General features: G+C 64.5%; 99 protein-coding genes, 1 tRNA gene and 2 pseudogenes (1 of these 102 only partly in view). 69 read left to right on the top strand and 33 right to left on the bottom strand.

Annotated elements, in window-relative coordinates:
- A protein-coding gene (locus tag ACVIN2_RS21715; protein WP_456767094.1) for a transglycosylase domain-containing protein crosses the window boundary here: on the top strand, positions 1-449 show its final stretch. Its footprint begins 1,771 nt before the window's first position; only the last 449 of its 2,220 coding nucleotides appear in the window; its start codon lies beyond the left edge, outside the window; the stop codon is at positions 447-449.
- 346 nt (positions 450-795) lie between these two features.
- On the top strand, positions 796-1,455 hold the full coding sequence (locus ACVIN2_RS21710; protein ID WP_456767093.1) for a hypothetical protein: 660 nt from the start codon (positions 796-798) through the stop codon (positions 1,453-1,455).
- A gap of 172 nt (positions 1,456-1,627) precedes the next feature.
- On the opposite strand, the gene ACVIN2_RS21705 is transcribed toward ACVIN2_RS21710, so the two are convergent.
- The 4 genes from ACVIN2_RS21705 to ACVIN2_RS21690 form a co-directional block, all read right to left on the bottom strand.
- Positions 1,628-2,467 (bottom strand): M48 family metallopeptidase, encoded by an 840-nt coding sequence (locus tag ACVIN2_RS21705; RefSeq protein ID WP_007615997.1) that lies wholly within the window; start codon positions 2,465-2,467, stop codon positions 1,628-1,630.
- Positions 2,468-2,684: 217 nt separating this feature from the next.
- Positions 2,685-4,013 carry a polyhydroxyalkanoate depolymerase gene (locus ACVIN2_RS21700; RefSeq protein ID WP_456767092.1) on the bottom strand — a complete coding sequence of 443 codons (1,329 nt, stop codon included), beginning with the start codon at positions 4,011-4,013 and terminating at the stop codon, positions 2,685-2,687.
- A gap of 121 nt (positions 4,014-4,134) precedes the next feature.
- Positions 4,135-4,953, bottom strand: a complete 819-nt coding sequence (locus tag ACVIN2_RS21695) for an ABC transporter permease (RefSeq protein ID WP_456767091.1) — start codon at positions 4,951-4,953, stop codon at positions 4,135-4,137.
- A gap of 109 nt (positions 4,954-5,062) precedes the next feature.
- Complete coding sequence (locus tag ACVIN2_RS21690; RefSeq protein ID WP_456767090.1) at positions 5,063-5,866, bottom strand: ABC transporter ATP-binding protein; 804 nt, start codon at positions 5,864-5,866, stop codon at positions 5,063-5,065.
- A 105-nt stretch (positions 5,867-5,971) separates the two neighbouring features.
- Here ACVIN2_RS21690 and ACVIN2_RS21685 point away from each other — a divergent pair, with 105 nt between their 5' ends.
- Both ACVIN2_RS21685 and ACVIN2_RS21680 read left to right on the top strand, forming a co-directional pair.
- On the top strand, positions 5,972-7,282 hold the full coding sequence (locus tag ACVIN2_RS21685) for an ActS/PrrB/RegB family redox-sensitive histidine kinase (RefSeq protein ID WP_247285183.1): 1,311 nt from the start codon (positions 5,972-5,974) through the stop codon (positions 7,280-7,282).
- A 102-nt stretch (positions 7,283-7,384) separates the two neighbouring features.
- Positions 7,385-7,939 carry an ActR/PrrA/RegA family redox response regulator transcription factor gene (locus tag ACVIN2_RS21680; RefSeq protein WP_007598178.1) on the top strand — a complete coding sequence of 185 codons (555 nt, stop codon included), beginning with the start codon at positions 7,385-7,387 and terminating at the stop codon, positions 7,937-7,939.
- A gap of 109 nt (positions 7,940-8,048) precedes the next feature.
- On the opposite strand, the gene ACVIN2_RS21675 is transcribed toward ACVIN2_RS21680, so the two are convergent.
- A complete protein-coding gene (locus tag ACVIN2_RS21675; protein WP_085361950.1) occupies positions 8,049-8,537 on the bottom strand; it encodes an MmcB family DNA repair protein in 489 nt (162 codons plus the stop codon).
- A 241-nt stretch (positions 8,538-8,778) separates the two neighbouring features.
- On the opposite strand from ACVIN2_RS21675, the gene ACVIN2_RS21670 reads away from it, so the two are divergent.
- Positions 8,779-10,476: an alpha-amylase family protein gene (locus tag ACVIN2_RS21670; protein ID WP_456767089.1), complete on the top strand. Its 1,698-nt coding sequence runs from the start codon at positions 8,779-8,781 to the stop codon at positions 10,474-10,476.
- Between the two features lie 150 nt (positions 10,477-10,626).
- On the opposite strand, the gene ACVIN2_RS21665 is transcribed toward ACVIN2_RS21670, so the two are convergent.
- Positions 10,627-12,228, bottom strand: a complete 1,602-nt coding sequence (locus tag ACVIN2_RS21665) for an alpha-amylase family glycosyl hydrolase (RefSeq protein ID WP_456767088.1) — start codon at positions 12,226-12,228, stop codon at positions 10,627-10,629.
- 171 nt (positions 12,229-12,399) lie between these two features.
- Here ACVIN2_RS21665 and ACVIN2_RS21660 point away from each other — a divergent pair, with 171 nt between their 5' ends.
- The gene (locus ACVIN2_RS21660; RefSeq protein WP_456767087.1) at positions 12,400-13,080 is read left to right on the top strand and encodes an MBL fold metallo-hydrolase; all 681 of its coding nucleotides are present in this window, start codon (positions 12,400-12,402) and stop codon (positions 13,078-13,080) included.
- Positions 13,081-13,198: 118 nt separating this feature from the next.
- On the opposite strand, the gene ACVIN2_RS21655 is transcribed toward ACVIN2_RS21660, so the two are convergent.
- Positions 13,199-14,365 carry an extracellular catalytic domain type 1 short-chain-length polyhydroxyalkanoate depolymerase gene (locus tag ACVIN2_RS21655; RefSeq protein WP_456767086.1) on the bottom strand — a complete coding sequence of 389 codons (1,167 nt, stop codon included), beginning with the start codon at positions 14,363-14,365 and terminating at the stop codon, positions 13,199-13,201.
- Between the two features lie 141 nt (positions 14,366-14,506).
- Positions 14,507-15,919: an MFS transporter gene (locus ACVIN2_RS21650; protein ID WP_456767085.1), complete on the bottom strand. Its 1,413-nt coding sequence runs from the start codon at positions 15,917-15,919 to the stop codon at positions 14,507-14,509.
- A gap of 235 nt (positions 15,920-16,154) precedes the next feature.
- Here ACVIN2_RS21650 and ACVIN2_RS21645 point away from each other — a divergent pair, with 235 nt between their 5' ends.
- Positions 16,155-17,390 carry an LLM class flavin-dependent oxidoreductase gene (locus tag ACVIN2_RS21645; RefSeq protein WP_456767084.1) on the top strand — a complete coding sequence of 412 codons (1,236 nt, stop codon included), beginning with the start codon at positions 16,155-16,157 and terminating at the stop codon, positions 17,388-17,390.
- Positions 17,391-17,626: 236 nt separating this feature from the next.
- Positions 17,627-19,003 carry a cytochrome P450 gene (locus tag ACVIN2_RS21640; protein ID WP_456767083.1) on the top strand — a complete coding sequence of 459 codons (1,377 nt, stop codon included), beginning with the start codon at positions 17,627-17,629 and terminating at the stop codon, positions 19,001-19,003.
- A 119-nt stretch (positions 19,004-19,122) separates the two neighbouring features.
- Here the strand turns inward: ACVIN2_RS21640 and ACVIN2_RS21635 are convergent, their stop codons facing one another.
- Positions 19,123-19,962 carry an SDR family NAD(P)-dependent oxidoreductase gene (locus ACVIN2_RS21635; protein WP_456767082.1) on the bottom strand — a complete coding sequence of 280 codons (840 nt, stop codon included), beginning with the start codon at positions 19,960-19,962 and terminating at the stop codon, positions 19,123-19,125.
- 195 nt (positions 19,963-20,157) lie between these two features.
- On the opposite strand from ACVIN2_RS21635, the gene ACVIN2_RS21630 reads away from it, so the two are divergent.
- The 10 genes from ACVIN2_RS21630 (at position 20,158) to ACVIN2_RS21585 (ending at position 32,732) form a co-directional block, all read left to right on the top strand.
- A complete protein-coding gene (locus ACVIN2_RS21630; protein WP_027566067.1) occupies positions 20,158-21,123 on the top strand; it encodes a sensor histidine kinase in 966 nt (321 codons plus the stop codon).
- Positions 21,124-21,331: 208 nt separating this feature from the next.
- On the top strand, positions 21,332-23,068 hold the full coding sequence (locus tag ACVIN2_RS21625) for a putative bifunctional diguanylate cyclase/phosphodiesterase (RefSeq protein WP_456769777.1): 1,737 nt from the start codon (positions 21,332-21,334) through the stop codon (positions 23,066-23,068).
- Positions 23,069-23,305: 237 nt separating this feature from the next.
- Positions 23,306-24,472 (top strand): substrate-binding domain-containing protein, encoded by a 1,167-nt coding sequence (locus tag ACVIN2_RS21620; protein ID WP_456769776.1) that lies wholly within the window; start codon positions 23,306-23,308, stop codon positions 24,470-24,472.
- A gap of 222 nt (positions 24,473-24,694) precedes the next feature.
- Positions 24,695-25,471 carry an ABC transporter ATP-binding protein gene (locus ACVIN2_RS21615; protein WP_456767081.1) on the top strand — a complete coding sequence of 259 codons (777 nt, stop codon included), beginning with the start codon at positions 24,695-24,697 and terminating at the stop codon, positions 25,469-25,471.
- Positions 25,468-26,190: a branched-chain amino acid ABC transporter ATP-binding protein gene (locus ACVIN2_RS21610; protein WP_456767080.1), complete on the top strand. Its 723-nt coding sequence runs from the start codon at positions 25,468-25,470 to the stop codon at positions 26,188-26,190. Before ACVIN2_RS21615 ends, ACVIN2_RS21610 begins: the two co-directional genes overlap by 4 nt.
- A complete protein-coding gene (locus ACVIN2_RS21605; RefSeq protein WP_027566072.1) occupies positions 26,187-27,197 on the top strand; it encodes a branched-chain amino acid ABC transporter permease in 1,011 nt (336 codons plus the stop codon). Before ACVIN2_RS21610 ends, ACVIN2_RS21605 begins: the two co-directional genes overlap by 4 nt.
- The gene (locus ACVIN2_RS21600) at positions 27,194-28,279 is read left to right on the top strand and encodes a branched-chain amino acid ABC transporter permease (RefSeq protein ID WP_456767079.1); all 1,086 of its coding nucleotides are present in this window, start codon (positions 27,194-27,196) and stop codon (positions 28,277-28,279) included. Before ACVIN2_RS21605 ends, ACVIN2_RS21600 begins: the two co-directional genes overlap by 4 nt.
- Before the next feature lie 136 nt (positions 28,280-28,415).
- The gene (locus ACVIN2_RS21595) at positions 28,416-31,526 is read left to right on the top strand and encodes a bifunctional diguanylate cyclase/phosphodiesterase (RefSeq protein ID WP_456767078.1); all 3,111 of its coding nucleotides are present in this window, start codon (positions 28,416-28,418) and stop codon (positions 31,524-31,526) included.
- Position 31,527: 1 nt separating this feature from the next.
- Positions 31,528-32,583 (top strand): sensor domain-containing diguanylate cyclase, encoded by a 1,056-nt coding sequence (locus ACVIN2_RS21590; protein WP_456767077.1) that lies wholly within the window; start codon positions 31,528-31,530, stop codon positions 32,581-32,583.
- 72 nt (positions 32,584-32,655) lie between these two features.
- A tRNA-Arg gene (locus ACVIN2_RS21585) sits at positions 32,656-32,732 on the top strand.
- 92 nt (positions 32,733-32,824) lie between these two features.
- Here the strand turns inward: ACVIN2_RS21585 and ACVIN2_RS21580 are convergent.
- Positions 32,825-33,034 carry a hypothetical protein gene (locus tag ACVIN2_RS21580; RefSeq protein WP_007616043.1) on the bottom strand — a complete coding sequence of 70 codons (210 nt, stop codon included), beginning with the start codon at positions 33,032-33,034 and terminating at the stop codon, positions 32,825-32,827.
- A gap of 122 nt (positions 33,035-33,156) precedes the next feature.
- On the opposite strand from ACVIN2_RS21580, the gene dinB reads away from it, so the two are divergent.
- The gene (gene dinB / locus ACVIN2_RS21575) at positions 33,157-34,260 is read left to right on the top strand and encodes a DNA polymerase IV (RefSeq protein ID WP_456767076.1); all 1,104 of its coding nucleotides are present in this window, start codon (positions 33,157-33,159) and stop codon (positions 34,258-34,260) included.
- Positions 34,261-34,374: 114 nt separating this feature from the next.
- Here the strand turns inward: dinB and ACVIN2_RS21570 are convergent, their stop codons facing one another.
- The 3 genes from ACVIN2_RS21570 to ACVIN2_RS21560 all read right to left on the bottom strand — a co-directional run bounded on the left by ACVIN2_RS21570 (position 34,375) and on the right by ACVIN2_RS21560 (position 35,880).
- Positions 34,375-34,668, bottom strand: a complete 294-nt coding sequence (locus ACVIN2_RS21570) for a hypothetical protein (protein ID WP_456767075.1) — start codon at positions 34,666-34,668, stop codon at positions 34,375-34,377.
- Positions 34,669-34,872: 204 nt separating this feature from the next.
- Entirely contained in the window at positions 34,873-35,166 is a 294-nt protein-coding gene (locus tag ACVIN2_RS21565) for a DUF1330 domain-containing protein (RefSeq protein ID WP_106943743.1), read from the bottom strand.
- 24 nt (positions 35,167-35,190) lie between these two features.
- Entirely contained in the window at positions 35,191-35,880 is a 690-nt protein-coding gene (locus ACVIN2_RS21560; RefSeq protein ID WP_456767074.1) for a DNA-3-methyladenine glycosylase I, read from the bottom strand.
- A 220-nt stretch (positions 35,881-36,100) separates the two neighbouring features.
- Here ACVIN2_RS21560 and ACVIN2_RS21555 point away from each other — a divergent pair, with 220 nt between their 5' ends.
- On the top strand, positions 36,101-36,928 hold the full coding sequence (locus ACVIN2_RS21555; protein ID WP_456767073.1) for a metallophosphoesterase family protein: 828 nt from the start codon (positions 36,101-36,103) through the stop codon (positions 36,926-36,928).
- On the opposite strand, the gene ACVIN2_RS21550 is transcribed toward ACVIN2_RS21555, so the two are convergent.
- From ACVIN2_RS21550 to ACVIN2_RS21530, 5 genes are all read right to left on the bottom strand, one after another.
- A complete protein-coding gene (locus ACVIN2_RS21550; RefSeq protein ID WP_106943745.1) occupies positions 36,867-37,352 on the bottom strand; it encodes a Crp/Fnr family transcriptional regulator in 486 nt (161 codons plus the stop codon). The genes ACVIN2_RS21555 and ACVIN2_RS21550 overlap by 62 nt on opposite strands.
- 57 nt (positions 37,353-37,409) lie before the next feature.
- Positions 37,410-37,958, bottom strand: coding sequence for an N-acetyltransferase family protein (locus ACVIN2_RS21545; RefSeq protein ID WP_456767072.1), 549 nt, complete (start codon positions 37,956-37,958; stop codon positions 37,410-37,412).
- Positions 37,959-38,080: 122 nt separating this feature from the next.
- Positions 38,081-38,821, bottom strand: a complete 741-nt coding sequence (locus tag ACVIN2_RS21540; RefSeq protein ID WP_456767071.1) for a di-trans,poly-cis-decaprenylcistransferase — start codon at positions 38,819-38,821, stop codon at positions 38,081-38,083.
- A 31-nt stretch (positions 38,822-38,852) separates the two neighbouring features.
- Positions 38,853-39,227 (bottom strand): transcriptional regulator, encoded by a 375-nt coding sequence (locus ACVIN2_RS21535; RefSeq protein ID WP_456769775.1) that lies wholly within the window; start codon positions 39,225-39,227, stop codon positions 38,853-38,855.
- On the bottom strand, positions 39,214-39,831 hold the full coding sequence (locus ACVIN2_RS21530) for a hypothetical protein (protein WP_456767070.1): 618 nt from the start codon (positions 39,829-39,831) through the stop codon (positions 39,214-39,216). Before ACVIN2_RS21530 ends, ACVIN2_RS21535 begins: the two co-directional genes overlap by 14 nt.
- A gap of 202 nt (positions 39,832-40,033) precedes the next feature.
- On the opposite strand from ACVIN2_RS21530, the gene ACVIN2_RS21525 reads away from it, so the two are divergent.
- A complete protein-coding gene (locus tag ACVIN2_RS21525; protein ID WP_456769774.1) occupies positions 40,034-41,275 on the top strand; it encodes a S1C family serine protease in 1,242 nt (413 codons plus the stop codon).
- A gap of 70 nt (positions 41,276-41,345) precedes the next feature.
- Here the strand turns inward: ACVIN2_RS21525 and ACVIN2_RS21520 are convergent, their stop codons facing one another.
- Both ACVIN2_RS21520 and ACVIN2_RS21515 read right to left on the bottom strand, forming a co-directional pair.
- Complete coding sequence (locus ACVIN2_RS21520; protein ID WP_456767069.1) at positions 41,346-41,624, bottom strand: DUF3551 domain-containing protein; 279 nt, start codon at positions 41,622-41,624, stop codon at positions 41,346-41,348.
- Positions 41,625-41,791: 167 nt separating this feature from the next.
- A complete protein-coding gene (locus ACVIN2_RS21515) occupies positions 41,792-42,766 on the bottom strand; it encodes a Bug family tripartite tricarboxylate transporter substrate binding protein (protein ID WP_456767068.1) in 975 nt (324 codons plus the stop codon).
- Between the two features lie 125 nt (positions 42,767-42,891).
- Between ACVIN2_RS21515 and ACVIN2_RS21510 the strand changes: the two genes are divergently transcribed.
- Positions 42,892-43,311, top strand: a complete 420-nt coding sequence (locus ACVIN2_RS21510; RefSeq protein ID WP_456767067.1) for a VOC family protein — start codon at positions 42,892-42,894, stop codon at positions 43,309-43,311.
- Between the two features lie 182 nt (positions 43,312-43,493).
- On the top strand, positions 43,494-45,074 hold the full coding sequence (locus ACVIN2_RS21505; protein ID WP_456767066.1) for an ATP-dependent acyl-CoA ligase: 1,581 nt from the start codon (positions 43,494-43,496) through the stop codon (positions 45,072-45,074).
- A gap of 104 nt (positions 45,075-45,178) precedes the next feature.
- Here the strand turns inward: ACVIN2_RS21505 and ACVIN2_RS21500 are convergent, their stop codons facing one another.
- The 3 genes from ACVIN2_RS21500 to ACVIN2_RS21490 form a co-directional block, all read right to left on the bottom strand.
- Positions 45,179-46,273, bottom strand: coding sequence for an HD-GYP domain-containing protein (locus ACVIN2_RS21500; RefSeq protein WP_456767065.1), 1,095 nt, complete (start codon positions 46,271-46,273; stop codon positions 45,179-45,181).
- 419 nt (positions 46,274-46,692) lie between these two features.
- Positions 46,693-48,975 (bottom strand): molybdopterin cofactor-binding domain-containing protein, encoded by a 2,283-nt coding sequence (locus ACVIN2_RS21495; protein ID WP_456767064.1) that lies wholly within the window; start codon positions 48,973-48,975, stop codon positions 46,693-46,695.
- A complete protein-coding gene (locus ACVIN2_RS21490) occupies positions 48,972-49,463 on the bottom strand; it encodes a (2Fe-2S)-binding protein (RefSeq protein ID WP_456767063.1) in 492 nt (163 codons plus the stop codon). The genes ACVIN2_RS21495 and ACVIN2_RS21490 overlap by 4 nt, the downstream gene beginning before the upstream one ends.
- Positions 49,464-49,977: 514 nt before the next feature.
- Between ACVIN2_RS21490 and ACVIN2_RS21485 the strand changes: the two genes are divergently transcribed.
- From ACVIN2_RS21485 to ACVIN2_RS21470, 4 genes are all read left to right on the top strand, one after another.
- Positions 49,978-50,742 (top strand): alpha/beta fold hydrolase, encoded by a 765-nt coding sequence (locus tag ACVIN2_RS21485; RefSeq protein ID WP_456767062.1) that lies wholly within the window; start codon positions 49,978-49,980, stop codon positions 50,740-50,742.
- A 24-nt stretch (positions 50,743-50,766) separates the two neighbouring features.
- The gene (locus tag ACVIN2_RS21480; RefSeq protein WP_456767061.1) at positions 50,767-51,102 is read left to right on the top strand and encodes a hypothetical protein; all 336 of its coding nucleotides are present in this window, start codon (positions 50,767-50,769) and stop codon (positions 51,100-51,102) included.
- A 152-nt stretch (positions 51,103-51,254) separates the two neighbouring features.
- Complete coding sequence (locus ACVIN2_RS21475) at positions 51,255-51,926, top strand: dienelactone hydrolase family protein (RefSeq protein WP_456767060.1); 672 nt, start codon at positions 51,255-51,257, stop codon at positions 51,924-51,926.
- Between the two features lie 138 nt (positions 51,927-52,064).
- On the top strand, positions 52,065-52,544 hold the full coding sequence (locus ACVIN2_RS21470; protein ID WP_456767059.1) for a hypothetical protein: 480 nt from the start codon (positions 52,065-52,067) through the stop codon (positions 52,542-52,544).
- A 24-nt stretch (positions 52,545-52,568) separates the two neighbouring features.
- Here ACVIN2_RS21470 and ACVIN2_RS21465 read toward each other — a convergent pair whose 3' ends face one another.
- The 3 genes from ACVIN2_RS21465 to ACVIN2_RS21455 all read right to left on the bottom strand — a co-directional run bounded on the left by ACVIN2_RS21465 (position 52,569) and on the right by ACVIN2_RS21455 (position 54,736).
- The gene (locus ACVIN2_RS21465) at positions 52,569-53,315 is read right to left on the bottom strand and encodes a polysaccharide biosynthesis/export family protein (protein WP_446480418.1); all 747 of its coding nucleotides are present in this window, start codon (positions 53,313-53,315) and stop codon (positions 52,569-52,571) included.
- Positions 53,316-53,577: 262 nt separating this feature from the next.
- Positions 53,578-54,234 (bottom strand): peptide-methionine (S)-S-oxide reductase MsrA, encoded by a 657-nt coding sequence (gene msrA / locus ACVIN2_RS21460; RefSeq protein WP_456767058.1) that lies wholly within the window; start codon positions 54,232-54,234, stop codon positions 53,578-53,580.
- Positions 54,235-54,418: 184 nt separating this feature from the next.
- Entirely contained in the window at positions 54,419-54,736 is a 318-nt protein-coding gene (locus ACVIN2_RS21455; protein WP_007616084.1) for a hypothetical protein, read from the bottom strand.
- A gap of 404 nt (positions 54,737-55,140) precedes the next feature.
- On the opposite strand from ACVIN2_RS21455, the gene rpsT reads away from it, so the two are divergent.
- From rpsT to ACVIN2_RS21395, 12 genes and pseudogenes are all read left to right on the top strand, one after another.
- Positions 55,141-55,407 carry a 30S ribosomal protein S20 gene (gene rpsT / locus ACVIN2_RS21450; RefSeq protein WP_007598259.1) on the top strand — a complete coding sequence of 89 codons (267 nt, stop codon included), beginning with the start codon at positions 55,141-55,143 and terminating at the stop codon, positions 55,405-55,407.
- 1,266 nt (positions 55,408-56,673) lie between these two features.
- Positions 56,674-58,086: a chromosomal replication initiator protein DnaA gene (gene dnaA, locus ACVIN2_RS21445; protein WP_026233035.1), complete on the top strand. Its 1,413-nt coding sequence runs from the start codon at positions 56,674-56,676 to the stop codon at positions 58,084-58,086.
- A 376-nt stretch (positions 58,087-58,462) separates the two neighbouring features.
- A complete protein-coding gene (gene dnaN, locus ACVIN2_RS21440; protein ID WP_106943766.1) occupies positions 58,463-59,581 on the top strand; it encodes a DNA polymerase III subunit beta in 1,119 nt (372 codons plus the stop codon).
- Between the two features lie 210 nt (positions 59,582-59,791).
- Complete coding sequence (locus ACVIN2_RS21435; protein ID WP_456767057.1) at positions 59,792-60,157, top strand: endonuclease domain-containing protein; 366 nt, start codon at positions 59,792-59,794, stop codon at positions 60,155-60,157.
- An 88-nt stretch (positions 60,158-60,245) separates the two neighbouring features.
- Positions 60,246-61,382: a DNA replication/repair protein RecF gene (gene recF / locus ACVIN2_RS21430; RefSeq protein ID WP_456767056.1), complete on the top strand. Its 1,137-nt coding sequence runs from the start codon at positions 60,246-60,248 to the stop codon at positions 61,380-61,382.
- Positions 61,383-61,502: 120 nt separating this feature from the next.
- The gene (locus ACVIN2_RS21425) at positions 61,503-62,240 is read left to right on the top strand and encodes a hypothetical protein (RefSeq protein WP_456767055.1); all 738 of its coding nucleotides are present in this window, start codon (positions 61,503-61,505) and stop codon (positions 62,238-62,240) included.
- 126 nt (positions 62,241-62,366) lie between these two features.
- A complete protein-coding gene (locus ACVIN2_RS21420; RefSeq protein WP_456767054.1) occupies positions 62,367-64,535 on the top strand; it encodes a hypothetical protein in 2,169 nt (722 codons plus the stop codon).
- A gap of 280 nt (positions 64,536-64,815) precedes the next feature.
- The gene (gene gyrB / locus ACVIN2_RS21415; RefSeq protein WP_456767053.1) at positions 64,816-67,251 is read left to right on the top strand and encodes a DNA topoisomerase (ATP-hydrolyzing) subunit B; all 2,436 of its coding nucleotides are present in this window, start codon (positions 64,816-64,818) and stop codon (positions 67,249-67,251) included.
- 236 nt (positions 67,252-67,487) lie between these two features.
- Positions 67,488-67,955, top strand: coding sequence for a hypothetical protein (locus ACVIN2_RS21410; RefSeq protein WP_456767052.1), 468 nt, complete (start codon positions 67,488-67,490; stop codon positions 67,953-67,955).
- A 243-nt stretch (positions 67,956-68,198) separates the two neighbouring features.
- Entirely contained in the window at positions 68,199-69,494 is a 1,296-nt protein-coding gene (gene murA / locus ACVIN2_RS21405) for a UDP-N-acetylglucosamine 1-carboxyvinyltransferase (RefSeq protein ID WP_247426415.1), read from the top strand.
- Between the two features lie 209 nt (positions 69,495-69,703).
- Complete coding sequence (locus ACVIN2_RS21400) at positions 69,704-71,098, top strand: MATE family efflux transporter (RefSeq protein ID WP_456767051.1); 1,395 nt, start codon at positions 69,704-69,706, stop codon at positions 71,096-71,098.
- Positions 71,095-71,746: pseudogene (locus ACVIN2_RS21395) on the top strand (2-hydroxychromene-2-carboxylate isomerase). The gene ACVIN2_RS21400 and the pseudogene ACVIN2_RS21395 overlap by 4 nt, the downstream one beginning before the upstream one ends.
- 1 nt (position 71,747) lies before the next feature.
- Here the strand turns inward: ACVIN2_RS21395 and ACVIN2_RS21390 are convergent.
- Entirely contained in the window at positions 71,748-72,863 is a 1,116-nt protein-coding gene (locus ACVIN2_RS21390; RefSeq protein ID WP_456767050.1) for an FUSC family protein, read from the bottom strand.
- 124 nt (positions 72,864-72,987) lie between these two features.
- Here ACVIN2_RS21390 and ACVIN2_RS21385 point away from each other — a divergent pair, with 124 nt between their 5' ends.
- Positions 72,988-74,355, top strand: coding sequence for an MmgE/PrpD family protein (locus tag ACVIN2_RS21385; RefSeq protein ID WP_456767049.1), 1,368 nt, complete (start codon positions 72,988-72,990; stop codon positions 74,353-74,355).
- A 188-nt stretch (positions 74,356-74,543) separates the two neighbouring features.
- Here the strand turns inward: ACVIN2_RS21385 and ACVIN2_RS21380 are convergent, their stop codons facing one another.
- Together ACVIN2_RS21380 and ACVIN2_RS21375 are read right to left on the bottom strand one after the other, a co-directional pair.
- A complete protein-coding gene (locus ACVIN2_RS21380) occupies positions 74,544-75,971 on the bottom strand; it encodes a serine hydrolase domain-containing protein (RefSeq protein ID WP_456767048.1) in 1,428 nt (475 codons plus the stop codon).
- A gap of 145 nt (positions 75,972-76,116) precedes the next feature.
- A complete protein-coding gene (locus ACVIN2_RS21375; protein WP_456767047.1) occupies positions 76,117-77,178 on the bottom strand; it encodes a helix-turn-helix domain-containing protein in 1,062 nt (353 codons plus the stop codon).
- Between the two features lie 255 nt (positions 77,179-77,433).
- Here ACVIN2_RS21375 and ACVIN2_RS21370 point away from each other — a divergent pair, with 255 nt between their 5' ends.
- The 3 genes from ACVIN2_RS21370 (at position 77,434) to ACVIN2_RS21360 (ending at position 81,836) form a co-directional block, all read left to right on the top strand.
- On the top strand, positions 77,434-78,351 hold the full coding sequence (locus ACVIN2_RS21370; RefSeq protein ID WP_456767046.1) for a pirin family protein: 918 nt from the start codon (positions 77,434-77,436) through the stop codon (positions 78,349-78,351).
- A 77-nt stretch (positions 78,352-78,428) separates the two neighbouring features.
- Complete coding sequence (locus tag ACVIN2_RS21365; protein WP_456767045.1) at positions 78,429-79,343, top strand: phosphoribosylaminoimidazolesuccinocarboxamide synthase; 915 nt, start codon at positions 78,429-78,431, stop codon at positions 79,341-79,343.
- Between the two features lie 276 nt (positions 79,344-79,619).
- Positions 79,620-81,836 (top strand): SLC26A/SulP transporter family protein, encoded by a 2,217-nt coding sequence (locus ACVIN2_RS21360; RefSeq protein ID WP_456767044.1) that lies wholly within the window; start codon positions 79,620-79,622, stop codon positions 81,834-81,836.
- Positions 81,837-82,017: 181 nt separating this feature from the next.
- On the opposite strand, the gene ACVIN2_RS21355 is transcribed toward ACVIN2_RS21360, so the two are convergent.
- Entirely contained in the window at positions 82,018-83,511 is a 1,494-nt protein-coding gene (locus ACVIN2_RS21355) for an NAD-dependent succinate-semialdehyde dehydrogenase (RefSeq protein WP_456767043.1), read from the bottom strand.
- A gap of 122 nt (positions 83,512-83,633) precedes the next feature.
- On the bottom strand, positions 83,634-83,954 hold the full coding sequence (locus ACVIN2_RS21350) for a hypothetical protein (RefSeq protein ID WP_007603877.1): 321 nt from the start codon (positions 83,952-83,954) through the stop codon (positions 83,634-83,636).
- Positions 83,955-84,302: 348 nt separating this feature from the next.
- Here ACVIN2_RS21350 and ACVIN2_RS21345 point away from each other — a divergent pair, with 348 nt between their 5' ends.
- On the top strand, positions 84,303-85,496 hold the full coding sequence (locus tag ACVIN2_RS21345; RefSeq protein WP_456767042.1) for a serine hydrolase domain-containing protein: 1,194 nt from the start codon (positions 84,303-84,305) through the stop codon (positions 85,494-85,496).
- 79 nt (positions 85,497-85,575) lie between these two features.
- A pseudogene (locus ACVIN2_RS21340) lies at positions 85,576-87,271 on the top strand (AMP-binding protein).
- 114 nt (positions 87,272-87,385) lie between these two features.
- Here the strand turns inward: ACVIN2_RS21340 and ACVIN2_RS21335 are convergent.
- Complete coding sequence (locus ACVIN2_RS21335; RefSeq protein WP_456767041.1) at positions 87,386-88,387, bottom strand: adenosine kinase; 1,002 nt, start codon at positions 88,385-88,387, stop codon at positions 87,386-87,388.
- A 125-nt stretch (positions 88,388-88,512) separates the two neighbouring features.
- Here ACVIN2_RS21335 and murJ point away from each other — a divergent pair, with 125 nt between their 5' ends.
- From murJ to ACVIN2_RS21255, 16 genes are all read left to right on the top strand, one after another.
- Positions 88,513-90,063, top strand: a complete 1,551-nt coding sequence (murJ, locus tag ACVIN2_RS21330; RefSeq protein ID WP_456767040.1) for a murein biosynthesis integral membrane protein MurJ — start codon at positions 88,513-88,515, stop codon at positions 90,061-90,063.
- 73 nt (positions 90,064-90,136) lie between these two features.
- Positions 90,137-91,189, top strand: coding sequence for a tryptophan--tRNA ligase (trpS, locus tag ACVIN2_RS21325; RefSeq protein WP_063992141.1), 1,053 nt, complete (start codon positions 90,137-90,139; stop codon positions 91,187-91,189).
- A gap of 106 nt (positions 91,190-91,295) precedes the next feature.
- On the top strand, positions 91,296-91,790 hold the full coding sequence (locus ACVIN2_RS21320; protein ID WP_007598307.1) for a universal stress protein: 495 nt from the start codon (positions 91,296-91,298) through the stop codon (positions 91,788-91,790).
- Positions 91,791-91,973: 183 nt separating this feature from the next.
- Positions 91,974-92,543: a NifU family protein gene (locus ACVIN2_RS21315; protein ID WP_275168744.1), complete on the top strand. Its 570-nt coding sequence runs from the start codon at positions 91,974-91,976 to the stop codon at positions 92,541-92,543.
- 73 nt (positions 92,544-92,616) lie between these two features.
- Entirely contained in the window at positions 92,617-93,312 is a 696-nt protein-coding gene (tsaB, locus tag ACVIN2_RS21310; protein ID WP_456767039.1) for a tRNA (adenosine(37)-N6)-threonylcarbamoyltransferase complex dimerization subunit type 1 TsaB, read from the top strand.
- Positions 93,309-93,794 (top strand): ribosomal protein S18-alanine N-acetyltransferase, encoded by a 486-nt coding sequence (rimI, locus tag ACVIN2_RS21305; RefSeq protein WP_456767038.1) that lies wholly within the window; start codon positions 93,309-93,311, stop codon positions 93,792-93,794. Before tsaB ends, rimI begins: the two co-directional genes overlap by 4 nt.
- A gap of 38 nt (positions 93,795-93,832) precedes the next feature.
- Positions 93,833-94,288, top strand: a complete 456-nt coding sequence (locus tag ACVIN2_RS21300) for a Fur family transcriptional regulator (RefSeq protein WP_007598312.1) — start codon at positions 93,833-93,835, stop codon at positions 94,286-94,288.
- Positions 94,289-94,969 carry an HAD family hydrolase gene (locus ACVIN2_RS21295; RefSeq protein ID WP_456767037.1) on the top strand — a complete coding sequence of 227 codons (681 nt, stop codon included), beginning with the start codon at positions 94,289-94,291 and terminating at the stop codon, positions 94,967-94,969.
- Positions 94,970-95,161: 192 nt separating this feature from the next.
- A complete protein-coding gene (gene miaB, locus ACVIN2_RS21290; RefSeq protein ID WP_456767036.1) occupies positions 95,162-96,550 on the top strand; it encodes a tRNA (N6-isopentenyl adenosine(37)-C2)-methylthiotransferase MiaB in 1,389 nt (462 codons plus the stop codon).
- Between the two features lie 4 nt (positions 96,551-96,554).
- On the top strand, positions 96,555-97,613 hold the full coding sequence (locus tag ACVIN2_RS21285; RefSeq protein WP_219678884.1) for a PhoH family protein: 1,059 nt from the start codon (positions 96,555-96,557) through the stop codon (positions 97,611-97,613).
- A gap of 61 nt (positions 97,614-97,674) precedes the next feature.
- The gene (gene ybeY, locus ACVIN2_RS21280) at positions 97,675-98,184 is read left to right on the top strand and encodes an rRNA maturation RNase YbeY (protein ID WP_018455806.1); all 510 of its coding nucleotides are present in this window, start codon (positions 97,675-97,677) and stop codon (positions 98,182-98,184) included.
- Position 98,185: 1 nt separating this feature from the next.
- Positions 98,186-99,304, top strand: coding sequence for a hemolysin family protein (locus tag ACVIN2_RS21275; protein ID WP_456767035.1), 1,119 nt, complete (start codon positions 98,186-98,188; stop codon positions 99,302-99,304).
- The gene (gene lnt / locus ACVIN2_RS21270; RefSeq protein ID WP_456767034.1) at positions 99,301-100,914 is read left to right on the top strand and encodes an apolipoprotein N-acyltransferase; all 1,614 of its coding nucleotides are present in this window, start codon (positions 99,301-99,303) and stop codon (positions 100,912-100,914) included. The genes ACVIN2_RS21275 and lnt overlap by 4 nt, the downstream gene beginning before the upstream one ends.
- Before the next feature lie 210 nt (positions 100,915-101,124).
- Positions 101,125-101,538, top strand: a complete 414-nt coding sequence (locus ACVIN2_RS21265; protein ID WP_007598327.1) for a helix-turn-helix domain-containing protein — start codon at positions 101,125-101,127, stop codon at positions 101,536-101,538.
- 84 nt (positions 101,539-101,622) lie between these two features.
- Positions 101,623-102,780, top strand: a complete 1,158-nt coding sequence (locus ACVIN2_RS21260; protein WP_456767033.1) for a M20 family metallopeptidase — start codon at positions 101,623-101,625, stop codon at positions 102,778-102,780.
- A complete protein-coding gene (locus ACVIN2_RS21255; protein ID WP_456767032.1) occupies positions 102,777-103,487 on the top strand; it encodes a tRNA (guanine(46)-N(7))-methyltransferase TrmB in 711 nt (236 codons plus the stop codon). The genes ACVIN2_RS21260 and ACVIN2_RS21255 overlap by 4 nt, the downstream gene beginning before the upstream one ends.
- Here ACVIN2_RS21255 and ACVIN2_RS21250 read toward each other — a convergent pair.
- Complete coding sequence (locus ACVIN2_RS21250; RefSeq protein WP_456767031.1) at positions 103,484-104,566, bottom strand: DUF2336 domain-containing protein; 1,083 nt, start codon at positions 104,564-104,566, stop codon at positions 103,484-103,486. The two genes, ACVIN2_RS21255 and ACVIN2_RS21250, sit on opposite strands and share 4 nt — an antisense overlap.
- 362 nt (positions 104,567-104,928) lie before the next feature.
- Here ACVIN2_RS21250 and rimP point away from each other — a divergent pair, with 362 nt between their 5' ends.
- From rimP to pnp, 8 genes are all read left to right on the top strand, one after another.
- Positions 104,929-105,708, top strand: coding sequence for a ribosome maturation factor RimP (gene rimP, locus ACVIN2_RS21245; RefSeq protein ID WP_456767030.1), 780 nt, complete (start codon positions 104,929-104,931; stop codon positions 105,706-105,708).
- Between the two features lie 2 nt (positions 105,709-105,710).
- On the top strand, positions 105,711-107,321 hold the full coding sequence (gene nusA, locus ACVIN2_RS21240; protein WP_007603900.1) for a transcription termination factor NusA: 1,611 nt from the start codon (positions 105,711-105,713) through the stop codon (positions 107,319-107,321).
- Between the two features lie 22 nt (positions 107,322-107,343).
- Positions 107,344-108,027 (top strand): RNA-binding protein, encoded by a 684-nt coding sequence (locus tag ACVIN2_RS21235; RefSeq protein ID WP_456767029.1) that lies wholly within the window; start codon positions 107,344-107,346, stop codon positions 108,025-108,027.
- Positions 108,028-108,097: 70 nt separating this feature from the next.
- Positions 108,098-110,803 carry a translation initiation factor IF-2 gene (gene infB, locus ACVIN2_RS21230; protein ID WP_456767028.1) on the top strand — a complete coding sequence of 902 codons (2,706 nt, stop codon included), beginning with the start codon at positions 108,098-108,100 and terminating at the stop codon, positions 110,801-110,803.
- Between the two features lie 156 nt (positions 110,804-110,959).
- Complete coding sequence (gene rbfA / locus ACVIN2_RS21225) at positions 110,960-111,403, top strand: 30S ribosome-binding factor RbfA (protein ID WP_456769773.1); 444 nt, start codon at positions 110,960-110,962, stop codon at positions 111,401-111,403.
- Positions 111,400-112,518, top strand: a complete 1,119-nt coding sequence (truB, locus tag ACVIN2_RS21220) for a tRNA pseudouridine(55) synthase TruB (RefSeq protein ID WP_456767027.1) — start codon at positions 111,400-111,402, stop codon at positions 112,516-112,518. The genes rbfA and truB overlap by 4 nt, the downstream gene beginning before the upstream one ends.
- Positions 112,519-112,521: 3 nt before the next feature.
- Positions 112,522-112,791: a 30S ribosomal protein S15 gene (rpsO, locus tag ACVIN2_RS21215; protein ID WP_007598346.1), complete on the top strand. Its 270-nt coding sequence runs from the start codon at positions 112,522-112,524 to the stop codon at positions 112,789-112,791.
- Between the two features lie 377 nt (positions 112,792-113,168).
- A complete protein-coding gene (pnp, locus tag ACVIN2_RS21210) occupies positions 113,169-115,322 on the top strand; it encodes a polyribonucleotide nucleotidyltransferase (RefSeq protein ID WP_007598347.1) in 2,154 nt (717 codons plus the stop codon).
- Positions 115,323-115,343: the final 21 nt, after the last annotated feature.

Genomic DNA, 115,343 nt, shown 5'->3' with positions numbered 1-115,343 from the left:
TCAGCGGCACCGCCAAGAAGGCGGAGATCCCGGGCTGGCCGGCGGCCGGCAAGACCGGCACCAGCCAGGACTACCGCGACGCCTGGTTCATCGGCTACACGGCCAACCTCGTCACCGGCGTGTGGCTCGGCAATGACGACAACTCGCCGACCAAGAAGGCAACCGGCGGCGGCTTGCCGGTCGAAGTCTGGTCGCGCTTCATGAAGACGGCGCATGAGGGCGTGCCGGTGGCAGCGCTGCCGAGCTCTCCAGGTGGCTGGGGCCTGTCGAACCTGGCGCAGGCGACGTCGCAAGTGTCGCCGCCAACCGCGGCAGCGCCCGCACCGGCGCCGGCACCGGCCAACAACGGCGGCTATCGCCCGCCGCCGACGCGCGCCAATGCGCGTCCGGAAGCAGCCGCAGGGCTCGATGGCTGGCTGATGGACCGGCTGTTCGGCGGAAATCGCTAGGTTCTGCGTGGGGTCGTTGTGGCCTCAAAACAAAAATCGCGAAAACAACCCCATGCACAGTAGCCAGTGATAGCGGAATCAACGGCTTACGCGAGTCGCAAGACGGCTGATTCTGGCAGCAAGGCCATTTGACACGTCGGGCAAAACAGAACCGTTCTGCCGAACGCGGCCGCTATCTCGGCTATCCCTGTTCGCCACCGGTCTCGTCTTCGGCAAGTCCTGCCTACCATGGCAAAATCGACCGATCCCCGCAGCTCCCGGAACGCAAAAACACCAGTCTCTTCAAACCCCGGTCGGCGGCCCGGGATTTGCTCTCATAGGTTGAGCAAGTATCGGAGAGCGTTCCATGATGTCCGGTGTATCCAGCGCGGCGTTGCCTCATCTGCGGCCCGCATCAACGTCCGCTTCAAATAGGACATCGAGTCTTCAGCCGGCGGTGCCGGATGCAACTGATGCTGCGACCGACCGCTTTCGGATCGACGTCTCGCAGGTCAAGCCTCTGACAGGCGCCAAGTCGATATCGGCGGCCGACAATCCTCACCTGCGCGACCTCATGGCAACGAACTGGCTGATGACCCATGATACGAGCGCGACTCAATCGGTCCTCTCGGACGATGCACCGGAGAATGCCTATGCTCAGGTGAAGGTCGACGGCAAGATGGTCGCCACCCTGTACAATGGCGGGTCCTCAACGATGACCAACGAGGCGGCTGCAAAGATCGGCAAGCTGGACGATCCACCCGATCTTAATGGACCGGATCTGGCGCAGTGGCGGGCCGACAGATACGCCGAGCGGCTCGGAGGCACCGTTGAAAAAGCTTCCACCGCGATCACGCAATCACAATGGACCCCGCGTGAAAGCGGCTCCGCAACCTATAGCCGCGATCAACTCGACGCGGCCTTCCAGGCGATGCTGGCCGAGGGCCAGAAGGCGGCCGCGCAATTGCAGTCATCCTATCTCGCCTCGCGCACGCAGCCGGGGACAAGCGCGGATGTCAGCGCCTGAGCAGAGGGATGAATTGAGTTCGCGCGGACGTCGCCGCATTCTCAACTGTCATTCCCGCGAACGCGGGAATCCAGTACGCCGCGGCCTCTCGGTTCAATAACAACCGCCTCGGAATACTGGATCGCCCGGTCGAGCCGGGCGATGACAGCGTCACATGAGGCATCAACGAGCCCTAATCCTCGACCCCGTAGCGGTGCAAATCGTTGCCGTATGTATCGAGCCACTTCTTGGCGCGCTCCATCGACGGGCAGACCTTGCCGCAGACGCGCCAAAATCGCGCCGAGTGGTTCATCTCGACGAGATGGGCGACCTCGTGCGCGGCGAGGTAGTCGAGCACGTAGGGCGGCGCGAGGATCAGGCGCCAGGAGAACGACAGCGAGCCGGCCGAGGTGCAGGAGCCCCAGCGGCTCGATTGATCGCGGATCGAGAGCCGCTTCACCTTGACGCCGAGCTCGACGGCATAGGATTCCGCCGCGCGCTGGAGATCGCGACGGGCCTCGCGCTTGAGGAAGTCGCTGACGCGACGGTCCGCATGTTCGACGCCGCCGGCGACGCAGAGAATGCGTTCACCGCTATCGCGCACTTCCGTCCACACCGTACCGCGGGTGCCGGCGCGATGAACGATGCGATGAGAAACGCCGCGAAGCGGTATCACTGTGCCAGGTTGGAACGGCGCGGCCTTCGGCAAACGGCCGAGACGTGCCGCGATCCATGCGCCGTGGCGCTGCGCGAAGTCTTTTGCTTCGGCGAGCGTGCCGCGCGGCGGCATGGTGAGGATGGCTTCGCGATCGCTCGGATGAATTCTGAGCGTGTAACGGCGCGCGCGGCGATGCCGGCGCAGCCGAATCGCAAAATATTGCGATCCATGGGTGATCAGGAGGGTCTTCGGCTCGTGGGGCCGGCGATAGAGGAGTGCGCGAGTGGCCATGTCTGTCAGTCCGGGGGGCAGGAGAGCGCCCGGATTCTGCCATAACCGCCGCCAGGGAAAGCGCTCGGCGCAAAAACAAATCATTTGCCCAATATACAGGGGTCTGGCGTCCGGGAGACCCTACAGACTGGGGTTGGAACCGGCTTTTTTCGCCCCCATCAGACGCATGCGACACCCCCAAGGGGTGAGGTTGGACTCACTCTTACAAAGCTACCTAAATACCGCGAATCTGGCGGGAACTTGCCCCTGTCGGAGCCTCCGACAGGGCGTCGATTTTCAGCGGGAAAGCCGAAAAACGCGATTATTCGGCCGCGAGCGCCTGCAATGAGCTCGGATTCGCCGCCGAGACCATGAAGTCGTGGATGCGCGGCACGATTTCCGATTTGAAGCGCGAGCCATTGAACACGCCGTAATGTCCGACGCCCTTCTGAACGTAATGAACGCGGCGGTCATCGGGAATCGAGCTGCACAATGTGTGCGTTGCTTCGGTCTGACCGATGCCGGAGATGTCGTCGTTCTCGCCTTCGACCGTCATCAACGCGACGCGCGTGACCTTGGAGGGATCGACGCGTGTTCCACGATGGGTCATCTCGCCCTTGGGCAGCGAATGCTTCACGAATACGGTATCGACCGTCTGCAGGTAATACTCGGCCGAGAGATCCATCACCGCGAGATATTCGTCGTAGAAGTCGCGATGCTTGTCGACCAGGTCGCCGTCGCCCTTCACCAGATTGGCGAACAGCTGCTTGTGGGCATCCATGTGCCGGTCGAGATTCATGCTGATGAAGCCGTTGAGCTGCAGGAAGCCCGGATAGACGTCGCGCATCATGCCCGGATGCGGAAACGGCACCTTGGTAATGACGTGGTTGCGGAACCAGTCGATGCCGCGCTCCTGAGCGAGGTTGTTCACCCCGGTCGGATTGCGACGGGTGTCGATCGGGCCTCCCATCAGCGTCATCGAGGTCGGCACGAAGGGATCACGACGCGCTTCCATGATCGAAACGGCAGCGACGACGGGAACCGAGGGCTGGCACACCGCCAGCACATGCGTGTTGCCGCCGAGGACGTGCAGCATCTCGATGACATAGTCGATGTAGTCGTCGAGATCGAAGCGGCCATCGCTGAGCGGCACCATGCGGGCATCGGCCCAATCGGTGATGTAGACCTCATGCGCCGGCAGGAAAGCCTCGACGGTGCCGCGCAGCAGCGTCGCGTAATGGCCGGACATCGGCGCGACGATCAGCACGCGCGGCTGCGGGCTGCGCAGCGGACGGGTGAATTTGCGATCGAAGTAAAGCAGGCGGCAGAACGGCTTTTCCCAGACCGAGCGGACCTCGACGGGGACGCGGATGCCGTTGACCTCGGTGTCGTTGAGACCCCATTCCGGCTTGCCGTAGCGGCGCGTGGTGCGTTCGAACAACTCGCAGGCCGCGGCAACCGACTTGCCGACTTCGGTGCGCGCCCATGGGTTCAGCGGATTCTGAAACAGCAGCTTGGTTGCGTCCGTGATCGCACGCGCCGGATTGAGAGAGGCTTGCCCCATCTCGTACATCCAGTACATCGGCGTCGTCAGGACCGGACTGCCTTCGGCCACCAGGGGCGGCGCGCCGCCAAACTCACCAATCGGCATCGCTATATTCCTCTTCGCATCGCAGCATACTGCCGAATGCGTAATATTGCGTCAATGCATGGTTCCGTACATCTACGTGGCCCAGGCGCCCAAACCGGGCTGAATCCACGAGAAAGTGACGTTATTCGCCGCCTGACAGCAGCGAGCCCTGCATCCGGGCGCTGCGCAAAAGAGCAAGGAATGCCCCAAAAGATGCAACCAACAGCACCGCGTTGATGGCCAACGCGCTCAGCATCAGATCGGTCCTGAAGGTGTTTTCGATCAGCAGCGCCCGCATCCCTTCGAACACGTAGGTCGGCGGCAGCGTCCAGGCGACATACTGCAACCAGACCGGCAGCACGCTGACGGGATAGTAGACGCAGGCGAGCGGCATGATTCCGAACATCAAGGTCCAGACGATGCTCTCGGCGCCGAGGCCGTTTCGCAGCACCAGGCCGGAGACGAAGATGCCGACCGACCAGCTCGTGAAGATCAGGTTGCAGAAAAACGCGATCAGCGGGACGCCGAGCGCATAGACGTTGAAGTGAAACAGGAACAGCGCGAGCAGCGTCATCGGGATGACGCCGATCGCGAGCCGGATCAGGCTCATGATCATCAGCGACAGCAGGAATTCGATCGGCTTCAACGGGCTCATCATGAGATTGCCGAGGTTGCGCGCCCACATCTCTTCCAGAAACGAGATCGAAAAGCCGAGCTGCCCGCGAAACAGGATGTCCCAGAGGATGACGGCGCCGATCAGGGTGCCGCCGGCGCGCGCGAAGAAATTTGCATTCTGCGCGATATAGAGCTGAAGAAAGCCCCAGGTGATGACTTGCAGCGCCGGCCAGTAGAGCAGCTCGAGCAGCCGCGGCCAGGACGACAGCAAGAGGTACCAATAGCGCAGGATCATCGCGCCGATGCGGTGGATGGAGATGCCGCGATGGAGGGAGGCCTCACTCATCGCTGCACCGCGTAGCCCGGATGAGCGAAGCGACATCCGGGACCTTGCTGGCGGCGTTCCCGGGTATCGCTTCGCTCACCCGGGCTACAGCTGCAACGTTGGGACTTGCTCATCGCACCGCCTCCTGCGCGCCGTTCACCCGGCCGCGCACGACGTCCAGGAACACTTCTTCCAGCGTGCTGCGGTTGTAGCGCGCCATGATGGCTTCGGGCGTATCGTCGTCCTCGATACGGCCGCGCTTCATGATGATGACGCGGTCGCAGAGCCGCTCGACCTCGAGCATGTTGTGCGAGGCCAGCAGGATGGTGGCGTTGTTCGCCTTGCGATAACGCTCCAGATGACCCCGGACCCAGTCGGCGGTGTCGGGATCGAGCGAGGCGGTCGGTTCGTCCAGCAACAGAAGCTCGGGCTGGTTGATCAGCGCCTTGGCAAGCGCAACGCGCGTCTTTTGCCCTGCGGAGAGCTTGCCATTGGCGCGGTCGATGAACTCGGTGAGATCGAGGTCGCAGGCCAGCTCAGCGATGCGGTCGGAGAGGTTCTTCACCGCATAGAGCTTGCCGAACACGGTGAGGTTCTGACGCACCGTGAGCCGCATCGGCATGTCGACATAGGGGCTCTCGAAGTTCATCCGACCCAGCACGGACGCGCTGTCCTCCGGCATCCGATGCCCGAGCACCTGCACGCGGCCGGAGGTCGGTAGCACCAGGCCCATGATCGTTGCGATGGTCGTGGTCTTGCCGGCGCCATTGCCGCCCAGCAGCCCGGTGATGCTGCCACGCGGAAGCGAAAAGGAGATGTCGTCGACGGCGCGGGTCTGCTTGTACACCTTGACGAGGTGATCGACCGCGATGGCCGCGGAGAGGCTGCGATCCGCGACAGTCGGCCAGCTTGAAGCCTTGTCATTCTCGGTCATGCTGGGGGTTCTTCTGCTATTGCAGCGGAGAGCGCAAGGCTTGTAATCCGGTGGTTCCGTGAGCCGCGCGCTTGTGATCGAGAAGGCACCGCCCCATTGGCCGAAATGACCGAACTTGCCGCTTCCGACTTTCGCCCCGCGCAGCGGCATATCCGCCTGGATACCATCCTGCGGCTGCGCTGGCTCGCGGTGCTGGGCCAGCTCGCCGCGATCTTCATCGTGGCGCAGGGGCTGGAATTCAACGTCGAGATCGTCCCCTGCGTCAGCATCATCGCGCTGTCGGCGGCGCTCAATCTGGGGCTCCAGACCGTGTCCAATCCGCTGCAGCGGCTGGAGCCGATGCAGGCGGCCGGACTGCTCGCGCTCAACATCGTGGAGCTGGCGGGTCTCCTGTTCTTCACCGGCGGACTCCAGAACCCGTTCTCGTTCCTGTTCCTCGCGCCTGTGCTGATCTCGGCGACCGCGCTGCCGGCCCGCTTCACATTCGGCCTCGGCGTGCTGGCTGTCGCCTGCGCCTCGGTGCTGTTCTTTTTCCATCTGCCGCTGCCCTGGGATTCCGATGATCCGCTGGTGCTGCCGCCGATCTATCTCGTCGGCGTCTGGCTCTCGATCGCGCTCGCGATCGGCGTCACCAGCCTCTACTCGTTCCAGGTCACCGAAGAGGCGCGCAAGCTCGCCGACGCGCTGGCCGCGACCGAGCTGGTGCTGACGCGCGAGCAGCATCTGACCCAGCTCGACGGCCTGGCTGCGGCCGCAGCGCACGAGCTCGGCACGCCGCTCGCGACGATCTTCCTGATCTCGCGCGAGCTGGAGAAGACGGTGAAGGAGCCGAACTTTGCCGCCGACCTGAAGACCTTGCGCGAGCAGACGCAGCGTTGCCGCGACATATTGAGCAAAATCACCCAGCTCTCCTCCACCGGGGCGCCGTTCGACCGCATGAAGCTGTCGGAGCTGATCGAGGAGGTGGTGGCACCGCACCGCGATTTCGGCGTGGATATCAAGGTGCGCATCGCCGTCGCCATCGTGGCCGAGCCGGTCGGCTCGCGCAATCCGGCGATCCTCTACGGGGTCGGCAACATCGTCGAGAACGCGGTCGATTTCGCCCGCACCACCGTCGAGGTGAATGCGTGGTGGAACAAGGACACGATCGAGCTCGTGATCTCCGACGATGGTCCCGGTATTCCGCCTGACATCCTGAACCGGATCGGCGAGCCCTATTTGTCGCGGCGGCGCAGCCAGGACGAAGGCGGCGGCCTTGGGCTCGGCGTGTTCATCGCGCGCACCTTGCTGGAGCGCACCGGCGCCAAGGTCTCGTTTACCAACCGGACCTTTCCGGACCATGGCGCAGTGGTCCAGATCACGTGGCCGCGAGAGCGTTTTGAGGCTATCGAGACCTTCGAAGAAACAATAGGATAGGCCGCGACCTTGCGTCGCACAACGGGCCCGATCGACTATTGGCGCCCTTGGCACCGCCCGATTGCACCGCCATATGTAGAAGCGCTGGAGAGAGGACAAACCTTGAACGCCATCGCCGAACTGAACGAACAGACCGACCGCTCGTTGCTAATCGTGGAGGACGACAAGCCGTTTCTGGAGCGGCTGTCGCGCGCCATGGAAACGCGCGGTTTTGCGGTGACGTCATGCGACACCGTCTCGGACGGCCTGGCGCAGATCGGCAAGGCCGCACCGGCATTCGCCGTGGTCGATCTCCGGCTCGGTGACGGCAACGGTCTCGACGTGGTCTCGGCGCTGAAGAAGAAGCGCCCCGACGCCCGCGCGATCGTGCTGACCGGTTATGGCAACATCGCCACCGCCGTCACCGCGGTGAAGATGGGCGCGGTTGATTATCTCTCAAAGCCCGCGGACGCCGACGACGTCGTCGCGGCGCTGCTGTCCACCGGGTCGGACAAGTCCGAATTGCCGGCGAACCCGATGTCCGCCGACCGCGTGCGCTGGGAACACATCCAGCGCATCTACGAGATGTGCAACCGCAACGTCTCGGAAACGGCGCGGCGGCTGAACATGCACCGGCGCACGTTGCAGCGGATTTTGGCGAAGCGCGCGCCGCGATAACGGTGTCGCGGATCTTTGCGTAGCCCGGATGGAGCGAAGCGTAATCCGGGACAGCCGTTCCGTATGCGCGAATCCCGGTTTACGCTTGCGCTCCATCCGGGCTACGGACTCACTCCCAAAACTCCGCATGCCCCTGCGGATCGACCAGCCGGTTGATCCGCAATGCCGCCGCCATCGCGAACCGCACCGTCATCTGCTTGCGCGTGGCCGCAGCGAGCTTGTGCTCGGGCGCCTCGCACTGCAGGTGCGCGCCATAGGCGTCCGCGATGATCAGGCCGGTATCTTGCGGAAAGATCTCGCAAGGCAGGTCCTGCGTGAAGGCAAAGAACAGCCGATCGCAATGCGCGCGGTATTCGTGCCATTTCTGATCGGCGCGCAAATCCTCCACCGACGATTTGATCTCGACGATCCAGATCTCGCCGCGCTCGTTCAGCGCGACGAGATCGGCGCGCCGCCCCGAGGGCAGCGGCAATTCGCTGATGCAGGTGAAGCCGAGCGAGCGCAACAACCGCGCCGTACCGCGCGCGATCGCCAGCGCCGTTTCCGACTGACGGCGGTCTGGCGGCGGCACGAGGGCAATGCGGGCGGTGTTGTCCATGGGAGGAGGATAGCCGATTCCTCCGTCGTCGTCCTGGCGAAAGCCAGGACCCATTACCCCAAGGGATCGTTGGTGCACGAGCTGATAACCACCAGCCCTCGTCAAATTTTGGCCTGTGGTAATGGGTCCTGGATCTGCGCTTCGCTTGTCCAGGACGACGGCTGCGTACGGAACCGCTCTCGCTCCTAACACTTATCACGCAGCCGCCGCACCTCGGCGGAACCACCGAGGCTGCGCGCGCATGATCGACGATCTCTGGTACAAGAACGCCATCATCTATTGCCTGTCCGTCGGCACCTATATGGACGCCAACGGCGACGGCATCGGCGATTTCAAGGGCCTGTTGCGCCGGCTCGATTATCTGCACGGCCTCGGCATCACCACGATCTGGCTGATGCCGTTTCAGACCTCGCCCGGCCGCGACGACGGCTACGATGTCGCGGATTATTACAGTGTCGATGCCCGCTACGGCACGCTCGGCGATTTCGTCGAGTTCACCCATGGCTGCAAGCAGCGCGGCATTCGCGTCATCATCGATCTCGTCGTCAACCACACCTCCGACCAGCATCCCTGGTTCAAGGCGGCGCGAAGCGACAGGAATTCGCCCTACCGCGACTGGTATGTCTGGTCCGACAAGAAGCCGGCCAACGCCAATCAGGGCATGGTGTTTCCCGGCGTTCAGAAATCGACCTGGACGCGCGACAAGGAAGCCGGCGCCTGGTACTTCCACCGCTTCTACGATTTCCAGCCCGATCTCAACACCTCGAACCCGAACGTGCAGGCCGAGATCCTCAAGATCATGGGCTTCTGGATCCAGCTCGGCGTCTCGGGCTTTCGCATGGATGCCGTGCCTTTCGTCATCGCGACCAAAGGCGCCAAGGTGAAAAAGCCGGCCGAGCAGTACGACATGCTGCGGACGTTTCGTGAATTCCTGCAATGGCGGCAGGGCGATGCCATCATTCTCGCCGAGGCCAATGTGCTGCCGAAGACGGACATGGAATATTTCGGCCGCGATGCCGACCGCATGCATATGATGTTCAATTTCCAGGTCAACCAGCACCTGTTCTATGCGCTGGCCTCGTCCGATTCCCGCCCGCTGGGGAAAGCGCTGAAGGCGACCAAGCCGCGGCCGGCCTCGGCGCAATGGGGCCTGTTCCTGCGCAATCACGACGAGCTCGATCTCGGGCGATTGACGAAGGCACAGCGCGACACCGTGTTCAAAAGCTTCGGTCCTGACAAGGACATGCAGCTCTACGACCGCGGCATTCGCCGTCGGCTGGCACCGATGCTGGGTGGCGACCGCCGGCGGCTCGAGCTCGCCTACAGCCTGATGTGCACACTGCCGGGGACGCCTGTCATCCGCTATGGCGACGAGATCGCGATGGGCGATGATCTTTCGCTCCCCGAGCGCAATTGCGCGCGCACGCCGATGCAATGGTCGACGGAGCCGCATGGCGGCTTCACCACCAGCGACAAGCCGGCCTTGCCCGTCATCGACAAAGGACCGTACGGCTATCCGCACGTCAATGTCGCCAAGCAGCGGCGCGATCCCAACTCGATGCTGAATTGGACCGAGCGCATCGTCCGCATGCGCAAGGAGGTGCCGGAGATCGGCTGGGGCGATTTTTCGATCATCGCGACGCGCGATCCCGCCGTGTTCATCATGCGCTACGACTGGCGCAACAATTCCGTGCTGTTCGTGCACAATCTCGACGAGAAGCCGCGCGAGATCGCGTTCTCGGTGGGGCTGCCTGATGAGGCCGGCGCGCACCTGATCAATCTGCTCGCGGAGGACCACAGCCACGCCGACAAGCGCGGCCAGCACCGGGTCGTGCTGGAGCCTTACGGTTATCGCTGGTACCGCGTCGGCGGATTGGATTATCTGTTGAAGCGGAGTGACATCGACAAGACGGTGCGGGGCAACAAGCATCCGGGGTGATGTGACCACACACTCCGTTGTCGTCCTGGCGAAAGCCAGGACCCATTACCCCAATCGTTCATTGTCGTACGAAGTGATAACCACGATCTTCGCCAAACTACTCCCTGGGGTAATGGGTCCTGGATCTGCGCTTCGCTTGTCCAGGACGACCTAAGATGGCGGAGTAACGATCACCCCCTCATTGCCGCGCAAATCCAGCACGCCTTCGAGCCGCTCCCCCTCTCGATCCAGGAACGTCGACAGCAGAATCTCGCTGCCAAACTTGATCGCGCTGGTGGTGACCGCGATCGGCTCAGGGCCGAGATTGAGCACCACGGTCACCGCCCTGCCCTCGGCCTCGCGGCGATAGACCAGGAGATCGCCTTGCGCGGCGACCGGATGATAGTCGCCCGCTACCAGCGGCGGACAGCCCTTCCGCAACGCGATCAGGCGCCTGTAGAGCGTGAGGATCGAACGTGAATCGGCGTCGAGATCGACGACGTTGTTGTGGATGTGATCCTCCGGCAGCGGCAGCCATGGCCTGACGTCCGAGAACCCGGCGAAGTTGGAGGAATCCCACTGCATCGGCGTGCGGCAGCCGTCGCGGCCGACACCGATGCCGGGCACGTTCTTCTCGAAGGGGTCGCGCACGAACTCGGGCGCGATCGCGAGCTGATGCATGCCGATCTCGTCGCCATAGTAGAGCGTCGGCGTGCCGCGCAGCGTCAGCAGCAGCATGGCGGCAATTCGGGCCTGCTCCGGCCCGACGCGGCTTGCGACGCGTGGACGGTCATGATTGCCGAGCACCCAATTCGGCCAGGCGCCCTTCGGCAGCGCCTTCTCGTAATCCTCGACGATCTTCTCGATCGAGCGCGCGCTCCAGAAGGTCGAGAGCAGCGCGAAATTGAATGGCATCTGCGCGCCGGTGAGATCGTTGCCGTAATAGGCCATCAGGCGATGCAGCGGCAGATAGATCTCGCCGATCAGGACGCGGGCATCATAGGCATCCGTGACGCGGCGCATCTCGGCGATGACGTCGTGCACCTCCGGCTGGTCGGTGGAATATTGCGTGAGGATCGTTTCGTTGGGCGGCCGGCCCTCGACATAATGCGGATTTTGCGGGTTGTCGCGGAACTCGGCGTCCTTGATCAGATGCCAGATCACGTCGACGCGAAAGCCGTCGACGCCCCTCTCCAGCCAGAACCGCATCACGTCATAGATCGCGGCGCGGACATCGGGATTGCGCCAGTTGAGATCCGGCTGCTGGGCGAGGAAGGCGTGATAGTAGTATTGACCGGTGGTCTCGTCGAACTGCCACGCGCTGCCGCCGAACTCGGACAGCCAATTGTTCGGCACGCCGCCACCCTCGCCCGGGTCGCGCCAGATGTACCAGTCGCGTTTGGGATTGTCCCGCGAGGAACGGCTCTCGACGAACCAGGGATGCTGGTCCGAGGTGTGGTTCGGCACGAGGTCGAGGATCAGCTTGAGGCCATGGTCATGCGCGGCGGCAAGAAGCGCATCGAAATCCCCCATCGTGCCGAATAGCGGCTCGATGCCGGTGTAATCGGAAATGTCGTAGCCGAAATCGGCCATTGGCGAGGGGAAGATCGGCGACAGCCAGATCGCATCGACGCCGAGCGATTTCACATAAGGCAGCCGCTGCAAAATGCCGGCGAGATCGCCGACACCGTCGCCATCGGAGTCCTGAAAGGAGCGCGGATAGACCTGATAGAAGATGCCGTCGCGCCACCAATTGCTGCCGCCCTGAGCCATGCGGGAAATCCATCCAAAAACTGCTTGTCGCGCGGGAGAACGCGGAAGGAGCGCCCCGGTTCAAAACAGCAGGCGAATTGGGACGGCCGTGTGACGATGTCCGCCGCTGTTCCCGAGCCCCGGGACAAATCTTTTGCTTGGCGGCATGGCAAAAATCGGCATTGTGGCGCCATGACCGAGCAAAACGAGACACAAGCCGAGGCTGGCGCGAAGGCGGGCGCGATCATCGTCCCCGTGACGCTGTTCGAGCAGAATTGCACCATCATCTGGGACGAGCCTTCCAAGAAGGCCGTGGTGATCGATCCCGGCGGCGACGTGCCGAAAATCCTGGAGGCCATCAAGCAGACTGGCGTCACCGTGGAGAAGATCTGGCTCACTCACGGCCATATCGACCATGTCGGCGGCGCGGCTGACCTGCGCGAGGCGCTGAAGGTGCCGATCGAGGGCCCGCACGTCGCGGACAAATTTCTGCTCGACAACGTGGTCGAGAGCGGCGCCCGGTTCGGCATGACGGGGGTGCGCAATTTCGAGCCGGACCGCTGGCTCGACGAAGGCGACAGCGTGGCGATCGGCGATCTCCACTTCGAGATCTATCATTGCCCCGGCCATTCGCCGGGCAGCGTGGTGTTCTTCAACAAGGACTTGCGTTTCGCCCATGTCGGCGACGTCCTGTTCGCGGGCTCGGTCGGACGCACCGATCTGCCCGGCGGCAGTCATGCGACGCTGATCGACTCGATCAAGACCAAGCTGCTGCCGCTCGGCGACGATGTCGGCTTCATCTGCGGCCACGGCGCCGGCTCGAGCATCGGCCAGGAGCGGATGACCAACCCGTTCGTCACCGGCGAGATGTGAGCGCCTATTCCGCGGCGTCTGCGAACGCTGCGGGCTGGCTCAGGTTGCGGTCACCCCATTCGCGGATCGCAGCGACGACGGGCACAAAACTCTTGCCTTATCGGCGCGACGGCCTGAGTTACTTCATCAATCCCGCGGCGGTGAGCGCGCGCGTGATGATCTGGCCGAGATCGAAGCCGCGGGCGTCCTCGCGCTTCGGCTCGGCCGGCTGTTCGGCGACCGCGGCGCGGATCGAGCGGGCCAGATGCGGGGCGGACGAGCGGGCCGGCGGTGGCTTTGGCTCGGCCTTCTTCGCCGCGTCGGGAATCCAGCCGGTGAGGCCGAAGAACTTGGCGATGTGATAGGACGAGGAGATGCCGGCCTCGATCAGGAACGCGCCTTCCACGCCATAGCGTTGGTCGTTGTCGGCAAGGCCGAGCGGCGTGCCGTGGGCCATGTCGGTGATGGCGTAGGACTCGACGAGAGTCTCGCCGTCCTTGTTCCACCAGGCCTGGCGCGGATAGCCGTCGATGTTGGTTTCGGCCATCGGCGCCTCGGGCAGATCGTGCAGGTCGAGCCATTGCTTGACGATCTCGTTGGCATTGCCGGGATTGACGGTGCGATCGGCGCTGCCGTGCCACACCGAGATCCTGGGCCAGGGCCCGCGATGATCCGAGGCCCGCCGCACCAGATCGCCAAGTTCGCGCGCCGGCCGCTCCGGGGAATGAAACATGCCGTCGAGCGCCTCGCGCAGATTGGTCGCGATGCCGTAGGGAAGTCCCGCGATGACCGCGCCGGCCGCGAAGACTTCAGGGTAGGTCGCGAGCATCACCGACGTCATGCCGCCGCCGGCCGACAGGCCCGTGATGAAGATGCGCTTGGGATCGACGCGATGCGTCTCGATCATGTGCGCGATCATCTCGCGAATCGAACACGCCTCACCGCTGTCCCGCGCCGTGTCTTCCGGATTGAACCAGTTGAAGCAGGTGTTGCTGTTGTTGACGCGCTGCTGCTCGGGCATCAACAGCGCGAAGCCGTAGTGCTCGGCGAGCGTCGACCATCCGGCACCGAGGTCGTAGCTTGCCGCCGTCTGGCCGCAGCCGTGCAGCACGACGACGAGCGCGCGCGGCTTCTGCAGTTGCGGCGGCACGAACGCGAACAGGCGCAGATTGCCGGGATTGTCGCCGAAGCCCGTGACCTCTTGCAACGGACTGGACGCATCGGCGCTGCGGCCAAAGTCGGCGAAGCGCAATCCGTCCAGCTTTGGCAGACGTCTCAAGAGGTCGACATTTCTGGTTAACGACACGGCAACTCCTGGCAGGCGACGTTCAACGTCCACCCAAACCAAATAGTTGCTGCAGCGCAAAATAAAAAGACCGTGTGCTGTCGATGATGCGCTAAATCGCAGGGAAACCTGCAGAAATCCGCACGTATTAACCGCAATGCCTCAACTTCGTGCAGATGAACGGCGCATCCACGCCAGGAATGCGGCGCAGATCATGATTAATGTCACGAACAGCGCGAGCGAGACGAGAAATCCTGCGCGCGCTGATTGCACCGCTTCGACGACAAAGAACACCGCGCCGATTGCGGCCACTCCGGCCGCATTTCCGATCTGCGCCGTGGTGCCGTAAATGCCGGCGGCAGAACCTGCGGCCACAGGCTTCACCGTCGAGAGCACCGCGCCGGACAGCGGCGCCATCACCAGCCCCTGACCGTAGCCGAAGACGATCATGGTGAGCGCGAGCAGGAGCGCGGACGGCGCATCGACAGAGAACGCGACCCGCGCAAGCGCCGCGAGGCCCGCGATCTGAAGCGCGCAGCCTTCGATCAAGACCCTGGTGCCGCGATGGCGCGCCCGTGCGCCGCTATGGCGCGAGGCGACGACAAAAGCGAGCGCGAGCGGAATGAAGGCCATGCCGGCCGCGAGCGGCGGGATTTTCAGCCCTCGCTGCATGAACAGCGTCATGACCAGATAGAACGAGAGATTGGCGGAGAAGAAAAAGAACGCCGCGCCAAGGCCGCGCAGGAAAGCGGCGTCCGCCAGCAGCGAGAGATCGATCAGCGGCATGCCGCCGGCGCGGGCGACCGCATGCTCCAGCTTCGGGAATGCCAGGAGAATCACGGCGCCGATCGCCATCACCGGCCACAGCCACGGCGCCCAGCCGACATCGTGACCGAGCAGCAGCGGACCGATCATGCACAGCAATCCGGCGAACAGGATGATGCTGCCCGCGATATCGAGCCGCGTGCCGGCGCGGTGCGGCACCGAGGGCATGATGCGCCAGGCCGCAGCCGCGATGACGAGACCGCACGGCACATTGACGAAGAACACCGCGCGCCAGCCGGTGCCGGCGAGATCGATCGTGACCAGCAGACCGCCGAGCAGAAAGCCCGCGGCACCCGCGAGTCCCAGCACGATGCCGTAGATGGCGAAGGCGCGGTTGCGCTGTTCGTCGGTGAACAGGAGATGCAGCGTCGCCAGCACCTGCGGCACCATCAGCGCGGCGGAAGCACCCTGCGTCAACCGCGCGACGATCAATTCCGCACCGGATTGCGCCAGTCCGCACCACAGCGACGTCAGGGTGAAGCCGAGCAGGCCAGCCAGGAACACGTTCCTGGTGCCGTGAATGTCGCCAAGCCGGCCGCCGGTGACGACCAGCGTGGCATAGGCGATCAGATAGATCGCGATGACGGATTCGATCTGCGCAGGCGACGCCTTCAACTCGACCGCGATGGTCGGAATGGCGACGTTGACCACGAAGGCATCGACGCCGAACATGAACTGGGCGGCCACGACGATCGCCAGCACCCACCAGCGACGCGACGTATCGAGAGGCTTTGTGACGGTTTGATGCATCGGCGCGCGACCCTTCGGATGTCGTTGCCGATCATCACAGACCTCATGCGGCGCCGCGATTACCTCGAAGGTAGGATCCCCGCGCGTTCCGCCACTCTCCGCGTGCCACGGAGAGGGAGACGACACATGCATGGCTGCATTCCGCCGCGCGGGACATCGCGCGATTGCGTTCGCTGTCTTCAGCACGTAGCTTCGCGCCACAAACAAACAAAAAATGTAAGTTGGAGAGAACGCCATGGCGCGCCTGAAGTTCGGAGCCTTCCTCGCCCCGCATCATCCGATCGGGGAGCATCCGATGCTCCAGTTCCGGCGCGATCTCGACCTGGTCGAGCAGTTGGATAGCCTCGGCTATGACGAGTTCTGGTGCGGCGAGCATCATTCCTCCGGCTGGGAGATGATCGCCTCCCCGGAGATGTTCCTGGCGGCGGCCGGCGAGCGCACCAAGCGGATCAAGCTCGGCACCGGCGTGGTGTCGCTGCCCTACCACCATCCCTACAATGTCGCGCAGCGCATGGTGCAGCTCGACCACATGACCGGCGGCCGCGCCATCTTCGGCTCCGGTCCCGGCGCGCTCGCTTCCGACGCGCATACGCTCGGCATCGATCCGATGACGCAGCGCGACCGCCAGGACGAGGCGATCGGGGTGATCCGCCGTCTCTTCAATGGGGAGCGCGTCACCGCGAAGAGTGACTGGTTCACCATGAACGACGCCGCGCTGCAGCTCCTGCCGTTGCAGGAGGAGATGCCGTTCGTGGTGGCCTCGCAGATCTCGCCTTCCGGCATGACGCTCGCCGGCAAATACGGCATCGGCATCATCTCGCTGGGCTCGATGACGACGCAGGGGCTGATGTCGCTGCAGCAGCAATGGCAGTTCGCCGAGGACGCGGCGAAAAAGCACGGCACCAAAGTCGATCGCGCGAACTGGCGCGTGCTGCTGACCTGGCACATCGCCGAGACCCGCGAGCAGGCCCGCCGCGAGGCCGGTGCTGGGCTGATGCGCTGGCACAACGAATATAATGTCGGCACGCTGCAGCGGCCGGGCCTGACCGCGTTCGCCTCACCTGACGAGGCCGTGGACAAGACCGCTTTCGTCGACGGCGCGGCCTCCGTGATCGGCACGCCCGACGACCTCGTCAAGATGATCAAGAACGTGATGCAGGTCTCCGGCGGTGTCGGCGCCGTCATCGGCTTCGTGCACGACTGGGCCAACCCGGAGAACACGCGCCGGAGCTGGGACATGGTCGCGCGCTACGTGGTGCCGGAGATCAACGGCTACATCGACGGCCTGCGCAAGTCGCAAAAATTCGTGATCGAGAACCGCGCGATCTTCGAGCGTGCGGGCCAGGCCGTGATGGCCAAGATCATGGAAAACGAGAAGGCCGCCGAGGCGCTGAAGGTGACCGGCGCCGGCCGCGTTGCGATTCCGGCCGTCAACGCGCCGGATTTGCAGAAGGAAGCGGCGAAACGGTAGGTTGGGGGCCCGCCCGGACCTCGGCGAACGCCTCGTCCTTCGAGACGACCGCTCCGCGGTCTCCTCAGGATGAGGCTAAGCGGCACCGGAGTCCGTTGAAACTGCTGCCGCACACTCTGTCCTCATCCTGAGGGCCCGCCAAAGGCGGGCGTCTCGAAGGATGCCGCAGCAAAGCACCGGCGCATCAGCGCACCCGGATTGTGTTATGTTGGGTTCAGCCAACCGGAGCAATCGTCATGTCGATGCAGAATGTGGCCGCACCTGCGCTCGGCTTCACTCCGCCCAAGCGCAACGAGCTGACTCACATCCCGGGCGACGAAGGCTGGCCGATCATCGGCAAGACCTTCCAGGTGCTCGCCGACCCCAAGGGGCATATCGAGGCGAACGGCGCCAAATACGGCCTGGTCTATCGCACGCATTTCTTCGGCGAGACCAATGTCGTGCTGCTTGGCCCCGAGGCCAACGAGCTCGTGCTGTTCGACCAGCAAAAGCTGTTCTCCTCGACCCATGGCTGGAACAAGGTGCTCGGCCTGTTGTTTCCGCGCGGATTGATGCTGCTGGATTTCGAGGAGCACCGGCTGCACCGCAAGGCGCTGTCGGTCGCATTCAAGTCCGGACCGATGAAATCGTATCTGGGCGATCTCGACCGCGGCATCGCCGCCCGCGTCGCGCAGTGGAAGGCAAAGCCGGGCGAGATGCAGCTTTATCCGGCGATGAAGCAGCTCACGCTCGATCTCGCCGCCGCGTCCTTTCTCGGCGCCGATATCGGGCCGGAGGTCGACGAGATCAACCGCGCCTTCGTCGACATGGTCGCCGCCGCCGTCGCCCCGATCCGCCGACCGCTGCCCGGCACGCAGATGGCGGCCGGCGTCAGGGGACGCAAGCGCATCGTCGCTTATTTCCGCGAGCAGATTCCGCTGCGACGCGGCAATCACGGCGGCGATGATCTGTTCTCGCAGCTCTGCCGCGCAACCCACGAGGACGGCGCGCTGCTGTCGGAGCAGGACATCATCGACCACATGAGCTTCCTGATGATGGCGGCGCACGACACGCTGACCTCGTCGCTGACGTCGTTCATCGGCGAGCTCGCGGCAAATCCCGACTGGCAGGACAAGCTTCGCGCGGAGGTCATGGCGCTGGGGCTCGCCCCCGATGCGCCGAGCAGCTTCGACGACCTCGAAAAGATGCCGCTGTCGGAGATGGCGTTCAAGGAAGCGCTGCGGATCAAGCCGCCGGTGCCCTCGATGCCGCGCCGCGCCATGCGCGATTTCACTTTCAAGGGTTTTTCGATTCCGGCCGGCACCGCGATTGGCGTCAATCCGCTCTACACCCACCACATGAAGGACATCTGGCCGGAGCCGGAGCGCTTCGATCCACTGCGTTTCACCGAGGAGGCCCAGCGCAACCGACACCGCTTCGCCTGGGTCCCGTTCGGCGGCGGCGCGCATATGTGCCTTGGCCTGCACTTCGCCTACATGCAGGCCAAATGCTTCGCGCGGCACTTCTTGCAGAACATCGAGGTATCGCTCGAGCCCGGCTACAAGCCGGACTGGCAGATGTGGCCGATCCCGAAACCGCGCGACGGATTGCGGGTGCGGATGAAGGCGGTTTGAGCATCGCTCTCGTAGGGTGGGTTAGCCGAAGGCGTAACCCACCTCTTTGCTGTCAGCAGTGACAAAAGTGGTGGGTTACGCTTCGCTAACCCACCCTACGGCTTCGTCGCCCGTGGCGCCTACGCCCCCTGATCGAACGCCTTGCGCAGGGCCACGTAGCCCTGCTGCTGCTGGCTCCAGTTGCGGCCGCCGGTCATCGCGCCGTCGATGACGAGGTCATGGCCGTTGATGAAGCTGGATTCGTCGCTGGCCAGGAACACCGCGGCATGGGCGATGTCGTCAGGAAGGCCGGCTCGCGGGATCGGCTGCGCGGTCTTGTAGACCTCGCGCATCACCGCCGGCGTCTTCTCCGCCGCGTCGGTCGAAAGCCCGAGCGCCTTGCCGAAAATGCCGGTCGCGATCGCGCCGGGCGAGATCGAGTTGACGCGGACGTTGGATTCGCCGAGCTCCATCGCCACGCATTTGGTGAGGTGGATCACCGCCGCCTTGGCCGCACCATAGACCATCGACGACGAGAAGCCGGCGAGACGGCCGGCGATGCTGCCATTGTTGATGATGCTGCCAAAGCCCTGCTTCTTCATGTGGGGCGCGGCGTGCTTCATGCCGAGCATGACGCTGCGCACCAAGGTGGCCATCGCCGCGTCGAAGCGCTCGACCTCGAGGCCTTCGATGCCGCCGGTCTGCGCCGGGCCGCCGGCATTGTTGAACAGGCAGTCGATGCGGCCGAATTTGTCCACCGCAAGCGCGATCAGCGCCTGCATCTGCGCTTCGGCCGTCACATCCGTCTGGCGGAAGACGCAATTCGCGCCGAGCTGCTTCGCCAGCGCCTCGCCTTCCGGTATGCGCCGGCCCGCGATCACAATTTTGGCACCTTCGGCAACGAAGACTTCAGCAGTCCGCAACCCGATCCCGCTCGTCGCGCCCGTGATCACCGCGACCTTGCCATCCAACCTGCCCATGGAATGTCCCTGTTTCCGAACCCCTTGACGCCAAATGGCGGACACCGATCGACGACGGCGCCGCGACGGTTGGCGCCGCAGCAGGCACTATTCCTGCCGGCTTCCGACAAGGCAAGCTTTGCTTGGGGCCGGCGACATGCGTAACATTCCTGGCGACCGCTCGATTGTCGAACGCGTATCGCCACCGGATCGCGCATGGGGAAGCTGATCGACGAATTCCGCAAGGGCTGGCAGGGCGTGGCACCGCCATCGCTCGGCTTGAGCCTTGCGTTTGCGGTCGCCTGCCTGCTGGTTGCGACGCTGGCGCGCTGGGCTCTCGCCCATGTGCGGCCCGACGTCTATTTCACGCCTTATTTCCCGGCCGTGTTCTTTGCGGCCGCGTTCGGCGGCTTCCGCATCGGCATCATCACGGCGCTGGTGGGCGGCGTGCTCGGCGTCGTCGTGAATTTTGGCGATGCTCTTGCCGATAACGCGCGATTCGCCCTGCTGGCGCTCTATTGGGCGGTCAGCGCCCTCACCATCTGGGGCGTCGAGCACTATCGCTCGCTCCTCGTCGAGCAGCGCCGGATTTCCAGACGCCTGATCGAGGAGGAAGACTATCGCAAGCTGCTGGTCGACGAGCTCCAGCACCGGTTGAAGAACAAGCTGTCGACGGTGCATGCGGTGCTGCATCAGGTGTTGCACGATCAGCCGCAAATCTGGGCCCGGATCGATCCGCGGCTGCGGTCGCTTGCCGCGACCGACGATTTGATCTCGCGGATCGACAAGGCCGGCTGCGACATTCGCGACCTCCTGATCTCCGAGCTCGGCCCTTATGGCCATGTCCGCTTCACGCTCAACGGCGACCGGCTGTTCCTGCCGCCGAAGCTTGCGGTCACGCTGTCCCTGATGTTTCACGAACTCGCCACCAACGCAGGCAAATATGGCGCGTTCTCCGCGCCACGCGGGTTGTTGCAGGTGTCATGGACCGTCAGCGACGACCGTCTGACCGTAACCTGGGATGAAACCGAGGGCCCGAGCGTCGACAAGGTCTCCGAGCCTGGTTTCGGCACCAAGCTGTTGAAGTCCGCGCTGTCGGCCTTCGACGGCAAGACGGAGGTCTCCTATCTCAGGACCGGACTCCATTGCACCATGCAATGCCGTATCCCCAAGGACGGTTAGACACGGCGCAATCGAAAGCCGTTCGCGCGCTTCGTTCGCGGTTTCGCCGGACGCGTTGACGCCCTGTTAATGACGATGGGCTGCGCGCGTCGCATCGCCGCAAAACACCACCGTAATTCTCCGGACCCCTTAACCAAACTTAAGAGGGAACCGCGCAAGATCGCGGCCATTGCAAAGGCGCGCTGAAACAACAAGATTCATGACTTCTATGAACGACAACAAATATTCCGGCGCGGGCGAAGCCGAACTCGGATTTCTCAAGGAAATCGTTAGAATGCTGCCTGCCGGCCTGACCGTGCAGGACGCGCAAGGCGAACTTCTCCTGGTCAACGATGTCGCGGCCGCCCAGCTCGGGATGGACGGCAGCCGCCCCTCGCGCGATCTCGCGCCCCGCCAGGAAGCCTGCCGACAGGCTCTGATCTCCGGCCGTGCGGTCGTCGCCGAGGAAGCGCTCCACGACGGAGCCGCACGCCAGGTGCTGCTGACCACCCACCGGCCGGTCCGCTTCGACGGACGCGAGCTGCTGATCTCGGCCTCGTCCGACATCACCGAGCAGAAGAATTTCGAGGACCAGCTGTTCCGCTCGGCCTATTTCGACGAGCTGACCGGCCTGCCCTCGCGGCGCGTGATCGAGCATCGCGCCACCGGCCTGCTCGCGCAGGGTCGCGCCGGCGAGCGCTTTGCGCTCGCCTTTCTCGACGTCGACAATTTCAAGCACATCAACGACTATTACGGCCACGCGGTGGGCGATGCCCTGCTGGTCGAGCTGTCGAAGCGGCTTGGACGCGGCTTGCGCGAGTCGGACATGCTGTCGCGTATCTCCGGCGACGAATTCCTGCTGCTGCTGTCACCGATCCAGAGCCAGGAGGAAGTCGCCGAGTTCATGCAGTCGACGCTGGAGCGGCTGACGGCGCCGTTCTTCATCGACAATTCGGAAGTCTTCGCCTCAACTTCCGTCGGCATCAGCCTTTATCCCGATCACGGAAGCAGCTTCGAGACACTGCGTCAGAACGCCGACATCGCGATGTACCGCATCAAGAATGACGGCAAGGGATCGGCGGCCTTCTTCGATTCCAGCATGGAGCGCGAGGCGCTGGCGCGGATGAAGATCGAGCAGTCGCTGCGGCAGGCCATCCTCGAGAAACGCTTCTGCTGCGCCTTTCAGTCCAAGGTCGACATTCGTACGCAGGAGGTGAAGGGCATCGAGGCCCTGGTGCGGCTGCGCGACGACGAGGGCGTGATCCAGGCGCCCGGCTCCTTCATCAATCTTGCCACCGAACTCGGGTTGATCGACGAGCTGACCCATCTCGTGCTCGCCGAGATCGTCAAGTCGATCGACCTGATCAACGAGACGTTCGGTGCGGAAGCGACCATCAGCATCAACGTCGCGGCCAAGCAGGCCGGCAACCCCGAATTCATGCGCAGCTTTGCCCAGGCGCTCGACGACACCGGTTTTCCGCAGCGCTTCATGATCGAGGTGACGGAAGACGCCTTCGTCGCCAAGAATCATTTCCAGGGCGAGATCCTGCCGATGTTCCGCAAGCTCGGCGTCGCCATCTCGATCGACGATTTCGGCACCGGCTATTCCTCGCTCTCGGCGCTCGCCGACATCACCGCGGACGAGATCAAGATCGACCGCTCCTTCATCACCGATATCCATAAACGTCCGCGCAACCAGGGCATCCTGCGCGCGATCGAATCCCTGAGCGAAGCGCTCGGCATGACCGTGATTGCCGAAGGCATCGAATCCTACGAGGAGCTCGCCTACCTCCAGGCTGCGACCAAGATCCGCTACGCGCAGGGCTATTATTTTTCCCGGCCGATCTTCCTAGAGGAGCTGAAGCTCGCAACGCCCATCTCCAGCGAAGCACGCGCCAGCGTCACAAACCGCTCGACGCAACAGAACCGGCAGGGCTATTCCCGCGCGAACGGATATCGGCGGTAACCCCTCGCCGTTCATTACTTTGCAAAGCCTGAGCAACCCGTTCCACGGGTGAGGTCGACAATTGCATCTGCCGATTTCCTCGGCAGAAGCGATCCGGCGCGGCCGGGCCGGGACAATGTCACACATGCCCGTCGCGCGGTCCGCCGGAAGGTGGAATTGCAATGTCCGCACGGTTGTGCAAATCGCTATGGCCAAAGCATTTCATCAGGAGGGACCACCGTGCGTCGATCACTCGTCATGGCAACCACCATCCTCGCCCTCGCCGCGGGCACCTCCGCACAGGCCGACGATCTCAAGGTCGCGCTGATCTATGGCAAGACCGGCCCACTCGAGGCCTATGCCAAGCAGACCGAGACCGGCCTGCAAATGGGTTTTGAATACGCCACCAAGGGCACCATGACGCTCGACGGGCGCAAGATCGTCGTCATCACCAAGGACGACCAGGGCAAGCCCGATCTCTCCAAGGCGGCGCTCGCGGAAGCCTATCAGGACGATAAGGCCGACATCGCGATCGGCACGACCTCGTCGGCCGCGGCACTCGCGATCCTGCCCGTCGCCGAGGAGAACAAGAAGATCCTGATCGTCGAGCCCGCGGTCGCGGACCAGATTACCGGCGAGAAGTGGAATCGCTACATCTTCCGCACCGCGCGCAACTCGTCGCAGGACGCGATCTCGAACGCGGTCGCGATCGGCAAGCAGGGTGTCACCGTCGCGACGCTGGCGCAGGACTACGCCTTCGGCCGCGACGGCGTCGCCGCCTTCAAGGAGGCGCTCGGCAAGACCGGCGCGACGCTCGCCGCCGAAGAATATGCCCCGACCTCCACCACCGACTTCACCGCGGTCGGCCAGCGCCTGTTCGACGCGCTGAAGGACAAGCCGGGCCGCAAGGTGATCTGGGTGATCTGGGCCGGCGCCGGCAATCCGCTGGCAAAACTGCAGGACATGGATCCGAAGCGCTACGGCATCGAGCTGTCCACCGGCGGCAACATCCTGCCGGCGCTCGCCGCCTATAAGGGCCTGCCCGGCATGGAAGGCGCGACCTATTATTTCTACGCGATCCCGAAGAACCCGGTGAATGATTGGTTCGTCGCCGAGCACCAGAAGCGCTTCAACGCGCCGCCGGACTTCTTCACCGCGGGCGGATTCGCCGCCGCGATGTCCGTCGTCGCCGCCGTCACCAAGGCGAAGTCGACCGACACCGAGAAGCTGATCACTGCCATGGAAGGCCTGGAGTTCGACACGCCGAAGGGCAAGATGATGTTCCGCAAGGAAGACCATCAGGCGCTCCAGAGCATGTATCACTTCAAGGTCAAGGTCGATCCGAATGTCGCTTGGGCCGTGCTCGAGCCGGTGCGCGAGCTGAAGATCGAGGACATGGACGTTCCGATCAAGAACAAGCGCTGATCTTTCTTCCTTCACCTCTCCCGCTTGCGGGAGAGGCCGGGAGAGGGCTCTGTCCTCTTGGGGGTTCTCGCCTGAGGAGACACCCTCTCCCATAGCCGATGCTCCGCATCGGCGTTCTTTCAAGAACGGCGGCCGAAGGCCGCCTGTGCCTCCCCCGCAAGCGGGAGAGGGTGCGCAGCGCGGCCGCTGATACATCTCATTTCATCATTTGCCAGATCCTCCATGACGCTGACCCTCGAAACCCGCGACCTCACCATCCGCTTCGGCGGCCATGTCGCGGTCAACAGCGTCACCTGCAGCTTCCGGCCCGGCGAACTCACCGCCATCGTCGGCCCGAACGGCGCCGGCAAGACCACTTATTTCAACCTGATCTCCGGCCAGCTCCGCGCATCGAGCGGCAGCATTCTGTTCGATGGCACCGACATCACCCAGCATTCCGCGCCGATGCGGACGCGCGCGGGCCTGGGACGCGCGTTCCAGCTCACCAATCTCTTTCCGAATCTGTCGGTGGAGGAAAACGTCCGCCTTGCCGTGCAGGCCGCCGACGGCACTCACTACGACATGCTGCGGCCCTGGATGGTCCGCCGCGATCTGATCGCCCGCGCCGATGCTATCCTGGATCAGGTCGCGCTCGGCGGCCGCCGCGGCGTCGCCGCGACCGCACTGTCGCACGGCGATCAGCGCAAGCTCGAGGTCGCGCTGATGATGGCGCTCGAACCGAAGGTTTTCATGTTCGACGAGCCGACCGCGGGCATGAGCATCGACGAGGTGCCGGTCGTGCTGAATCTGATCGCGCAGCTCAAGCAGGACAAGAGCAGGATCATTCTGCTCGTCGAGCACAAGATGGACGTGGTGCGATCGCTCGCCGACCGCATCATCGTGCTGCATAACGGGCAGCTTGTTGCGGACGGTCCGCCTGCCGAGGTGATCGCGTCACCAATCGTGCAGGAAGCCTATCTCGGCGTCGCGCCGAATAAAGTTGCAGGGAGCGCAGCATGACCGATCTGTTGAAGCTCTCCGGGGTGCACACCCATATCGGCCGCTATCACATCCTCCAGGGCATCGATCTCGCTGTCGCGCAGGGGCAGACCACGATGCTGCTCGGCCGCAATGGCGCCGGCAAGACCACGACGTTGCGCACCATCATGGGCCTCTGGCAGGCCTCCTCCGGCGAGATCAGCCTCGCCGGCGAGCGCATCGAGAGCCGTGCGACGCCCGACATCGCGCGGCTCGGCGTCGGCTACGTGCCGGAGAGCATGGCGGTGTTCTCGGACCTCACGGTGAAGGAAAACCTGGTGCTGGCGGCGCGCGACGGGCCGCTCGACGACGTCCAGCTCGACTGGATTTTTGGCTTCTTCCCGGCGCTGCGCCGGTTCTGGCTGTCGCGCGCGGGAAGTCTCTCGGGCGGACAGAAGCAGATGTTGTCGATTGCCCGCGCCATCATCGAACCGCGCAAGCTCTTGCTGATCGACGAGCCGACCAAGGGGTTGGCGCCGGCGATCGTGATGGCGCTGATCGAGTGCCTGAAGGAGATCAAGCGCAAGGGCGCCACCATCCTGATGGTCGAGCAGAATTTCTTTGCCGCCCGCGAGCTCGGCGACAACGTGCTGGTGATGGACAACGGCACCATCGTTCATCGCGGCGAGATGGCGGCCTTGGCCTCCGACGTGCCGCTGCAGGAGCGGCTGCTCGGCCTGAGCCTGGAGACGCATCAATGACCGAGCTCGCCGCAACCGATCCGCTGCCGAAGCCGAAGCGCGACATCGCGCCGATCCTGCTGCCGATCGCGGTCGCCCTCGTGATGATCCCGCTGATCGGCTCGCCCAGCACCTGGCTGACGCTGACGGCCGCCAGCCTCGCGATGGGCATGATGATCTTCATCATGGCCTCCGGACTCACGCTCGTGTTCGGCCTGATGGACGTGCTCAATTTCGGCCATGGCGCCTTCATCGCGGTCGGGGCCTATGTCGCGACCCTGGTGCTGGCGCCGTTCGCCGCTTCCCTCCAGGCGGATTCGCTGTGGATCAACCTCGCGGTGCTGGCGCCGGCCGCATTGCTGTCGATGGCGGTCTCCGGCGCGCTCGGCCTGATCGTCGAGCGGGTGCTGATCCTGCCCGTGTACGGCCAGCATCTGAAGCAGATCCTGATGACGACGGGCGGCCTCATTGTTGCGGAACAGACGCTGTATGCGGTGTGGGGGCCGCAGATCATCCCGACGCCGCTGCCGACGTCGCTGCGCGGCTCCTTCATCCTCGGCGACGTCGCGATCGCGAAATACCGCGTGCTGGCGACGCTGATCGGGCTCGCCGTCTTCATCGCGATCCAGCTGGTGCTCAACCGAACCAAGCTCGGGCTTCTGATCCGCGCCGGCGTCGAGAACCGCGAGATGGTCGAAGCGCTCGGCTATCGCATTCGCCGCCTGTTCCTCGGCGTGTTCATGACGGGATCGGCACTGGCCGGCCTCGGCGGCGTGATGTGGGCGCTGTATCGCGAGCAGGTTCACGCCTCCATGAGCGACGACCTCACCGTCCTGATCTTCATCGTCGTCATCATCGGCGGCCTCGGCTCGATCGGCGGCTGCTTCATCGGCGCGATCCTGGTGGCGATGATTGCCAATTACGGTGGCTTCCTGGTGCCGAAGCTCGCCCTCGTCTCCAACATCCTGCTGATGGTCGCCATTCTGATGTGGCGGCCGCGCGGCCTTTACGCGGTGACCAGCCGATGATGATCCTGTCAGGCGATCCGCCGCGCAGCCGCGTGCTCACGCTCGTTCTCGTCCTCATCATCCTGGCGCTGGTGGCGACGCCGTTCCTGTTCCCTGGGGCGAAGGCGCTGAACGTCGCGGCCAAGATCTGCGTCTTCGCCGCGCTGGTCGCCTCCTACGATTTGCTGCTCGGCTATACCGGCTCAGTGTCGTTCGCACACACCATGTTCTACGGGATCGGCAGCTACGCGATCGCGATCGCGCTGTACGGGATGGGCCCGAATTGGGGTGCGGTTGCAACCGGCATCGTGATCGGCCTGCCGCTTGCCGCGCTGCTTGCGCTTGCGATCGGACTGTTCTCGCTGCGGGTTGCCGCGATCTTCTTTGCCATGATCACGCTCGCGGTCGCATCCGCCTTCCAGGTGCTGGCCTCGCAGCTGTCCTGGCTGACCGGCGGCGAAGATGGCCGCAGCTTTCAGCTGCCCGAGCTGCTCAGGCCCGGCACGGTGCTGATCTCCAGGAACGTGCTGGGATTCGAGGTCAACGGCCGCATCCTGACCTACTATCTGGTGTTCGCCGTCTCCGCCCTGATGATCCTCGCTTTGCTGCGGGTGGTGAATTCGCCGTTCGGGCGCGTGCTGCAGGCGATCCGCGAGAACCGCTTCCGCGCCGAGGCGCTCGGCTTCCGCACCGTCTTCCACCTGAGCTACGCCAACTGCATCGCCGCACTGGTCGCCGCCGGCGCCGGCATTCTCAATGCATTGTGGCTGCGTTATGCGGGCCCCGATACCTCGCTCAGCTTCTCGATCATGCTGGACATCCTCCTGATGGTCGTGATCGGCGGCATGGGCACGATCTACGGCGCGATCATCGGCGCCACCATCTTCATCCTCGCCCAGAACTATTTGCAGGCGCTGATGGGCGTCGCCTCCAAGGCGGCGTCGGAAGCCGGTCTGCCGCTGCTGCCCGGGCTGTTGCATCCGGACCGCTGGCTGCTGTGGCTCGGGCTGCTCTTCATCGCCAGCGTCTACTTCTTTCCGACCGGCGTGGTCGGACGGCTGCGCAATCTCGGCAGCGACAAGAGCGCGGGCAGCTCGCATTAACGCGCGATTCATGATGCAGCGCAGCGGCTCGCTGGACACGACTGCGATCACGCAACGAGATTAACGCTCAGGTAACTGGCTTTCCTAAGCTTTACGCCATTTGTGTGGTGTATCCCTGTCCCTCCAGGGAGGGGGAATGCGCCAGGTTTTTGCAAGGATTGCAGCCGGAATGTTCCTAGCCGCGAAGCACGGCTGGGAGGCAGCGATTCCGCGCGGACCGGTGCTGTGGCTCACTTTGTGCGGCGTGTTGCTGGTCGCGGGGATCTTCGCGGTGACCGCGATGGCCGTCGGCGAATTTCGCGAGCGTACCCTGGCCAACCGCGAGCGCGAGCTCGAGAACACCGTGCAGCTGATCGCGCGGCATTTCGATCAGCAATTCGAAGATTCCGACGTCGTCGCCGCCGACGTGATCGGGCAGATGAATCTGCCGGAGATCAGTTCGGCCGCGATGTTCCGCGAGCGCATGTCCGGACCCGCGACGAACCAGATGCTGCGGAGCAAGATCAGCTCCGTGTCTTACCTCGGCGACATCGCGATCTACGATGCCGACGGCGAACTGATCAACTGGTCGCGGGCCCAGCCGCTGCCCAAGATCAACATCACCTCGCGCGGATACTTTCAGACGTTCAAGTCCAATCCGACGGCCGAACCAGTGATTCTAGAGTCGGTCCGCAGCTTCATCATCGGAAAATGGACCACGGTCGTCGCGCGCCGGCTGAACGGCGCGGACGGCAGCTTCTATGGCGCGCTGGTCCGCCGGATTGATCCAGACAGCTACCAGAACTATTTCGCGTCCGTCGCGCTTGCTGAGGGCACGGCGATCTCGCTGTTCGACCGCAATGGCAAGATGCTGTCGCGCTACCCGCATGTCGAAGAGCTGATCGGCAGGGACTTCAAGGACGCGCCGCTGATGCGCAAGATGCTGACCGAAGGTGGCCGGCACACCCTGCGCGTCAAGGGCCCGATCGACGGCGACGAGCGCCTCGGCTCCGGGGCCTCGCTGTCGCATTTCCCGCTGGTCATCGTCGCGACCAACACCACGAAAGCCGCGCTGGCCGACTGGCGGCAGCAGACCGGCTTCATGGTCACCACCGCCGCGCTTTCGGCCACCGTGATTGCGCTGATCCTGTTCCTGATCGTTCGCCAGATCAACCGGCAGAACCGCGAGGCGCAGCAGCGGCTGGAAGCGGAGCGAGGGCGGCTCGACACCGCCTTGAACAACATGTCGCAAGGGCTGATCCTGTACGACGCCGCGGGCTACATCGTCACCTGCAACCGCCGCTACGCCGACATGTTCGGCCTCTCTCACGACGTCATCAAGCCCGGCTGTCACATCCGTGAGGCGATGTATCACCGCAAGGAGCGCGGCGCGTTCGACGGCGATGTCGAGGCATTTTGCGCTGACGTCATGAGGATCGTCGCGGAGGGCACGGTCTCCACGAGAAGCCATCATTTGCCAAGTGGCCGCGCCTTCCAGGTCATCAACACCCCGCTCGCGCAGGGCGGATGGGTGGCCACGATCGAAGACATCACCGAGCGCCGCAAGCTGGAGCAGGAACGCGACCGCAACTACATGTTCTTGCGCGAGATCATCGACCACATCCCGTCGCAGATCACGGTGAAGGATGCCCAAACGCGGCGATATCTGCTGGTCAATCGGACGGCCGAAGAGCAATTCGGCCAACTGAGTGAATACATCGTCGGTAAGACCCCCTTCGACATCTACCCGGATGTCTCCGCCAGGATCGTCACCGACGACGACAGCAAGGCGCTAAAATCGGGCGGGGGATTGTTCAAGGACGAGCATGCCTGGCAAAGCCAGGCCAAGGGGATGCGCTACATCACCTCGACCCGGATCGGAATCCGCGACGAATCCGGCGAGCCGCGGTACCTCATCAACGTCGTCGAGGATGTCACCGAACGGCGGCGCGCCGACGAGAAGATCGCGCATATCGCGCATTACGATGCGCTCACCGACCTGCCCAACCGGACGCTGTTCCGCGAGCAGATCGAGCGCGAACTGGAGAAAATCGGCGGCGGAAATCAGTTCGCGCTGCTCTATATCGACGTCGACGAGTTCAAGGGCATCAACGATTCGCTCGGTCATCACGTCGGCGACGAGCTTTTGAAGGGAATCGCGGCCCGCATCCGCGGCTGCCTCGGCCAGGGCGACCTGATCGCGCGGCTCGGCGGCGACGAATTCGCGGTGATCCAGACCGGAATCAAATCATCCGCCGACGTGGTGTCATTCGTGACGCGGATCTTCGAGGCGATCCGCCGGCCCTATCATTGCTTCGGCCATCAGCTCTCCACCGACGCCAGCATCGGCATCGCGATGGCGCCGCAGGACGGCACCGATCTCGACCAGCTCATCAAGAATGCCGATCTCGCGATGTACGGCGCCAAGGCCGAGGGCCGCCGCACCCACCGCTTCTTCGAGCCGGAGATGGATGCGAGCGCCAAGGCGCGCCTGAGCCTGGAGCAGGATTTGCGCCAGGCCTTGGTGAACGGCGGCTTCGAGATCCACTATCAGCCGTTGGTCGACCTGCGCACCAACGAGGTCACGGGCTGCGAGGCGCTGCTGCGCTGGCGGCATCCGCAGCGCGGCATGGTGTCGCCGGCCGAGTTCATCCCGATTGCCGAAGACACCGGTCTGATCAACGAGCTCGGCGACTGGGTGCTGCGCATGGCCTGCAACGAGGCCGCGACCTGGCCCACGCATGTGCGCGTCGCGGTCAACGTCTCGCCGGTGCAGCTCAAATGCGAGACGCTGGCGCTGCGGATCGCCGGCGCGCTCGCGGATTCCGGACTTGCCCCGTGCCGGCTCGAGCTCGAGATCACCGAGGCCGTGCTGATCCGCGACGACGAGGCGGCGCTCTCGATCCTCCACCAGCTCCGCGCCATCGGCGTGCGCATCGCGCTCGACGATTTCGGCACCGGCTACTCCTCGCTCAGCTATCTGAAGCGCTTCCCGTTCGACAAGATCAAGATCGACCGCTGCTTCGTCGCTGATATCGCCGAGGCGAGCGGCGCGCCCGTGATCGTGCAGGCGGTGGTGAACATCGCCGCCGCCAGCAACATGACCACGGTCGCGGAGGGCGTCGAGACCGAGGCGCAGCGCGAGATGCTGCGCGCGCTCGGCTGCACGGAGATGCAGGGCTATCTTTTCAGCAGACCGAAGCCGGCCAGCGAAGTGCGACAGCTGTTCGGCCCAAACCATATCTTGCCGGTGGCGGCGGTGGCCTGACATGGCGAAGCCGAGGAAAACGTCAGCCAAGACGGTCGACGTTGCGGATTCCTATGCCGTGCGGCTGATGCAGCATCTGGTGGTGCCGACCTTCGTGATCGACCCCAAGCGCCGCGTCGTGATCTGGAACAGAGCCTGCGAGCGGCTGACCGGCGTTGCCGCCTCCGAGGTGATCGGCACCAACAAGCACTGGCAGGCCTTTTACGAGACCAGGCGCCCTTGCCTCGCCGACCTCGTCGCGCTCGACCGCCCGGAGCAGCTGCCGGAGTTCTATTCCGAATATGCCGCGCGCGGCCATAACGGGCTCGGCTTCAGCGCCGAGAATTGGTGCGTGATGCCGAAGCTCGGCAGCCAGCTGTATCTCGCCATCGACGCCGGCCCGATCCACGACGAGGCCGGCCATCTGATCGCGGTGGTGGAGACGCTGCGCGACCTCACCGACCAGAAGCGCGCCGAGATGGCCCTGAAGGAGCTTGCCACCAAGGACGGGCTGACCGGCCTGTCGAACCGTCGCGCGTTCGACCAGATGCTGATGAGCGAATGGGCCCGCGCCCAGCGGACGCAGAAGCCGATGGCGCTGCTGTTCGTCGACGTCGATCATTTCAAGCTGTTCAACGACCGCCACGGCCATCAGAGCGGCGACGAATGCCTGCGCGCGGTCGCGTCCGTCGTCAGCCGCTATGCCGTGCGCCCGCTCGATCTCGCCAGCCGCTATGGCGGCGAGGAATTCGCGCTGATCCTGCCGGACATGGATTGCGATGCCGCCTGCGTCATCGCCGACGAGATCCGCTGCGCCGTGATGGCCTTGCGGATCACCCATGGCGCCGTCGGGGCCGGTGACCGCGTCACCCTCAGCGTCGGCGTCGCCAGCCACATTCCCAGCGAAACCGACGGCAGCCCCGACCGGCTGCTGGGCGCGGCCGACCAGGCGCTCTATGCGGCCAAACGGCTCGGCCGCAACCGCGTCTTGTGCTCCGAACGGCTGCTCGCCGAGTTCGCCAAGCTCGGGCGGGATGGCGTGCCGGTTCCTGGCCGCGCAGCCCGTAAATCAGGCTAGCCCAAATCAGCCTGCAGGAGACGGTGGAAGCGGTTGCCCGCCCCCCGCCAATCGGCTAAATGAACCCTCGTTGCACCCGTAGCTCAGCTGGATAGAGCGTTGCCCTCCGAAGGCAAAGGTCACACGTTCGAATCGTGTCGGGTGCGCCAGTCTCTTCCAGTCCGCGCTGGAGGCACCCTCACCCGATTTGCCTTGTTGCCGCACGCGCTCAAGTCATCGCCTGCTCAGCGCAAGCCCGCGCTCATGTCAGCATCGAGATGATCGCCTGGACCTGGTCGGAAGCCGACGTCACCAGTCCGTCGTAGGACGTCTGACCGTGTGCGGCCGCCTTCAGGATGCATTCGGCGACGGCCGCCTTCAGCCCGAAGACCGACTGGTCGGGCGGCACGCTTGCCATCACGGCCTCCAGCGCCTGACGCATCGTTCGAATGAGTTCGGAGCTGTATTGCATGGGCTGTCCTCCGCGACCTCATATTAGATCGCATGCCCATGCTTGCCACTCACAAGCCTGAGATTGCTCTGTGAATCACACCTCACCTCGCACTTCTCATCGCTCAATTGTATCATCTTGCCATGAGCGAATCCGACACGGTGGCCGGCGAGACCTCGCCCGTCCGCAAGATCATCCATATCGACATGGATGCCTTCTACGCGTCCGTGGAACAGCGCGACAATCCGGAGCTGCGCGGCAAGCCCGTCGCAGTCGGAGGCTCCGCGGAACGTGGGGTCGTCGCGGCCGCAAGCTATGAGGCCCGCGAGTTCGGCGTTCGCTCCGCCATGCCATCCGTAACGGCGAAGCGGCAATGTCCCGATCTGGTTTTCGTCAAGCCGCGCTTCGAGGTCTACAAGGCAATCTCCAGGCAGATCCGCGACATCTTCGCGGAGCATACCCCGATCATCGAGCCGTTGTCGCTCGACGAGGCCTATCTCGACGTGACCGAAAACCTGCAAGGCATCCCGCTGGCCCGCGACATTGCACTCAGGATCCGCGAGAGGATCAAGGCCGAAACGGGCCTCAACGCTTCGGCCGGCATCTCCTACAACAAATTTCTGGCCAAGCTCGCCTCCGATCATCGCAAGCCCAACGGTCAGTTCGTGATCTCACCGGAGATGGGACCCGCCTTCGTCGAGACCCTGCCCGTCGGAAAATTCCATGGGATAGGCCCGGCCACGGGCGCGAAGATGAACGCGCTCGGCATGTTCACCGGTCTCGATATTCGTCGTCAGACGCTGGAGTTCATGAATGCGAATTTCGGCAAGTCGGGCGCCTATTACTACTGGATCTCGCGCGGCGTCGACGAACGGCCGGTCCGGGCCAACCGGGTCCGCAAGTCCATCGGCGCGGAGACCACGTTCTCGAGCGACCTCACCGAATTCGACGCGCTGGTCGCCGAGCTCAAGCCGCTCGTCGACAAGGTGTGGCGCCATTGCGAGGCGACCGGCAGCCGTGGCCGCACCATCACCTTGAAGATCAAGTTTGCCGACTTCGAGATCATCACGCGCAGCAGGTCCGCTCTTTCGCCGGTTGCAGGCCGCGACGATCTTGAGCGGCTGGCTTGCGGCCTGCTCGAAGCCGAGATACCGCTGCCCAAGAGCGTCAGGCTGCTGGGGGTCTCGCTGTCTTCGCTCCAGGCCGGGGACGATGCGGAGCCGCCGCAGCTGACTCTTGGCATCTGAACCAACTGACGGGCTTTCGGCGGACGCAGACAGCCACGTAGAGCGCGCTCACCACGCGAATCTACGGTGGCGGGTTTTCAGACTCGCCACCGAAGGTCGATCCGCCGGGGCCGATCAATGCCTCACGTGCTCGAACACCACGATCACGCCGGTCGGCTCGGGCTCGTGCGCCATCAGGCGTGTCAGCTCGGAATCGCCCCAATCGGCGAGGCTGACGACTTCGCCGCTCTGGCGCTCGGTGCCGGGGGGCGCCGTAGGCTCGACGACCTTCAGCCCGGTCTCATCGACGAAGAAAGTGTGCTCGCCGAACATGCTGTTGAGCTGCGGCAGGGCGGGATGCTCGTCGGGCAGCACCTGAGCGCCGAGCTGGTTGACGGTCTGCTTCACCTGTTCGGATGTGAGCTTCATGAGCTGCTCCGTTTCTGTCACGTCGGTTTCATTGAGGTAAGCCATAGCGGGCGTTCCCTGCGCCGATGTTCGCCTGGCTCAATGTCCCGAACGGGTGCTGCGCACAAATGTTCCGGAAAAATGTAATTCGTGATCGCGCGTGGCGACCGCCCCGCTCATGGCACGGGATCGCCACACGATGTCCACGATCCCGCCGATGCAGCGCTACTCGGCGGCTTCGACGATCCGGATGTCACGATCGGCGCCGTCGCCGAGCAGATCGTGGGCGGCCTTGTAGGCCGGGCTTTCATATGCCGCCTTGGCGCTCGCGACGCTGTCGAACTCGATGAGCACGACGCGTTCCATCAAGCCGAGCTCGAATGTTGCAGCCGGCATCCCGCGCGCGATCACGCGGCCCCCAGCCGCTTCGATGGCCTGGCGCGACACCTTGGCATAGGCCGCCATGGCGTCGGGGTTCTTGATCGCGCGATAAGTGGCAACCCAATAGGCTTTGGCCATGATTGTTCTCCTGGTTTTCGTGACCTAATGATCGCTTCTGTTCTCGCCGACGGACAGCGCACAGATGCGTGACAGATATGTGTAGGACAGCCCGGTCTCCTCGGCCCAGGCGTTGAACTGCGCCTGCACCTTTGCCAGATCGCCCTTCGACTTGACCTCTTCGGCGATGTCGAGACCGGCATCGCGAAGGCACGCCACGACGTCCCTGGACGTCACAAAGCCGTCCCAGCCGACGAACCGCAGCAGCATCTGGCCGGTGTTGCCACCCAACCGGCTGCCACGCTTGCTCAGGAGATCGAGCAGGCCGATCTGGTCCGACGGCGGCCACTTCGCCAGAAACCTGCCGAAGCTGCCGTGTTCCTTTGCGATCTCCTGGACGAAGGCCGCGTTGTCGCGCACCGACATGATCTTGGCACCGTTGCGCACGATGCGCGCGTCGCGCAGCAGGCCCTCCCAATAATCCTCCGGCTGGAAGGTGAGCTTGGCCGGCTGGAAACGCAGGAAGGCGTCTTCAAACCCGTCCCATTTCGTCTCGATCACGCTCCAGGCGAAGCCCGCGCAAAACACACGCTTCGTCATCTCTGCGAGGATGCGGTCGTCGCCGCGTTTGGCGAGGCCCTTCAGGTCGGGCTTTTCGGGCATCAGCTTTTCGAGCGCCTTGGGGCCGCCCTTGCGTTTTTCGGTGCGCGCACGAATGGTCTTGAAGGAGGTCATGGGAAGACGAGCTGTTGGGCACAGGAGCTGTTGAGGGTACGCCACGACATCAGAATTCGATGATCCGGTCCAGCCCGGCGACGCTTCGATGCTTGCACCCGCGGATGGGCCGCAGCATACTGCCCGCATTGAATTGGCGAGAGATGCGGCTGGTCTGCTTCTTGCGTTCAGATATTTTGCAATCCCTGAGCATTTTTGACGTCTCACCCCTGGATTTCCAATGCGCTGCCTGGTCGTGGCCGACCTGCACTATTCGCTGCCTCAGCTCGACTGGCTCGTCAGCGCCGCTCCGCAATTCGACCTCGTGATCTTCGCCGGCGATGCGCTCGACATCGGCTCGATGGTGGATTTTCGCGCGCAGATCGTGGTGGTGAAGAAGTACCTCGCGCTGCTCGCAGCGAAGACAAGCGTGATCCTCTGCTCCGGCAATCACGATCTCGACGAGCGCAATGCGGAAGGCGAAAAGATCTCGCGCTGGATCTCGGAGGTGCGCGAGTTGGGCATCGCCTGCGACGGTGACAGCCTCACCCTCAGCGACACGTTGTTCACGGTGTGCCCATGGTGGGATGGGCCGCTGGTCAAGCAACGCCTCGTCGCGCAGCTCGCCGCCGCCGCGGCCGGCCGGCCGCAGCGCTGGATCTGGATCCATCACGCGCCGCCGGCGAATTCACCGACGAGCTGGGGCGGCAAGCGCTTCTTCGGCGACGTCGAGCTGGTGCAATGGATCATGCAGTACCAGCCCTCGATGGTGATCTCGGGCCATGTGCATCAGTCGCCGTTCATTACCGATGGCTCGTGGTTCGACCGGCTCGGCCAGACCTGGGTCTTCAACACCGGACTACAACCCGGCCGCCCGCCGACCTATATCGTGCTGGACCTCGATGCGGACAGGGCGTTCTGGCTTGCGGCCGGCGAGGCGCAATCGATCGATCTTGGCGCGCCGCTGCAGCGGCCCGCCGCTCCAATCGAGGCGCCGCCCGACTGGCTCACATTCTTGGATCGGATTGCCGATCCGAGCCTGGCGAGACCTCGAGTGGCGGCAGGTTGATCATGCTCTGGAGCACCTCGCCGACCATGGCCAGATGGGTGCCGTGGCCGGCATATTGCTGCTTGAGATCGGCGAGATAGGTATTGGCGACATTGAGCCGCTGCGCCAGCATCTTGGCGATCAGAAGCGCCACGCCCGCCTCCTGCTTGAGGAACGAGGCGGCGTCCTCGAATTCGTAGACGACGGAGTCGGAACAGGCTCGTACGGTCGCAGTGTGCGGCTGCCCCAGCAGCACAGACATCTCACCCAGCACCGCACCGGGCTCGGTTACGGTGGCGACCACCATCTCGCCCTTGAGCACTTCGAGCTTGCCCTGCATCAGCACGTAAAGATGACCGGTGGTGCCGCCTTCAGCGACGATCAGCGTGCCGGCCGCAACCTGCCGCTCCGTCCCACCGGTGCAATAATCCAGAACTGCGCGCATCCGACCGAGCTCCCGTCGCAGGGAGATACTAGGGCACGATCGGCGTCGCGCGCTTGCTCAAATTTGTGGCAAGCCGCACACCCGCGACAGACGCTTCGCGAGATGGACCGACTGCCAGTCTCCGAGACCGGTGTCCTCGAACCCGGCCTTCTTCGCAAGGCCGCGCATCTCGGCGTTCACGCGCGCGGTCTCGGCTGCAATCATCTCGTGACCGAGATCGCTCGCGTGCCTCTCCATCGCCGTCATCATGCGGAGGCCGACGCCCTTGCGCTGAAACCCATCGGCAACGGAGATAGCGAAATCACCATGCCGTGCAGCCGCATCGTAGGCGTATCTGGTTTCACCGATGATGGTGCCTTGCCCTTCCTGCTTGATCTCGGCGAGCAGGGTGAAATGACCGGGATGGCTGGTCCTGGCGACGCACTCGGCCGCGACCACGGCAATGTCCGCCCGCGCACCCATGAAGCGCTTGTTGCGCGATGTCGCGGAGAGGCTCGTGAAATAGATCGAGAGGCTCTCGACATCGGACGCGCTGGCCGGCCTGATACAGACCGTGGCGCTGGCTTCGGCTGACTCGACAACGGCATCCAGCAATAAGTGTGACATGCGCGAGGCTTTCGGCAGGTTGCATCGAATGCAGACCTAGCCGAGACCGCGCGCTTAGCGCTTGGACAGTGCTGCCAATCTTGCGGCCGAAAACGAACAGTTTCGTTGCTCAGTGCCGGGCATCACACGCGAGAGAGTGAAGGCACCTCTTCCGGCACGATCGCCTGGAGGCCGCCGAAGCGGCGCTCGCGACCGTGGAAGGAGGCCAGGGCCGCGGCGAGATCGCCCGCGTCGAATTCGGGCCACATCCGCTCGGTGAAGTGCAGCTCGGCATAGGCACCTTCCCAGAGCAGGAAGTCCGACAGCCGCTTCTCACCCGAGGTGCGGATGATGAGGTCGACATCGCGCAAACCGGCCTCGCCGGTGACGAGCTGCGAGAACGCCTCGCGGGTGAGGCTCGTCAGCGCCGCCGCCTTCGCCGCCGCGTTGAGGATGGCATCGCGGGCGGAATAGTCGACGGCGATGCGCAGATGAAGCGTGCTGCCGTGCGCGGTGGCGTCTTCCGCACGCGCAATCGCATTGGCAATGCCGTCGGGCAAGCGGTCGCGGCGGCCGATCACGGTGAGGCGCACGCCGTTCTTGACCAGGCTCTGCACCTCGTTGGCGAGGTAGAAGCGCAGAAGCGTCATCAGCGCGGCGACCTCGGCCTTCGGCCTGCGCCAATTGTCGGTGGAGAAGGCGTAGAGCGTCAGCGTGCCGATGCCCTGCTTGGGCGCGGCTTCGACGATGCGGCGGATCGCCTCGACGCCGGCCTCATGCCCGCGCAGGCGCGACAGGCCGCGCCGTGTCGCCCATCTGCCGTTGCCGTCCATGATGATGCCGACGTGAAGCTTCTCGTTACGGGACATAAGGTCACTTTGCATTGCAAAGTCTCCGGTCAAAAAAGGGGGAGGATCAGGTCGAGACGATACCGAGGCGGCCGAGCGGCGCCGCATCGCGGCCGGCAGCCTTGGCGGCGTCGCGCACCAGCCGTTCGAGCACGGCGAGATAATCGAGGAAGCGGCGGCGGCCGGCCTTGGTCAGGCGGCAGGTCGTGTGTGGGCGATTGCCCTCATAGCCCTTGGTCACCTCGACGAGGCCGGCTTCCTGGAGCACGGCGAGATGCCGGCTGAGATTGCCGTCGGTGAGGCCGCAGAGCTGCTTGAGATCGGCGAACGCCAGACCCTTCGGATGCGCCATCAGCGAGGTCAGAAGTCCGAGTCTCGCCTTCTCGTGGATCACGCGGTCCAGTCCTTCATAAGAGAAGGGTGCGCTCTCAATCTTCGACATCATGGTCTCCGGATGCGAAATACAGAATGCCCGCCATCACGGACTGCCCGATCACGAAGGGCAGGCCCATGGTCCATGGCGACAGCGTGTGGGTTTGGCTCGCGTGCACCACCACCGCAAAACCGGACATGAAATACCAGGCGCCTGCGAGCGCCACTGTGCGCGGCAGCGAGCGGACGGATGCAAAAATGCCGAGCGACACCAGGATCTGCCACAGGCCCGGCAGCAACCACAGCGTTTCGCCCGCGAACTTCCACATCACTACCGCAAGCAGAACACCGGCAACGCCTGCGGGCAGGAACTGCTCGACGGCCTGATGGATCATCGCATCGGCGAGACCCGAATGATGGCGGCGCGAACGTGCGCGCATCTCGATACCGATCGTCAAGCCGGAGAGCGCGGCGGCAATGAACCAGCCGAAGAAGAAACCGAGCGGCTCGTCGGTGGGATCATCGAGCAACCAGAATTGCAGGATTGCGGTAAGAAGCGCGACCGCACCGGTCGCCGCCATCGTCGCCGGGCCGTAACCGCGGAACGCCGTGCCGGCCGCAATCTGGCTGCGGATCGCCACGATGTCGGCCAGTGCCTTGTCGAGATCGCGCATTGGCAACGCCAAAACCTCGTTCCGCCCATGTTTGCCGGGACTATCGATCCCGTTACTTTGTACCGCAAAGTATATCGGATCGCAAAGTAAAGGCAAGTCCCGAACATCGCCTCTTGACGCTGGTCGTCGCCGGACAACTGCCGGTTGCGCGACACCTCCTCCCGCAGATAAGATGCGCGCGAGCGCGTTCTGGGGGGAAAGCATGTGGCTTAAGTCATTTATCGTTGCGTCATTATTGCAGCTGAGCGTTGGCAGCGTTGCGCACGCGGCCGGGCCATTCGGCAGCGTCAAAATCGGCAACTGGGTTGGCGGCGCGTTCAGCAATGACGAAACGGGAGCCTTCTCGCACTGTGCCGCGACGGCGCCTTATGCCAACGGCGTCATTCTCGTCGTCGGCCAGAATACTGGGGGCTCGTGGATATTGAGCTTTGCGAGTCCCAGCTACCACTTCAAGCAGGGCGAGAACGCCGCGATCGACGTCATCTTTGACGGACAGGAGCAGGCCAGACTGTTCGCCACGGCCAACCAGACGAACATGCTCAGCTCCGTCATGCCTGCCAACGTGGTACGCGCGTTTCAGAAGGCGAGCCTGATGGTCGCGACGAGCGGCCGCACCGCGCTGAATTTCGACCTGACCTCGGCCGGGCCCGTGATTGCGGCACTGGCCAATTGCGTCACCAAGGTGAAAGCCGAGGGCCTGAACAAGGCCGGAGACTTTACGAAGGTCGCGGCAAAGCCGCAGGCGCCCGACAAGCAAGCATCACCGCCGGCCAGCAAGTCCGCCAAAGCCAAAAGCGGTACCGGCTTTGTCGTGAGTGCCAGCGGGCATGTCGTCACCAATAATCATGTGATCAATGGCTGCGTCGGCGACATCAAGGGCAATCTCACGGGCGAAGCCGGAATGGTTTTGCGCGTGGTGTCGAGCGACGCCAACAACGACCTCGCGTTGCTGCAGGCGCCGTCGACGACCACGTTCAAGGAGTTCGCCCGGATTCGCGACCGCTCGATCCGCTCCGGCGATTCCGTCGTCGCGATCGGCTTTCCGTTCCATGGATTGCTGACTTCGGATTTCACCGTGACGACTGGCATCGTCAGCTCGCTCAGCGGCATGCGCAACGATTCGCGTTTCCTGCAAATCAGTGCGCCGGTGCAGCCCGGCAATAGCGGCGGCCCGCTGTTCGACACCACCGGGCAGATCGTTGGCGTCGTTACGGGAAAGCTGGACGGACTACGGATGGCCGCTGCGACCGGCAACATCCCCGAGAACATCAACTTCGCGATCAAGACCGGCGCGCTGCGCGACTTCCTCGACAACTCCGTGGTGCCCTACCAGACTGCCGAACCGAAGGGCGAGATCAAGACCACCGACATCGCCGGCAATGCGCGGCCGTATACGATGCTGATCTCGTGCAACGGCATCGAGCAAGCTGAGGCGAAGCGGTAGCGGGAACGGCGTCTGCGCGGCCGCGGATGGCGCGAACGCGATCCGGGCTGCCAGTCAAACCGCGAGTTCCTCAATATGGCGCGACGGGACGCGTGCGCCGCGGCTGCCGCGGTTGCGGCACGGACGATTGGCCGTAGGCGACAAGCGGGTTGGGCCCGCAGGCCATGAGCCGGCCCGACACACTGGCCTGACATTGTCCATAGGTGCTGTAGGTGCAATCGCCGGGATACTCGTACCCGCCGCCCTGGGCACACCAGGGGTAGTCGTGGGCCGCGACGGGGGTGACGGCGGAGAAGCCGGCAAGGAGTGTCGCGCCGAGGCCCAGCAGAGCCAATTGCGTCTTGCGCATGATTCCAACTCCTATCCTCGTGGCGCGAGATACGCGCCATATAACATCAGGTTTCGCCACGCCGTTTTATTCCAGATCGACGGGCGCTGACACGCAAGAAACCTTGATGCGCAAGAAAAAAGCCCTGCCGAACGGGCAGGGCTCCGATCACGGACATCACGAGATCGCTACTCGACCTTGAGGCCGGCGAACTCGACGACCTTCTTCCATTTCTCGGTCTCGGCCTTGATCTCCTCGCCGAACGCCTCTGGCGTCTGCGCCCGCGGCTCGCCGCCGAGCTCGACCAGGCGCTTGGCCATGTCCGGCTCCTTGATCAGCGTGTTGATCTCGCTGTTGAGCTTGGCGATGATGTCCTTGGGCGTGTTCTTCGGCGCACCCATGCCGAACAACGCGCTCGCCTCGTAGCCCTTCACGGTCTCGCCGATCGCCGGCACGTCGGGCAGCTGCGGCGAGCGCTCCGCCGTGGTGACGCCGATGGCGCGGAGCGAGCCGGACCGGATATGCTGGATGATCGAGGGCATGTTGTCGAAGATCACCTGCACCTGGCCGCCGAGCATGTCGGTGATCGCGGGTGCGGCGCCGCGATAGGGCACGTGCTGCATCTTGCAGCCCGTCAGCGCCATGAACATCTCGCCGGACAGATGCACCGAGGTGCCGTTGCCTGAGGAAGCCATGTTGACCTTGCCGGGATTGGCCTTCACGTATTCGATGAACTCGGCGACGGTCTTGGCCGGCACGTCCTTGTTGACAGTCATCACGTTCGGCACGCGCTGGAACGAGGCGACCGGCGCGATGTCGCGCACGAAGTTGAACTTCAGGTTGGTGTAGAGCGAGGCGTTGATGTAGTTGGCCGGATTGACCAGCTGCAGCGTATAGCCGTCGGGCTCGGCGTTGACGACCGATTCGGTGGCGATATTGTTGCCGGCACCCGGCTTGTTCTCGATCACGAATTGCTGGCCGAACTTCTCCGACAGCCGCTGACCGATCAGCCGCGCCAAGATGTCGGTGGCCCCGCCCGGCGGATAGCCGACCACCCATTTCACCGGGTGGGTCGGATAATCGGCGGCAAAGGCCTTCGACAGCGGGCTGGCTGCAAGCGGACTGGCGGCGAGCAGGCTCAGCGCGGTACGGCGAGTGATCATTTCAAGGGTTCTCCCAACGTGTTGTTCTTGAAGCCAGATAGCTTGAAAATGGCGTCGGCGCGGTTGTAACAAAGCTTGCCGCAGGCGGAAAGTGCACGGGGCGCATCACGACGAAAGGATAAGGCATGGCGGTCAAGGTCGAAGCCCTCGATCATCTCGTGATCAACGTCGCGGACGTCGCAGTGACCGCCGAGTGGTACGGCAAGATTCTCGGCATGGAAGTCAAGGTGTTCGACCCCGGCGGCGGCAAAGCGCCGCGGACTTCGTTGCAATTCGGTAACCAGAAGATCAACGTCCGGCCGCGCGATGCCGACAAGGTGGAGTGGTTCACCGCGGACCACCAGACCGCCGGCAGCGAGGATCTGTGCTTCCTCACATCCGCCAGCCCCGACGAGGTGGTGGCGCATTTGAAGGCACATGGCGTCGCGATCGAACAAGGCCCGGTTCTCAAGCAGGGCGCCCGCGGCACCCTGCGGTCGGTCTATTGCAGGGATCCGGATGGCAGCCTGATCGAGATTTCGTCGTATGAGGACGGCAGCCGGTAAGGCCGAGGCGCCTGCCCCACGCATCGTCATTGCGAGGAGCCCTTGCGACGAAGCAATCTAGACTCTCTCCGGAGAGGGATCCTGGATTGCTTCGCTCCGCTCGCAATGACGGCGGAGAGAGCAGGAAGACGCAATCATCAAAACGCAGCCGCCAGCAAGATGCAGGCTGCACGGGAGGACATATGCCGAATTCACAAGCCGCGGCCGGAATCGTGGGCCCATTCGACGGGCTCGACGTGCCCTGGCTGCTGAAGATGCGCGCCGAGGTGCGCAGCTCACATCCGTTCCTGATCTGGGCGCCGTTCGACGTGCCCGCGCGGCGCTGGAGCTATGGCGAGTTTCACGAGCGGGTCGGCGCGCTCGCGGCGGGACTGGCGAAGCGCGGCGTGAAGCCGGGCGAATATGTGCTCATTCACCTCGACAATTGCATCGAGGCGCTGCTGGCCTGGTTCGCCTGTGTCGAACTCGGCGCCATCGCGGTGACCACCAACACGCGCTCGGCACCGGCCGAGCTCGACTATTTTGCCGATCATTGCGGCGCGGTCGCCGCGATCACGCAGCCGGCCTATGCCGAGATCGTCGCGCAGAATTGCCGCAACATCCGCTGGATGGCGGTGACCTCGCACGATTCGGGCGTGGCGCCCGCGCAAGCGATCTCGCGCGGCGATAGTTTTGAATCGCTGTTCGCCGACAGCGCCGACCGTCCCAGGCGCGCGATCGATCCGCGCGCGCCGTGCAGCGTGCAATACACCTCGGGCACGACATCGCGCCCCAAGGCGGTGCTGTGGACCCACGCCAACGCACTGTGGGGCGCCAAGATCAACGCCGCGCACGAGGACCTGCACGCAAGCGACGTGCATCAGGCCTATCTGCCGCTGTTCCACACCAACGCGCTGGCCTATTCGATGCTGGCGACGCTATGGGTCGGCGCCACCTGCGTGATCCAGCCGCGCTTTTCCGCCAGCCGGTTCTGGGGCGCCGCGCGCGAGCACGGCTCGACCTGGACTTCGACGATCCCGTTCTGCATGAAGGCGCTGCTCGAGCAGGAGATCCCGCGCGATCACAAATTCCGTCTGTGGGGCACCGCGATCAACGAGCCGCCGGCCTTCGCCGCCTTCGGCGTCAAGATCATCGGCTGGTGGGGCATGACCGAGACCATCACCCACGGCATCGTCGGCGAGATCGATCAGCCCAACATCCCGATGTCGATCGGCCGCGCCGCGCCGGAATATGAAATCCGCATCACCGACGACGACGGGGGGCCGACCGAAATCGGCGGCACCGGAAATCTCTCGATCAAGGGCATTGTCGGCCTGTCGCTGTTCGCCGAATATCTGCACAACGAAAAGGCGACGCGCGAGAGCTTCGACGAGCACGGCTTCTTTCTCACCGGTGACCGCGTGGTGCGGCTGGAGAACGGCTACATCCGCTTCGCAGACCGCAGCAAGGACATGCTCAAGGTCGGCGGCGAGAACGTCGCCGCGTCCGAGATCGAGCAGGTGGTCGCACTGGTCCCCGGCGTGCGCGAGGCCGCCGTGGTGGCGAAGACGCATCCAATGCTGGACGAGGTGCCGGTCGTCTTCATCATCCCGCAGGGTGGCGTCGCCGGTGCGCGGCCTGATCTGCACGAGGCCGTGATGGCCGCCTGCCGCGCCGGCCTCGCCGACTTCAAGGTGCCGCGCGAGATCCGCTTCGTCGACGACATGCCGCGCTCGACGCTGGAGAAGGTGGCGAAGGCGGAGCTGAGAAAGATGGTGGGGTGAGGCGTAAAGTAGGGTGGGTTAGCCGAAGGCGTAACCCACCAACTTCGTCCGGCAAATGCGGAAGCATGGTGGGTTACGCTACGCTAACCCACCCTACGCAGCCATCAGAACGACCCCAGCGCCACCGGGCGGAAGGCCTGCAACAGCTGCTGGTCCAGCTTGCCGCCCATGCCTTCCATCATCGTAAACGCGCGCGAGTGGGTGAAGGGCATGCGATAGGCACGCTTCTCCACGAGGGCCGCGTAGATGTCGACGATCGTCGTGACCCGCACGATATCGCTGATCTGGTTCGACGAGAGATTGTTAGGATAACCGGAGCCGTCGAGGAATTCGTGGTGATGCAGCACGACGTCCAGCATCTCGGGCGGGAAGCCGCCTTGGGCTGCGAGCGCGTCATAGCCGCGGCGCGGATGCTGGCGGACTTCGGCCATCTCCTCGTCGGTGAGCTTGCCGGGCTTGTCGAGCAGCGCGGAGGGAACGAACGCCTTGCCGACGTCGTGCAGCAGCGCGGCACGGGTCAGCCGGCGCTGGTCGTCCTCGCGCATGCCGAGATGCTGGGCGAAGGAGACCGCAAATCCGGTCACGAACAAGCAGTGCCGATAGCTGCCGACATGGTGGCAGCCCACCGTGGTGAGCCACTCGCGCAGCGAGGAGTGCTTGATCGCCTTCAGGATCTTGCTCTCGGCGGCGATGACGTCGTCGAAGGTCAGGGGCACGCCGAGCGGCAGCTTCTCGAACATCTTCTTCAGCACCGCATGCGCGGCCTCGACGCCGCGATTGAGCGTCTTGCCGCGATCGGTCGCGTCATAGACGGCGGTGTCGGGGAACGCGGCGCGGATGCGCTGCAGGATGTCCTCGGGCTGGAGCGGCCGCGAGATGGTGTCGGTGGCGCCCAGCGCCCAGGCCTGCATGGTGCCGTGATGCAGGGCATCGGCAAGCACGAACAGACGAGGCATCGCGCAATAGGCATCGCCGCGCAGCTTGTTGCGCACCCGCTGCACGCTCTCGGGCGAACGCAGATTGATGTCGACCACGAGGCCGGAGAGATCGCGCGAGGGCTGCTCGGGGAGCTCCTGCGTCGTCACTGTCGCGACGTCGCCGACCGCCTTGAGGATGCTGGCGAGCTCGCTGCTCTCGTCGCTCCGGTCGGAGGCGAGCAGAAGCCGGCGTTTGGCGGCGGGTTTGGCTGAGGCGTTCATGGCTTCCCCAAGAGCACGGGCGTGTTTCGGGCAGAAGCCTAAGCCGGATCAGGTTCTCCGGCCCTTAAGAGGCGTGCTCAATGGAACCCTGCGGAATCAGGAACAATTTTACGGAGTTCGGCTCCCCGGGCGGTTCCAATCGAAACCTCGAAAACAACCCCATGCACAGTAGAATGGTCATTGATAACAAAGGGAAATTTTGGGCACGGCCCGCCCCACCCACTGCCGTCATCGCCCGGCTTGACCGGGCGATCCAGTACTCCGAGACGGCGCGGCTAGAACCGAGAAGCCGCGGCGTACTGGATGCCCCGCTTTCGCGGAGCATGACAGCGAATATGCGGATGCGGTGTATCACGCTCAAACGAATCCGCCGGGGCTGCCCCCGGCGGATCACGTCAGGTCAACAATCGCAACCAGCCTTACGCCTTCATCGCGCTCTTCACGGCCTCCGCCGTGATCGGCAGGGCCCGGACGCGGGCGCCCGAGGCGTTGAAGATGGCGTTGCCGATCGCGGGTGCGATCACCGTCACCGCGGGTTCGCCGACGCCGGTGGCCTTCTCGCCATTGGCGATCACGGCGATCGCGACCTCCGGCACCTGGCTCATGCGCAAGGGCGTGTAGCTGTCGAAGTTGGTCTGCTCGATGCCACCATCCTTGAGCGTCGCCTTTTCGTACATCGCCAGCGACAGGCCCCACAGCGCCGCGCCTTCGACCTGGGCGCGGATGTTGTCGGGATGCACCTGCGTGCCGACGTCGGTGGCGACCGTGAGCTTCTTCACGGTGACCTCGCCCGAGGGCGCGACGGCGACGTGGGCGACGCAGGCCGTCCAGCTTGCGGTCGCGCGTTCCTGCGACGAGACGCAGGCCACGCCCATGCCCTCGCCTTTCGGCAGCTTCCTGGTGCCGTAGCCGGCAAGGCCCATCGCGGCGAGCAGCGTATTGCGCAGCCGCTGCGCGCCTCCGTCGTTCTTGCCGGCGCCGTCGAGCAGCGAGATGCGGAACTGGGCGGGGTCCTTGCCCGCCGCAGCCGCGATCTCGTCGATCATGCTTTCGACCGCCCAGAAGGTCCAACCCGGCGCGACCGAGCGGAGCTGGCCGGACGGCGTGGCGTTGTGCGCCATCTCGTTCTTGATCGCGCGCACATGATGGTTGGGCACGGTGTAGAAGAAGTCGGCCCCGTTCACCGTGAAGGAGTCGAGCGGACCCTTCTTGTCGACCGAGGGCGTCAGGAAATCGGGAATGCCCCAACGTTGGGTCGGCCAGGCCGAAACCACGTCGTGACTGAGCGCGACGAGCTTGCCGTCGCCGTCTACGCCCGCCTTCACTTTCTGGTAGGTGAGCGGACGCGAGAAATCCATCGTCATGTCGTTCTCGCGCGTGTAGATCACCTTCACCGGCTTGCCGATCGCCTTCGCCGCCTGCACCGCCGGAATCATCATGTCGGCATCGAGCCTGCGGCCAAAGCCGCCGCCGAGCCACATCTGATGCATGACGACGAATTTCGGATCGATCCCGGCCGCACCCGCCGCGATCGCGCCGGAGCGCGTGGCGAACTGGTTGCCGGAATAGATGTGCAGGATGTCGCCCTTGAACTCCGCAGTGGCGTTCATCGGCTCCAACGGCGCGTGGATGTTGATGCTGGTGGTGTACTCCGCCTCCAGCACCTTGGCCGCCGTGCCGAACGCCGCCGCGGGATCGCCGTCCTTGACGAAGAACTGGCCGGAATCCTCCTGCTTCTGAAGCCGCTTGGCCTCGTCGAGCAGCGACTGGCTCGACACTTTCGCGTTCGGACCGCCGTCATAGGCAATCTTGAGCGCCTGCGCCGCCTTCTTGGCATTGGCATAGGTGCCGGCGACTGCGACGACCCAGCCCGACGTCGTTCCGGTCTTGTCGTCGAGGGTGACGGCCTTGATGAAGCCCGGCACTTTCTTGGCCGCACTGTCGTCGACCGACTTGACGGTGGCGCCGAAGCGCACCGGAGGCGTCACCACCGCGCCATAGGCCATGCCCGGCAGCATCACGTCGATGCCGTATTTGGCTGTGCCGTTGGTCTTGGACGGGATGTCGAGCTGCGGCACCGACACGCCGATCATGGTGTATTGATCCGGCCTCTTCAGCACGATCGCCTTGAGCTCGTCCGGCGTGAAGGTTTTTGTCGCCTTGCCGCTCTTGACGACATCGGCGAACGACATCGCCTTCTTTGACTTCGGATGCGAGATCATGGAATCGCGCACCACCAGTTCCGACGCCGGCACGCCCATCGCGGCGGCCGCGCCTTCCGTCAACGCCATCCGTCCGGCGGCACCGGCCCGGCTCATGGCGTCGAAGTTCATCATGGTCGACCAGCTGCCGCCGGTGATCTGTGCGCCCAGCACGGGATCGTTGAATTTCGGATCATTGGAGGCAAGCTGCACCCGCATGTCGCTCCACTTCGCGCCCAGCTCTTCGGCCACGATCTGCGCCATGGTGGAGGCGATGTGCTGGCCCATGTCGGCCTTGCCGCAGGTGACGGTGACGAGACCATCGGGCGCGATCGCGTACCAGACGCTGGGCTCGAAGTTCTGGGGCGCCGCGAGCGCCTCACTGATGCCGGGCACGCCGGCATAACCGAGCACGAGGCCGGTTGCCGCGGTGCCGACCAGGAAGGAGCGGCGGCTGAGATCTGTCGTTTCGGCTGTAACGCTCTTGATGTGCTTATTCATGTGGGCCTCCGCTCGTTGCCGGAGGCGGATGCGGTGCGCATCTCGGTTGCGGCGCGCATGATTGCCTTCTGGATCCGCGAATAGGTCATGCAACGGCAGAGATTGCCGTCCATATGTGCCACGACCTCTTCCTTGGTCGGGTTGGGATTCTTCGCCAGCAGCGAGGCCGCCTGCATGATCTGCCCGGACTGGCAATAGCCGCATTGCGGCACCTGCTCGGCGATCCAGGCCTTCTGCAAGGGATGGTCGCCCTTGGCGGCGAGGCCTTCGATGGTGGTGATCTTCTTGCCGGCGACATCGCCGACCATGGTCTGGCACGAGCGCACGGCTTCGCCGTTGACGTGCACGGTGCAGGCCCCGCACAGGCCGGCACCGCAGCCGAACTTGGTGCCGGTCATCTGCATTTGCTCGCGGATCGCCCAGAGGAGCGGCGTATCATTCGCCGCATCCACGGACATACTCCGCCCGTTGATGGTGAGAGTTGGCATAGGCGTCTTCCCCTGCCGGTGCATGAAGCCGCTTACGGCGGCAACTTGTGTTGACGGACGCCCACCGGGCCGGCGCCAGCCTTGGCCGCAAGAATGATCGCGTTCAGGCGCGGAGGCAAATGCAATTTGGAATCGATCGAACAAACGCGGCGCGCGCATCTTGTGCGTTGCGAGAACGGCGATGGTGCAGCCACTGAACGCAAACAGAAAGCGTGTCAGACATGCGTGCTATCGCGTCGAGGCGGTTTCTTCGAGGTAACTTGGCGGGCTAGAGTACGAGCGCCACGTTGGTCGTCCCTTCTCCCCTTGTGGGAGAAGGTGGCATAGGCGGCCTTCGGCCGCCGTTCTAAAATGGACGCCGAAGCGAAGCTTCGGCTACGGCGCCGGATGAGGGGTTCTCTCCGCGAACCCACTGGATCGTACGCGGATAGAACCCCTCACCCGTCTCGCCGCTATCGCGGCGAGCCACCCTCTCCCACAAGGGGAGAGGAAAACAAAAACAAGGGTGGGCAGAATGCCTGGGATCGATCGGGACGGCGTCAGAATCTACTACGAGGTTCACGGCGAAGGTCCGCCGCTGCTGCTGACCCACGGCTACTCATCGACGTCGGCGATGTGGCATGGGCAGGTCGAGGCGCTTGCCAGGGATCACAAGCTGATCTTGTGGGACATGCGCGGTCACGGCCAGTCCGATTATCCCGACGATCCCGCCGCCTACAGCGAAGCACTCACGGTCGGCGACATCGCCGCTATCCTCGATGTGGTCGGCACTGAGCGCGCCATTATCGGCGGGCTCTCGCTCGGCGGCTACATGTCGCTCGCCTTTGCTCGCGCGCATCCAAAGCGCGTCCGCGCACTGCTGATCATCGACACCGGACCGGGCTTCAAGAAGGACGACGCACGCGAGGCCTGGAACGCGCGGGCGCTCGCCACCGCCGACAAGTTCGACCGCGAAGGGCTCGACGTGCTGAAGGCGGCGACGCGCGAGCGCGCCACCGCGAGCCATCGCAATGCCAGGGGATTGGCGCTCGCCGCACGCGGCATGCTGACCCAGCGCGATGCGAAGGTGATCGAGCTGCTGCCGGAGATCAAGGTGCCCAGCCTGATCGTGGTCGGTGCCGACGACACGCCGTTCCTCGCCGCGTCGGACTACATGGCCGCGAAAATTCCCGGCGCACAAAAAACCGTGATTCCCGCCGCCGGACACGCCGTCAACATCGACCAGCCGCAGGCTTTTGTTGACGCGGTGCTGCCTTTCCTGAAGAACTTGCCGGAATAGGACGATCGGACGGGAACACAGACAATGAAGCGAGCGATGTTGGCTGCGGGCGCGGTGTTGCTGTCAGTATCCGCGCAGGCCGAGCAATTCGGCGGGACACCGCCCCGCCTGCCCTTTGTCGCGACCTTGTCGAACAACACGCCGCTCGCCTTCGGCATGGATGCCGGACAGAGCGCGCGGGCGCTGGGGCAACCGCTGCAATATGTGCGCGGGCGTCCCGGCAACGAGATCTATCTCGCGCTTCGCAACATCGGCGGCAGCGGACTGATCCCGTACCGTCACCGCCTGTTCCTGCAATTCCGTCATGGCCGGTTGGCGGGATGGAAGGAGGACTATGGCGAGAACTGGATGTGGGAGTGATCCTCATGGTGAGGAGGCGCAAAGCGCCGTCTCGAACCATGCAGGCCCGCCTCTCGCTGCTCGGCCTTTCATCCTTCGAGACGCGCGCAAGAGCGCGCTCCTCAGGATGAGGAGAAAGAGTGAATTCGTGACAACCAACAAGGACAACCCGCGTGGGACAAGACATCAAGCTGACGGCCTCCGACAATTTCCAGCTCAGTGCCTATCGCGCCGATCCCGCGGGCACGGCGAAGGGCGCGGTGGTGGTGATCCAGGAAATTTTCGGGGTCAACCATCACATCCGCTCGGTCTGCGATCGTCTCGCCGGGGAAGGCTATGTCGCGATCGCCCCGTCGATCTTCGACCGGACCTCACCGGGCTTCCAGTGCGGCTACACGCCTGACGAGATCGCGGAAGCGCGCAAGTTCGTCGCCAGTCCGGATTGGGACGCGATGCTGCGCGACACGCAGGCGGCGATCGATGCGGTGAAGAGCGTCGGCCCGGTCGGCATCATCGGCTTTTGCCTGGGCGGCAGCATCGCCTTCGTCGCGGCGACGCGGCTGTCGGGCCTGAAGGCCGCGATCGGCTATTACGGCGGCGCCGTCGTGCGCTTTGCCGACGAGACAGCCAAAGCGCCGACACAGCTGCATTTTGGCGAGAAGGATGCCGGCATTCCCCTGACCGACGTCGAGACCATCAAGACGAAGCGGCCGGACGTCGAGGTCTTCGTCTATCCGGGCGCGCAGCACGGCTTCCATTGCGACGAGCGGGCGAGCTACGATAAGGCCAGCGCCGACATCGCCTGGCCGCGCAGCATGGAATTTTTCGCAAGGCATTTGAAATAGGCGCGCGCGGCTGTCTCCGCTGTCATTCCGGGCTCGCGCTTCGCGCGCCCGGGCATGACGAGCAGGAATCGGGTGGCTGCATCCTGCCGCGCGGCGATAGAGCTGGCTGATCAAGCCAATTCGCGCCGGGAGATCGTGATGCAGCAGGCCAATACGAACATCGTCATCCGCAATCCGTTCGGCACCATGGACGTGCCCGCGCCGGATGATCGCGACGTCATGGATTATGCCGCAACCGCAGGGCTTGCCGGCGATGCCGCCGACCTCAACGCGGCGGCGTGGGCAAAAATCGCGGCACAGTCAGACCCGCTCGACGGCATCTGGGCCAGCCGCTGGAATGGCGGCGCCGATCCGACCATTGCCGGCGATACGCCGCAAGCCTGGAAAGCGGGACGCGCGGAGGTGCGGGTCGCAGGCGGACGCATCTATCTGCGCTTTGATTGGGATCACGGCCGACGGCACGGGCTGATCGATGCTGCGCGCGAGGGCGCGCGCCTGGTCGGGAAATACATCAACCTAACCAATCCCGCGATCACGCGGCCATGGATCGGGCGCGTGGTCGATGCCACCAGGATCGACGGATGTTTTCCGAACGGGCGGCTGGATTTCAGGCGGTGAGCTAGAGCTTCGCTCGAAAGCGCTCTAGAACCAGCGTTCGCCGACGAACACGGTGTCGCCCGGGCTCAAGGGGGTGCCAAGCGGCACCACGGCGCGCATGGCGCCGCCGGCTTCAGTGTGCGTGACGGTGACCACGTCGCGCTTGGCGCGGGGCGAGAAGCCGCCGGCGATCGCGACGGCGCTTTCGACCGTCATGTTCGGCACGTAAGGATACTGGCCGGGCGCGGAGACTTCGCCGAGAATGAAGAACGGGCGATAGGCTTCGATCTCGACGGCGACCGAGGGCTCACGGATGTAGCCGTTGCGCAGCCGCGCGGCGATCTCGCCGGCAAGGCCGGCCGGAGTGCGGCCGCGTGCCGGCACGCCGCCGATCAGCGGCATGGTGATGGAGCCGCCGGCGTCGATCGCGTAGCTGTTGGTGAGACCTTCCTGGCCATAGACCACGACGCGCAGCCTGTCGCCGGCGTCGAGATGGTAGGAGGAATCGTAGCGGACCGGCGCCGCCATCGGTGCGGCATAACCGACCGGCATGGGCGCGGGCGAAGAGGCAAAGGAATTGCTGAGTGCTGCGATGGCACCGCCGCCACTGCCAACGACGACCGGCTGCGGCGCGTTGTAGGGCTGGCCATAGGCCATCGAATCGAGATCGGCGCGCGGCTGCACATAGGCGACGGGACCAGCGGTTTGCATGCAGCCGCCAAGGGTCAGCGCGGCGGACGCTGCCAGGGACGCTGCCGAGATCGACCATCGAAACGCGCGTGCAACCGGCACCGGACTTATCCCTCGAAACGAGACAGCTTCAGTGATGCACCGGTTATGGTTAATAAAGCGTTGAGGGGGGATGGGTGGAACGGTGCGGCGCGCTAGGAGCGCGGTGCGCCCCCCCTCTCCCGCCTGCGGGAGAGGGCTGGGGAGAGGGTGTCTCCACGGCGGGACAGTCGCCCAGAGGAGAGAACCCTCACCCGCATTGCATCTGCGATGCAATGCGACCTCTCCCGCAAGCGGGAGAGGTGCAGCGAGCCCGGAGCCAACTTTACGCGCTTACACCGACGCCGATCGGGCAGGACACGCCGGTGCCGCCCAGGCCGCAATAGCCGGCGGGATTCTTGGCCAGATATTGCTGATGATAGTCCTCGGCAAAGTAGAATTCGCCGGCGGGCGCGATCTCGGTGGTGATGGTGCCGAGACCTTTTGCAGCAAGCGCCTTCTGATAGAGCACCTTCGATTGATCGGCCGCTGTCTTCTGCGCGTCTGAAGTGGTGTAGATCGCGCTTCGATATTGCGTGCCGACGTCGTTGCCCTGACGCATGCCCTGCGTCGGGTTGTGGCTCTCCCAGAACGTCTTCAACAGCTTCTCGTACGACACCTTGTTCGGATCGAACACGACCAGCACCACTTCGGTGTGACCGGTGCGGCCCGAGCAGGTCTCTTCATAAGTCGGGTTCGGCGTGTGGCCGCCGGCATAGCCAACAGCCGTTGTGTAAACGCCCTCGCCTAGCTTCCAGAACTTGCGCTCGGCGCCCCAGAAGCAGCCGAGCCCGAACACCGCCTGCTCGAGGCCGGCGGGATAAGGCGGCTGCAACTTCGTGCCGTTGACGAAATGGGTGGTCGCGGTCGGAATGGCTTGCGCACGGCCGGGCAGCGCTTCCGTGGCGCTCGGCAATGCGGTGGTCTTGCGCATGAACAGCATGGACGGATCTCCGGGAACGAGCTGTGCCTCGCCTGAGCCAAGGCGATGAGCCAAGCGCTCAGGCGGCGTGCTCGCGATCAGTTGGGAATATAGGTCTTTACGCGCAAAGGGGCAGCCCTGTTACGCCGTTCGCGCGCCGGTTCGAGTCGCGCGAATTGAAAGCTCAATCCCGGGAATTGAAAGCTCAATCCCGGGAATAGCCGATCAGCGGCTTGCGCGGGCGGAACAGGATCATCAGGAGGATGCCGAGAATGCCGAGGACGGCGAAAACCGGCTGATCCAGCACCAGGCGGATCACCGAGGTCCAGAGCCAGGGCGCCTTGGCCTCGACCCAGGTCCGGAATGCCGTCTGGCTGGCCTGATTGATGTCGTTCCAGAACTGGCCGAAGCGGGTGAACCGCAGGGTCTGGTCGGCCACCCAGCGGGCGCCGTCATAGACCATGAAGATGAACCCGCCGGCGAGCAGCAGCAGCCCAATCAGTCGGAAAAAGCCGCGGATCATGCCTCACCCTCTATAGTCGTCCGATCGGACGACCCTCGGAACGCCGCCAGCCAATACAAGGGAGACGGCAGAAATTCAACCTCTTCAGGGCGTTACAGCATTCATCCGCGCCCTGAGGGGTTGCTTTTGCAGTCCCGGAAAGCGTTGACGGTGCCAAAGACCCTCTCTATAAGGGCGCCAACTGGCGGCGGGCGCAATCCTGCCGCCGCTGTTCTTTGAGCAGATGCAGGCTCCTTGGGCTGAGAGGCTCCCTGGGCCTCAGAGATGGCCCGCAAGGCCGTCGCTCGTGTTCCGGGAACAGCCTAGCAACCGAACACCCTAATTCCGAGCGTCGATTACGCGGTCAAGCAAGCCGGCGCTACCCGACCAAGACGCGACCGGTACCCGCAAAGGACATTGAGACCATGGCCAATACCACTTCCGCCAAGAAAGCGACGCGCAAGATCGCCCGCCGCACCGCCGTCAACAAGTCGCGCCGCACCCAGATGCGCGGTGCCGTGCGTAACGTCGAAGAAGCGATCAAGACCGGCGACCGCGCCGCAGCCGTGACGGCGCTGGCGAATGCCGAGCCCGCCTTGATGCGCGCCGCGCAGCGAAACATCATTCATAAGAACAATGCCAGCCGCAAAGTCTCGCGGCTCACCGCGCAGATCGCCAAGCTCGCCAAGTAAGCTCGCGAGTGATCTAGCAGCATTCGTTCGATCGGACGATCCGGTCGCACATCGCATACGTCAAACAGCCCGGCATAGCGCCGGGCTTTTTTGTTGCCCGTCATATTCACGCAAGCAGTCACGCGTCGAGCGACCTTCGATCGGAGGATTGCGACGTTTGCACCATGACGTGTCCCGTAGTTTTACCTGCGAATGGTTTTGCAACAGCGGAAACTTCCACCGCGGTGCAAAAAGTCCTTGCGAGGCGGGCTCAAGTTGAATTCGCGGCACCTGCGAGTTCTGCACACCGTAGTTTCCCCGGATCGCGTTACGCGATGGAGTTACCCTGTCAAACGAGACTCAAAAAACGATGTCTCGCTAATCACTTATCGACATAGTGAGGCCAAGCATTTGGAAAAATCGCCAGCGCGTCGTGCGCGTGACGCTTTTGTAAAAAATTTTTGGCGGTGGCGGAGAATTGTCACATGAAACGTGGTGTCTTCGATTCTGTGCACGAATCCAAAAACTTGCTCTGAAGCCTGTGCACAAGTCCGCGTGGCGTTAACGCAGATCAAGATTTTTGATGCCTCAAGTGTGAATCAATTCCGTTGCGAGTCTTCCCGCATAGTGTATTCCTTAAGAGGTCAGCGGCGCCCACGATCTTGAGACCAGCGCGGTATCGGAAACGGGGCGAGCGTGCAAATCGGCGGCGATGTGCACGTAGGCGGCGCTTCAACAAGCGATTGTCGGATCAAAACCCACAGCAATGTGGGAACGGTAGCTCTTTGTCTGAATGTCTCCAAGCGGGATCTTTCTCTCGCGCTTAAGAGACATCTTGAAAGCTGCCCCGACAGGCATGATGGCGAGGCCGAGCGGACGAGTACACGGGCAGGCATCCGATGACGACGCGGGTGTCGTTTGGACACGCAGGACCTTGTCGTGAGCAATCACGGCAGGACGGGGAGGTATCATGTCTTACGAACTCAACGCGGTATTGAAACACATTTCGACTTCCAGCATTTCGACTTCCAGCGATGCCGTTTTAGATTCGTCGGACACCAAGCCTCCCGCGTGTCACGGAGCGCCGAGTACGCGCTGACCTCGCGACCCCTCCATCTCTAGACATTGCTGATCGGACGCGGCGTTCCGCCGAACGGTCGAGCCATGCCTGCAGGTGAAATCGCTTGAGGTCCCGCCATTGCAAATAATCCTCGGCAGGTATTGCTGGCAGGAACTCTGCATGGCGCTCACCACGCAACCTTATCTCTCAAGAAAAGTTCTCAAATGATGACAACCCCGGAACAGGATCGCTGGTCACGCGTGAAGAGTCGGCTGCGCTCGAACGTTGGCGAAGACGTCTATACGAGCTGGTTTGCGCGCATGGATCTGGAAGGCGTCCAGGACGAGAGCGTGCGACTGTCGGTGCCGACCCGCTTCCTGAAGAGCTGGATCCAGGCCCATTATGCCGAGCGCGTGCTGTCGTGCTGGCAGGCCGAGATGCCGGAAGTACATCGGATCGATCTCACCGTGCGCTCGGCCGTGCGCCCCGTTGTGCAGCAGAAGGAAGCGCCCGCGCCGGTCGAAACGCGCCGCTCGCCTGCGCCGGAGCTGCGCTCGACCGCGACCGCGCCGGTCTCGGCCAATCATGATGCGCTCGGCGGCTCGCCGCTCGATCCGCGCCTGACCTTCGCAAGCTTCGTCGTCGGCCGTTCCAACACGCTGGCGCATGCGGCTGCGCGTCAGGTCGCCGAGGGTCGTCGCGGCGATCCCGTCATGTTCAATCCGCTCTACATCCATGCGGGCGTCGGCCTCGGCAAGACGCATCTCTTGCAGGCGGTGACCTGGGCTGGCAATTCCGGCAACGAGCGCAAGGTGCTTTATCTCACCGCCGAGAAATTCATGTACGGCTTCGTCGCCGCGCTGAAGACGCAGACGGCGCTCGCCTTCAAGGAAGCGTTGCGCGGCATCGACGTGCTCGTGATCGACGATCTCCAGTTCCTGCAGGGCAAGTCAACCCAGGCCGAGTTCTGTCACACGCTGAACGCGCTGATCGATGCCGGCCGCCAGGTCGTGATCGCGGCCGACCGTCCGCCGTCCGATCTCGAAAGCCTCGACGACCGCGTGCGCTCGCGGCTGGCCGGCGGCCTCGTGGTCGAGATGGCCTCGCTCGGCGAGGAGCTGCGGCACGGTATTCTCAAGTCGCGCGTCGCAGCCGCCCGCGCTCATCATGCAACCTTCGAGGTGCCCGAGGAGGTGCTGACCTATCTGGCCCGCGCCATCACCCACAACGGCCGCGATCTCGAAGGCGCGATCAACCGCCTGCTCGCACATTCGAAGCTCAACAACCGGCCGGTGACGCTGGAGATGGCGGAGCACGAGGTGCGCGACCTGATCCGGCCGCAGGAACCGAAGCGGATCAAGATCGAGGACATCCAGCGCGTGGTGGCGCGGCAGTATAATGTCAGCCGCTCCGACCTCCTGTCCTCGCGCCGGACCGCCAACGTGGTCCGTCCGCGCCAGGTGGCGATGTATCTCGCCAAGACGCTGACCCTGCGATCGCTCCCCGAGATCGGCCGCCGCTTCGGCGGGCGCGACCACACCACGGTGCTGCACGCCGTTCGCAAGATCGAGGCCCTGGTTTCCAAGGACACGGCGCTGTCGGACGAGGTCGAATCGCTCAAGCGCCAGCTTCAGGAATAAACGCCTATTTCCTTCACCTCTCCCAGCTTGCGGGGAGAGGTCGGATCGCTCTTGCGATCCGGGTGAGGGGGTACAGGTCCATCGGCAGGCTCGCCCGCGGAAAGAGGCCCCTCACCCCAACCCTCTCCCTGTAAGAACGGGGCGAGGGAGCGCACCTGCTTCCGGGCGCCGGCCCCGTCTTTGCCGGTAAATCGTGGGGAACCGTCGCGCAATCCCTTGAAACGGATGACTTTACGCGCCACCTTGCGCGACCCTGACGGCTTTGGTCATATCGGCTGGATGATCCGGCCTTCCGGGGTCTTCGGTGCCGTGGCGCGCGTCCCGCCGCCCGGCTTTTCCAGATTTGTGTTTCCTTGGGGATCGGGCGAGTAGTGCAATGAAGGTTACGGTCGAACGCGCGCAACTCCTGAAGTCGCTGGGCCACGTCCACCGCGTGGTCGAGCGCCGCAATACGATTCCGATCCTCGGCAACGTGCTTGTTAGGGCCGAGAACGCGAAATTGTCGCTGAAGGCGACCGACCTCGATCTCGAGGTGACGGAAACGCTCGCGGCGGAAACCGCAACCGCGGGCTCCACCACCGTGCCGGCGCACATGTTCTACGACATCGTGCGCAAGCTGCCGGACGGTTCGCAGATCGTGCTCGAGGCCGACGGCGACCGCGCCGTGCTGGCGATCCGCGCCGGCCGCTCCCGCTTCACGCTGCAGACGCTGCCGGAGAACGATTTCCCGGATCTCGCCGCCGGCGACATGTCGCACTCGTTCAATCTCGCCGCCAAGGACGTCAAGCGGCTGATCGACCGCACCCAGTTCGCGATCTCCACGGAGGAGACCCGCTATTATCTCAACGGCATCTATCTGCATGCCGCAGGCTCGGCCAAAGCCGCCACCCTGCGCGGCGTCGCCACCGACGGCCACCGCCTCGCCCAGCTCGACCTGGTCCAGCCCAAGGGCGCCGAGGGCATGCCCGGCGTGATCGTGCCGCGCAAGACCGTCGGCGAGGTGCAACGCCTGATCGAGGACAACGAGGCCGAGGTCACGATCGAGCTGTCGCAGGCCAAGATCCGCTTCACCATCGGCAATGTGGTGCTGACCTCGAAGCTGATCGACGGCACCTTCCCCGATTACGGCCGCGTGATCCCGCAGGGCAACGACAAGGAGCTCGTCGTCGACAAGAAGGATTTCGAGAACGCGGTCGACCGCGTCTCGACGATTTCCAGCGAGCGCGGGCGCGCCGTGAAACTCTCGCTGTCACCGGGCAAGCTGGTGCTGTCGGTGACCAATCCGGATTCCGGCAGCGCGACCGAAGAGCTCGAAGTCGAATACGCCTCCGACGCCCTCGATATCGGCTTCAACTCCCGCTATCTGCTCGACATCGCCGCCCAGATCGAAGGCGACGTCGCAACCCTCCGGCTCGCCGACCCGGGCTCACCCACCCTGGTGCAAGACCGCGACGACAAGAGCGCGCTCTACGTGCTGATGCCGATGCGGGTGTGAGGGACGTGCTCCTCCTCTCGCGACACCTTTTATGCGGAGACAACCCCTCACCCGGCTTCGCTGCGCGAAGCCACCCTCTCCCACAAGGGGAGAGGGTGAAGCGGCAGCAAATCTTCTCGAAACAAGCGCGATTCCCGTTGCTGCGCCCTCTCCCCTTGTGGGAGAGGGCATCTCCGCGGGCGGATACATACTCAGTCGGGTGAGGGGTTCGTGCCGCAGGAACCATCCCACCGACCAGTCCCCAAACGTCTCCGCCAATTCGCGAAAAATATGCGGCACGACCCGACGGATGCGGAAGCGGCAATGTGGCGCCTGCTCAGGCATCGGCAACTCTCCGCTTTCAAGTTTCGCCGACAAGTCCCGTTCAAAAGCTACATTCTCGATTTCGTCTGCTTCGAAAAGCGCCTCGTGATCGAAATCGACGGCGCTCAGCATGCGGAATCGCAACGCGACGCAGCTCGTGACGCAACACTCTCCGCTGAAGACTTTGTCATCGCGCGCTACTGGAACAATGACGTGTTGCAGCAGCCCGCTTCTGTATTGGAGGACATCCTTGCAAAGCTCGCCCTGCGGTAACATACCCCTCACCCGTCGCCTCACTTCGTGAGGCGCCACCCTCTCCCACAAGGGGAGAGGGGACGCACCGCCCGGCACGACGAGCACAATGACCCCCTCCCGCATTCATCGCCTGACGCTGACGCATTTTCGTAATTACCGGGCGGCGGGGCTCGAGGTGAAGGCTGACATGGTGGCGCTGGTCGGGCCGAACGGAGCGGGCAAGACCAATTGCATCGAGGCGATCTCGTTCCTGTCGCCGGGACGCGGGCTGCGGCGCGCGACGCTGGACGACGTCGCCGACAACCAGGGCGACGGCTCCTGGGCGGTGTCGGCACAGGTCGAGGGCGCGCTGGGCCTTGCCACGCTCGGCACCGGCATCGATCCGCCGCGCGCAGATAGCCCGGTCAGCCGGCGCTGCCGCATCGACCGCGAACCGGTCAATTCGGCGGCGTCGTTCGGCGACCACATCCGCATGGTGTGGCTGACGCCGGCGATGGACGGGCTGTTCATGGGAGCGGCGTCCGAGCGGCGGCGCTTCTTCGACCGCCTGGTGCTTGCCATCGACAGCGACCATTCCAGCCGCATTTCCGCGCTCGAACGTTCCCTGCGCTCGCGCAACCGCCTGCTCGAGACGCGCAATTACGACGACCATTGGTGTGACGCGATCGAGCGCGAGACCGCGGAGCTTGCGGTCGCGGTCGCCGCGACCCGGGGCCAGACCGCGGCGCGGCTGACCGGCATGCTCAACGCGCGCGCGCAGGCCTCCGCCTTCCCCTCGGCGCAGATCGCGCTCGACGGCTGGATGGAGAACGCGCTGCTGACGGAGACCGCGACGTCGGTCGAGGACCGCTACCGCCAGATCCTGCGCGACAACCGTCCGCGTGACGCTATCGCCGGCCGCACCACGGACGGTCCGCATCTCACCGATCTGCAGGTGATCTACGCGCCGAAAAGCATGCCGGCGCGCGATGCCTCGACCGGCGAGCAGAAGGCGCTGCTAATCGGGCTGGTGCTGGCGCATGCGAGCCTGGTCGCCGAGATGACCGGCATCGTGCCGCTGCTGCTGCTCGACGAGGTGGTCGCGCATCTCGATCCGAGCAGGCGCGCGGCGCTGTTCGACGAGCTGCGAAAACTTGGCGCGCAGGTGTGGCTGACCGGCGCAGACCCCGCCGCCTTCGTCGAGATCGGCGCCGGGGGCGAGATCTTTGACGTCGAAAGCGGACAGGTATCGGCCCGGCGCTAGTCGCCGCCGTTGAACCGGCCCCATTTCCGCCGCGACTAGTTGCCGGAGGCGGCGCCGACGGCGTCGCAGCCGTTTTTGCAATCGCGCAATGACATCACGCGCGAACCCCTGGAGAGTGAGATGCGGGCGGCAAGGTCCGGGGCGCAAGCTCCGGCACGATGGCGGGCGTTTGCGTGCGGCCTCGTCTTGCTCGCGACGTGCATGCTCGCGGCAAGCGCCGGCGCCTGGATGCCGCAGCCGCTGTTTTCGGCCGATCTCACGCCGGACCCCGATGCCAGGTTACCCGCACCGACCCGCTACAGCTTTCGAAGAATCCACACCACACTGATGCGGGGCGTCGAAGCGCCGCTTCGCGTCAAGCTCGAAGCCACCGTGCCCGCCGAGCTCAGCGACGTTCTTTCCTTCTACCGCAGGGAGCTCGCAAGGCTCGGCTGGCAGGAGCAGCATGATTGCGCCGTCCTCTCCGCCGATCACGTCCGGCTCGCGTTCGCATCTCCGCTCGGGCCGGCCATGCTGGAGCTCGGCCGCAAGGACAGCAGCACCTCGGTCCATCTCGTGCAGAAGAACTCGGATACTGCGACCCGGGCGAACGTCATGCCCGAACCGGGCCGGGCGAAGCTGGTGTTCAGCAACATCGGCGAGACGGAAGCCGTGCTCGGGATCGACGCGCGGATCATCAAGCGCGGCGCCGGCACTAACGCCGTCTCGCTGGATCTGGCGCCCGGCAAATATGCCTACGAACTGGGCGTGCCCGGCCGTCCGGCCCACACTGACATCCTCAATCTCGCGGCCGGCGACGCCTGGGAGCTCACCGTCGGGCGCGACGGCGAGGCATGGTCGCCGCTCCAGCTGTATTGACCAGTCCGGGAGCTTTGAACCTGCCCGGTTCCTGCCGCGACTTCTGGTCTGAGGCCCCGCCGACGGTGTTGCAGCCGTTGCAATCGCGCGCGCCGAAGCGCCGCGCGGCATCCTGGAGACGTAACGATGGCGATGATCCCGCGCGGGATGCAAATCCCGGCACGATGGCGGCTGCTTGCATGCGGTCTCTTCCTGATGGCGAGCTGCTCGATCGCGGCCGGCGCCGACGAGGGCATTGTCGACGTCCACGCGCTGCCCCAGCTCGAAGGTGCGGTGGAAGACATTTCGCGCCCCGATCCCTATAGCGTCGAATATCGCGTACCGACGCGGCAGGCCGTGACACTGCCCGCGGTCCAAAAGCTCCTGAGCGACAACGGCTGGGTGCCCTATGTGATGCCGCTTGAGGAGAAAAGCAGCCTGCTGAAGTTCAGGAAGGGACGACACGGCCTTTCGGTTCATTTCACGCAGGCGCCCGGCCGGCCTGACCAGTCCGTGGTTTATTACACTACCGAGCGGATTTACGGGAACGTGCCGTTTCCGGAAGGCGCAGGCGAGATCGTGTTTGACGGGACCCGGCCCTATCTCGGCTGCATCGCGCCGACGCCGCTCGATGCGACGTCGGATTTCTACAGCAGCCAGATGGCTGCGATCGGCTGGCAGAAGCTCACGCCGGAAACCGCTGCGCGCTGGACCACCAGCCTGGATGAAACCGTTCCCAACGGCGTGCGCGCGTTCTACGCGCATGCCGATAGCAAGGAGACCGGCTTCTATCAGCAGAAGCCCGTGATGCTGACGCTGACGCGCCGCGATGACGGCCGCACCAATATCGATATCCGGGTCGCGCCCTTCGCGCTGCCCAGCGAGCTCAAGGCCGATAGCGATCTGGCCGGCCTGCCGCGGCCGAGCCCGACCAAGACGGCCAGGGGGCTCGGCGGCGCGAGCGACAACAAGCGCGAAATGTCGGCCGCCGCGATGGCCGAGCTGCCGGCCGTGCTCGCCTTCTATCACCGCGAGCTCGCCGCGCGCGGCTGGCAGGAGGACGGCAGCGTGCCGCTCGCACCCGGCGACGAGGTCGCGATCAAGATCTCTTCGGCGGAGGAAACCGGCGTGCTGCGGCTCGGCCGCAAATACGATTTCACCATGGTCAGCCTGACCGCGCAGGTGAAGGACTCCGCGCTCGCCGCCCGTGCCAGGGCGAAGAAAGAGGCGGACGAGAAGTTCCTTGGGGATGCCTTAGGTGCGGCCAAGCAGCTCATTACCGCCGACGAAGCAAGGCGCAAGGTGCAGGCGGCCGCATTGTCCGACGCGCCGCTGAATGCGCTGGCCGACAGCAAGACGCCGGTGCCGCTGCCTGAAAACGCCGAAGGTGTGAAGTTCGAGGGCGACGACGGCCAGCTCGAATTCTCCTCGGCCTCGAGCGTGAAGGCGCTTGCCGCGTTTTATCGCGCATCGCTTAAGCCGGCGGGCTGGAAGGAGCAACCTTCCGTCATCAACCAGCCCAACATGGCGGTGATGGAATTCTCCAAGAGCGGCAAGTCGATCTCGATGACCGTGATGCAGATGGGGCCGAAGGTGAACGTTAGCGCCAACGGCACCGGTCTTGTTATCGCCGCGGCGAAGCCCGTCGAGGCAAAATCGGCCCAAGCCAAGGCGGTCCAGACCAAATCGAAGGAGCCGCTCACGCCCGATCCCGATTCCGCCCTGCCGGTGCCGACACAGCGCAGCTCGACCGGCATCAGCTCCACGAAATTCCCCGGCAGCGACCAGTCGTTCCGGACCGAGCTCGAAGCCAGCATCCCTGCCGAGCTTGGCGAGGTCCTCGCCTTCTATCGCGCGGAGCTGACCAAGCGGGGTTGGCAGGAGAAGACCGACGGCGCGACTGTGACCGCCGAGCGGGCGGAGCTCGCGTTCACCTCGCCGCAGGGACCGGCCGTGCTGAAGCTCGGCCGCGCCAGGGACGAGACCACGGTCAGCCTGATGCAGCGGAATCCGCAGGCCGCGGCCAAGGCTGACATCATGCCGAAGGCGGGACAGGCGAGGCTGATGCTCGGCAATATGGGGCCGAAGGAAGCATCGCTGACGATCAACAATCAAACCGTGAAGATCGCGGCCGGCGCCGGAGGTCCGCAATCGCCGAAAGGTCCGATGCTCGATCTGCCACCCGGCAAGTACCAGTACGCACTGCGTCTGCCGGGACGCCCTGCTCGCACCGAGACCCTCACCGTGGCCGCCGGCGATGCCTGGGGCCTCCTGGTGGGACCGGGCGGAGATGTGCTGCCGCTGCAAATGTATTGAGCTGCAAGGCCGTTCCGGGGCGTTCCAGGCGCCTCGGAACGCCCCTCCTCCCCGCAAAATCCACGCCTTCCAGAGCCCGAAACGGCGTCTCGAATCGCGCTTTTTCCAAGCCGCCGAATCGGCCTTCGAAGGCCTTGAAAATCGGCCGAAAAATCCCATCTAATCAAAGACTTGCCGGGAGATACTTTGCGCTAGGCGCAATCCGTCTTTCGTGGCACAAATAGCCCGCATATCAGCGCCTTTTGCGCCGCTGATTCGGGCGACATCTCGAAGGCCTCTCATGACAGAACCTGCTCGGCAGACGCCTGCCGAAAACGAACCCTCAAATCCGAGCGATTACGGGGCGGAATCGATCCGCGTGCTCAAGGGTCTCGACGCCGTCCGCAAGCGCCCAGGCATGTATATCGGCGACACCGATGACGGCTCGGGCCTGCATCACATGGTGTACGAGGTCGTGGACAACGCGATCGACGAGGCGCTCGCGGGCCACGCCACGCGCGTCGACGTGATCCTCAATGCCGACAATTCCGTCACCGTGCGCGACGACGGCCGCGGCATTCCGGTCGACATCCACAAGGGCGAGGGCATCTCGGCAGCCGAGGTCATCATGACCCAGCTCCATGCTGGCGGTAAGTTCGACCAGAATTCCTACAAGGTTTCCGGTGGCCTGCACGGCGTCGGCGTCTCCGTCGTCAACGCGCTGTCGAGCAAGCTCGGCTTGCGCATCTGGCGCGACAACAAGGAACACTACATCGAATTCGCCCATGGCGATGCCGTCGCACCGTTGGTGGTCGTTGGCGATGCGCCCGGCAGGCGCGGCACCGAGGTGACGTTCCAGGCTTCGACGGAAACCTTCAAGAACATCGAGTATGATTTCGCCACGCTGGAGCACCGGCTGCGCGAGCTCGCATTCCTCAACTCCGGCGTCAACATCGCCCTCTCCGACATGCGTCACGCGGTCGAGAAGCGCGAGGAGATGCACTATTCCGGTGGCGTCGAGGAATTCGTCAAATATCTGGACCGCAACAAGAAGGCGATCGTGCCTGCGCCGATCATGGTGCGCGCGGAATCCAACGGCATCGGCGTCGAGGCCGCGTTGTGGTGGAACGACAGCTACCACGAGAACGTGCTGTGCTTCACCAACAACATCCCGCAGCGCGACGGCGGCACTCATCTGGCCGGCTTCCGCGGCGCGCTGACGCGCCAGGTCAACGGCTATGCCGAGGCCAACGCGAAAAAGGAAAAAATCGCGCTCACCGGCGACGACTGCCGCGAAGGCCTCACCGCCGTGCTGTCGGTGAAGGTGCCCGATCCGAAGTTTTCTTCGCAGACCAAGGACAAGCTGGTGTCCTCGGAAGTGCGGCCCGTGGTCGAGAACGTGCTCAACGAGGCGCTCCAGGCCTGGTTCGAGGAGCACCCTTCCGAAGCCAAGATGATCGTCGGCAAGGTGATCCAGGCGGCGGCAGCCCGCGAAGCCGCGCGAAAAGCGCGCGAGCTGACGCGCAAGAGCCCGCTCTCGGTCTCCTCGCTGCCCGGCAAGCTCGCCGACTGCCAGGAGAAGGATCCGGCCAAGTCCGAGCTCTTCATCGTCGAGGGTGACTCGGCAGGCGGCAGCGCCAAGCAGGGCCGCAACCGCGAATTCCAGGCCGTGCTGCCGCTGCGCGGCAAGATCCTCAATGTCGAACGCGTGCGTCCCGACAAGATGCTGGGCAGCGAGCAGATCGGCACGCTGATCACCGCGCTCGGAACGAGCATCGGCGACGAATTCTCGATCGAGAAGCTGCGCTATCACAAGATCATCGTGATGACGGACGCCGATGTCGACGGCGCCCACATCCGCACGCTGCTGCTCACGTTCTTCTACCGGCAGATGCGCGAGATCATCGACGGCGGCTATCTCTACATCGCCCAGCCGCCGCTCTATAAGGTTAACCGCGGCAAGTCCGAGCAATATCTGAAGGACGAGCGGGCGCTGGAAGATTATCTGATCGATACCGGGCTCGACGATTGCGTCTATATCCCCGGCACCGGCGGCGATCGTACCGGCCGCGACCTGCGCTCGCTGGTCGACGACGCCCGCGCCGTCCGCGGCGTCCTGCGCAGCCTGCACACCCGCTACAATCGCAAGGTGATCGAGCAGGCCGCCATCACCGGCGTGCTCAACAAGGCGATCTACGGCGATCCGGAGAAGGCCGCCGCGGCCGCGCAATACATCGCCGCCCGCCTCGACACGCTCGCCGACGAGGTCGAGCGCGGCTGGATCGGCCAATACGTGGAAGGCCAGGGTTTCCAGTTCGAGCGCACTGTGCGCGGCGTCAAGGACGTCGCCCTCATCGATGACGCGTTCCTGGGCTCGGTCGAAGCCCGCAAGCTCGACGAGTACACGGTCAAGCTCCAGGACGTTTATGCCCGCCCCGGCAAGCTGCGGCGCAAAGACACCGAGCACATGGTCTACGGCCCGGTCGATCTGTTCGAAGCCGTCACCGACGCCGGCCGCAAGGGCGTCTCGCTGCAGCGCTACAAAGGGCTGGGTGAGATGAACCCGGAGCAGCTCTGGCAGACGACGCTGGACGTCAATGCGCGATCACTGCTCCAGGTGAAGGTCAAGGAGGTCGACGAGGCCGACGACATCTTCACCAAGCTGATGGGCGACGTGGTCGAGCCGCGCCGCGACTTCATCCAGGAACATTCGCTGAGCGCGACGATCGATATCTGAGATCGGATGCTTGGACGGTCGTCATGCCCGGGCTTGTCCCGCCTGCGCGGCCGAAGCCGCTTCGGCGAGGCGAAGGCCCGGGCATCTACGTTCTCCGTGCGACGAGGCAAGGCGTGGATGGCCGGGACAGGCCGGCCATGACCTTGTGGAAACACAAGCGCTGAACCTCACCACCCGCCATCGCGACGAAGTGGCATAAACCCGCAAGGCCTGTTCCGGCCGGGAAGCGCCACGCCATGACCAGCTCCGCAGCAAGCAGTTCCGCCGTCCCATCCCGCCGTCTCGGCATTATCGGCAGCATTGTCGGCGTGCTGGCGCTGATGGCGGCGGTCTTGCCGCACTGGGTCGTGCCGATCGTGTTTCCGCCGCCACCGGCTGACCAGGTCATCGTCGACACCGGGCATCGAATCAAGGACCGCGTGATCGCGCGCGTGAAGGGCGTCGAATATCAGGCGCCAAAGGTCGAGAAATCGGCCGGACGCAGTTGGAGCGAAACCGCTTCAGCCACCGCGATCTCGCTCGGCCTGCTGGCGATCCTGCTGTCGGTCCTCTCGCTGATCTTCCGAGAGGAACGGCTCCTCGCAGGCGTCGCCGCCATCCTCGGCACCGGCGCCATTGCGATCGAGATCTCCTTCGTCATGATCGGAGCCCTGATCCTGATCGCCATCCTCTATGTGGTGGGGAATATCATCGGGTTGTTCTGAGCACCCGCCACACACGCCGACCTCATCCTGAGGAGCCTGCACAAGCGGGCGTCTCGAAGGATGGCCGCAGGGGACATACGGGCCTTATGGTTCGAGACGCGCGTTCCGCGCTCCTCACCATGAGGGTCTGGCAGCCACATCGGCGCGGGCGGCCGCGGCCGGCGCAATTGCTACCGCGCTCAATTCTCTGTAGTTTCCGCCTCGAAAACCCGCCCCCCACTCAACACGACAGCGAGAGACCCCGTGGCGCCCATCCAGTACATTGTCGAGGGCGGTCACCGGCTCTCGGGCTCGATCGAGCCGTCCGGCAACAAGAATGCGGCCCTGCCGATCATCGCGGCAGCCCTGCTCACCGAGCATCCGGTGACCTTGGAAAACGTGCCGCGGATCCGCGACACCGAGACGCTGGTCGAGCTGATCCGCTCGGTCGGCGCTGCCGCGGAATGGACCGCCCGCAACACGCTTCATATTCACGCCAAGAGCATCCGCGCCGCCGATCTCGATCCTGAGCTATGCGTGCGCATCCGCGCCTCGATCCTGCTCGCGGGCCCCCTGCTCGCCCGCTGCGGCGAAGTGATGCTGCCGCCGCCCGGCGGCGACGTCATCGGCCGCCGCAGGCTCGACACGCATGTGCTCGCGCTCGAGCAATTGGGAGCCAAGGTCACCGCGACCGACCGGCTCGAATTCCGCGCTTCGAAACTGACCGGCGCCGACGTGTTCCTGGACGAGCCCAGCGTGACCGCGACCGAGAACGCGCTGGTCGCAGCCGTCGCCGCCGAAGGCACCACCTATTTGCGCAACGCCGCGTCCGAGCCGCATGTGCAGGACCTCGCGAACTTCCTGGTCGCGCTCGGCGCAGGGATCGAGGGCATCGGCACCAACACCATGATCGTGCACGGTCCGGCGACGCTGGGCGGTGCGACCTACCGGATCCAGCCCGACCATATCGAGGTCGGCTCGCTGATCGGACTTGCTGCCGTCACGCGGTCGCCGCTTCGCATCGTGCGCGCGGGCGTCGAGCATCTGCGCTCGATCCGCATGGGATTTGAACGGCTCGGCATCGTCTGCCGCATCGAGGGCGACGATCTCATCGTGCCCTCGAACCAGACGCTGAAGATCCAGGACGATTTTGGCGGCCACGTGCCGAAGCTGGAGGACCAGCCCTGGCCGGCCTTCCCGGCCGATCTGATGTCGATCGCGATCGTCACCGCCACGCAATGCGAGGGCGTGATCCTGATGTTCGAGAAGATGTTCGAATCGCGGATGTTCTTCGTCGACAAGCTGATCGCGATGGGCGCGCGCATCGTGCTGTGCGACCCGCATCGCGCCATCATCGCCGGTCCAAGCCGGCTGCACGGCGCGACGATGACCTCACCCGACATTCGCGCCGGAATGGCCATGCTGCTCGCGGCCGTCTGCGCCGAGGGCACCTCCACGATCAACAACGCCGACCAGATCGAGCGCGGCTACGAGCGCATCGACGAACGGCTGAATGCGCTCGGCGCGAAGATCAGGCGCGTGCCTGAACGAAAGGGCTGAGAGTTTTCTTCCCTTCTCCCCTTGTGGGAGAAGGTGGCGCGAAGCGCCGGATGAGGGGTTCTCTCCGCGAATCCAAATGAGAGCTGGATTCGCCGAGAGAACCCCTCAGCCGTCTCGCCGCTTCGCGGCGAGCCACCCTCTCCCACAAGGGGAGAGGGGAAGAAGCCGAGGCCATGTTTTCGTCGCCCGGCTGTGCTATTGACCCGGCCATGCTCGACACCGTCCAGCCTCGTTCGCAGCCGCAAGCCGGCGTGCCGCCAAATCCTCTCGCCGACGAATTCGTCGAGACGCTGCGGCTGGCCGTGCCGATGATGCTGACCCAGCTCGGGCAGATCGCGATGATCACGACCGATCTCGCGCTGATTGGGCGGCTCGGCGAGAGCGCGGTCGCAGCGGCGGCGCTGGCGCATACGGTCTATTTCGTCAGCTTCACGTTCGGGCTCGGATTGATGGCGGCGGTGTCGCCGCTGGTCGCGCAGGCCTTTGGCGCCGGCGATATCAGGCGCATCCGCCGCTCCTTGCGCGTCGGCTTGTGGGTCGCGTTGCTGATCTCGCTGCCGATGATGGCCTCGCCGCTTTATGGCGAGCACATCCTGGTTGCACTCGGTCAGGCGCCGCATTCGGCCGCGCTCGCCCAGCACTATCTGAATGGGCTGGCCTGGGGCATCGCGCCGGCGCTCGGCTTCATCGCGCTGCGTAGCATGATGAGTGCGGTGAACCGTCCGCAGGCCCCGCTGTGGATCACGCTCGCGGCGATCCCCGTCAATGCCGCGCTGGTCTACGTCCTGATCCACGGCCTGTTCGGCCTGCCGGAGCTCGGCCTGTTCGGCGCGGGGCTTGCGACCACGCTGGTCAATCTCGGCACGTTTATCGCCACGCTCGCCATTGCGGGGCTGCGCAAGCCGTTCGCGGACTATCATCCGCTTGCCCATCTCTGGCGGATCGACTGGCCCCTGATGCGCAAGCTCATCGCGATCGGCGCCCCGATCTCGTTCTCGCTGCTGCTGGAATATGGCCTGTTCTCTTCGGCGGCGCTGCTGATGGGATTGATCTCGACCACGGCGCTCGCGGCGCATCAGATCGCGCTCCAGGTCACCGCGGTGCTGTTCATGGTCCCGCTCGGCATCGGCATGGCGGCCACCGTGCGGGTCGGCCACGCCTTCGGCCGCGGTGAGCCGCTCGCGGTGAAGCGCGCGGGTCTCGTCGCAGCCGTGATCGGGATTGCGTTCGTCTCGGCCCTGACCGTCGCGATCATTCTCGGTCGCTATCAGCTCGGACGGCTGTTCTTCGGCAGCGGCGAGGCGAGCATGGCGACCGTCGAGCTGACCGCGAAGCTGCTGCTGGTCGGCGCGACCTTCTTCATCGCCGATGCCATCCAGACCATCATGGGCGGCGCGCTGCGCGGCATCAACGACACCAGGATGACATTGGTATTCGCCGCGATCGGCTATTGGTGCGTGGGCTTTCCCATTGCGTGGTGGCTCGCTTTTCACGCCGATCTCGGCGCGGTCGGTGTCTGGATCGGATTGTCGATCGGATCGTTCGTCTATGCCGGACTTCTGATCTTGCGCTTCCGGATGCTGACGCGCAAACTGGCGCGATGACGCTCTCCGTCGACCTCTTCTATTCCATTTCGCAGCCCATTCAGCTATCTGGCGCTGCCGAAAACGCTGAAGCTCGTCGAAATCTACGATCTGGCGGTGAATTTGCGGCCGGTCTATCCGCTCGCCGTCCGTGTGCCCGGCTTCTTCAAGAAGGCGAGCCCGAACTTCATTCGCTATGTGGTGCTCGACAGCACGCGCGTGGCGCAGCACGAAGGCATTCCGTTCCGCTTTCCGAGGCCCGATCCGATCGTGCAGGACAAGGCCACGTTCGACGTCGCGGCCGAGCAGCCCTACATCCACCGCCTGACCCGGCTTGGTGCCATGGCGCAGCTCGAGGGACGCTCGCTCGCATTCACCGATGCGATCGCCCGCGTGCTGTGGGACGGCTCGGTGGCGGGATGGAACGAGGGCGATCATCTCGCGCGCGCCGCCGACAAGGCCGGCTTCGATCTCGCCGCAATGGATGCCGCAGTCATCGCTGACCCGGATCGCTACGAGCAGGTGATCACCGAGAACGAGAAGGACCACGCCGCCTCCGGCCATTGGGGCGTGCCGACCTTCGTGTTCGACAACGAGCCGTTCTTCGGCCAGGACCGCATCGATTTGCTGGTCTGGCGCATGCGAGGCAAGGGCCTGACGAAGCGCTAGCTCACTCCGCCAAGCGCGCGGGCTTGTCGGTCGCGGCCTCCGACCATTCGCCGACGACGCGATCGAGATCGCAGAGATTCTGGTGCATCTGCTCCAGCGAAAAGCCGAGCGCGAAGAAGCGCTCCGCGGTGTCGCTGGGCTGGCCGCGGATCAGGCCGTCCTGGCGCACAGCGGCGACCGCCTCGGCATAATGCTGGAGCGCGACGTGGACGGGGTGGATCGGCGGGGCGCCGGCGCCTTCGCGCAACGCCGCGGCCGCCGAACGCAGGAAGCGCGCGATCACGGTCGAGACTTCCGTCAGCGGCGCGGCAAGCCGTGTCTGCACCTCGGCCGGCAGCGGCACCACGGTCGAGCGACCGATCATCACGACGTCATGGCGCAGCCGCAAGATCGTGCGCAACAACGGCCCGGTGTCCGGCCCGCTCGACAATCGCGCAGAGCGCTCGCGCTCGGCTTCGGCGCCGATGGTATTCATGCCGACCATTGCGGTGCCGATACCGTCCTGAATCCGATGCAGCGCGTCATTGTCCCGGCCGCGCGTCAGGCCCGCGAGCAATTCGGTGAAGGCCTCTGCGATCAATTCGAGCAGCTTCGCCGCGCTGGCGCGGATTTGCCGCACCGCGCGCGATGGCAGCACCAGGAACGAGACCAGCAGCCCCGTCACCGCGCCGACCGCGACTTCGCTGACGCGATCGATCGCCGAGGCCATGGGATCGGCATGATGCATCGAGGGAAGCACGAGCACGATCACGGCCGTCACCGTTGCAGAGCTCAGATTCGGATAGATCGATGCGACAAAGGCAAGCGGCGCCACGGCCAGCACCAGCAGACCCAGCAGGCCCAGTTCGCCCGAATAGGGGATCAGGATCGCGATGGCACCGCCATAGACCGCGCCGCCGATGGTGCCGAGCATGTAGTCGCGTGTCGCCTTCAGCGAGCGCCCGACGCTCATCTGGGTCACGATGATGGAGGTGAGGACGGCCCAGAGCGGCAACAAGAGATGCAGCGCGGTGGCGAGCGCATAGGCGCCGGTGGCCGCCACGGTGACCCGGATCGCCAACCCCAATTGGGTCTTTCGCGACCAGACCCGGTCGAACAGCTCTCCTGCGAATGCCATGGTCGCGTATCCCGGTCCGATCCTCGCAAAGCCAGCCAAAAGCATAGCTGATGCCCGCGGCCCCGAGGCCGCTTGAAAGGCCAAATCAGCCCGCCTAACTTGCGCGCCAAAACGAGGAAACACGATGGCTCACGAAACCGCAACGCTCGCTGCCTATGTCGCCAACCTGAAATTCCAGGATATTCCGGCGGAAGTGCTGGATCGGGCCAAAGTGCTGACGCTGGACTTCCTCGGCAGCGCCATCCGGGCCCGCAGCGAAGCGGAATCGACCCCCTCGATCCTGAAGATGCTGGAGGCCCTTGCGCTCGATACCAAGGGCGAATCCACCGTGTTCGGCGACAGCAAGACCTGGACGCCAGCGGTCGCGGCGCTGCTCAACGGCGCGCTCGGCCATTCCCTCGACTTCGACGACACCCATGCGGACTCCTCGCTGCACCCGAGCGCGCCGGTGGTTCCAGCCGCCTTCGCCATCGGCGAGATGGTCGGCGCGTCGGGCCGCGACGTGCTGACCGCGATCGTTGCGGGCTATGAGGTCTGCTGCCGGCTCGGCAACGCACTCGACCCGACCTCGCATTATGCCCGCGGCTTTCATCCGACCGCCACCGCCGGCACCTATGGCGCAGCCGCGGCCGCCGGCAAATTGTTCGGCCTCTCCGAGCAACAGCTCATCGCTGCCTTCGGCGTCGCCGGCAGTCAGGCCGCGGGCTCGCTGCAATTCCTGGTCAACGGCGCCTGGAACAAGCGCTACCAGGTCGGCGCCGCCGCCATGAATGGCGTGATCGCCGCGACGCTGGCGCGCAACGACTTCGTCGGCGCGACGGAATCGGTCGAGGGCAAGCACGGCCTGCTCGCCGGCTACACCGACGATGCGCATCCGGACAAGGCGGTCGCCGAACTCGGCAAGACCTACGAGACCATGAAGATCGGCGTCAAACCGTATCCGAGCTGCCGCTATACCCACGCCGCGATCGACGCACTGATCGCGATGCGGCGCGAGCACAATCTGACGCCCGATCAGGTCAAGCGCGTCGAGATCGGCCTGCATCGCAACGGCATCACGCTCACCGGCGACGCCGCGACCAAGCGCCACCCGACCTCGATCGTCGGCGGCCAGTTCTCGATGTTCTTCACCGGCGCGCTCGCGCTCGACCAGGGCTCATTTGGCTGGGACGACTACACCCGCCTCGGGGACGCAGCCATCGACGCGCTCGCCGACAAGTTCGACGTGGTGCAGGACGATCGCCTCGAGATCGGCCGCACCCATCCGTTCGGCGCGCGCGTGAGTATCACAACGGACGACGGCGTGCATGAGCGGCTCTACGCCGACCCTTCCGGCGAGCCGACATCCTTCCCCGACGCGCAGGCGATGCAGCAGAAGTTCTTGACGCTGGCCCGTCCGGTGCTGAACGCGCGCGCGGAGAAATTCGCGGACGCGATCATGACGCTGGAGCGGTTCGATCGCGTGGCGAAGGCGACGGAGCTGGGACGTTAGTAGAATTGCGCTACACGAGCGGTGCACCCTCGCCCCTTGTGGGAGAGGGTGGCTCGCCGCATAGCGGCGAGACGGGTGAGGGGTTCTCTCCGCGAGCACACCTCTCACAATTGCATTCGCAGAAGCATACCCCTCATCCGGCGCTTCGCGCCACCTTCTCCCACAAGGGGAGAAGGGAAGAGAGCACCTCAATTTACCCCCGCCACCTTTCCCTTCTCGTGCGTTGCTGCAATCACATCCCGCACCAGATCGAACACACCGTCCGCTTCCGGCGGTGCGTTCGGCGAACGACCTAACCGCACGATCACCAGACGGTCCGACGGAATCACGATCGTGTACTGCCCGATCGTGCCCTTGGCGAAGAAGGCATCGCGCGGCCAGCCGTGGTCGATGCGGAAGGTCGCGCCAAAGCTGTCGCCCTGGTTGGTCCAGAAGCCGGCGCCGATACCGACCCAGGCGTTGGGCGTCGCCGACGCCGAGTAATTCACCCATCCCTCGGGGAGGATGCGCTTGCCGCCGGCGACGCCGTCATTGAGATAGAGCTGACCGAAGCGCGCCCAGTCGCGCGCGGATGCGAGCATCTCGCTCGACCCCTTGATCGTGCCGGCGCCGTCGAGCTGGAGCGTGACGTGTCGCATGCCTAGCGGCGCGAACAATTCGCGGCGCGCGAAGGCAAGCGCTCCTTCGGGATTGCCGCCGGCGGCGTTGCGGATCAGATGCGCGAGCAGGATGGTGTTGCCATCGTGATAATTCCACACGGTGCCCGGCGCAGTCGCAAGCGGCATGCTCGCGACATAAGCGGCCATGTCGTCTTCGATGAATTTCATCCGATTGACGGGCTCGAAGGCGGAGCCGAGCGAGGCCTGGAGCGAGCTGCCGAGCGCAAGGCCCGCGGTGTGGCGCAGCAATTGCTCGACGGTGATGGCGTGACGGGGATCGTCCGGATTTGTCCAGGCGGCGACCGGTGCGGGCCCGTCGAGCTTCAGTCGGCCCTGACGCACGAGGATCCCGGTGAGAGCCGAGATCACGGACTTGGTCATGGAGAAGCCGAGCAGCGGCGTCTCCGGTCCGATGCCGTCCGCATAGCGCTCGGCGATGACGCGGCCCGACTTCATGATGACGATCGCGCGGGTTCGGCGATATGGCAACGATGTCGGCTCGGCGAAGGCGCGAGCGAGCGCGGCTGACAGCTCCGGGCTTTGCGGCGACACGAGCGCGGGGCCAGCAATCTCGGGCAGCAACGCCGGCTGCCTGTCATCAGGCGGGAGCCTGACGTCGGCGATATCAGTGCCGTGATCGAGCGTGCAGCCGAGTCCCTCGCGATAGACGGCGTGGCTGCGACCGATGCCGAACAGCGTCACCGTAACGTCCTTGCGCGCGCGATCGACCCGATAGTCCATCGCCCAGGTGAGCAGGCCGGCGCCCGGCATCGCATCAATGGTCTCGGTCAAATTACGCCTGACATCGAGGCCCGAGACAAACGTCTCCGCGCAGAGCACGTCGGCGATGAAGCCGGTGGCAACCTTGGGCACGTCATGGGCGCGAACCGCGCCGAGCGCGAGGCCGGCAAAGACGATGGTGGTGGCGAGAAGGACGATCTTGCGGCGGCGGGTCACGGGCTTGCTCCGGCTTTGAGGCATGTGCCGGAGACGAAGCGGCATTCACGCGATGCCCGCTCGCCGGATTTGGAAAACGGCATAGCTAAATCCGCGAGACGCTCGCCGATTCTGAAATAAGCTAGATGTTTCAGTGCACTAAAGATTAGACAGCATTCACCTTGCGCCGCCGGTATTCTGTCGGCGTCACGCCGGTCACGGCCTTGAAGGCGCGGTTGAAGGGGCCGAGCGACTGGAAGCCGGAATCCATCGCGATGGTTATGACGGGGACCTCGGCCTGGGCAGGATCGGCCAGCGCGGCCTTGGCCTCCTCGATCCGGTGATTGTTCAGGAACACATTGAAATTGCGGTAGCCGAGCCCCTGGTTAATCAGCCGGCGCAGCCGGTATTCGGGAATTTTCAGCCGGCCCGCCAGCACGCCGATGCTGATGTTCTCCTGGCGATAGATCCGTTCGTCCGCCATCAGCCGCATCAGGGCGTCGATGAGCTTTTGGTCGGCGGCATCCTCGCCCACAGGCTGGCTCGCCGCTATCGCCGGCGCAGCCTCCGAGGCGGCCGGAAACAGGTCGGTGCCATCGACGCGCATCATCGCATAAGCGATGGCCGCGACAATACTGGCGAGCACGCCGGTATTGATGGTGTTGGCGACGTCGTCGACGTCGCTGCCGGCGACGAGGATCTGGAGCAGCGCGTTCAACCCGCCATAGAGCGCGGCAGCACAGACGATGAAGACGCGAATACGGCGGCGGCGCTCGACCAGATCGGCCGACCATGAGGCGATCGTCTGCATGATCGCAAGCGCAATGAAGCCGAGCACGATCAGGTTCACCGCGGTGACGGCGAACCGGACATGTCCGCCGGGTGCGATCCAGAGACAGCTGACGAAGCTGAACGCGGTCACCAGCCCCCAGGTCAATCCGTGCCACCGGCGCAGGCGAAACTCATCATCGAACAGCGCGCGCGTGAACAGCCAGAACACCACGATATTGCCGGTCGAGAGCGCGATCAGCGGCGCATGCCATGCCGGGACCAGCGACGATATTCCGACGGAATAGCTCACAGCATGCGCGGCCGAGCCGAGCGCAAAGGCCGCACCGAGCCGGGCTGCCAGCACATTGCGGAAATCGCTGACAAGCGATGCCGCCAGCACTAATAGCAACGCCACAGAAGCGGCGCGGAATGCGAGTTCAAGGGCGGGTGACGTCATCAGATGCTGTGGCCATCGGTATGGGCGAGCCGAACATCGTCCGTCGGGTTTAGTTTTTCAAGCACCATCCGCACCACAGCTGTCATCGTCCGGCTTGACCGGACGATCCAGTACTCCGAGACGGTCATGATTGGACCGATAGGCCGCGGCGCACTGGATGCCCCGCCTTCGCGGGGCATGACAGCGGGCTTAGCCGCGACGCTGGCGCGGAATCCTGCTAGTATCGAACCCAAGCAATTCAGACGGAGTTTTACCATGAGCTGGCAACCCTCGAACGATCCCGTGCTCGGCGATCCCATGTCCTGCGATGCGCTCGATCTCGTCATCGTGCCGCGCACGCGCGATCTCGGCGACGGCTTCGCGGTGCGGCGCGCGCTGCCGCACGGCAAGCGGCAGATGGTCGGGCCCTTCATCTTCTTCGACCATTTCGGGCCGGTGCAGTTCGTCTCCGGCAAGGGCATGGACGTGCGGCCGCATCCGCATATCGGGCTTGCCACCGTCACCTATCTGTTCGACGGCGCGATCATGCATCGCGACAGCGAGGGCAATATCCAGGAGATCCAGCCCGGCGCGATGAATTTGATGACGGCCGGCCGCGGCATCGCGCATTCCGAGCGCACGCCGGATGTACAGCGCGCCTCGGGGCAGAAGATGCTGGGCCTGCAAAGCTGGATCGCGCTACCGGCGGGGTCGGAGGAGATCGCGCCGTCGTTCCAGCACTACGGCGCAGGTGACCTGCCGATGGTCTCCGAGCGCGACTTCACCGCGAAGGTGATCGCGGGCTCGGCCTTCGGCGTCACCTCGCCTGTCTCGATGGTGTCGCCCTGGTTCTACACCGAGGTCACGGCGGTCGCGGGCGCCACCGTGCCGCTCGATCCTGATCATGAGGAGCGCGCCATCTACGTCGTCGATGGCGAGATCGAGATCGCGAACGAGCGCTACGAGGGGCCACGACTGCTGATCTTCCGTCCGGGCGACCGCATCACGGTGAAGGCGCTCAAGGCCACGCGGATGATGTTTCTGGGCGGCGACGCCCTGGAGGGCCCGCGCCACATCTGGTGGAATTTCGTCTCCTCCAGCAAGGAGCGGATCGAGCAGGCCAAGCAGGACTGGAAAACCGGCCGCTTCGCCGCAGTTCCGCAGGAACATGAGTTCATTCCGCTGCCGGAATAGGCTATCCCGGTTTCCGGTCGCGCGATCAGGTGCGGCCGGATGTCCTGTCGCAAGGCCTTGCTCCGAAAGTTCTGCCGATGACCACCATGCTCTCCAGCGACCTGCCGCTGCCCAAGATCGGGCGCGGCAAGGTGCGCGATATCTATGCCGTCGACGACGACCGCCTGCTGCTCGTCACCACCGACCGCATCAGCGCCTTCGACGTCGTGATGGGCGAGACCATCCCGATGAAGGGCGCGGTGCTGACGCAAATCAGCGCGTTCTGGTTCGACGAGCTCGAAGGCGTGGTGCCGCATCACATGATCAGCGCCGACACTGACGAGATCATCGCCGCCGTGCCGGCCTTGAAGCCGCATCGCGCCGAAATTCTCGGCCGCGCCATGCTGTGCCGCCGCACCACGGTATTTCCTATCGAATGCGTGATCCGCGGTTATCTCTCGGGCTCGGCCTGGAAGGAATATGCAGCAAGCGGCACACTGGCCGGCGAGAAGCTGAAATCAGGCCTGGTCGAGAGCGAGAAGCTGGAGCCTTCGATCTTCAGCCCGGCGACCAAGGCCGAGACCGGCCATGACGAGAACATCACCATCGCGAAGATGCGCGAGGTCGTCGGCGACGAGACGGCCTACACGCTCGAGAGCATGACCCGCGCGATCTACACGCTCGGCGAGGAGCTCGCCCGCGAGCAGGGCATCATCATCGCCGACACCAAGTTCGAATTCGGCCGCGACAAGGACGGCCGCATCATCCTGATCGACGAAGTCATGACGCCGGATAGTTCGCGGTTCTGGGCCGTCGACGCCTACAAGCCCGGCCAGCCGCAGGCGAGCTTCGACAAGCAGCCCTTGCGCGACTATCTCGACGTCGAGCGCCGCGCCGGCCGCTGGAATGGCGACGCCCCGCCGCCGCCCTTGCCCGCAAGCGTGGTGGACGCGACCAGCAAGCGGTATCTGGAAGCATATCGCAGGGTGACGGGGAGTGAGCTGAAGATCTAGCCCCGCTATTTATGGTCGTCCTGGCGAAAGCCAGGACCCATACCGCGAGGTGTTCCGATCGCAGGCGGTGCCAATCCCGAACGACCAATCCTCGCCAAACTCCTCCCTGGGGTAATGGGTCCTGGCTTTCGCCAGGACGACGCCGAATTCGCGGAGATTTAAGCAACAACATTGCCGCGAAACCGTCGGATACTTCCGGCTTGCAAGAATCCTGTTGCGCTAGGCTCGCAGTCGTCTACCTCTCGGAGGGAAATATTCACGAGCGAGTGTTACGGCGTGACAGATCCAGCAATTGGCTTCACTCCGTCGGCCGGGCTCAATCCGGCCCTCAAGCGTGCGCTGACTGATATATTGGGCGGGAGCGCCGCCAGCGTCCTGACCGTCACATTCGGACTGTCCTACTCGCTGCTGATCTTCGCGGGGCCGTTGTCGCCCTATCTGTCCTACGGCATCACGGCCACTTTCGTCAGCTCCGCGGTGCTTGCGGCCGTCGTCGGGCTCGGCAGCTCCCTGCCCTTCGCGATTGCAGCCCCTGACAGCTCGACCGCCGCGGTGACGGGTATCCTGGCGGCCTCGGTGGTCGAACGCATCGAGACGGCGCACCTGTCGACGCCGTTGCTGTCACCGATCCTGATCACGCTCGGCCTGTCGACGATGCTGACAGGCTTGGTGCTGTGTGGGCTGGGCCTGACGCGGCTTGGCCGCGCCATCCGCTATGTGCCTTATCCGGTGGTCGGCGGCTTCCTGGGCGCAACCGGACTTCTCATCGTCATGGGTGCGGTCCGGGTGATCACCGACCACCCGCTGCAACTGGCGACACTGTCGCACTTCGCCAACCGCACCATCTTGCTGGAGCTGGCTGCCGCCTGCGCGATGGCGCTGGTGCTGTATCTCACCTGGCACCGCTCGCGCAGCCCGTTCGGACTGCCGATCATCCTGGTCGGCGGCGTGCTCACCGCGCATCTGGCGTTCTGGATCACCGGCGTTTCCTTCGATGAGGCGCACACATTGGGCTGGACCTTTCAGTCCCCACCGCAAGCGGTCCTTGTGCTGCCCTGGCACACCGACGATCTCGCCCGCTATCCCTGGTTTGTCATACCGGACCTGCTCGGCAATGTCGTCGCGGTCATCTTCGTCACGGCCTCCAGTACGCTGTTCAACACCACCGGCATCGAGGTGGCCACGCATCGCGAAGCCAATCTGGAGTGTGAGCTGAACGTCACCGGTGCCGCCAATATCCTGACTGGCATGCTGGGCGGCTACCCCGGCTGCAGCTCGACCAGCCGCTCGATGCTTAATTTCTCCAGCGGCGGCCGCGGGCGCCTGTCCGGCCTCACCGCCGCCGCGCTGTCGCTGCTGGTGCTCGCCGTCGCACCCGAGCTGCTCGGCTTCATCCCCAAATTCGTGCTCGGCGGCCTGTTGCTCTATCTCGGCGCCGACCAGTTGCACAAATGGATCATCGAGTCGCGCAAGCGGCTGTCGAAGCTGGAATATCTGTCGCTGATCGCCATCATCGCGATCATCGTGGCCTGGGGTTTCGTGCCGGGCATCCTGATCGGCGTGATCATCGGTTGCGCGACGTTTGCGTTCAGCGCAGCGCGCGTCGAGTCGATAAAATACAGTTTCGACGGCTCGGAGTACCGCTCCTCGCTCGACCGCTCGCGCGACGATCAGGACGTGCTGCTGGCCCATGGCGGCAAGATCCAGGGCCTCAATCTCCAGAGCTATCTGTTCTTCGGCTCCGCCAACCGGCTCTATCAGCACGTCAAGCAGTTGCTGCAGGAACGCCCCGAATGCCGCTATCTGTTGTTCGACTTCAAGCTCGTCACTGGCGTCGATTCATCGGCCGCCTATAGCTTTGCCCAGATCAAGCGCAGCGCCGGCGAACTCGGCGTCGAGCTGATCCTGGTGCATCTGTCGGCCACGGCCGAGAAAGTGCTGCGCTCCAGCGACTTCGTCGGCGAGGGCGTCACCATCGTCCCCGAGCTCGATCGCGCGCTGGAATGGTGCGAGAACGAGCTCATCGCGCAGCATCAGGAGCTGGCGCAGGAAGAAGCCAGCCTGCGCGACTGGTTCACGCGAATGCTCGGCAGTGAGGACGGCGCCGACCAGCTGATCCGCCGCTGTCAGCGCATCGAGGTCGAAGCCGGCGAGGTCATCGTGCAAGCCGGCGACCCCGCCGATTCCATGCATTTCATCCTCGACGGCCGCGTCGGCATCATGATTCCTGCCGATGATGACCGCACCACGCGCGTGCGCAGCCTCGGCCGTTACACCACGATCGGCGAGATGGGGCTGGTGTCACAGACACCGCGCAGCGCGACCATCCAGGCCGAGGTCGACAGCGTGCTCTACGTGCTGAACACGCACCAGTTCGACGCCATCAAGACCGAGGATCCCGCGCTCAGCCACAAGCTGCTGACCTATTTCGTGTCGGTCATGGCGGAGCGGCTGACCTTCGCGAACCGCACGATCGCGGTGTTGAGGCGCTAGCGAGGCCGTAGCGCAACTAGCGCACCACACATTGGATGTCGTCCTGGCGAAAGCCAGGACCCATACCGCGGAATCTATCGATCGCAGGCGGCGGAAGTACCGGACCACCAATCTTCGCCAAACGCCTCGCTGGGGTAATGGGTCCTGGCTTTCGCCAGGACGACCCTGGAAATAGCGAGCCCTACACCCCCGCCATCATCACGTATTTGATCTCGACATATTCTTCCATGCCGTGATGCGAGCCTTCGCGGCCGAGGCCGCTCTCCTTGACGCCGCCGAAGGGGGCGACTTCGGTGGTGATCAGGCCGGTGTTGACACCGACCATGCCCGACTCCAGCGCCTCGGCGACACGCCAGACGCGGCCGAGATCGCGGGAGTAGAAGTACGACGCCAATCCGAACGGCGAGGCGTTGCACATCGCGATGACGTCGGCTTCGTCCTTGAAGCGGATCACCGGTGCGAGCGGGCCGAAGGTTTCCTCCTGCGCCACCAGCGAGTCCGGCTTGACGTCGGAGAGCACCGTCGGCTCGAAGAACGAGCGCCCGAGCTCGCTGCGCTTGCCACCGGTGACGACCTTGGCGCCGCGCTTGACGGCGTCGGCGATGTGGCGCTCGACCTTGTCGACCGCTTTCAAATTGATCAGCGGGCCCTGCGTGACGCCGGTTTCCGTGCCGTCGCCGATCTTCATCGCCGCGACCTTCTTCGACAGCTTCTGCACAAACTCGTCGTAGATCTTGTCCTGGGCGTAGATGCGGTTGGCGCAGACGCAGGTCTGGCCCATGTTGCGGTATTTCGAGACGATCGCGCCTTCGACCGCCGCATCGATATCGGCGTCGTCGAACACCACGAACGGCGCGTTGCCGCCGAGCTCGAGCCCGAGCCGCTTCACGCCGACGGAGGCCTGCCGGTAGAGAATCTTGCCGACCGCGGTCGAGCCGGTGAAGCCGACGAAACGCACGGCCGGATGCTCGCACAGCACCTTGCCGATCGGCGCTGCATCGCCGGTGATGATGTTGAACACGCCCTTGGGCACGCCGGCCTTCTCCGCGAGCGCGGCAAGCGCCAGCGCCGACAGCGGCGTTTCGTTGGCGGGCTTCAGCACCACGGTGCACCCGGCCGCAAGCGCCGGCGAAACCTTTCGTGTGATCATCGAGTTCGGGAAATTCCACGGCGTGATCGCGCCGCAGACACCGATCGGCTGCTTGATCGCGAGCAGGCGCGCGTCCGGCCGCTGCGTCGGAATCGTCTCGCCATAGACGCGGCGGGCCTCCTCGGCGAAAAATTCGACATAGGCGCCGCCGATGTCGACTTCGCCGAGGGCTTCGGCGAGCGGCTTGCCCTGCTCGGAGGTGAGGATCAGCGCCAGGTCCTCGCGGTTGGCGATGATCAGCTCGAACCATTTGCGCAAGATATTGGAGCGCTGCTTGGCCGTGTGCTTGGCCCAGCCCGGAAAGGCGCGCTCGGCGGCCTCGACCGCCCTGGTCGCGTCATCGGCCGAAAGCTGCGGAACCTTTGCGAGCTCGACGCCGGTCGCGGGATTGTTGACGGCGAAGACCGGCGAGCCGACCCAGGCGCCGTCGATGTAGCAGGCCTCCTTCAGAAGCGACGGGTCCTTCAACCGGTCGCGCAGATTGGACGTGGCGTGCTGAGCACGTGCGGCGGCGGTCGGGGTCATGGCGTTACTCCCAAGGGGCTTTTGCGGGCTGTTCCGGTTCGGCCGGAATATAGGGAGAAGCGGCGCGCAATGCACCGTCCCGCCACGCACATCTGCTGGGAGCCAGGCTCGGAGCGGCGGACTTACGCCGCGCCGCTCAGATAGGTCTCGCGCCGCCCGATCATGCGCTCGGCGGCGGCCTTGGCGTCGGCCTTCGAGGAGGTCGCGCAGGTCCGGTATTCGAGATCGGGGACATCGGACGCGTTGCGGCGGCCGAACCATGACTTTGAACCGACCGGCAACAGCGCCAGCGCCTGCGCCAGATTGTCGACCGCGCCGAACGAATAGAGCGCGCCGGTGCCAGCGATACGGACCTCATAGATCCCAGGCGCGATCGGCGCTTCCAGGTTCTCGCCCCGTCCGGGACGGGGATAGCGCTTCCATTCGCTCCAGGTCGAAATCATCTGAGGTCCCTCTCGCGGCCGGTGGGCGGCCGCCAAATTTGCATCAAGTCTTAACGTTGGCCCGCGATTGGGCCCGGTGCTGAACGCCACAACTCACAAAATGTTTCAAGTGCTCGAAAACTTTCGAAACATTTCGCCCAGGCCCATCCAAGGTCACGGCTGGTTGCGGACATCCACCGAAGATTGTGACTGCGTGTTGCGGTTCGGCCTATTGTCGTCGTGCGCGGGGAGCCGACCGTCAAGTCACGACATCGCGACCGCGGCAGGTACGTGGATGTGCTTGCCGCGCGGCGCACGTGGGAGGACAATCGATCGCTGCCAACAATAATCAAACCGGAGGAAACGCGTATGCAGGGCAAAGCTGAGATCGACCAGATTCTGCGCCAGAAGAGCGAGGCCGGGGAGATTCCCGGCGTCGTCGCCATCGCCGCCAGCGGTACCGACGTGCTGTATCAGGGCGCGTTCGGCAAACGCGACCTGTCCAAGCCGGATGCGATGACCGCCGACAGTGTGTTCTGGATCGCATCGATGACGAAGGCGGTGACATCGGCGGGCGCGATGCAGCTCGTCGAGCAAGGCAAGCTGTCGCTGGATGCGCCGATCGGCGAGGTGTTGCCCGATCTCGCCAAGCCGCATGTGCTCGAAGGCTTCGATGCCAAGGGCGAGGCCAAGCTACGGCCGGCCAAGGGGCCAATCACGCTGCGCCAGCTCATGACCCACACGGCAGGCTTCTGCTACAACATGTGGAACGGCGATCTCGCGGTCTATCTGGACAAGAACGGCATCCCTGCCATCACCACCTGCCAGAACGCGGCGTTGAAGACGCCCATCATGACCGACCCCGGCACGCGCTGGGAATACGGCACCAATATCGATTTCGTCGGCAAGGCCGTGGAAGCCGTCAGCGGCAAGCGCCTCGATGCCTATCTGCGCGACAATCTGTTCGCACCGCTCGGCATGAGCGATACCGCTTTCAAGATCACCGCCGACATGCGCAAGCGCCTGGTCGGCATGCATGCGCGCGGCGAGGATGGCCAGCTCGCCGCGATCCCGTTCGAGCTCGAGCAGGACCCGGAATTCCACATGGGTGGCGGCGGCCTTTATTCGACGGCGGCCGACTACATCAGGTTTACCCAAATGATCCTCAACAAGGGCCGCGGCAACGGCAATCAGGTGCTGAAGGCCGAGACCATCGCGACGATGGGGCAGAACCACATCGGCGACCTCGCCATGGGCAAGATGACTACGGCGGCGCCGATGTACACCAATGACGTCGATCTCTACCCCGAGCAGGTGAAGAAGTGGGGCCTCAGCTTCATGATCAACACCGCCAAGACCGCCGAGGGGCGCAGCGCGGGCAGCCTGGCCTGGGCGGGCCTCGCCAACACCTATTACTGGATCGACCCGGCGCGCGACGTCACCGGCGTGATCCTGATGCAGCTGCTGCCGTTCGCCGATGCAAAGTGTCTCGAGGCTTTTGCCGGCTTCGAGCGCGGCGTCTATGCCGGGCTCGATGCCGGCAGCGGACAAAAGGCGGCCTGAGGCGCGCCTAGCTCTCATGACGCGCGACGGCCGGGCTTATTGCCCCGGCCGTCCACGCACCTGACTGGAGGACACGATCTTGGCAGACAAAGCCGACAGTTACGTTTGCGGCATCTCCGACACGCCGCTGCTCGGCGACACGATCGGGCGCAGCCTCGATCACGCCGCGCGGCGCTGGAGCGATCGCGAGGCGCTGGTCTCGCCCAGCCACGGCGTGAGATGGACATGGAAGGAGTTTGCCGCGCGGGTCGATGCGCTCGCCGCCGGCTTTGTCGCGCTCGGCCTCGAACGCGGCGAACGGATCGGCATCTGGTCGCTGAACCGACCGGAATGGACCCTGACCCAGTTCGCCGCCGCCAAGGCCGGTCTCATCCTGGTGACGATCAATCCGGCTTACCGGCTGAGCGAGCTGGAATTCGCGCTTCATAAGGTCGGATGCAGCGCCATCGTCACCGCGACGGCGTTCAAGACCAGCAACTACATGGACATGCTCAACACGCTGTTGCCGGAGCTTGCGAGCGCCAAGCCCGGGCAATTGCGCGCCGCGCGGCTGCCGGCCTTGCGCATCGTGATCCAGATCGGCGGCCCCGCCTGCCCGGGCACGATCCCGTTCGAGGAAGTCGCCCGGCATGGCCGGACCCCTGCATCGCGAGCAGCTCGCCGCGCTCGGTGCCTCTCTGCAGTTCGACGATGCCGTCAACATCCAGTTCACCAGTGGAACGACGGGATCGCCCAAGGGAGTGACGCTGACCCATCACAACATTCTCAACAACGGCTATTTCGTCGGGCGCGCCATGCGCCTGACCGAAGCGGACCGCATCTGCATTCCGGTGCCGCTCTATCATTGCTTCGGCATGGTGATGGGCAACCTCGCCTCCGTCACGCTCGGCGCGACGATGGTCTCTCCCGGCGAGGGGTTCGATCCGCTGGCGACGCTGCGGACGATCGAGCAGGAAAAATGCACCGCGCTGTACGGTGTGCCGACGATGTTCATCGCCGAACTCGACCACGGCGAATTCTCGAACTTCGATCTGACATCGCTGCGCACCGGCATCATGGCCGGTGCACCCTGCCCGATCGAGGTGATGAAGCGCGTCAATAGCGAGATGAACATGGGCGAGGTCACGATCGCCTATGGCATGACCGAGACGAGCCCGGTCAGCTTCCAGAGCGCCGTCGACGATCCGCTCGACCGCCGCGTCTCGACGGTCGGGCGAATCCATCCGCATGTCGAGGTCAAAATCGTCGATCTCGATGGCAAGATCGTCAAGCGCGGCGAACGGGGCGAACTCTGCACCCGCGGCTACAGCGTGATGCTCGGCTACTGGGACGAGCCGGAGAAGACCGCGGATGTGCTCGACGCCAACGGCTGGATGCATACCGGCGACATCGCCGTCATCGACGACCAGGGTTATTGCAACATCGTCGGCCGCATCAAGGACATGGTGATCCGCGGCGGCGAGAACCTCTATCCCCGCGAGATCGAGGAATTTCTCTACCGCCATCCCAAGATTCAGGACGTGCAGATCTTTGGCGTTGCCGATACCCGTTACGGCGAGGAGCTCTGCGCCTGGATCCGGGTCAGGTCCGGCGAGACGCTGACGATGGAAGAGGTGCGCGCCTTCTGCGACGGCCAGATCGCCCACAACAAGATCCCGCGCTACGTGGAATTCGTCGACGAGTTTCCGATGACCGTGACCGGAAAGATCCAGAAATTCCTGATGCGCGACGAGGTCGAGCAACGGCTTGGGCTGAAGGCCGCGAAGACTGCGTAGGTTGCCAACCCCATCGTCATTGCGAGCGCAGCGAAGCAATCCAGAATCTTTCCGCAGAGGCAGTCTGGATTGCTTCGTCGCTGCGCTCCTCGCAATGACGCGAGAGAGACCGCGTTACACCGTCAGGCCGCGCTGCCCCGCGAGCTCCTTCAGCGACACAAGCGGACGCGCGCCGATGTGCTGGATCACTTCGGCGGCTGCGAGCGCGCCGAGCTCGCCGCACTGCTTGTGGGACAGGTTACGCGCCAGACCATACAGAAAGCCGGCAGCGAAGAGGTCGCCGGCGCCGGTGGTGTCCACGAGTTTCACGATCGGAGACGCCGGCGCTGCGACGGCATCAGTTGGCGTCACCACCACGCAACCTTTCTCGCTGCGGGTGACCACGCCGAGATTGACGTCGTTGCGCAACTGCTTGAGCGCGGTGTCGAAATCGGAGGTCTGGTAGAGCGAATGCAACTCGGACTCGTTGGCGAACACGATATCGACGGTGCCGTCGCGCATCAGCCCCAGGAACTCGTCGCGATAACGATCGACGCAGAAGGAATCCGACAATGTCAGCGCCACCTTGCGCTTGGCATCATGGGCGATCTTGGCCGCCTTGACGAAGGCGTCCTTGGCGTTCTTGGGGTCCCAGAGATAGCCCTCGAGGTAGACGATGCCGGCCGCGGCAATCTCGGCCGGGTCGATGTCGGCCGGCGACAAATCCTGCGCGGCGCCGAGATAGGTGTTCATGGTGCGCTCGCCGTCATCGGTCACCAGGATGTAGGAGCAGCCGGTCGCAGGGCCGTCCTTCGCTGCGGGCGTGTTGAAGGCGACGCCGGCCGCGCGGATGTCGTGGACGTAGAGCTTGCCGATCTGGTCGTCCTTGACTTTGCCGACATAGGCGGCACGCGCCCCGAGGCTGCCGATGCCGACGATGGTATTGGCAGCCGAACCGCCGGAAACTTCCGTCGCCGGGCCCATGTCCTTGTAGATGGCGGCGGCCCGCGCCTCGTCGATCAGGGACATGCTGCCCTTGGTCATGCCGTGCTTGCCCAGAAAGGCTTCATCGGTCTTGACCAGCACGTCGAACAGCGCGTTGCCGATGCCGAGAACGTCATATTTCACGTCAGCCATTCACCTTGATCCTGTTTGGCGGATTGCGATACCCGCGGAAATCCGCTTCCTGTCGGTCTGAAATCTGGCTCGCGGCCTATCACGACCGGCCCTTCACGGGCAAGCAACGGTATTATGCAGTTCCGATGATCCGCTCCTTCCTGACCGTCTCGACGGGGACACTGGCTTCACGGCTGCTGGGCTTTGCACGCGATTCCCTGATCGCGGCGCTGCTCGGCACCGGTGCGGTGGCGGACGCGTTTCTGGCGGCATTTCAGCTCGTCAATGTGGTGCGACGCCTGCTCAGCGAGGGGGCCCTGAATGCGGCTTTGATCCCGGCCTGGTTGCGCGTTCGTGACCGCGATGGCGAGGCGGCTGCGGCGGCGTTCGCGGGACGCGTGCTCGGCACCGTCAGCGCGGGCCTGATCGCAATCTCGGTCGTGATTGCACTTTTGATGCCGCTGATCATCATGATCATCGCGCCGGGCTTCGTCGGCAGTGCATCGCTCGATCTCGCCGTCCAGAATGCGCGGCTGATGCTGCCTTATCTCGCCTTCGCGGGACCCGTCACGGTGCTGATGGGCCTGCTCAACGCGCAGGGGCGTTTTGCACTCACCGCGTTCTCGCCGCTGCTGTTCAACATCGCCTTGATCGCGGCGATCGCAGCACTCCTGCTGGGGCACGCCGATGCAACATTCGCCGCGTGGATGCTGGCGGCCACTGTCGGCATCGCCGGCCTGTTACAGCTCCTGATGCTGCTGTCGCAGCGAAGTGCGCGTCTGGCGACCCCGCTGCGCGTGAGCTTCGACAAGGCCATGCGCGGCTTCTTCGCCAAGGCGATCCCGGGCATGATCGCGAGCTCCGGCCCGCAATGGCTGATGGTGGCCGGCGCGATCATCGCGTCCGCCACGCCCGCCGCGGTCTCCTGGCTCTATTTCGCCAACCGTCTGATCGAGCTGCCGCTTGGCATTGTCGGCGTCGCCATGGGTACCGTGCTGGTGCCGGAGCTGACGCGCGCGGTGAGGAGCGGCGATCGTGATGCGGTTGTGCATGCGGAATCGCGCGCGCTGGAACTCGCCACCGGGCTGGCATTGCCGGCGACGCTCGGCCTGATCGTACTGGCCGAGCCGATCGTGCGGCTGCTGTTCGAACACGGCGCCTTTGGCGCGGAGGACAGCGCGGCCACGGCGCGCGCCCTGATGCGGCTGGCGCTGGGGCTGCCGGCTCATGTGCTGATCAAGGCGCTCTCGCCGGCCTATTTTGCCCGCGGCGACACCATGACGCCGCTGCTTGCGACTGCCAAAGGGTTCGTGGTCGCGGTCGCGCTCGCGATCCTGCTCGGTCATTTCTTCGGCGCGAGCGGGATCGCCGCCAGCATTGCCGCCGGCGCCTGGAGCAGTGCGATCTCGCTGCTCCGGAAAGGCACGCGTGAATTCGGTTTCTCGGTCGATGCCGCCGCCCGCAACCGGCTGCCGCGGATCGTGCTCGCCGCGCTCGCCATGGGCGCCCTGCTCTGGCTGACCGCGGGCCTTTTGCCTTCAGAGGCCCATGGGCTCATCCGCTTCATTGCGCTGGGCTCGCAGATCGCCGCCGGAATCGTCGTCTATGGCTTGCTCCTGCAAATCCTCCGCGTGGCGTCCTGGCGCGAGGCGGCCGGTGCCTTGAAGCGCCCCGCCCGGCCCGATTCCGGCGCCTGAGGTTAGCGAAATACCCTTGACGGGGCAGCGCCGCTGTTGGAAACGACGCCCCGTATCTTGCAGGAAAGCTGCCATGCCATTCGTTGAACGGGTTTTTTCGGGCGTCCAGCCGACGGGCAATCTGCACCTCGGCAATTATCTCGGCGCGATCGTCAACTTCGTGAAGATGCAGGAAACCCACAACTGCATCTATTGCGTCGTCGACATGCACGCGATCACGCAGGGCGTGGACGTCTGGGGTGGACCGGTCGAGCTCGCGCGCAACACTCGCGAGGTGACCGCGGCGTTCATTGCCAGCGGCATCGACCCGAGTAAGCACATCGTGTTCAACCAGAGCCAGGTCTCGGGCCACGCCGAGCTCGCCTGGATCTTCAACTGCGTCGCGCGCATGGGCTGGCTCGGCCGCATGACCCAGTTCAAGGAGAAGGCCGGCAAGGACCGCGAGAACGCATCCGTCGGGCTGTTCGACTATCCCGTGCTGATGGCGGCCGACATTCTGCTCTACCGCGCCACCCACGTGCCGGTCGGCGAGGACCAGAAGCAGCATCTCGAGCTGTCGCGGGATATCGCGCAGAAATTCAACAACGACTTCGCTGACTCGATCCGCAGCCAAGGCGCCAACGACGGTCTGTTCTTCCCGTTGCCGGAACCCTTGATCACGGGCCCGGCGACGCGCGTGATGAGCTTGCGCGACGGCACCAAGAAGATGTCGAAATCGGATGCGTCCGATAATTCACGCATCAATCTGACCGACGACGCCGACACCATCGCGCAGAAGGTGCGCAAGGCCAAGACCGATCCGGAGCCGCTGCCGACCGAGGAGAAGGGTCTGGAAGCGCGCCCCGAGGCCGACAATCTCGTCGGCATCTTCGCCGCGCTCTCCGGCCGCTCCAAGGCTGACGTGCTCAGGGATTTCGGCGGCGGCCAGTTCTCCAGCTTCAAGAACGCGCTGGTGGATTTGTGCGTCACCAAACTCGCGCCGATCGCCGGCGAGATGAAGCGCCTCGTCGCCGACCCCGGCCATATCGACGCGATCCTGAACGACGGCGCCGACCGGGCGCGTGCGATCGCCGACGAGACCATGAAGCTCTCGAAGGACATCGTCGGCTTCATCCGCCGGCGGTAGAGCGCGTTCGCGAAAGCGCGACCGACGCCACGGCGCCGGCCGCTTCTGCTCTCCCCAAGCACGACGGAGTGTGGCAGCATGCAGCCGTGCACATTCCGGGACATGCATGACCAGCAAGCGACTTTGCTTCGAGCCGGGTCACAAGCCCAAATGCCTCGTCATCGTCGATGACACCGCCGAATGGGATCGCGCGGTCTATTACGCCAGCCGCTGGGCGATCCGTGCCGGTGGCGGCGTGGTGATGCTCCGCATCATCGAGCCCGAACAGCAGAGCCAGGAATGGCTGGGGGTCGCCGATATCATGCGCGCCGAGGCGCAGGAGGCGGCAGAAGCCGCGCTCGACCGTGCCGCCGGCCGCGCCAACGGCATCGCCGCGATCACGCCGGAACGGGTGATCCGCGAAGGCGCCGCAATGGAACAGCTGCTGGCGGTGATCGACGAAGACCCCGACATCGCCATGCTGGTGCTCGCCGCGAATCCGGGCGCGGAAGGCCCGGGGCCATTGGTCTCGCTGCTCGCGCACGCGCTGGGCACGTTCCCGGTGCCGGTAACGGTCATTTCCGGCGCGCTAAGCGACCAGAGCGTGGATTCGCTGTCGTAGACTCAGGCGCTCGTCATGCCCGGACTCCCGGCCATGACGCCGCGGGAGTTTGGCACCCCTACACTAACCCGCTGATATAACAGGTGAACGGCCAGCTTACCCCTTGACCGTGCGTTCGCCGTCGCCATCTGCTAGTGGATAGAGCACGCGCCGGCCTTGAACCGGCGACGTCTGGAGAAAACCATGTTCATTCAAACCGAAGCCACTCCCAATCCCGCCACGCTGAAGTTCATTCCCGGCCGCGTCGTGGTCGACGGCGGTCCGATGGAATTTGCGAGCCGCGAATCGGCTGCACGCTCGCCGCTTGCCGAAAAGCTGTTCGAGGTCCCCGGTGTCACCGGCGTGTTCTACGGATCGGACTTCATCACCGTGACCAAGGCGAACGGTGAATGGCAACAGCTCAAGCCCGCGATCCTCGGCGCCATCATGGAGCACTACATGTCCGGCGCGCCGCTGCTCGCCGACGGTGCTGCCGCGAGCGATGTCGATCTCGACGACGAGGACGAATTCTTCGACGAGGCCGATGCCGAGACGGTCGACATGATCAAGGATCTGATCGAGACCCGCGTGCGCCCGGCGGTCGCCAATGACGGCGGCGACATCACCTTCCGCGGCTTCAAGGACGGTATCGTCTATCTCAACATGAAGGGCTCCTGCGCCGGCTGCCCGTCGTCGACCGCGACGCTCCAGCACGGCATCCAGAACCTGCTCAAGCACTTCGTCCCCGACGTGGTCGAAGTCCGGCCGATGTAGGCTGGGGCCGCAAAGTCGTGGATGGCCGGGTCAAGCCCGGCCATGACGACCGGGATGATGCTATGATCGTTCCATGCTGATCCTCGCCATCGATACCGCGTTGGAAGCGTGCGCGGTTGCCGTTCTCGACACCGATTCCGGCCAGCTCCTCGCGCAGGAGCAGCTTCTGATGAAGCGCGGCCACGCCGAAGCGTTGATGCCGATGATCGCGCGCGTGATGCACTCAGCCAATCTTGCCTTCACCGCGCTCGACCGCATCGCGGTCACCATGGGCCCCGGAAGTTTCACCGGCCTGCGCGTCGGCATTTCGGCGGCCCGCGGCCTTGCGCTTGCTGCGAAGCGGCCCGCCGTCGGCCTGACCACCTTGTCGGCCTATGCCGCCGCCGTCGTCGGCCAAAGTGGAGCGGCGCCGGTGATCTCGGCGATCGACGCGCGGCATGACCACGTCTATTTCCAGATCGTGGCCGGTGACGGCAGCCAGCTAGTGCGGCCGGGCGTCGCTCCCATCGACGAGGCGATCGCGGCTTCGCAATTCGGCGCGCCGCATCTGGTCGGCAATGCCGCGAAGATCCTCGCCGAGCGCTGGCCGAAAGATATGCCGCAGCCGGTCGCGGTGGACGCGCAGCCCGCGCCCGACATCGGCTGGGTCGCATGGCTTGGCGCCGCGGCCGATCCCGCGACAAATCCGGCGCGGCCGTTCTATCTGCGGGCGCCCGACGCAAAGCCGTCCGCACAACTGCCGCTTGCAGCACAAGCCGCAAGCTCATGATGAAATGGTTCTCGGAATGGTGGCGCGGCGGTGCGGCCGTCGTCGAGCCGGCTGTCGCGCGCGACGTCGCGCGGCTCGCGCAGCTCCACGGCGACTCGTTCGCGCGCGGTTGGGGCGAAGGCGAGTTCGAGAGCATGCTCAGCGAGCGCAACACGCTGGTGCACCGGTTGCGCCTCGGCCGCAACACCGTGGGCTTCGCGGTGTCGCGGATCGGCGCGGACGAAGCGGAGATCCTCTCGATCGCGGTCGACCACGCCTATCGCGGCCGCGGCCTCTCTCGCACGCTGCTGATGACCCATCTCGGCCACCTGGCAGGACGCGGCGTGCGCACAATATTTCTCGAGGTGGAGGAAAATAACCAGCCGGCGCGGCGGCTCTACGAGCGAACCGGATTCATGGTGGTCGGACGGCGCGAACGCTACTATAAGCAGCCGAGCGGGGAACAATTGAACGCACTTCTGATGCGACGTGACTTGTCGTAACATTGATGGCAGAAAGCGCCCCGTCAGGCGGACATCACATGACTGGTCTTAAACCTTCCCCCGCTTCCAAGGCGTCCGGCATCGAGGCGCGCTGTGCCGCCACCGGCATGCGCATGACCGAGCAGCGCCGTGTCATCGCCCGCGTGCTCGCGGAGGCGGTCGATCATCCAGATGTCGAGGAACTGTACCGCCGCTGTGTCGCCGTCGACGACAAGATCTCGATCTCGACCGTGTATCGGACCGTCAAACTGTTCGAGGATGCAGGCATCATCGAGCGCCATGATTTCCGCGAAGGCCGCGCGCGCTACGAGCAGATGCGCGACAGCCATCACGACCACCTCATCAACCTGCGCGACGGCAAGGTGATCGAGTTCACCTCCGAGGAGATCGAGAAGCTCCAGGCGGAGATCGCCCGCAAGCTCGGTTACAAGCTGGTGGATCATCGGCTCGAGCTCTATTGCGTCCCGCTCGACGACGACAAACCCACAAGTTAAGTGGCGATCGATCTCGTCATCTTCGATTGCGACGGCGTGCTCGTGGACAGCGAGGTGATTTCCTGTCGCGCGCATGCGGATGTGTTGTCCAGGCACGGCTATCCGATCACATCGGAGCAGGTGCTGGTCCGCTTTCTCGGCGTATCCGAGAAAGACGCACGGCGAATGGTCGAACAGGAGATCGGCCGCAATCTTCCCGATGATCTCGAAAGCCAAGTGAATGCGGCGACGCTGCAATTCTATGCCAGCGATTTGCAGCCGATTACCCATGTGGCCGCAGCGATTGGCGCAATCGATTTGCCCAAATGCGTTGCGTCGAGCGGCACGCCGCAGAAGATCCACCACGGCCTGACCTGCGCCGGCCTTTACGATCTGCTCGCTCCGAACATCTTTTCGGCGAGCCAGGTCGCACGCGGCAAGCCCGCGCCCGATCTTTTTCTGTTCGCCGCCGCCCAGATGAAAGTCGCGCCGGCGCGGTGCCTCGTGATCGAGGACAGCGTCCCCGGGGTGACCGGCGCGCATGCCGCCGGGATGACCGTGCTGGGCTTTCACGGTGGTAGCCATTGCCCGCCAGGCCACGCGGAAAGACTACGAGCCGCCGGCGCCGGATTGACGTTCGACGATATGCGGCAATTGCCGGAGCTGGTCCGGCAGGTCGCGGCGGACACCCTGACGGGCTGAATCTCTCCTCTCGGCGTCATTCCGGGGCGATGCGCCAGCATCGAACCCGGAATCTCGTGCCAAAACCTCTGGATTCCGGGTTCGCGACTGCGTCGCGCCCCGGAATGACGACCGAAAAGACCGCCAATCGCTGGATTTTCGCCTTCCCAGCCTATATCTGAGGGCAGTCCTCCCATCTCATTTCCGGGTTCCATGACGCCGCCGCGCAAGCTGCACATCAAATCTTATGGCTGCCAGATGAACGTCTACGATGCCCAGCGCATGGTGGACACGCTGGCCCCGGAAGGATTCGTGGAGACGGCCAGCGCTGATGACGCCGATCTCGTCATCCTCAACACCTGTCATATCCGCGAGAAGGCCTCAGAAAAGGTCTATTCGGAGCTCGGCCGCCTGCGCGTCGCCAAGGACGCCGCCGCGCGCGACGGGCGTACGATGCAGATCGCGGTCGCGGGCTGCGTGGCACAGGCCGAGGGCGAGGAGATCGTGCGCCGTGCACCCGCGGTCGATGTCGTCGTCGGTCCGCAGAGCTACCATCATTTGCCGCAGCTATTGAAGCGCGCCGGCAATGAAGGCCGCGCCATCGAGACCGCATTCCCGGCTCAGGACAAGTTCGGCTTTCTCGCCCAGCCCAAGCCCGGCGCGATTCGCGCCCGCGGCATCTCCGCTTTCGTCACGGTGCAGGAAGGCTGCGATAAGTTCTGCACCTTCTGCGTCGTGCCTTACACGCGTGGCTCGGAAGTCTCGCGGCCGGTGACAAAGATCGTCGACGACGTGAAGCAGCTCACCGAGAATGGCGTCCGCGAGCTCACGCTGATCGGACAGAACGTCAACGCCTATCACGGCGAGGGACCGGACGGAAAAAGCTGGCCGCTCGGCAGGCTGCTGGAGCACCTCGCGGCGCTCCCGGGCGTCGCGCGGCTGCGTTATTCGACCAGCCATCCCCGCGATGTCGATGACAGTCTGATTGCAGCCCATCGCGATCTCGATGTCTTGATGCCGTTCGTGCACCTGCCGGTGCAGTCGGGCTCGGACCGGATTCTGGCCGCCATGAACCGGAAACATACCGCCGATGATTATCGGCGTGTCGTCGACCGTTTCCGGTCCGCACGCCAAGACATTGCTTTCTCATCAGATTTTATCGTCGGCTTCCCGGGCGAGAGCGAGCAAGATTTTCTCGCCACCCTCGCGCTTGTCACGCAAATCGGCTACGCTGCGGCATATTCGTTCAAATACTCCGCCCGGCCGGGAACGCCGGCCGCGGATATGCAGGAGACGGTGTCCCCCTCCGAGATGGACCAGCGATTGGAGCGGCTCCAGGAACTGATCGACAGCCAGCAATCGGCCTTCAACAAGGCTGCGATTGGCTCAACGGTCGATGTGCTGTTCGAGCGTCCGGCCCGCAAGGACGGCCAGATCGTCGGCCGCACCGCCTTCCTCCAGCCCGCGCATGTGATGGCCTCGCCCGACATCATCGGACAGATCCTGCCGGTCCGGATCGACAGCCTTGAACGCTACAGCTTCCTCGGTGAGCTCGCCATGGCGCACGAGCCCGCTTTATCGCCCATCGCCACTGGAGCCTGAACCCTTGCCCAAAAGCGCATCGGATTCGTCTTCTTCCATCGCTCCCAGCCGCAAATTTGACCGCGACATGCAGGTTCCGCCCGAGACCCAGGTCGTCATCGATTTCGATGACAACCGCGCCGCGTCCGCGCTGGTCGGCCCTTATGGCCAGCATCTGGCACAGATCGAACGGCGGCTCGGCGTCGTCGTCGATTCCAAGGGCAACCACATCACGATTGGCGGCTCGCGCGACGGCTGCGATGCCGCGCGCCGCGTGCTGGAGACGCTCTACGCCCAGGCCGTGAAGGGACAGGATCTCGACCAGGGCGAGGTCGAGGGCGCGATCCGTGCCGTGATCGCGCAGGGCTCGCTGTTCGAGTTCGACGCCAAGTCGGCCAAATCCACCTTCGACAGCATCAATTTGCGCAAGCGCCCGGTGCGTGCGCGCACGGCGGCGCAGGATTCCTACATCCGCGCGCTGAAGCGCCACGAGCTGGTGTTCGGCATCGGCCCCGCCGGCACCGGCAAGACCTGGCTCGCGGTCGCGCATGCCGCGCAGCTATTCGAGCGCAAGGAAGTCGACAAGATCATCCTGTCCCGCCCAGCCGTGGAAGCCGGCGAGCGGCTCGGCTTTTTGCCCGGCGATCTCCGCGAGAAGGTCGATCCTTATCTTCGCCCGATCTACGACGCGCTCTATGACCTGATGGACGCCCGCATTGTCGAGCGCGCGCTGCAGACCGGCGAGATCGAGATCGCGCCACTCGCCTTCATGCGCGGTCGCACGCTGACCAACGCGGCCATCATCCTGGACGAGGCGCAGAACACCACGTCGATGCAGATGAAGATGTTTTTGACCCGTCTCGGCGAGAACAGCCGCATGATCGTCACTGGCGATCCCTCGCAGATCGACTTGCCGAACGGCCAGACCTCGGGCCTCGCCGAGGCGACGCGCCTGCTGAGCGGCGTCGAAGGTATTGCGCAAGTTCATTTCAAGGCCGAAGACGTGATCCGCCACGAGCTCGTGGCGCGGATCGTCTCCGCCTACGAAGGGGCGCCGCAGCGGCCGGCCGCCGGTAAATCCTGACGAGGCAGCAACCGGACCATATGGGCGCGGACACGGCGCCCCTTCGTTCGGAACAAGGACAATGTCACACCCCAACCTTCCCATCACCGAGGTCCTCGTCGTCGCCGATTGCTGGCAGCGGGAGCCCGAATCCGAAGCCGTGATCCAGCGCGCCGTGGCGGCCGCCGCCGAGAATGTCGACGAAGACGTTGCGGAGGCGGAAGTGGCGGTAATGTTGACCGATGATGCCGGCATCCGCACCCTGAACAGCAACTGGCGGGGCATCGACAAGCCGACCAACGTGCTGTCGTTTCCCGCGCTGCAGCCGGAAGGCGACTGGAAGCCGGGCGATGCGCCGCGCATGCTCGGCGACATCGCGATCGCCTACGAGACCATGCGGCGTGAGGCGGACGAGGAACAAAAGCCGTTCGATCATCATTTGAGCCATCTCGCCGTGCACGGTTTCCTGCATCTGGTCGGCTACGACCACGAAAACGAAGACGACGCCGAGGAAATGGAAGCGCTCGAACGAGAGATCCTGGCTCATCTCGGCATTCCCGACCCCTATGCCGACCGCCCAGGGACGCATTGAGATGCCGGATTCCGACCCGATTCAGGACAATCCGCGCAACACGGCCAATTTACCGGTCGTGGTGACCTCAGGCGAGGTGATGCGCCCGACCGCCGATGGCTGGCTGCTGCGCGCCATTCGCAGCCTGTTCGGCTGGAAGGCGGGTTCGGTACGCGACGACCTCCAGGTCGTGCTCGACGCCACGACGCCCGACGACACCGGCTTCTCGACGGTCGAGCGCACCATGCTGCGCAACATCCTCGGCCTGCACGAGCGTCGCATCGCCGACGTCATGGTGCATCGCGCCGACATCGTCGCGGTGAAGCGCGACATCCCGCTCGGCGAGTTGATGGACCGTTTCGAGAGCGCCGGCCATTCGCGCCTCGTGGTCTACAACGAGACGCTCGACGATCCCGTCGGCATCGTCCATATCCGCGATCTGCTCGCCTTCATGACCGCGCGTGCGCGCGTGTCGGGGGTCACGAAAACCAAGCGCAAGAAACCGCTGCCGGCCGGGCTCGATCTGCGTACGGTCGATCTCGCGCTGCCGCTCGAAGAAGCGCGCATCATCCGCAAGCTGCTCTACGTGCCGCCGTCGATGCGGGCGATCGATCTGCTCGCGCAGATGCAGGCCACTCGCATCCATCTGGCGCTGGTGGTCGACGAATATGGCGGCAGCGACGGCCTGGTCTCGCTCGAGGACATCGTCGAGCAGATCGTCGGCGAGATCGACGACGAGCATGACAGCGACGAGCCGCCTTCGATCGTGCGGCTGCCCGACAACGCCTTCATCGCCGACGCCCGCGCCAGCCTCGACGACGTCCGCACCGTGATCGGCGAGGACTTCGTCACCGGAGAGGCCGGCGAGGAAGTGGAGACGCTGGGCGGCTATCTCGTCAGCTTCGTCGGGCGCCTGCCGGTGCGCGGCGAGGTGATCTCGGGCCCCGGCCATTACGAGATCGAGGTGCTCGATGCCGATCCGCGCCGGGTCAAGCGGCTGCGGATCTCGACGCGAAAGGAGCGCCCCGCGCCGCGCACCCAGCGCGAGAGCCGGCGCCGCGAGGCTGCGCCGGATGGCAGCCAGTCGACGGCCAGCGACACGCCCACCCCGCCGCCAAGCGACGGGACCGGTCCGCAGTGAGCCCTTTCCAGCGATTTCGCCAGATCGCGCTTGCCATCATCCTGACCTGGGGATGGAAGCGCGCGCTCGTCGCGATGGCTGCCGGTGCGCTCTCGGTGCTGGCACTGGCGCCGTTCAACGCCTTCCCGGTGCTTTTCATCACCTTCCCGGTGCTGGTCTGGCTGATCGACGGCGCCGGCGCCGGCCGATATCGCGGCGTCCCCGCCGCGGCGCTGACCGGCTACTGGTTCGGCCTCGGCTATTTCGTGCCCGGCCTCTACTGGATCGGCAACGCCTTCTTCGTCGATGCCGATGTGTTCGCCTGGCTGACGCCGTTCGCCGTGCTGGGCCTGCCGGCCTATCTGTCCATCTTCACGGCAATGGGCTTTGCGCTCGCCCGCCTGCTCTGGACCAAGAACGCCACGCGCGTGCTTGCGCTCGCGGCAAGTCTCACCATCACCGAATGGCTGCGCGGCCATGCGCTGACCGGCTTTCCCTGGAACGCGTTCGGCTATGCGCTGTCCGAGCCGCTGCCGCTGGCACAAACGGCGTCGCTGATCGGCCTGTGGGGCATGACGTTCCTGACGCTTGCGATCTTCGCGAGCCCCGCGGCCCTGATCGACCGCACGCCCGATCGCCGCCTGGCGTGGCGCGCACCGGCCGCGGCCCTGGCGCTCCTGCTAGTTATGGGTATCTTCGGCGCGATCCGCCTGTCGCTGCATCCGACCACGATGGTCGCGGGCACCAAATTGCGCCTGATGCAGCCGGATCTCCAGCAAGACGCGAAATTCAACTACGCCGCCAAGGCGGAGGTGATGAAGAAATATCTGGCCTTGTCGGACCGCGCCTCCGGGCCGCAATCGACCGGCGTGCGCGATGCCACCATCCTGATCTGGCCGGAATCCGCCTTTCCGTTCTTCCTCACGCGCGAAGCCGACGCGATGGCGCAAATCGCGGAGCTTCTGCCCAAGGGCACGGTGCTGATCACGGGCTCGGTTCGCGCGCCCGACCTGCCGCGGGGCACGCCGATCACACGCGCCTATAATTCGATCTACGTGATCGACCACGACGGCAGCGTGCTCTCCGTGTACGACAAGCTGCATTTGGTGCCGTTCGGCGAGTTTCTTCCCTACCAGGGTCTGATGGAGAAGCTCGGTTTCGAGCAACTCACGCGTGTGCGCGGTGGCTTCATTGCCGGCACCGTGCGCCATGCGCTGGCGGTCCCCGGCGCGCCGTCCGCGCTGCCGCTGATCTGCTACGAGGCAATCTTCCCCGGCGAAGTGGCTGGACCCAATGAGCGTCCGGGCTGGATCGTGAATCTCACCAATGACGGCTGGTTCGGAATCTCGACCGGCCCCTACCAACACCTCGAACAGGCGCGGATGCGCGCGATCGAACTCGGATTACCGCTGGTTCGCTCCGCCAATACCGGCGTTTCCGCGGTAATCGATCCGGTGGGACGCATCGTCGCCAGTCTCGGTCTCGGGATCGAAGGCATTTTGGATGCAAATCTGCCCGCCGCGATCCCGCCGACCATCTATGCGCGCGTGGGCGATGTACCCGCGGCCATGCTTGTCGCGCTCGCCGTGTTTTGGGCGGTCCGCCGACGTGTTGCCAAACGGCATCCCTGATCACGCAGCCGCGGCCGATAACTTTTGACAACCGTAGTCCCACGGTTGACAGACTGCACGCGGCCTCCTCATTCTGCACCGGCTGCAAAAGACAGTGGGCATTGCTAAATTTCTCCGCAATGTTTTCCAATAACAGGGTCTGATTTTGACGTTGCTTACACCTGAGGCATTCCTGATTGCGCCGAAGGTGATGTTTGGAGGGCTGAGGAAATGTCGAAAGCGCCCAACCCTGTTGACAAATATGTCGGCAGTCGCGTGCGGATGCGCCGCATCATGTTGGGCATGAGCCAGGAAAAGCTCGGTGAAGCTTTGGGCCTGACCTTCCAACAAGTTCAGAAATACGAGAAGGGCACAAACCGGGTCGGCGCGAGCCGCATCCAGCAAATTGCCGAAATTCTCCAGGTGCCTGTGTCGTTCCTGTTCGAGGGCGGTCCGAGCGGCGTGGCGGGGCCGGACGGCTTCGCAGAAGGCGCATCGCCGTCTTACGTCTCGGATTTCCTCGCGACTTCCGAAGGACTCGCCCTGACAAAGGCGTTCACCCGAATCACCGATTCGAAGATGCGCCGCTCGATCGTCGATCTCGTCGAGCAGATCGCGGCCCGCGAAGGCCCCGACAAGCGCTGACGCACCATCTCAATCCGATTTGAGACCGCGTCAAATCTGGCCTATGTCGTCATTTGCGGCCGCGCTTGATGCGCGTCTTCCTCGATGATGCGATTCAAAGGCACAGATGCGCTCATGACCGGCTCCAATTGGTTCGATTCCCAAACTATTCTCGATGGCATCCGCCGCTGGGTGGAGGTCGAGACGCCAACGGACGCACCCGAACAGGTCAACAAGCTGGTCTCAATGGTCGCGGAGCAATACTGCGATCTCCCTATCACGCTCGAGCGCATCGCCGGCGTCGATGGCTGCGGCGATCATCTCGTGGCGCGCTCGAGCTGGGGCCAGGACCGGCCCGGCATCCTGGTGCTGAGCCACCTCGATACCGTTCATCCCATGGGATTCATCGAGCGCCTGCCGTTCAAGGTCGAAGGCGACAGCGCGTTCGGTCCCGGCATCTACGACATGAAGGGCGGCGCCTACATCGCCCATCACGCCTTTCGCGCGCTTTGCGCCACGGCCGATCGCTCGCCGCTCGGCATCACCCATCTGTTCACCTCCGACGAGGAGATCGGCAGCCCCACCTCTCGCGCACTCATCGAGACCGAAGGGCGCAAGGCGAAGTACGTCCTGGTGACGGAGCCGGCCCGCGATGGCGGCAAGATCGTCACCGGCCGCAAGGGCGTCGGCCGATTCAAAGTGTTCATCAAGGGCGTGCCCGCGCATGCCGGCACGCGGCCCCAGGATGGCCGCAGCGCGATCCGCGAGCTCGCCAACGTCATCCTGGCGCTGGAAGCGATGAACGATCTGGCGCGCGGCGTCACCGTCAATGTCGGCGTGGTGCGCGGCGGCACGCGGCCCAATGTGACGCCGGAAGAAGCCCACGCCGAAATCGATCTGCGCGTGCTGAGCCTCAAGGACGCGGATGAATTCGTCGGCAAGATCCTCGCCCTGACATCGAGGACGGATGGCGTCACCGTCAAGGTCACGGGCGGACTCAATCGTCCGCCTTACGAGAAGAGCAATGCAGGCGCCTCGCTGTACGAACATGCAAAGACGGTTGCCGCAGAGATCGGCTTCGAGCTGGTCGACGTTCACACCGGCGGCGGTTCGGATGGTAATTTCACCGCGGCCCACACCGCGACGCTCGACGGGCTCGGCGTCGACGGCAAGGGCGCGCACACTCATTATGAGCAGCTCTATGTCTCGTCGCTCGAACCGCGCGCGCGGCTGCTCCATCGCCTGTACCAGACGCTACGATGAGTGAGCGCAAATCAGATCCCGATCGCGAGGACAGCGAGCGCGCCTTCTTCGGACGCCGCAAGGGCCACAAGCTCAGGCAACACCAGGCCGAGCTGATCGATCATCTGCTGCCGCGTCTTGCGCTGGCCATCGACGGCGAAGCACCGGCGGATGCCCGCGAGATCTTCGCCCCCGTAGCCGACGATTTGCGACTCGAGATCGGCTTCGGCGGCGGCGAGCATCTTGCGGCGGAAGCGCAAAGCTTCGCCACAACCGGCTTCATCGGCTGCGAGCCTTACGTCAACGGCATGGCGAAGATCCTCGCGCAGATCGAGGCCGCCGAGATCGGCAACATCCGCCTGTTCGCAGGCGATGCCGCCGAGCTCCTGGCCTGGCTGCCGAAGGCTTCGCTGTCGCGGATCGACCTGATCCATCCCGACCCCTGGCCCAAACGGCGGCACTGGAAGCGGCGCTTCGTCCAGGACCGGACCATCGCCGCGATGGCGCGCGTGTTGAAAGCCGGCGGCGAATTTCGTTTCGTCTGCGACATCGACGATTACTGCGCCTGGACGCTGTCGCATCTGTCGCGCTCGCAGGACTTTGTCTGGCTCGCGGAGCGCGCCGATGATTTTCGCCTGCCGTGGGACGGATACACGATGACGCGCTATGGCCGAAAGGCCACGCGCGAAGGCCGCAAGGCGGCGTATCTGCGGTTTCGACGGGTTTAGATCGTCTGCCGGTTGCGCCAGAAATTCACGACGCGCTCGGCGGTCGTCGGCATCAGCCGCGTGAAATTCGCGCGCGCCTGCTCAAGATCGGCATCGGCTGGCGTGCGATTCGGGCCGTACCACATCAGGATCAGTGCACGCACCGTCGGCCAGCTGACATTCAGCACACGCGCCAGAACCAGAATTGGATCGTAGCGGTCACCTGTGATCAGGCGGTCGAGGACAGAGAGGCGGACGCCGGACATCGCCGAGAGCGACGCGATCGCCTCCTCGTATTTGTGGGCCTTCGCGAAGCCAAACAGCGCGCTCTCGCCAAGATGGCCCCCGCGATGCAAGGCCAGAATCGTACGTTGCGCTCCCGAGAAATCGCGACGCGGTCCGGGCGGCAGCGTGGCTTCCTCGATGGCCGCCATGGCGCGCTTGATTTCGACCTGGCGCACGGGATTGACCACGCTCGAGAGGCGACGGCGGATGACGTCGAGCGTACCGTCGAGAAGCTGTTTCAGGTTCTCGCCCGAAAGATCGCTACGCTGGCCGATCCTGAGCGTCAGCACGCCATCCTGTGCGGCACGCTTGATCAGCTCCGAATAGCTGCCAGGCGAGAACACCGCGCCGGAATTGCCCGCGGCGCGGCGCACCACGTCGCGATCGCCGCGCTCGATCAGCACGTCGGTGATGACAGCCGACAGCGTGGGTCGCTCGCTCATCGCGAGCAGATGGCCCTGGCCCTTCAGTCGCGCGATCTCGACCAGAGCGGCGTCGTCGAGCACGGGCGAATGGCGCAGCACGGGGCCCGCCACCGCGATTTCGTTTTCGCGCGCGAGCTGACTCACGAGATGCCGGGGCGCGTTGTTCAGGCGCGAGAAGCGTTCGGCGAGATCGACGCGCGAGGCGAGCTCGGCATGCGGGACGAGATCGATCAGCAGGTTGTCGAAGAGATCGATGACATCGGGACGGAGGTTCTCGGCGTCCTGAAAGAACAATTGGGAGATGGCGTGCGCGATCTCGCCGCGACGCCGCGGGTCGCCGCGTTTGACGATATCGTCCAGTCCAGGAATGAGCGACGTGGCAACGGTCATGAAAACGCAAACTCGTACGGGGCACGCCGCGGGTGCGCCCTTAGTCCAAGCCGCCCCACAATCAGGAATTTAGGCCTCGGAGGTGAAGGAAGCGTTGCGCGGGGCCGCAGGCCGGGCGCAAAAAGCCCGGCCGGCCCTGCATGGGCCTTGTCCGGGAAGACGGAAAGGGCTATATCAGCGCCAATTCATCTTCTCATACGATCCGCGTAGTGAGAGTGGGCCCGAAAGGACCCGCTCTTTTTTATTACCTGAACGCGGCTTGGTGGAAGATGTGCGGCCCGGCGATCTGTCGGGAGAGTTCCGAAGCGAGCTTTGAGATCTTAAACCAAGCCTTAACCATATCGAGCGCCTTGACCTCTGACATGACCGAACCGAACCCTGGTTCCACGGATGCCGAACTGCTGGCCGAGCCGAGGCTCGTAGTCGAGCCGGGCGTGGCGGCACGGGTGTCCGCGGTCGCCGGGCCGGTGCTCGAAGGCATGGGCTACCGCCTGGTGCGGATCCGCATTTCCGGCGAATCCGGCTGCACCGTGCAGGTTATGGCCGAGCGGCCGGACGGCTCAATGCAGATCGAGGATTGCGAGGCGATCTCGCGGGCGCTGTCGCCCGTGCTCGACGTCGCCGATCCCGTCGATCGCGCCTATCGGCTGGAAATCTCCTCGCCGGGGATCGACCGCCCGCTGGTGCGCCGCTCCGATTTCGAGCGTTATGCCGGCCATCTGGTGAAGATCGAGATGGCGGTCGCCCATGAGGGGCGGAAGCGGTTCCGCGGCACGATCGGCCCGGTCGAAGGCGACCGCGTGCATCTGCGTCGCGACGACGTCAAGGCGACCGAGGCTGCCGACGTTCTCCTGACGATGGAAGATATCGCCGAGGCGCGACTGGTGCTGACCGACGAGCTGATCGCGGAATCCATGCGCCGCGGCAAAGCCCAGGCACGCGAGATGCGCCGCAATCTCGGCCTGGAGCCGCCGGCGGCACCGCACGCCAGCATCAGCGAAAAGACGACCAAGAACACCAAGCCGGCTAAGAAGCCGGCGCCGGCAACTACGAAGAAGCCGGCTCCGACCAATACCAAGAAACATCGCCTGGCCGCCGAACGTGCGCGACGGGGCGAGATCGATCCTGACGAAGGAGACTAGCCATGGCAGTCAGCGCCAACCGACTTGAATTGCTTCAGATCGCCGACGCCGTTGCGCGCGAGAAATCGATCGACCGCGGCATCGTCATCGCGGCGATGGAGGATGCCATCGCCAAGGCGGCGCGGGCCCGTTACGGCAGCGAGACCGACGTTCACGCCGAGATCGACCCGAAGAAGGGCGAGCTCCGGTTGTCGCGCCACATGCTGGTGGTCGAGACGGTCGAAAACCATTCCAACCAGATCTCGCTGGTGGATGCGCAGCGCGCCAATCCCGGTGCCCAGGTCGGCGACACCATCGCCGACACCCTGCCGCCGCTGGAATATGGCCGCATCGCCGCGCAGTCGGCCAAGCAGGTGATCGTGCAGAAGGTGCGCGAGGCCGAGCGCGACCGGCAATATATGGAATTCAAGGACCGCATCGGCGACATCGTCAACGGCGTCGTCAAGCGCGTCGAATATGGCAGCGTGATCGTCGATCTCGGCCGCGGCGAGGCCATCATCCGTCGCGACGAGATGCTGCCGCGCGAAGTGTTCCGCAACGGCGACCGCGTCCGGGCCTACATCTTCGACGTCCGCCGCGAGACCCGCGGGCCGCAGATCTTCCTCTCCCGCACCCATCCGCAGTTCATGGCCAAGCTGTTCGCGCAGGAAGTGCCCGAGATCTATGACGGCATCGTCGAGATCAAGGCAGTCGCCCGCGATCCCGGCTCGCGCGCAAAAATCGGCGTGATTTCTCGTGATTCCTCGGTCGATCCGGTCGGCGCCTGCGTCGGTATGCGCGGTTCGCGCGTGCAGGCGGTGGTGAACGAACTGCAGGGCGAGAAGATCGACATCATCCCTTGGTCGCCCGACATCGCGACCTTCGTGGTCAACGCGCTGGCGCCAGCCGAAGTCTCCAAGGTCGTCATCGACGAAGACCGCGAGCGCATCGAGGTCGTCGTGCCCGACACCAACAACCAGCTCTCGCTGGCGATCGGTCGCCGCGGCCAGAACGTGCGTCTGGCCTCGCAGCTCACCGGCTGGGATATCGACATCCTGACCGAGCAGGAGGAATCGGAGCGCCGCCAGGCCGATTTCGAGAACTCCACCCGCGTCTTCATGGAATCGCTCAATGTCGACGAAGTGGTCGGCCAATTGCTGGCGTCGGAAGGCTTCACCTCGGTCGAGGAACTCGCGATGGTGGACGTCAAGGAACTCGCCGGCATCGAAGGTTTCGACGAGGAGACCGCGCAGGAACTCCAGAACCGCGCCCGTGAATATCTCGAACAGCTGGAAGCCGAGCTCGAGGCTCGGCGCAAGGAGCTCGGCGTCGAGGACGCCGTCAAGGACGTGCCCGGCGTCACCTCGAAGATGCTGGTGAAGTTCGGCGAGAACGACATCAAGACGGTCGACGACCTCGCCGGTTGCGCCACGGACGATCTGGTGGGCTGGACCGAGCGCAAGGAAGGTGGCGAGCAGACCAAATATCCGGGCGCGCTCGATGGCCTCGAAATTTCCCGTGACGATGCTGAAGCGATGATCATGCAGGCCCGCGTCAAGGCCGGTTGGATCACCGAGGCCGATCTCGCCAAGCCTGCCGAAGAGGCCGAGGCGACCGAAGATCAGCCGGCTTAAGGCGAAGGAGGATGTCACCCGGATGCTCGCCGATACTGACCCCGAACTCGACCATGGACCGCGGACCGAAAGGTCCGCGACCATGCGGATGTGTGTGGTCAGCCGCGAGGTCCGGCCGATCGACGAGCTGATCCGCTTCGTTGTCTCGCCGCAAGGGCACATAGTTCCCGATCTCAAGCGCAAGCTGCCCGGACGCGGCATGTGGGTCACCGCCTCGCGCGAGGTGGTTGCGGAAGCCGTTCGGCGTCACCATTTTACCAAAGCCTTCAAGCGCGAGCTGCGCATCCCTCAGACGCTTCCCGCCGACCTCGAGGCGCTCCTGGTCCGGAGCGTGGTCGAAGCCCTTGGGATTGCTGCCAAGGCGCGCCAGATCGTGGCCGGTTTCGGCAAGGTCGAAAGCGCGCTTCGGGAAGGTACGGTCGAGGTCCTGATCCATGCCAGCGACGGGGCCGCGGACGGAATCCGCAAATTGGACATGCTGGCGCGTCAAAATGAGGGAAATCGCGGCGCCAAGCCGCCGATTCCCGTCGTCACCGCACTAAAATCGACAGAATTGGATTTGGCACTTACCCGGTCAAATGTGATACATGCTGCCCTGCTCGCGGGCCCGGCGAGCAAGTCATTCCTGTCACGTAGCCAGATGCTGGTCCGATACCGGATGGCGGACGCTGACAGGACTGCCGAAAAGCCCGGCCAGGATTTCTGAGAGACAACGACCACCCGATAGCACGGTGCGGCAACGCACAAGACAACAAGATCAGGATTAGGACTGCTTAATGGTTGATACCAAGACCCCTGGCGACAAGAAGCTGAGCGTTCCGAGCAAGACGCTATCGCTCAAGCCGCGCGTCGAAACGGGCACCGTGCGCCAGAGCTTCAGTCATGGCCGTAGCAAGCAGGTCGTGGTCGAGAAGCGTGGCAAGCGCCGTGTCGACGGCAGCCCCGAGCCGCAGGTGGCCGAGGTGGCGAAGCCCGCGCCGGCCGCCGCCGCGCCCAAGCCTGCTCCGGCCCGCCCCGCGCCGCCGCGCAACGCCGGCTCCGGCGTGGTGCTGCGCACGCTGACCGAAGACGAACGTTCCGCCCGCGCCAGCGCGCTGGCCGATGCCAAGGTGCGCGAAGTCGAAGAGCGCCGCCATGCCGAGGAAGAGGCGCAGCGCCGCGCGGTCCGCGAAAGCGCCGAGCGTGCCGATCGCGAGGCCGCCGAAGCCCGCCGCAAGGCCGAGGAGGAGCGTCACCGCCACGAAGAGGAAGCCAAGCGGAAGGCCGAAACCGAGGCCAAGAAGCGTTTTGGCGAAGGCGAGCAGCCGCAATCCGCGGCGCGCCCTGCAACCGCGACCTCGGCCGCTCCTGCAGCGCGGCCCGGAGCGCTCACGGCGCGCCCCGGCACAACCACCACGGCACGCCCGGGAACAACGACCGCGCGGCCCGGAACGACCACGCAGCGGCCGGGAGGCCCGGTGGGCCGCGCCCCCGCTGTCGCGGCCGGACCGGACGAGGACGAGGGTCCGCGCCAGATCCGTCGCGGCCCCGGCGGCGCTGCGCGGCCTGTGGTCGCTCCCAAGCCCACGCACAAGCCCGGCCCGCAGAAGGAGCGCGGCCGCCTGACGGTCGTCACCGCCTTCAATGCCGACGACGTCCGCGAGCGCTCGATCGCCTCGTTCCGCCGCCGCACCCAGCGCCTGAAGGGCCATGCCGCGAACGAGCCGAAGGAAAAGCTCATCCGCGAGGTGGTCATTCCGGAAGCGATCACGATCCAGGAGCTCGCCAACCGCATGTCGGAGCGCGCGGTGGAAATCATCCGCATGCTGATGAAGCAGGGCGCGATCCACAAGATCACCGACGTGATCGATGCCGACACTGCGCAGCTGATCGCCGAGGAGCTTGGTCACACCGTCAAGCGCGTTGCCGCCTCCGACGTTGAAGAAGGCCTGTTCGACGCCATCGACGATTCCACCGACACCGAGCCGCGCTCGCCGGTGGTGACCGTGATGGGTCACGTCGACCACGGCAAGACCTCGCTGCTCGACGCGCTCCGTCATGCCAACGTCGTCTCCGGCGAAGCCGGCGGCATCACCCAGCATATCGGCGCCTATCAGGTGCTGTCGCCCGAAAGCGGCAAGAAGATCACCTTCATCGACACGCCCGGCCACGCCGCGTTCACCGCGATGCGCGCCCGCGGCGCCAAGGTGACCGACATCGTCGTGCTGGTGGTTGCGGCCGACGACGGCGTGATGCCGCAGACGATCGAAGCCATCAACCACGCCAAGGCGGCGCGGGTGCCGATCATTGTTGCCATCAACAAGATCGACAAGCCCGACGCCAAGCCCGAGCGCGTGCGCACCGAGCTGCTCCAGCACGAGGTGCAGGTGGAATCCTTCGGCGGCGAAGTCGTCGACGTCGAAGTGTCGGCCAAGAACAAGACCAATCTCGACAAGCTGCTCGAGATGATCGCGCTCCAGGCCGATATCCTCGACCTCAAGACCAATTCGGATCGTCCGGCCGAAGGCACCGTGATCGAAGCCAAGCTCGATCGTGGCCGTGGTCCGGTCGCGACCGTTCTGGTCCAGCGCGGCACGCTCCGTGTCGGTGACATCATCGTCGCCGGCGCCGAAATGGGCCGCGTCCGCGCGCTGATCTCGGATCAGGGCGAGACGGTGCAGGAGGCGGGTCCGTCGGTGCCGGTCGAGGTGCTCGGCTTCAACGGTCCGCCGGAAGCCGGCGATCGTCTCGCCGTGGTCGAGAACGAAGCCCGCGCCCGCCAGGTCACCAGCTACCGCGCGCACCAGAAGCGCGAGAACGCGGCTGCCTCGATCTCCGGCATGCGCGGCTCGCTCGAGCAGATGATGTCGCAGCTGAAGACGGCGGGCCGCAAGGAATTCCCGCTGATCATCAAGGCCGACGTGCAGGGCTCGCTGGAAGCGATCCTCGGCTCGCTGGAGAAGCTCGGCACCGACGAAGTCGCCGCGCGCATCCTGCATGCCGGTGTCGGCGGCATCTCGGAATCGGACGTGACGCTCGCGGAAGGCTTCAACGCCGCGATCATCGGCTTCTCGGTTCGTGCGAACAAGGAGGCCGCTGCGGCCGCCAAGCGCAACGGCATCGAGATCCGTTACTACAACATCATCTACGACCTCGTGGACGACGTGAAGAAGGCCATGAGCGGCCTGCTTGCGCCGACCCTGCGGGAAACCATGCTCGGCAATGCCGCGATCCTGGAGATCTTCAACATTTCCAAGGTCGGCAAGGTCGCCGGTTGCCGCGTCACCGACGGCACGGTGGAACGCGGCGCCAATGTGCGCCTGATCCGCGACAACGTCGTCGTGCACGAAGGCAAGCTGTCGACGCTGAAGCGTTTCAAGGACGAAGTGAAGGAAGTCCAGTCCGGTCAGGAATGTGGCATGGCCTTCGAGAACTATCACGACATGCGCGCCGGTGACGTCATCGAGTGTTACCGCGTGGAGACGATCCAGCGCTCCCTGTAAGTCCAAATCTTACCGAAGCGCCTGGATCTTTTTTGAACTGAATTGTGGGAGTGCGATGGCCGGATTTTTTCCGGCCATCCACCCCTCTTCGTTTCAGCAAGACAAATGACAATGCCCGTGTCCCAAAAGCGGGCACGACGAGGTGATTTTCAGACCATGTCCCGCCATCATCAGAAAAAGAGTTCCGCGCTCGGCGGCTCGCAACGTCAGTTGCGGGTCGGCGAGCAGGTTCGCCATGCGATAGCCGAGATTCTGGCGCAAGGCAGCGTGCATGATGCAGACCTCGAAGGTCACATCATCACCGTGCCGGAGGTGCGGATGTCGCCCGACCTGAAGCTCGCGACAGTCTATGTGATGCCGCTCGGTGGCCGCGACACCGAGATCGTTCTCACTGCGCTCGAGCGCAACAAGAAATTCCTGCGCGGCGAGGTCGCGCGGCGCGTTAACCTGAAATTTGCACCTGACCTTCGCTTCCGCGTCGACGAACGATTCGACGAAGCAGAACGGATCGAGAAGCTTTTGCGAACACCCGCGGTGCAGAAGGACCTCGAACAGGACTTGGAACAGGATCCGGATACGGATCGGGAAGAAGAACGATGACGATGGACCCGGCTCACGGCACGATCGGCGGCGAAGAGGCCGATCAGCTCGACGTGCAGAAAAATAATTTTGCGGACATGGGCGGCAATTCTCAGCCACCTCAGGAGCCGCGCCGCGTCAACAACGATCCGCGCGCCAACAAGCAGAAGGGCAACCAGCCGCGCCGCGACCGCCGCGACGTCCACGGCTGGGTCGTGCTCGACAAGCCGATCGGCATGACCTCGACGCAGGCCGTTGCCGTGCTCAAGCGCCTGTTCAACGCCAAGCGCGCCGGCCATGCCGGCACGCTCGATCCGCTCGCCTCCGGCGGCCTGCCGATCGCGCTCGGCGAGGCCACCAAGACCGTTCCCTTCGTTATGGACGGCCGCAAGCGCTACCGGTTCACGGTATGCTGGGGCGAGGAGCGCGACACCGACGACATCGAGGGCCGGGCGACCGCAACCTCGGACCAGCGCCCGACCCGGCAGGCCATCGAGGCCCTGCTGCCCCGTTTCACCGGGGTGATCCAGCAGATCCCGCCGCGCTATTCCGCGATCAAGGTCCAGGGCGAGCGCGCCTACGACCTCGCCCGCGACGGCGAGATCGTGGAACTGGCCCCTCGCCCGGTCGAGATTCACCGTTTAAGCCTTGTAGATCAACCGGATAGCGACCATGCCGTGTTCGAGGCCGAATGCGGCAAGGGGACCTATGTTCGCGCGCTCGCCCGCGATATGGGCCGGATTCTCGGCACTTACGGCCATATCTGCGCGCTGCGGCGGACCCTGGTCGGCCCATTTGGCGAGAACGACATGATTCCGCTGGATCAGCTGGAGGCTTTGTGCGATAGAGCCGCGTCCGGCGAGGGTAGCCTCGCCGACGCGCTTATGCCCGTTGAGACCGCGCTGGACGACATCCCGGCACTGGCCGTCACTCGGGCTGATGCGGCAAGGCTCCATCGGGGCCAAGCCGTTTTGTTGCGCGGACGGGATGCGCCCACTTGTAGCGGCACAGTCTATGTCACGGTGGCAGGCCGGCTTCTCGCGCTTGCCGAAGTCGGCAATGGCGAAATCATCCCCAAGCGTGTGTTCAACCTGACCGGCCTGACTGCCAGCGCCGATCGCAACGAGAGAAATTGACCGATGTCGATTGCCGCAGAACGCAAAGCGGAAGTCATCAAGACGAATGCCAACAAGGCCGGCGATACCGGCTCGCCAGAGGTTCAGGTCGCGATCCTGTCGGAACGCATCGCCAACCTCACGAACCATTTCAAGACCCACGTGAAGGACAACCATTCGCGTCGCGGCCTCTTGAAGCTGGTCTCGACCCGCCGCTCGCTCCTCGACTATGTGAAGAAGAAGGACGAGGCGCGGTACAAGGCGCTGCTCGAGAAGCACAACATTCGTCGTTAAGAGTTCTTGCGCGCGCCAAACGGCGCGCGTTTTCGCGCGTGATTTCGAACGAAAGCGTTTGTTTAAAGGTTTTTCGTCGAGGCTGCGTGCGCGTCGGATGCGAGCCGTTGAGGGCGAGCATCCGGGGCATGATGGGCGAACACCGCGCTTCGGTGTTCGCGTTCGTGCCGACTGACAGTCCAGCAGCAATCCGGCGGCTGGGCACAACGGGCAAGGCGCCCGTATGACCCGAAGGGATGGACGCCATCCGAAATCCAAAAACCATGGCAGGATCGCAGGACGCTGATCGCCCGCTTCGATCAACGTCCCGCAATCTTGCGCATGGTTTTTGTTTTTCGACCCGTCCTTCTTTCGAGAACCCATGAAAGAAGACCTCTATGTTCAATAAGCATTCAGTCGAGATCGACTGGGGTGGACGCCCTCTCAAGCTCGAAACCGGCAAGATCGCCCGCCAGGCCGACGGCGCCGTCGTCGCGACCTACGGCGAGACCGTGGTGCTCGCCACCGTCGTTGCCGCGAAGTCGCCGCGCGAAGGCGTCGACTTCCTGCCGCTGACCGTCGACTACCAGGAGAAGACCTACGCAGCCGGCCGCATTCCCGGCGGCTATTTCAAGCGCGAAGGTCGTCCGACCGAGAAGGAAACGCTGGTTTCCCGCCTGATCGACCGTCCGATCCGTCCGCTGTTCGTCGACGGCTGGCGCAACGAGACCCAGGTGATCGTCACCGTGCTCTCGCACGACATGGAGAACGATCCCGATATCGTCGCGCTGGTGGCCTCGTCGGCTGCGCTGACCCTGTCGGGGGCTCCCTTCAAGGGCCCGATCGGCGCCGCGCGCGTTGGCTTCGCCAATGACGAGTTCATCCTCAACCCGACGCTCGACGAGATGGTCGACACCCAGCTCGACCTCGTCGTCGCCGGCACCGCGGACGCGGTGCTGATGGTGGAATCGGAAGCCAAGGAGCTGAACGAAGAGATCATGCTCGGCGCCGTGATGTTCGGTCACCGCCACTTCCAGCCCGTGATCAACGCGATCATCGAGCTCGCCGAAAAGGCTGCGAAGGAGCCGCGCGAGGTCACCACGATCGACAATTCGGCGCTCGAAAAGGAAATGCTCGGCATGGTCGAGCAGGAACTGCGCGCCGCCTACGCCATTCCGGTCAAGCAGGATCGCTACGCCGCGGTTGGCAAGGTCAAGGAAAAGGTGATCGCTCACTACTTCCCGGAAGGCCAGGAGCCGAAATACGACAAGCTGCGCATCGGCGGCGTGTTCAAGGAGCTCGAAGCCAAGATCGTTCGCTGGAACATTCTCGACACCGGCAAGCGCATCGACGGCCGCGATTCCAAGACCGTGCGCAACATCGTCGCCGAAGTCGGCGTGCTGCCCCGCGCCCACGGCTCGGCGCTGTTCACCCGCGGCGAGACCCAGGCGCTGGTCGTGACCACGCTCGGCACCGGCGAGGACGAGCAGTACATCGACGCGCTGTCGGGAACGTACAAAGAGACGTTCCTGCTGCACTACAACTTCCCTCCCTACTCGGTCGGTGAGACCGGCCGCCTCGGCGGCACCAAGCGCCGCGAGATCGGCCACGGCAAGCTCGCCTGGCGCGCGATCCACCCGGTGCTGCCGCCGCACCACGAATTCCCCTACACCACGCGCGTGGTGTCGGAGATCACCGAATCCAACGGCTCCTCGTCGATGGCATCGGTCTGCGGCGCCTCGCTCGCGCTGATGGACGCCGGCGTGCCGTTGAAGCGGCCGACCGCGGGCATCGCGATGGGCCTGATCCTCGAAGACAAGCGCTTCGCGGTTCTCTCGGACATCCTCGGTGACGAGGACCATCTCGGCGACATGGACTTCAAGGTCGCCGGTACCGAGCAGGGCATCACCTCGCTCCAGATGGACATCAAGATCGAGGGCATCACCGAGGAGATCATGAAGGTCGCGCTCGGCCAGGCCAAGGATGGACGTATCTACATCCTCGGCGAGATGTCGAAGGCGCTCACCAACGCCCGTGCCGAGCTCGGCGAATACGCGCCGCGCATCGAGACCTTCAAGATCGCCACCGACAAGATCCGCGAAGTGATCGGCACCGGCGGCAAGGTGATCCGCGAGATCGTCGAGAAGACCGGCGCCAAGGTCAACATCGAGGACGACGGCACCGTGAAGGTCGCCTCCAACGACGGCGAGGCCATGAAGGCCGCGATCAAGTGGATCAAGTCGATCGCCTCCGATCCGGAAGTCGGCCAGATCTATGACGGCACCGTCGTCAAGGTGATGGAGTTCGGCGCTTTCGTGAACTTCTTCGGCTCCAAGGACGGTCTCGTCCACATCAGCCAGCTCGCTTCGGCGCGCGTGCAGAAGACCTCCGACGTCGTCAAGGAAGGCGACAAGGTCAAGGTCAAGCTGCTCGGCTTCGACGACCGCGGCAAGACCCGCCTGTCGATGAAGGTGGTCGACCAGGAGACCGGCGAAGACCTCGAGGGCAAGGGCGAGAGCCAGCAGCCCGCGCGCGAAGCGGCCGGCGAGTAAATCTCGCTACCTGCCAGAAAC

This window comes from Bradyrhizobium sp. USDA 3650 (assembly GCF_054057395.1).
Note: the sequence above shows the minus strand (reverse complement) of the source record. Positions and strands in the feature narration are given on the sequence as shown.

Bases quoted from the DNA above. Each gene is read 5' to 3' on its own strand.
- ACVIN2_RS21710 (WP_456767093.1), top strand. From the start codon at position 796: ATGATGTCCGGTGTATCCAGCGCGGCGTTGCCTCATCTGCGGCCCGCA.
- ACVIN2_RS21705 (WP_007615997.1), bottom strand. From the start codon at position 2,467: ATGATTTGTTTTTGCGCCGAGCGCTTTCCCTGGCGGCGGTTATGGCAG.
- ACVIN2_RS21700 (WP_456767092.1), bottom strand. From the start codon at position 4,013: ATGCCGATTGGTGAGTTTGGCGGCGCGCCGCCCCTGGTGGCCGAAGGC.
- ACVIN2_RS21695 (WP_456767091.1), bottom strand. From the start codon at position 4,953: ATGAGTGAGGCCTCCCTCCATCGCGGCATCTCCATCCACCGCATCGGC.
- ACVIN2_RS21690 (WP_456767090.1), bottom strand. From the start codon at position 5,866: ATGACCGAGAATGACAAGGCTTCAAGCTGGCCGACTGTCGCGGATCGC.
- ACVIN2_RS21685 (WP_247285183.1), top strand. From the start codon at position 5,972: ATGACCGAACTTGCCGCTTCCGACTTTCGCCCCGCGCAGCGGCATATC.
- ACVIN2_RS21675 (WP_085361950.1), bottom strand. From the start codon at position 8,537: ATGGACAACACCGCCCGCATTGCCCTCGTGCCGCCGCCAGACCGCCGT.
- ACVIN2_RS21670 (WP_456767089.1), top strand. From the start codon at position 8,779: ATGATCGACGATCTCTGGTACAAGAACGCCATCATCTATTGCCTGTCC.
- ACVIN2_RS21665 (WP_456767088.1), bottom strand. From the start codon at position 12,228: ATGGCTCAGGGCGGCAGCAATTGGTGGCGCGACGGCATCTTCTATCAG.
- ACVIN2_RS21660 (WP_456767087.1), top strand. From the start codon at position 12,400: ATGACCGAGCAAAACGAGACACAAGCCGAGGCTGGCGCGAAGGCGGGC.
- ACVIN2_RS21650 (WP_456767085.1), bottom strand. From the start codon at position 15,919: ATGCATCAAACCGTCACAAAGCCTCTCGATACGTCGCGTCGCTGGTGG.
- ACVIN2_RS21645 (WP_456767084.1), top strand. From the start codon at position 16,155: ATGGCGCGCCTGAAGTTCGGAGCCTTCCTCGCCCCGCATCATCCGATC.
- ACVIN2_RS21640 (WP_456767083.1), top strand. From the start codon at position 17,627: ATGTCGATGCAGAATGTGGCCGCACCTGCGCTCGGCTTCACTCCGCCC.
- ACVIN2_RS21635 (WP_456767082.1), bottom strand. From the start codon at position 19,962: ATGGGCAGGTTGGATGGCAAGGTCGCGGTGATCACGGGCGCGACGAGC.
- ACVIN2_RS21630 (WP_027566067.1), top strand. From the start codon at position 20,158: ATGGGGAAGCTGATCGACGAATTCCGCAAGGGCTGGCAGGGCGTGGCA.
- ACVIN2_RS21625 (WP_456769777.1), top strand. From the start codon at position 21,332: ATGAACGACAACAAATATTCCGGCGCGGGCGAAGCCGAACTCGGATTT.
- ACVIN2_RS21620 (WP_456769776.1), top strand. From the start codon at position 23,306: ATGGCAACCACCATCCTCGCCCTCGCCGCGGGCACCTCCGCACAGGCC.
- ACVIN2_RS21615 (WP_456767081.1), top strand. From the start codon at position 24,695: ATGACGCTGACCCTCGAAACCCGCGACCTCACCATCCGCTTCGGCGGC.
- ACVIN2_RS21610 (WP_456767080.1), top strand. From the start codon at position 25,468: ATGACCGATCTGTTGAAGCTCTCCGGGGTGCACACCCATATCGGCCGC.
- ACVIN2_RS21605 (WP_027566072.1), top strand. From the start codon at position 26,187: ATGACCGAGCTCGCCGCAACCGATCCGCTGCCGAAGCCGAAGCGCGAC.
- ACVIN2_RS21600 (WP_456767079.1), top strand. From the start codon at position 27,194: ATGATGATCCTGTCAGGCGATCCGCCGCGCAGCCGCGTGCTCACGCTC.
- ACVIN2_RS21595 (WP_456767078.1), top strand. From the start codon at position 28,416: ATGCGCCAGGTTTTTGCAAGGATTGCAGCCGGAATGTTCCTAGCCGCG.
- ACVIN2_RS21590 (WP_456767077.1), top strand. From the start codon at position 31,528: ATGGCGAAGCCGAGGAAAACGTCAGCCAAGACGGTCGACGTTGCGGAT.
- ACVIN2_RS21580 (WP_007616043.1), bottom strand. From the start codon at position 33,034: ATGCAATACAGCTCCGAACTCATTCGAACGATGCGTCAGGCGCTGGAG.
- dinB (WP_456767076.1), top strand. From the start codon at position 33,157: ATGAGCGAATCCGACACGGTGGCCGGCGAGACCTCGCCCGTCCGCAAG.
- ACVIN2_RS21570 (WP_456767075.1), bottom strand. From the start codon at position 34,668: ATGAAGCTCACATCCGAACAGGTGAAGCAGACCGTCAACCAGCTCGGC.
- ACVIN2_RS21565 (WP_106943743.1), bottom strand. From the start codon at position 35,166: ATGGCCAAAGCCTATTGGGTTGCCACTTATCGCGCGATCAAGAACCCC.
- ACVIN2_RS21560 (WP_456767074.1), bottom strand. From the start codon at position 35,880: ATGACCTCCTTCAAGACCATTCGTGCGCGCACCGAAAAACGCAAGGGC.
- ACVIN2_RS21555 (WP_456767073.1), top strand. From the start codon at position 36,101: ATGCGCTGCCTGGTCGTGGCCGACCTGCACTATTCGCTGCCTCAGCTC.
- ACVIN2_RS21550 (WP_106943745.1), bottom strand. From the start codon at position 37,352: ATGCGCGCAGTTCTGGATTATTGCACCGGTGGGACGGAGCGGCAGGTT.
- ACVIN2_RS21545 (WP_456767072.1), bottom strand. From the start codon at position 37,958: ATGTCACACTTATTGCTGGATGCCGTTGTCGAGTCAGCCGAAGCCAGC.
- ACVIN2_RS21540 (WP_456767071.1), bottom strand. From the start codon at position 38,821: ATGCAAAGTGACCTTATGTCCCGTAACGAGAAGCTTCACGTCGGCATC.
- ACVIN2_RS21535 (WP_456769775.1), bottom strand. From the start codon at position 39,227: ATGTCGAAGATTGAGAGCGCACCCTTCTCTTATGAAGGACTGGACCGC.
- ACVIN2_RS21530 (WP_456767070.1), bottom strand. From the start codon at position 39,831: ATGCGCGATCTCGACAAGGCACTGGCCGACATCGTGGCGATCCGCAGC.
- ACVIN2_RS21525 (WP_456769774.1), top strand. From the start codon at position 40,034: ATGTGGCTTAAGTCATTTATCGTTGCGTCATTATTGCAGCTGAGCGTT.
- ACVIN2_RS21520 (WP_456767069.1), bottom strand. From the start codon at position 41,624: ATGCGCAAGACGCAATTGGCTCTGCTGGGCCTCGGCGCGACACTCCTT.
- ACVIN2_RS21515 (WP_456767068.1), bottom strand. From the start codon at position 42,766: ATGATCACTCGCCGTACCGCGCTGAGCCTGCTCGCCGCCAGTCCGCTT.
- ACVIN2_RS21510 (WP_456767067.1), top strand. From the start codon at position 42,892: ATGGCGGTCAAGGTCGAAGCCCTCGATCATCTCGTGATCAACGTCGCG.
- ACVIN2_RS21505 (WP_456767066.1), top strand. From the start codon at position 43,494: ATGCCGAATTCACAAGCCGCGGCCGGAATCGTGGGCCCATTCGACGGG.
- ACVIN2_RS21500 (WP_456767065.1), bottom strand. From the start codon at position 46,273: ATGAACGCCTCAGCCAAACCCGCCGCCAAACGCCGGCTTCTGCTCGCC.
- ACVIN2_RS21495 (WP_456767064.1), bottom strand. From the start codon at position 48,975: ATGAATAAGCACATCAAGAGCGTTACAGCCGAAACGACAGATCTCAGC.
- ACVIN2_RS21490 (WP_456767063.1), bottom strand. From the start codon at position 49,463: ATGCCAACTCTCACCATCAACGGGCGGAGTATGTCCGTGGATGCGGCG.
- ACVIN2_RS21485 (WP_456767062.1), top strand. From the start codon at position 49,978: ATGCCTGGGATCGATCGGGACGGCGTCAGAATCTACTACGAGGTTCAC.
- ACVIN2_RS21480 (WP_456767061.1), top strand. From the start codon at position 50,767: ATGAAGCGAGCGATGTTGGCTGCGGGCGCGGTGTTGCTGTCAGTATCC.
- ACVIN2_RS21470 (WP_456767059.1), top strand. From the start codon at position 52,065: ATGCAGCAGGCCAATACGAACATCGTCATCCGCAATCCGTTCGGCACC.
- msrA (WP_456767058.1), bottom strand. From the start codon at position 54,234: ATGCTGTTCATGCGCAAGACCACCGCATTGCCGAGCGCCACGGAAGCG.
- ACVIN2_RS21455 (WP_007616084.1), bottom strand. From the start codon at position 54,736: ATGATCCGCGGCTTTTTCCGACTGATTGGGCTGCTGCTGCTCGCCGGC.
- rpsT (WP_007598259.1), top strand. From the start codon at position 55,141: ATGGCCAATACCACTTCCGCCAAGAAAGCGACGCGCAAGATCGCCCGC.
- dnaA (WP_026233035.1), top strand. From the start codon at position 56,674: ATGACAACCCCGGAACAGGATCGCTGGTCACGCGTGAAGAGTCGGCTG.
- dnaN (WP_106943766.1), top strand. From the start codon at position 58,463: ATGAAGGTTACGGTCGAACGCGCGCAACTCCTGAAGTCGCTGGGCCAC.
- recF (WP_456767056.1), top strand. From the start codon at position 60,246: ATGACCCCCTCCCGCATTCATCGCCTGACGCTGACGCATTTTCGTAAT.
- ACVIN2_RS21425 (WP_456767055.1), top strand. From the start codon at position 61,503: ATGCGGGCGGCAAGGTCCGGGGCGCAAGCTCCGGCACGATGGCGGGCG.
- ACVIN2_RS21420 (WP_456767054.1), top strand. From the start codon at position 62,367: ATGGCGATGATCCCGCGCGGGATGCAAATCCCGGCACGATGGCGGCTG.
- gyrB (WP_456767053.1), top strand. From the start codon at position 64,816: ATGACAGAACCTGCTCGGCAGACGCCTGCCGAAAACGAACCCTCAAAT.
- ACVIN2_RS21410 (WP_456767052.1), top strand. From the start codon at position 67,488: ATGACCAGCTCCGCAGCAAGCAGTTCCGCCGTCCCATCCCGCCGTCTC.
- ACVIN2_RS21400 (WP_456767051.1), top strand. From the start codon at position 69,704: ATGCTCGACACCGTCCAGCCTCGTTCGCAGCCGCAAGCCGGCGTGCCG.
- ACVIN2_RS21390 (WP_456767050.1), bottom strand. From the start codon at position 72,863: ATGGCATTCGCAGGAGAGCTGTTCGACCGGGTCTGGTCGCGAAAGACC.
- ACVIN2_RS21385 (WP_456767049.1), top strand. From the start codon at position 72,988: ATGGCTCACGAAACCGCAACGCTCGCTGCCTATGTCGCCAACCTGAAA.
- ACVIN2_RS21375 (WP_456767047.1), bottom strand. From the start codon at position 77,178: ATGACGTCACCCGCCCTTGAACTCGCATTCCGCGCCGCTTCTGTGGCG.
- ACVIN2_RS21370 (WP_456767046.1), top strand. From the start codon at position 77,434: ATGAGCTGGCAACCCTCGAACGATCCCGTGCTCGGCGATCCCATGTCC.
- ACVIN2_RS21365 (WP_456767045.1), top strand. From the start codon at position 78,429: ATGACCACCATGCTCTCCAGCGACCTGCCGCTGCCCAAGATCGGGCGC.
- ACVIN2_RS21355 (WP_456767043.1), bottom strand. From the start codon at position 83,511: ATGACCCCGACCGCCGCCGCACGTGCTCAGCACGCCACGTCCAATCTG.
- ACVIN2_RS21350 (WP_007603877.1), bottom strand. From the start codon at position 83,954: ATGATTTCGACCTGGAGCGAATGGAAGCGCTATCCCCGTCCCGGACGG.
- ACVIN2_RS21345 (WP_456767042.1), top strand. From the start codon at position 84,303: ATGCAGGGCAAAGCTGAGATCGACCAGATTCTGCGCCAGAAGAGCGAG.
- ACVIN2_RS21335 (WP_456767041.1), bottom strand. From the start codon at position 88,387: ATGGCTGACGTGAAATATGACGTTCTCGGCATCGGCAACGCGCTGTTC.
- murJ (WP_456767040.1), top strand. From the start codon at position 88,513: ATGATCCGCTCCTTCCTGACCGTCTCGACGGGGACACTGGCTTCACGG.
- trpS (WP_063992141.1), top strand. From the start codon at position 90,137: ATGCCATTCGTTGAACGGGTTTTTTCGGGCGTCCAGCCGACGGGCAAT.
- ACVIN2_RS21320 (WP_007598307.1), top strand. From the start codon at position 91,296: ATGACCAGCAAGCGACTTTGCTTCGAGCCGGGTCACAAGCCCAAATGC.
- ACVIN2_RS21315 (WP_275168744.1), top strand. From the start codon at position 91,974: ATGTTCATTCAAACCGAAGCCACTCCCAATCCCGCCACGCTGAAGTTC.
- tsaB (WP_456767039.1), top strand. From the start codon at position 92,617: ATGCTGATCCTCGCCATCGATACCGCGTTGGAAGCGTGCGCGGTTGCC.
- rimI (WP_456767038.1), top strand. From the start codon at position 93,309: ATGATGAAATGGTTCTCGGAATGGTGGCGCGGCGGTGCGGCCGTCGTC.
- ACVIN2_RS21300 (WP_007598312.1), top strand. From the start codon at position 93,833: ATGACTGGTCTTAAACCTTCCCCCGCTTCCAAGGCGTCCGGCATCGAG.
- miaB (WP_456767036.1), top strand. From the start codon at position 95,162: ATGACGCCGCCGCGCAAGCTGCACATCAAATCTTATGGCTGCCAGATG.
- ybeY (WP_018455806.1), top strand. From the start codon at position 97,675: ATGTCACACCCCAACCTTCCCATCACCGAGGTCCTCGTCGTCGCCGAT.
- ACVIN2_RS21275 (WP_456767035.1), top strand. From the start codon at position 98,186: ATGCCGGATTCCGACCCGATTCAGGACAATCCGCGCAACACGGCCAAT.
- ACVIN2_RS21265 (WP_007598327.1), top strand. From the start codon at position 101,125: ATGTCGAAAGCGCCCAACCCTGTTGACAAATATGTCGGCAGTCGCGTG.
- ACVIN2_RS21260 (WP_456767033.1), top strand. From the start codon at position 101,623: ATGATGCGATTCAAAGGCACAGATGCGCTCATGACCGGCTCCAATTGG.
- ACVIN2_RS21255 (WP_456767032.1), top strand. From the start codon at position 102,777: ATGAGTGAGCGCAAATCAGATCCCGATCGCGAGGACAGCGAGCGCGCC.
- ACVIN2_RS21250 (WP_456767031.1), bottom strand. From the start codon at position 104,566: ATGACCGTTGCCACGTCGCTCATTCCTGGACTGGACGATATCGTCAAA.
- rimP (WP_456767030.1), top strand. From the start codon at position 104,929: ATGACCGAACCGAACCCTGGTTCCACGGATGCCGAACTGCTGGCCGAG.
- nusA (WP_007603900.1), top strand. From the start codon at position 105,711: ATGGCAGTCAGCGCCAACCGACTTGAATTGCTTCAGATCGCCGACGCC.
- ACVIN2_RS21235 (WP_456767029.1), top strand. From the start codon at position 107,344: ATGCTCGCCGATACTGACCCCGAACTCGACCATGGACCGCGGACCGAA.
- infB (WP_456767028.1), top strand. From the start codon at position 108,098: ATGGTTGATACCAAGACCCCTGGCGACAAGAAGCTGAGCGTTCCGAGC.
- rbfA (WP_456769773.1), top strand. From the start codon at position 110,960: ATGTCCCGCCATCATCAGAAAAAGAGTTCCGCGCTCGGCGGCTCGCAA.
- truB (WP_456767027.1), top strand. From the start codon at position 111,400: ATGACGATGGACCCGGCTCACGGCACGATCGGCGGCGAAGAGGCCGAT.
- rpsO (WP_007598346.1), top strand. From the start codon at position 112,522: ATGTCGATTGCCGCAGAACGCAAAGCGGAAGTCATCAAGACGAATGCC.
- pnp (WP_007598347.1), top strand. From the start codon at position 113,169: ATGTTCAATAAGCATTCAGTCGAGATCGACTGGGGTGGACGCCCTCTC.